Origin of the sequence: Streptomyces sp. B6B3, assembly GCF_039871525.1 — a bacterium.
Lineage (GTDB): Bacteria > Actinomycetota > Actinomycetes > Streptomycetales > Streptomycetaceae > Streptomyces.
On sequence record NZ_JBDPLU010000003.1, the window covers coordinates 1 to 112,161 of the forward strand.

At 73.1% G+C, this 112,161-nt stretch carries 101 protein-coding genes and 3 pseudogenes (1 of these 104 only partly in view); 49 read left to right on the top strand and 55 right to left on the bottom strand.

Translation table 11 applies throughout. From position 1 onward, the window contains the following. Window positions 1-123: 123 nt before the first annotated feature. The 5 genes from ABGB06_RS07640 to ABGB06_RS07660 all read right to left on the bottom strand — a co-directional run bounded on the left by ABGB06_RS07640 (window position 124) and on the right by ABGB06_RS07660 (window position 4,373). Complete coding sequence (locus tag ABGB06_RS07640; protein WP_347586631.1) at window positions 124-723, bottom strand: DUF2637 domain-containing protein; 600 nt, start codon at window positions 721-723, stop codon at window positions 124-126. 89 nt (window positions 724-812) lie between these two features. After that, complete coding sequence (locus ABGB06_RS07645) at window positions 813-2,168, bottom strand: FtsK/SpoIIIE domain-containing protein (RefSeq protein WP_347586633.1); 1,356 nt, start codon at window positions 2,166-2,168, stop codon at window positions 813-815. Window positions 2,169-2,173: 5 nt separating this feature from the next. Next, the gene (locus tag ABGB06_RS07650) at window positions 2,174-2,524 is read right to left on the bottom strand and encodes a hypothetical protein (protein ID WP_347586635.1); all 351 of its coding nucleotides are present in this window, start codon (window positions 2,522-2,524) and stop codon (window positions 2,174-2,176) included. 318 nt (window positions 2,525-2,842) lie between these two features. Next, window positions 2,843-4,078 (bottom strand): helix-turn-helix transcriptional regulator, encoded by a 1,236-nt coding sequence (locus ABGB06_RS07655; protein WP_347586637.1) that lies wholly within the window; start codon window positions 4,076-4,078, stop codon window positions 2,843-2,845. Beyond that, on the bottom strand, window positions 4,059-4,373 hold the full coding sequence (locus ABGB06_RS07660; protein WP_347586639.1) for an antibiotic biosynthesis monooxygenase: 315 nt from the start codon (window positions 4,371-4,373) through the stop codon (window positions 4,059-4,061). The genes ABGB06_RS07655 and ABGB06_RS07660 overlap by 20 nt, the downstream gene beginning before the upstream one ends. A 215-nt stretch (window positions 4,374-4,588) precedes the next feature. Between ABGB06_RS07660 and ABGB06_RS07665 the strand changes: the two genes are divergently transcribed. From ABGB06_RS07665 to ABGB06_RS07675, 3 genes are all read left to right on the top strand, one after another. Continuing rightward, window positions 4,589-4,987 (top strand): ATP-binding protein, encoded by a 399-nt coding sequence (locus ABGB06_RS07665; RefSeq protein ID WP_347586641.1) that lies wholly within the window; start codon window positions 4,589-4,591, stop codon window positions 4,985-4,987. Next, window positions 4,981-5,298, top strand: coding sequence for a hypothetical protein (locus ABGB06_RS07670; protein WP_347586643.1), 318 nt, complete (start codon window positions 4,981-4,983; stop codon window positions 5,296-5,298). Before ABGB06_RS07665 ends, ABGB06_RS07670 begins: the two co-directional genes overlap by 7 nt. 497 nt (window positions 5,299-5,795) lie before the next feature. Further along, entirely contained in the window at window positions 5,796-6,998 is a 1,203-nt protein-coding gene (locus ABGB06_RS07675) for a Shedu immune nuclease family protein (RefSeq protein WP_347586645.1), read from the top strand. Between the two features lie 191 nt (window positions 6,999-7,189). On the opposite strand, the gene ABGB06_RS07680 is transcribed toward ABGB06_RS07675, so the two are convergent. The 3 genes from ABGB06_RS07680 to ABGB06_RS07690 form a co-directional block, all read right to left on the bottom strand. Then, a complete protein-coding gene (locus ABGB06_RS07680) occupies window positions 7,190-7,795 on the bottom strand; it encodes a hypothetical protein (RefSeq protein ID WP_347586647.1) in 606 nt (201 codons plus the stop codon). A 608-nt stretch (window positions 7,796-8,403) separates the two neighbouring features. Beyond that, the gene (locus tag ABGB06_RS07685; protein ID WP_347586649.1) at window positions 8,404-9,828 is read right to left on the bottom strand and encodes a glycoside hydrolase family 47 protein; all 1,425 of its coding nucleotides are present in this window, start codon (window positions 9,826-9,828) and stop codon (window positions 8,404-8,406) included. 408 nt (window positions 9,829-10,236) lie between these two features. Continuing rightward, on the bottom strand, window positions 10,237-11,427 hold the full coding sequence (locus tag ABGB06_RS07690) for a UDP-N-acetylglucosamine--N-acetylmuramyl-(pentapeptide) pyrophosphoryl-undecaprenol N-acetylglucosamine transferase (RefSeq protein WP_347586651.1): 1,191 nt from the start codon (window positions 11,425-11,427) through the stop codon (window positions 10,237-10,239). A gap of 726 nt (window positions 11,428-12,153) precedes the next feature. Between ABGB06_RS07690 and ABGB06_RS07695 the strand changes: the two genes are divergently transcribed. From ABGB06_RS07695 to ABGB06_RS07705, 3 genes are all read left to right on the top strand, one after another. Then, a complete protein-coding gene (locus tag ABGB06_RS07695) occupies window positions 12,154-12,708 on the top strand; it encodes a SigE family RNA polymerase sigma factor (RefSeq protein ID WP_347586653.1) in 555 nt (184 codons plus the stop codon). Further along, window positions 12,701-13,285, top strand: coding sequence for a hypothetical protein (locus ABGB06_RS07700; RefSeq protein WP_347586655.1), 585 nt, complete (start codon window positions 12,701-12,703; stop codon window positions 13,283-13,285). Before ABGB06_RS07695 ends, ABGB06_RS07700 begins: the two co-directional genes overlap by 8 nt. A 124-nt stretch (window positions 13,286-13,409) precedes the next feature. Next, a complete protein-coding gene (locus tag ABGB06_RS07705; RefSeq protein WP_347586657.1) occupies window positions 13,410-13,985 on the top strand; it encodes a hypothetical protein in 576 nt (191 codons plus the stop codon). Window positions 13,986-14,124: 139 nt separating this feature from the next. Here the strand turns inward: ABGB06_RS07705 and ABGB06_RS07710 are convergent, their stop codons facing one another. Next, window positions 14,125-15,450 carry a mucin-2 gene (locus tag ABGB06_RS07710; RefSeq protein WP_347586659.1) on the bottom strand — a complete coding sequence of 442 codons (1,326 nt, stop codon included), beginning with the start codon at window positions 15,448-15,450 and terminating at the stop codon, window positions 14,125-14,127. A gap of 682 nt (window positions 15,451-16,132) precedes the next feature. Between ABGB06_RS07710 and ABGB06_RS07715 the strand changes: the two are divergent. Further along, window positions 16,133-16,873, top strand: a pseudogene (locus tag ABGB06_RS07715) (class I SAM-dependent methyltransferase); the annotation flags it as partial. Between the two features lie 49 nt (window positions 16,874-16,922). Here the strand turns inward: ABGB06_RS07715 and ABGB06_RS07720 are convergent. Genes ABGB06_RS07720 through ABGB06_RS07730 form a run of 3 tightly spaced genes read right to left on the bottom strand, consistent with a single transcriptional unit; the run spans window position 16,923 to window position 20,475 of the window. Continuing rightward, window positions 16,923-18,248 (bottom strand): PQQ-binding-like beta-propeller repeat protein, encoded by a 1,326-nt coding sequence (locus tag ABGB06_RS07720; RefSeq protein WP_347586661.1) that lies wholly within the window; start codon window positions 18,246-18,248, stop codon window positions 16,923-16,925. 55 nt (window positions 18,249-18,303) lie between these two features. Then, a complete protein-coding gene (locus tag ABGB06_RS07725; RefSeq protein ID WP_347586663.1) occupies window positions 18,304-19,239 on the bottom strand; it encodes an RNA polymerase sigma-70 factor in 936 nt (311 codons plus the stop codon). 48 nt (window positions 19,240-19,287) lie between these two features. After that, the gene (locus tag ABGB06_RS07730) at window positions 19,288-20,475 is read right to left on the bottom strand and encodes an FAD-dependent oxidoreductase (protein ID WP_347586665.1); all 1,188 of its coding nucleotides are present in this window, start codon (window positions 20,473-20,475) and stop codon (window positions 19,288-19,290) included. Window positions 20,476-20,939: 464 nt separating this feature from the next. Between ABGB06_RS07730 and ABGB06_RS07735 the strand changes: the two genes are divergently transcribed. From ABGB06_RS07735 to ABGB06_RS07755, 5 genes are all read left to right on the top strand, one after another. Then, window positions 20,940-21,494, top strand: coding sequence for a hypothetical protein (locus ABGB06_RS07735; protein ID WP_347586667.1), 555 nt, complete (start codon window positions 20,940-20,942; stop codon window positions 21,492-21,494). Window positions 21,495-21,596: 102 nt separating this feature from the next. Next, complete coding sequence (locus tag ABGB06_RS07740; RefSeq protein WP_347586669.1) at window positions 21,597-22,379, top strand: DUF5995 family protein; 783 nt, start codon at window positions 21,597-21,599, stop codon at window positions 22,377-22,379. A 126-nt stretch (window positions 22,380-22,505) separates the two neighbouring features. Continuing rightward, window positions 22,506-22,964: a SigE family RNA polymerase sigma factor gene (locus ABGB06_RS07745; RefSeq protein ID WP_347586671.1), complete on the top strand. Its 459-nt coding sequence runs from the start codon at window positions 22,506-22,508 to the stop codon at window positions 22,962-22,964. Window positions 22,965-22,994: 30 nt separating this feature from the next. Next, window positions 22,995-23,777, top strand: a complete 783-nt coding sequence (locus ABGB06_RS07750) for a hypothetical protein (protein WP_347586673.1) — start codon at window positions 22,995-22,997, stop codon at window positions 23,775-23,777. Between the two features lie 218 nt (window positions 23,778-23,995). Beyond that, on the top strand, window positions 23,996-25,483 hold the full coding sequence (locus ABGB06_RS07755; protein WP_347586674.1) for a cryptochrome/photolyase family protein: 1,488 nt from the start codon (window positions 23,996-23,998) through the stop codon (window positions 25,481-25,483). Between the two features lie 31 nt (window positions 25,484-25,514). On the opposite strand, the gene ABGB06_RS07760 is transcribed toward ABGB06_RS07755, so the two are convergent. The 8 genes from ABGB06_RS07760 to ABGB06_RS07795 all read right to left on the bottom strand — a co-directional run bounded on the left by ABGB06_RS07760 (window position 25,515) and on the right by ABGB06_RS07795 (window position 34,090). Further along, the gene (locus ABGB06_RS07760) at window positions 25,515-26,741 is read right to left on the bottom strand and encodes a cytochrome P450 (protein WP_347586676.1); all 1,227 of its coding nucleotides are present in this window, start codon (window positions 26,739-26,741) and stop codon (window positions 25,515-25,517) included. After that, the gene (locus tag ABGB06_RS07765) at window positions 26,738-28,018 is read right to left on the bottom strand and encodes a cytochrome P450 (RefSeq protein WP_347586678.1); all 1,281 of its coding nucleotides are present in this window, start codon (window positions 28,016-28,018) and stop codon (window positions 26,738-26,740) included. The genes ABGB06_RS07760 and ABGB06_RS07765 overlap by 4 nt, the downstream gene beginning before the upstream one ends. Further along, window positions 28,018-28,626 carry an ATP/GTP-binding protein gene (locus ABGB06_RS07770; protein WP_347586680.1) on the bottom strand — a complete coding sequence of 203 codons (609 nt, stop codon included), beginning with the start codon at window positions 28,624-28,626 and terminating at the stop codon, window positions 28,018-28,020. The genes ABGB06_RS07765 and ABGB06_RS07770 overlap by 1 nt, the downstream gene beginning before the upstream one ends. Next, a complete protein-coding gene (locus ABGB06_RS07775; protein WP_347586682.1) occupies window positions 28,607-28,963 on the bottom strand; it encodes a DUF742 domain-containing protein in 357 nt (118 codons plus the stop codon). Before ABGB06_RS07775 ends, ABGB06_RS07770 begins: the two co-directional genes overlap by 20 nt. Next, a complete protein-coding gene (locus ABGB06_RS07780) occupies window positions 28,960-29,400 on the bottom strand; it encodes a roadblock/LC7 domain-containing protein (protein WP_347586684.1) in 441 nt (146 codons plus the stop codon). Before ABGB06_RS07780 ends, ABGB06_RS07775 begins: the two co-directional genes overlap by 4 nt. Continuing rightward, complete coding sequence (locus ABGB06_RS07785; protein WP_347586686.1) at window positions 29,393-30,700, bottom strand: histidine kinase; 1,308 nt, start codon at window positions 30,698-30,700, stop codon at window positions 29,393-29,395. The genes ABGB06_RS07780 and ABGB06_RS07785 overlap by 8 nt, the downstream gene beginning before the upstream one ends. Window positions 30,701-31,276: 576 nt before the next feature. Then, complete coding sequence (locus ABGB06_RS07790; RefSeq protein ID WP_347587499.1) at window positions 31,277-32,479, bottom strand: TerD family protein; 1,203 nt, start codon at window positions 32,477-32,479, stop codon at window positions 31,277-31,279. A 75-nt stretch (window positions 32,480-32,554) separates the two neighbouring features. Continuing rightward, entirely contained in the window at window positions 32,555-34,090 is a 1,536-nt protein-coding gene (locus ABGB06_RS07795) for an SAM-dependent methyltransferase (RefSeq protein WP_347586687.1), read from the bottom strand. Between the two features lie 28 nt (window positions 34,091-34,118). Between ABGB06_RS07795 and ABGB06_RS07800 the strand changes: the two genes are divergently transcribed. After that, window positions 34,119-34,265, top strand: a complete 147-nt coding sequence (locus ABGB06_RS07800) for a hypothetical protein (protein WP_347586689.1) — start codon at window positions 34,119-34,121, stop codon at window positions 34,263-34,265. Here the strand turns inward: ABGB06_RS07800 and ABGB06_RS07805 are convergent. Beyond that, window positions 34,256-35,194, bottom strand: a complete 939-nt coding sequence (locus ABGB06_RS07805; RefSeq protein ID WP_347586691.1) for a LysR family transcriptional regulator — start codon at window positions 35,192-35,194, stop codon at window positions 34,256-34,258. The genes ABGB06_RS07800 and ABGB06_RS07805 overlap by 10 nt on opposite strands. Before the next feature lie 134 nt (window positions 35,195-35,328). Between ABGB06_RS07805 and ABGB06_RS07810 the strand changes: the two genes are divergently transcribed. Further along, the gene (locus ABGB06_RS07810) at window positions 35,329-35,826 is read left to right on the top strand and encodes a cupin domain-containing protein (protein ID WP_347586693.1); all 498 of its coding nucleotides are present in this window, start codon (window positions 35,329-35,331) and stop codon (window positions 35,824-35,826) included. Here ABGB06_RS07810 and ABGB06_RS07815 read toward each other — a convergent pair. Beyond that, on the bottom strand, window positions 35,823-36,257 hold the full coding sequence (locus ABGB06_RS07815) for a VOC family protein (protein ID WP_347586694.1): 435 nt from the start codon (window positions 36,255-36,257) through the stop codon (window positions 35,823-35,825). The genes ABGB06_RS07810 and ABGB06_RS07815 overlap by 4 nt on opposite strands. 193 nt (window positions 36,258-36,450) lie before the next feature. Here ABGB06_RS07815 and ABGB06_RS07820 point away from each other — a divergent pair, with 193 nt between their 5' ends. After that, window positions 36,451-37,611 (top strand): endo-1,4-beta-xylanase, encoded by a 1,161-nt coding sequence (locus ABGB06_RS07820; RefSeq protein ID WP_347586696.1) that lies wholly within the window; start codon window positions 36,451-36,453, stop codon window positions 37,609-37,611. A gap of 500 nt (window positions 37,612-38,111) precedes the next feature. On the opposite strand, the gene ABGB06_RS07825 is transcribed toward ABGB06_RS07820, so the two are convergent. Next, complete coding sequence (locus ABGB06_RS07825) at window positions 38,112-39,080, bottom strand: aldo/keto reductase (RefSeq protein WP_347586698.1); 969 nt, start codon at window positions 39,078-39,080, stop codon at window positions 38,112-38,114. Between the two features lie 145 nt (window positions 39,081-39,225). Between ABGB06_RS07825 and ABGB06_RS07830 the strand changes: the two genes are divergently transcribed. Continuing rightward, window positions 39,226-40,089: a helix-turn-helix transcriptional regulator gene (locus ABGB06_RS07830; protein WP_347586700.1), complete on the top strand. Its 864-nt coding sequence runs from the start codon at window positions 39,226-39,228 to the stop codon at window positions 40,087-40,089. 39 nt (window positions 40,090-40,128) lie between these two features. On the opposite strand, the gene ABGB06_RS07835 is transcribed toward ABGB06_RS07830, so the two are convergent. Beyond that, window positions 40,129-41,148, bottom strand: coding sequence for an NADP-dependent oxidoreductase (locus ABGB06_RS07835; RefSeq protein ID WP_347586702.1), 1,020 nt, complete (start codon window positions 41,146-41,148; stop codon window positions 40,129-40,131). Window positions 41,149-41,235: 87 nt separating this feature from the next. Here ABGB06_RS07835 and ABGB06_RS07840 point away from each other — a divergent pair, with 87 nt between their 5' ends. Beyond that, on the top strand, window positions 41,236-41,889 hold the full coding sequence (locus ABGB06_RS07840) for a M15 family metallopeptidase (RefSeq protein ID WP_347586704.1): 654 nt from the start codon (window positions 41,236-41,238) through the stop codon (window positions 41,887-41,889). A gap of 18 nt (window positions 41,890-41,907) precedes the next feature. On the opposite strand, the gene ABGB06_RS07845 is transcribed toward ABGB06_RS07840, so the two are convergent. Beyond that, window positions 41,908-42,477: a hypothetical protein gene (locus ABGB06_RS07845; RefSeq protein WP_347586706.1), complete on the bottom strand. Its 570-nt coding sequence runs from the start codon at window positions 42,475-42,477 to the stop codon at window positions 41,908-41,910. 256 nt (window positions 42,478-42,733) lie between these two features. Here ABGB06_RS07845 and ABGB06_RS07850 point away from each other — a divergent pair, with 256 nt between their 5' ends. After that, window positions 42,734-43,879 (top strand): serine hydrolase domain-containing protein, encoded by a 1,146-nt coding sequence (locus ABGB06_RS07850; RefSeq protein WP_347586708.1) that lies wholly within the window; start codon window positions 42,734-42,736, stop codon window positions 43,877-43,879. Next, complete coding sequence (locus ABGB06_RS07855) at window positions 43,872-44,357, top strand: DinB family protein (RefSeq protein ID WP_347586710.1); 486 nt, start codon at window positions 43,872-43,874, stop codon at window positions 44,355-44,357. The genes ABGB06_RS07850 and ABGB06_RS07855 overlap by 8 nt, the downstream gene beginning before the upstream one ends. 63 nt (window positions 44,358-44,420) lie before the next feature. Here the strand turns inward: ABGB06_RS07855 and ABGB06_RS07860 are convergent, their stop codons facing one another. From ABGB06_RS07860 to ABGB06_RS07870, 3 genes are all read right to left on the bottom strand, one after another. Continuing rightward, on the bottom strand, window positions 44,421-45,455 hold the full coding sequence (locus tag ABGB06_RS07860) for an SRPBCC family protein (protein ID WP_347586712.1): 1,035 nt from the start codon (window positions 45,453-45,455) through the stop codon (window positions 44,421-44,423). After that, window positions 45,448-46,059, bottom strand: coding sequence for a hypothetical protein (locus ABGB06_RS07865; protein ID WP_347586713.1), 612 nt, complete (start codon window positions 46,057-46,059; stop codon window positions 45,448-45,450). The genes ABGB06_RS07860 and ABGB06_RS07865 overlap by 8 nt, the downstream gene beginning before the upstream one ends. A gap of 153 nt (window positions 46,060-46,212) precedes the next feature. Then, window positions 46,213-47,559: an FAD-binding oxidoreductase gene (locus ABGB06_RS07870; RefSeq protein ID WP_347586715.1), complete on the bottom strand. Its 1,347-nt coding sequence runs from the start codon at window positions 47,557-47,559 to the stop codon at window positions 46,213-46,215. A gap of 196 nt (window positions 47,560-47,755) precedes the next feature. On the opposite strand from ABGB06_RS07870, the gene ABGB06_RS07875 reads away from it, so the two are divergent. Then, on the top strand, window positions 47,756-48,340 hold the full coding sequence (locus ABGB06_RS07875; protein WP_347586717.1) for an NAD(P)H-dependent oxidoreductase: 585 nt from the start codon (window positions 47,756-47,758) through the stop codon (window positions 48,338-48,340). Between the two features lie 31 nt (window positions 48,341-48,371). Here ABGB06_RS07875 and ABGB06_RS07880 read toward each other — a convergent pair whose 3' ends face one another. Then, window positions 48,372-48,956, bottom strand: coding sequence for a helix-turn-helix domain-containing protein (locus ABGB06_RS07880; protein ID WP_347586719.1), 585 nt, complete (start codon window positions 48,954-48,956; stop codon window positions 48,372-48,374). 204 nt (window positions 48,957-49,160) lie between these two features. Here ABGB06_RS07880 and ABGB06_RS07885 point away from each other — a divergent pair, with 204 nt between their 5' ends. Then, window positions 49,161-49,844: a hypothetical protein gene (locus tag ABGB06_RS07885; protein ID WP_347586720.1), complete on the top strand. Its 684-nt coding sequence runs from the start codon at window positions 49,161-49,163 to the stop codon at window positions 49,842-49,844. A gap of 4 nt (window positions 49,845-49,848) precedes the next feature. On the opposite strand, the gene ABGB06_RS07890 is transcribed toward ABGB06_RS07885, so the two are convergent. The 3 genes from ABGB06_RS07890 to ABGB06_RS07900 form a co-directional block, all read right to left on the bottom strand. After that, on the bottom strand, window positions 49,849-50,682 hold the full coding sequence (locus tag ABGB06_RS07890) for a M23 family metallopeptidase (protein ID WP_347586722.1): 834 nt from the start codon (window positions 50,680-50,682) through the stop codon (window positions 49,849-49,851). Between the two features lie 104 nt (window positions 50,683-50,786). Beyond that, window positions 50,787-51,332 carry an ArsR family transcriptional regulator gene (locus tag ABGB06_RS07895; protein ID WP_347586724.1) on the bottom strand — a complete coding sequence of 182 codons (546 nt, stop codon included), beginning with the start codon at window positions 51,330-51,332 and terminating at the stop codon, window positions 50,787-50,789. 37 nt (window positions 51,333-51,369) lie between these two features. Next, window positions 51,370-52,071 (bottom strand): TetR/AcrR family transcriptional regulator, encoded by a 702-nt coding sequence (locus ABGB06_RS07900; RefSeq protein WP_347586726.1) that lies wholly within the window; start codon window positions 52,069-52,071, stop codon window positions 51,370-51,372. An 89-nt stretch (window positions 52,072-52,160) separates the two neighbouring features. Between ABGB06_RS07900 and ABGB06_RS07905 the strand changes: the two genes are divergently transcribed. Next, window positions 52,161-53,414: a hypothetical protein gene (locus ABGB06_RS07905; protein ID WP_347586728.1), complete on the top strand. Its 1,254-nt coding sequence runs from the start codon at window positions 52,161-52,163 to the stop codon at window positions 53,412-53,414. A gap of 11 nt (window positions 53,415-53,425) precedes the next feature. Here ABGB06_RS07905 and ABGB06_RS07910 read toward each other — a convergent pair whose 3' ends face one another. Together ABGB06_RS07910 and ABGB06_RS07915 are read right to left on the bottom strand one after the other, a co-directional pair. Beyond that, window positions 53,426-53,776, bottom strand: a complete 351-nt coding sequence (locus tag ABGB06_RS07910) for a thioredoxin domain-containing protein (RefSeq protein WP_347586729.1) — start codon at window positions 53,774-53,776, stop codon at window positions 53,426-53,428. 42 nt (window positions 53,777-53,818) lie between these two features. Further along, window positions 53,819-54,274: a MerR family transcriptional regulator gene (locus ABGB06_RS07915; RefSeq protein ID WP_347586731.1), complete on the bottom strand. Its 456-nt coding sequence runs from the start codon at window positions 54,272-54,274 to the stop codon at window positions 53,819-53,821. A gap of 150 nt (window positions 54,275-54,424) precedes the next feature. On the opposite strand from ABGB06_RS07915, the gene ABGB06_RS07920 reads away from it, so the two are divergent. From ABGB06_RS07920 to ABGB06_RS07955, 8 genes are all read left to right on the top strand, one after another. Next, entirely contained in the window at window positions 54,425-55,432 is a 1,008-nt protein-coding gene (locus ABGB06_RS07920; RefSeq protein WP_347586733.1) for an SDR family NAD(P)-dependent oxidoreductase, read from the top strand. A gap of 168 nt (window positions 55,433-55,600) precedes the next feature. Beyond that, window positions 55,601-56,437, top strand: coding sequence for an ABC transporter ATP-binding protein (locus tag ABGB06_RS07925; protein WP_347586735.1), 837 nt, complete (start codon window positions 55,601-55,603; stop codon window positions 56,435-56,437). Continuing rightward, on the top strand, window positions 56,434-58,995 hold the full coding sequence (locus tag ABGB06_RS07930; RefSeq protein WP_347586737.1) for an FtsX-like permease family protein: 2,562 nt from the start codon (window positions 56,434-56,436) through the stop codon (window positions 58,993-58,995). Before ABGB06_RS07925 ends, ABGB06_RS07930 begins: the two co-directional genes overlap by 4 nt. 270 nt (window positions 58,996-59,265) lie before the next feature. Beyond that, window positions 59,266-60,525, top strand: a complete 1,260-nt coding sequence (locus ABGB06_RS07935; protein ID WP_347587501.1) for a histidine kinase — start codon at window positions 59,266-59,268, stop codon at window positions 60,523-60,525. Further along, entirely contained in the window at window positions 60,522-61,190 is a 669-nt protein-coding gene (locus ABGB06_RS07940) for a response regulator transcription factor (protein ID WP_347586739.1), read from the top strand. The genes ABGB06_RS07935 and ABGB06_RS07940 overlap by 4 nt, the downstream gene beginning before the upstream one ends. A 207-nt stretch (window positions 61,191-61,397) precedes the next feature. Beyond that, on the top strand, window positions 61,398-62,630 hold the full coding sequence (locus ABGB06_RS07945; RefSeq protein WP_347587503.1) for a histidine kinase: 1,233 nt from the start codon (window positions 61,398-61,400) through the stop codon (window positions 62,628-62,630). A gap of 88 nt (window positions 62,631-62,718) precedes the next feature. Continuing rightward, window positions 62,719-63,876, top strand: coding sequence for an acyltransferase family protein (locus ABGB06_RS07950; protein WP_347586741.1), 1,158 nt, complete (start codon window positions 62,719-62,721; stop codon window positions 63,874-63,876). Window positions 63,877-63,879: 3 nt separating this feature from the next. Next, on the top strand, window positions 63,880-64,497 hold the full coding sequence (locus ABGB06_RS07955; RefSeq protein WP_347586743.1) for a hypothetical protein: 618 nt from the start codon (window positions 63,880-63,882) through the stop codon (window positions 64,495-64,497). A 6-nt stretch (window positions 64,498-64,503) separates the two neighbouring features. On the opposite strand, the gene ABGB06_RS07960 is transcribed toward ABGB06_RS07955, so the two are convergent. After that, the gene (locus ABGB06_RS07960) at window positions 64,504-64,779 is read right to left on the bottom strand and encodes an Rdx family protein (RefSeq protein ID WP_347586745.1); all 276 of its coding nucleotides are present in this window, start codon (window positions 64,777-64,779) and stop codon (window positions 64,504-64,506) included. Between the two features lie 54 nt (window positions 64,780-64,833). Between ABGB06_RS07960 and ABGB06_RS07965 the strand changes: the two genes are divergently transcribed. The 3 genes from ABGB06_RS07965 to ABGB06_RS07975 all read left to right on the top strand — a co-directional run bounded on the left by ABGB06_RS07965 (window position 64,834) and on the right by ABGB06_RS07975 (window position 67,377). Beyond that, the gene (locus ABGB06_RS07965) at window positions 64,834-66,045 is read left to right on the top strand and encodes a DUF2716 domain-containing protein (protein WP_347586747.1); all 1,212 of its coding nucleotides are present in this window, start codon (window positions 64,834-64,836) and stop codon (window positions 66,043-66,045) included. Window positions 66,046-66,138: 93 nt separating this feature from the next. Continuing rightward, window positions 66,139-66,672 carry a MarR family transcriptional regulator gene (locus tag ABGB06_RS07970; RefSeq protein ID WP_347586749.1) on the top strand — a complete coding sequence of 178 codons (534 nt, stop codon included), beginning with the start codon at window positions 66,139-66,141 and terminating at the stop codon, window positions 66,670-66,672. 171 nt (window positions 66,673-66,843) lie between these two features. Then, window positions 66,844-67,377, top strand: a complete 534-nt coding sequence (locus ABGB06_RS07975) for an SgcJ/EcaC family oxidoreductase (RefSeq protein ID WP_347586751.1) — start codon at window positions 66,844-66,846, stop codon at window positions 67,375-67,377. Window positions 67,378-67,628: 251 nt separating this feature from the next. Here the strand turns inward: ABGB06_RS07975 and ABGB06_RS07980 are convergent, their stop codons facing one another. Both ABGB06_RS07980 and ABGB06_RS07985 read right to left on the bottom strand, forming a co-directional pair. Continuing rightward, window positions 67,629-68,702, bottom strand: coding sequence for a CapA family protein (locus tag ABGB06_RS07980; protein ID WP_347586753.1), 1,074 nt, complete (start codon window positions 68,700-68,702; stop codon window positions 67,629-67,631). 100 nt (window positions 68,703-68,802) lie between these two features. After that, complete coding sequence (locus ABGB06_RS07985) at window positions 68,803-69,633, bottom strand: aminoglycoside phosphotransferase family protein (protein ID WP_347586755.1); 831 nt, start codon at window positions 69,631-69,633, stop codon at window positions 68,803-68,805. Between the two features lie 118 nt (window positions 69,634-69,751). Between ABGB06_RS07985 and ABGB06_RS07990 the strand changes: the two genes are divergently transcribed. Further along, window positions 69,752-70,309, top strand: a complete 558-nt coding sequence (locus ABGB06_RS07990; RefSeq protein WP_347586757.1) for a GNAT family N-acetyltransferase — start codon at window positions 69,752-69,754, stop codon at window positions 70,307-70,309. A 24-nt stretch (window positions 70,310-70,333) separates the two neighbouring features. Here ABGB06_RS07990 and ABGB06_RS07995 read toward each other — a convergent pair whose 3' ends face one another. Continuing rightward, window positions 70,334-70,816: an RDD family protein gene (locus tag ABGB06_RS07995; RefSeq protein ID WP_347586759.1), complete on the bottom strand. Its 483-nt coding sequence runs from the start codon at window positions 70,814-70,816 to the stop codon at window positions 70,334-70,336. Window positions 70,817-70,823: 7 nt separating this feature from the next. Then, window positions 70,824-71,354 (bottom strand): TIGR00725 family protein, encoded by a 531-nt coding sequence (locus ABGB06_RS08000; RefSeq protein WP_347586761.1) that lies wholly within the window; start codon window positions 71,352-71,354, stop codon window positions 70,824-70,826. On the opposite strand from ABGB06_RS08000, the gene ABGB06_RS08005 reads away from it, so the two are divergent. Further along, window positions 71,343-74,486, top strand: coding sequence for a UvrD-helicase domain-containing protein (locus ABGB06_RS08005; RefSeq protein WP_347586763.1), 3,144 nt, complete (start codon window positions 71,343-71,345; stop codon window positions 74,484-74,486). The two genes, ABGB06_RS08000 and ABGB06_RS08005, sit on opposite strands and share 12 nt — an antisense overlap. Window positions 74,487-74,490: 4 nt before the next feature. On the opposite strand, the gene ABGB06_RS08010 is transcribed toward ABGB06_RS08005, so the two are convergent. From ABGB06_RS08010 to ABGB06_RS08035, 6 genes are all read right to left on the bottom strand, one after another. After that, window positions 74,491-75,255, bottom strand: a complete 765-nt coding sequence (locus ABGB06_RS08010; RefSeq protein WP_347586765.1) for a hypothetical protein — start codon at window positions 75,253-75,255, stop codon at window positions 74,491-74,493. Further along, complete coding sequence (locus ABGB06_RS08015; RefSeq protein WP_347586767.1) at window positions 75,242-75,796, bottom strand: sigma-70 family RNA polymerase sigma factor; 555 nt, start codon at window positions 75,794-75,796, stop codon at window positions 75,242-75,244. Before ABGB06_RS08015 ends, ABGB06_RS08010 begins: the two co-directional genes overlap by 14 nt. A 31-nt stretch (window positions 75,797-75,827) precedes the next feature. Further along, complete coding sequence (locus tag ABGB06_RS08020) at window positions 75,828-77,642, bottom strand: DUF2264 domain-containing protein (RefSeq protein WP_347586768.1); 1,815 nt, start codon at window positions 77,640-77,642, stop codon at window positions 75,828-75,830. After that, a complete protein-coding gene (locus ABGB06_RS08025) occupies window positions 77,639-78,517 on the bottom strand; it encodes a carbohydrate ABC transporter permease (RefSeq protein WP_347586770.1) in 879 nt (292 codons plus the stop codon). The genes ABGB06_RS08020 and ABGB06_RS08025 overlap by 4 nt, the downstream gene beginning before the upstream one ends. Continuing rightward, on the bottom strand, window positions 78,517-79,464 hold the full coding sequence (locus tag ABGB06_RS08030; protein ID WP_347586772.1) for a sugar ABC transporter permease: 948 nt from the start codon (window positions 79,462-79,464) through the stop codon (window positions 78,517-78,519). The genes ABGB06_RS08025 and ABGB06_RS08030 overlap by 1 nt, the downstream gene beginning before the upstream one ends. A gap of 77 nt (window positions 79,465-79,541) precedes the next feature. Then, on the bottom strand, window positions 79,542-80,831 hold the full coding sequence (locus ABGB06_RS08035) for a sugar ABC transporter substrate-binding protein (protein ID WP_347586774.1): 1,290 nt from the start codon (window positions 80,829-80,831) through the stop codon (window positions 79,542-79,544). Window positions 80,832-80,994: 163 nt separating this feature from the next. On the opposite strand from ABGB06_RS08035, the gene ABGB06_RS08040 reads away from it, so the two are divergent. Then, window positions 80,995-82,233, top strand: a complete 1,239-nt coding sequence (locus ABGB06_RS08040) for a substrate-binding domain-containing protein (protein WP_347586776.1) — start codon at window positions 80,995-80,997, stop codon at window positions 82,231-82,233. A gap of 565 nt (window positions 82,234-82,798) precedes the next feature. Here the strand turns inward: ABGB06_RS08040 and ABGB06_RS08045 are convergent. Next, window positions 82,799-83,917 carry an ADP-ribosylglycohydrolase family protein gene (locus ABGB06_RS08045; protein WP_347586777.1) on the bottom strand — a complete coding sequence of 373 codons (1,119 nt, stop codon included), beginning with the start codon at window positions 83,915-83,917 and terminating at the stop codon, window positions 82,799-82,801. After that, window positions 83,914-86,676, bottom strand: coding sequence for a bifunctional FO biosynthesis protein CofGH (locus ABGB06_RS08050; protein ID WP_347587505.1), 2,763 nt, complete (start codon window positions 86,674-86,676; stop codon window positions 83,914-83,916). The genes ABGB06_RS08045 and ABGB06_RS08050 overlap by 4 nt, the downstream gene beginning before the upstream one ends. A 236-nt stretch (window positions 86,677-86,912) precedes the next feature. Here ABGB06_RS08050 and ABGB06_RS08055 point away from each other — a divergent pair, with 236 nt between their 5' ends. The 7 genes from ABGB06_RS08055 (at window position 86,913) to sigJ (ending at window position 95,735) form a co-directional block, all read left to right on the top strand. Beyond that, on the top strand, window positions 86,913-88,448 hold the full coding sequence (locus ABGB06_RS08055) for a CehA/McbA family metallohydrolase (protein ID WP_347586779.1): 1,536 nt from the start codon (window positions 86,913-86,915) through the stop codon (window positions 88,446-88,448). Window positions 88,449-88,587: 139 nt separating this feature from the next. Beyond that, window positions 88,588-91,527 carry a BTAD domain-containing putative transcriptional regulator gene (locus ABGB06_RS08060; RefSeq protein ID WP_347586781.1) on the top strand — a complete coding sequence of 980 codons (2,940 nt, stop codon included), beginning with the start codon at window positions 88,588-88,590 and terminating at the stop codon, window positions 91,525-91,527. A 172-nt stretch (window positions 91,528-91,699) separates the two neighbouring features. Continuing rightward, window positions 91,700-92,029, top strand: coding sequence for a hypothetical protein (locus ABGB06_RS08065; protein WP_347586783.1), 330 nt, complete (start codon window positions 91,700-91,702; stop codon window positions 92,027-92,029). Window positions 92,030-92,183: 154 nt separating this feature from the next. Next, window positions 92,184-92,333: a hypothetical protein gene (locus ABGB06_RS08070; protein WP_347586785.1), complete on the top strand. Its 150-nt coding sequence runs from the start codon at window positions 92,184-92,186 to the stop codon at window positions 92,331-92,333. A gap of 437 nt (window positions 92,334-92,770) precedes the next feature. Beyond that, window positions 92,771-93,820 carry a beta-eliminating lyase-related protein gene (locus ABGB06_RS08075; RefSeq protein WP_347587507.1) on the top strand — a complete coding sequence of 350 codons (1,050 nt, stop codon included), beginning with the start codon at window positions 92,771-92,773 and terminating at the stop codon, window positions 93,818-93,820. Window positions 93,821-93,879: 59 nt separating this feature from the next. Further along, the gene (locus tag ABGB06_RS08080; protein WP_347586787.1) at window positions 93,880-94,776 is read left to right on the top strand and encodes an NAD(P)H-binding protein; all 897 of its coding nucleotides are present in this window, start codon (window positions 93,880-93,882) and stop codon (window positions 94,774-94,776) included. Beyond that, window positions 94,773-95,735: an RNA polymerase sigma factor SigJ gene (sigJ, locus tag ABGB06_RS08085; protein WP_347586789.1), complete on the top strand. Its 963-nt coding sequence runs from the start codon at window positions 94,773-94,775 to the stop codon at window positions 95,733-95,735. Before ABGB06_RS08080 ends, sigJ begins: the two co-directional genes overlap by 4 nt. Here sigJ and ABGB06_RS08090 read toward each other — a convergent pair. Beyond that, complete coding sequence (locus ABGB06_RS08090) at window positions 95,732-97,849, bottom strand: endonuclease/exonuclease/phosphatase family protein (protein WP_347586791.1); 2,118 nt, start codon at window positions 97,847-97,849, stop codon at window positions 95,732-95,734. The two genes, sigJ and ABGB06_RS08090, sit on opposite strands and share 4 nt — an antisense overlap. Before the next feature lie 145 nt (window positions 97,850-97,994). Here ABGB06_RS08090 and ABGB06_RS08095 point away from each other — a divergent pair, with 145 nt between their 5' ends. Continuing rightward, the gene (locus ABGB06_RS08095; protein ID WP_347586793.1) at window positions 97,995-98,540 is read left to right on the top strand and encodes a hypothetical protein; all 546 of its coding nucleotides are present in this window, start codon (window positions 97,995-97,997) and stop codon (window positions 98,538-98,540) included. A 37-nt stretch (window positions 98,541-98,577) separates the two neighbouring features. Here the strand turns inward: ABGB06_RS08095 and ABGB06_RS08100 are convergent, their stop codons facing one another. Next, entirely contained in the window at window positions 98,578-101,394 is a 2,817-nt protein-coding gene (locus tag ABGB06_RS08100) for a PQQ-binding-like beta-propeller repeat protein (RefSeq protein WP_347586795.1), read from the bottom strand. A 318-nt stretch (window positions 101,395-101,712) separates the two neighbouring features. On the opposite strand from ABGB06_RS08100, the gene ABGB06_RS08105 reads away from it, so the two are divergent. Both ABGB06_RS08105 and ABGB06_RS08110 read left to right on the top strand, forming a co-directional pair. Then, on the top strand, window positions 101,713-102,390 hold the full coding sequence (locus tag ABGB06_RS08105; RefSeq protein ID WP_347586797.1) for a TetR family transcriptional regulator: 678 nt from the start codon (window positions 101,713-101,715) through the stop codon (window positions 102,388-102,390). A 192-nt stretch (window positions 102,391-102,582) separates the two neighbouring features. Next, the gene (locus ABGB06_RS08110) at window positions 102,583-103,800 is read left to right on the top strand and encodes an NAD(P)/FAD-dependent oxidoreductase (protein ID WP_347586799.1); all 1,218 of its coding nucleotides are present in this window, start codon (window positions 102,583-102,585) and stop codon (window positions 103,798-103,800) included. Window positions 103,801-104,049: 249 nt separating this feature from the next. Here the strand turns inward: ABGB06_RS08110 and ABGB06_RS08115 are convergent, their stop codons facing one another. Continuing rightward, window positions 104,050-104,547 (bottom strand): ATP-binding protein, encoded by a 498-nt coding sequence (locus tag ABGB06_RS08115; RefSeq protein ID WP_347586801.1) that lies wholly within the window; start codon window positions 104,545-104,547, stop codon window positions 104,050-104,052. Between the two features lie 289 nt (window positions 104,548-104,836). Further along, on the bottom strand, window positions 104,837-105,226 hold the full coding sequence (locus ABGB06_RS08120) for an STAS domain-containing protein (RefSeq protein WP_347586803.1): 390 nt from the start codon (window positions 105,224-105,226) through the stop codon (window positions 104,837-104,839). Window positions 105,227-105,520: 294 nt separating this feature from the next. Here ABGB06_RS08120 and ABGB06_RS08125 point away from each other — a divergent pair. From ABGB06_RS08125 to ABGB06_RS08135, 3 genes and pseudogenes are all read left to right on the top strand, one after another. Next, window positions 105,521-105,754 (top strand): annotated as a pseudogene (locus ABGB06_RS08125) (sigma factor); the annotation flags it as partial. A 360-nt stretch (window positions 105,755-106,114) separates the two neighbouring features. Then, a pseudogene (locus ABGB06_RS08130) lies at window positions 106,115-106,333 on the top strand (RNA polymerase); the annotation flags it as partial. Beyond that, window positions 106,330-107,730 carry an MDMPI N domain containing protein gene (locus ABGB06_RS08135; RefSeq protein WP_347586805.1) on the top strand — a complete coding sequence of 467 codons (1,401 nt, stop codon included), beginning with the start codon at window positions 106,330-106,332 and terminating at the stop codon, window positions 107,728-107,730. The pseudogene ABGB06_RS08130 and the gene ABGB06_RS08135, both read left to right, overlap by 4 nt. 13 nt (window positions 107,731-107,743) lie before the next feature. Here ABGB06_RS08135 and purU read toward each other — a convergent pair whose 3' ends face one another. The 4 genes from purU to ABGB06_RS08155 form a co-directional block, all read right to left on the bottom strand. Then, window positions 107,744-108,646, bottom strand: coding sequence for a formyltetrahydrofolate deformylase (purU, locus tag ABGB06_RS08140; RefSeq protein ID WP_347586807.1), 903 nt, complete (start codon window positions 108,644-108,646; stop codon window positions 107,744-107,746). A 38-nt stretch (window positions 108,647-108,684) separates the two neighbouring features. Beyond that, the gene (locus ABGB06_RS08145; protein ID WP_347587509.1) at window positions 108,685-109,131 is read right to left on the bottom strand and encodes a hypothetical protein; all 447 of its coding nucleotides are present in this window, start codon (window positions 109,129-109,131) and stop codon (window positions 108,685-108,687) included. 85 nt (window positions 109,132-109,216) lie between these two features. Further along, window positions 109,217-111,046, bottom strand: a complete 1,830-nt coding sequence (locus tag ABGB06_RS08150) for a hypothetical protein (RefSeq protein ID WP_347586808.1) — start codon at window positions 111,044-111,046, stop codon at window positions 109,217-109,219. Window positions 111,047-111,159: 113 nt separating this feature from the next. Then, on the bottom strand, window positions 111,160-112,161 hold the 3' portion of the coding sequence (locus ABGB06_RS08155; RefSeq protein WP_347586810.1) for a transcriptional regulator. It continues 396 nt past the right edge of the window; 1,002 of the gene's 1,398 nt are visible here — the last part of the coding sequence; the start codon falls outside the window, past its right edge — the gene reads right to left on this strand; the stop codon is at window positions 111,160-111,162.

The following is a 112,161-nucleotide window of genomic DNA, read 5'->3' on the forward strand; positions in this document are numbered from 1 at the left end:
CTGCTCGGCCAGCTCTACCACTGCCTGCAAACCCGGCAGCACTTCGACGAGCATCGCGCATTCACCTCCTTCTCAGCAGTTCCAGCCGTCGCGGCTTGACTTCTTAGGCACGTGAGATGTCTCTCAGAGGCGAGCGGCGATGGCCTCGGCCAGCGGCGGCGGGACGCTGAGCCGGGCCCGGAGGGTCGGTGTGTCGATGGGTGAGCCGGTGCGAGCCAGGTGTTCGGCGGCGACCTTCCGCGCGTGGACGACCAGGCCGTCCGGCACGGGCACTGGGGGCGCGGCCGGAGCGGACACCACGGCGTGCTCCTGGCGCTCCTCGTCCTCGGCCTGTACGACCTCGGCGGGAACCGTCTTCGGAGCCGGCGCGTGGGCGAGCAGGGTTCCGCCGAGGAAGGCGACGGCCGGCCATCCGGCGACGAGGATGCGCAGCCACGTCGGGACGTCGTTCATGTCGAGCAGTCCGGCCGTCGCGACGTTGGCGCCGAGCGAGGCCGCCAAGGCGATGAGGAACCAGCACCAGCCGGCGCCCTTGCCCAGTCCGGTGCACAGCCGGCGCCAGGCGGCGACGAGCAGCAGGTCAACGGAGATCGGGTAGGCCCACGCCTTCCAGCCGTCCTGTCCGGCCGCCGCCGCGAGGTCGTGGATGTGCGCGAACGACAGCGCGGCGGCGATGACCGCCTGGACCAACACGGCGTCCACCTGGACCAGACGTGCACGCATGGTCGGGGGCACCTCCTTCCTGTTCGAGGCATGGCAGGGGTAGGGACCTGGCGCGATGCGGTCGCGCCGACCGTGGAGGGGGAAGAGGGTCAGGCGGTCGCCGAACCGGTCTCCGTCGCGGGGATGGTGAGAAGCGGCTCGAAGGGCTTGAGCGCGGGAACGTCCGGCACCAGGTGCGCGGAGGAGCGGCACCGTTCGGCGGCCTCGGACAGGGACAGGTACGGGGTGCGGATGCGGGACCAGCCGCCGGAAGTGTCGCCGGCCACGGCCAGGCCCGGACGTTCGGCCGGGATGGTGCAGGCCGCCGCCACCGCCTCGGGTGCGATGTCGCCCAGCGCCATCTTCGCGGACGCCTCGTCGTTCACCCGGTGACAGACGCGGCCGGTCAGTTGGGCCCGCAACATGGTCGCGCCCTTGCCGAGTTCGGCGCCGAAGCGTTGCCCGCAGATCTCCAGGTAGATCCCGGCCGCGCGGCCGAGTTGGGCGAGGCGGACCAGGTGGGTGACCATCTCGTCCCGGCGTTCCTCGTCCTTACGAGTCGCGGTGAGGAACAGCTCGGCCACCTCGTCGATGAACACCACCACCGGCACCGGGCGTTCCGTCTCGGGCAGGCCCCAGATGTCGGAGGTGATCTCCTCGGCCGCGACGTCCGGCGGGATGCTCTGGCGCGCGCGTATGAGGTCGTAGCGCTCGTCCATCAGCCGCACCAGGACCGGCAGCAGTTCGGCCGCTTGGTTCGGGGCCGTGGCCAGGGCCGACAGACGGGCGGCGAACGGGCTGAGCTCGACCCCGCGTTTGCAGTCGATGCCGACCAGCGCGACGTTCTGTCCCGCCAGCCCGGACAACAGATGCCGTTGGTACATGGACTTGCCCGACAGCGTGGCGCCCAGGGTGAGCGCGTGCGGAACGGCGCGGTAGTCGCGGACGAACGCCGTCGCGTCCTCCCGCAGCGCGACCGGCACCCTGAGGTGACCGCCGCCCGACTGGCGGGGCATGCGGACGTTCCTCAGCACGTCGAACCCGACGAGCCGCAGTTCGACCGTCCCGGGCTTGGCCTCGGACACGTAGACCGCGTGGACGCCCCAGGCGTGCCGCAGCCGTTCGGACGAGGCCACGACGTCGGCGACCTCCTGTCCGGGCGCCAGCCTCAGCCGGAGCCGCAACCCGGTCGAGGTGGGCCGCAACAACCCGCGCCGGGGCGGAACGGGACGCACCTCCCGGCGCGTTGTCGCCCGTACCGCCAGCGCGCGCAGCCGGGAGGGAGGCACGGTCAGCCCGCACGCGTCCATGACCGAGCCGTAGGAGCCCAGCAGGCGGGCGGTGGCGACCGGCATGCCGATCATCGACCAGTAGACAGACGGGTGTTTGGCCCGGGTGTAGGCGGCGGTGCCGCCGAGCACGGCGACCGGACCGCCCACCCCGAGGACCGTCATCAGCTCGGACATGGTGGTCAGGCCCCCGCCGCGACGGGGAAGGAGGCCGGGGCGACAGCAGCCGCGCGGAAGGCGATGCCGTGCCGCTGCTGGTTGTTGAAGACGGACTCCCATGGCCGCGCCACCAGACCCGGCAGCGCCACCGGGGCCCCGAGCGTAAGCCCCTCGGAGACGCCGCTCTCGGGAACGGTGACCTGGATCAGCGAGGATTCGCCGTCCTGGATGTAGACGACGCTGACGCGCATCAGCGTCTCGCCGGTCACGGCGTCCTTGGCGATCTCCCCCGTCTTGCGGTCGCGCACCTTCGGCGCGGGCTCCTCGGTCAGGAGGATGGTCGCGGACGACGTTTCGACATGGATCGTGCGCACGTTGAAGTACTCCCTTGTGCCGCGCCCGCTCAGTGGACGCAAATGGTTATGAATGGGTGCACAACGGGAGGTTGACCGCATACGGGTCGGACGCGCTACGCTGCTTCCAGCGTTGATGCCAACGACGCGTCCGGCCTGAGTGGGACTGCCTCCCGCTCAGGCCACATCTCTCTGTGGCCTTCGCTGCTCTTCGCGCCGGACAGGTCTGCCTTCCTGTCCGGCGCGTTCGCATGTCCGCAGCGCCCTCCCCGCTGGATGCGCAGAGGGGCTTGCCGACACTCACCACAGTAACCCGCACTGGAAGTACTGTCTAGTACTTCAGGTACCAGTTCGCATTTCTTGTACGCCCAACTCGCGGGCGAGGGCTCGGAGCTGATCGGACGGCAGCGGACTCATCGACAGGAGATCGGCGACGAGCTGCCGTACGGCGGGCTTGGCGCGGAACATCTCCGGGAGGATCTGGCGAACGTCCTCCAGGGCGGAGACGGCCTCGTTGACCTGGCGGCGCTGGGCGTGGGCCTTGGCCAGGTCGATGCCGAAACGCGCCTGTCGTTCGGCGGACAGGCCCGAGGGGTCAACGGCCGCCGCGGCCCGCAGCGCAACCCCGGCGTCGCCAAGGTCCACGGCCACGGAGACCTCATGCAGCGCGACGTTGGTCGGGCCGAACTCGGTGTTGTAGTCGTTGCGCCCGTCGCCGACCCGTTCGGCCATCTCCTTGGCGTGCCGCAGGTGGCCGTACGCCTCGTCAGCCTGGTTCATCCGCCCAGCCGCAAGGGCCCGTTGCAACGTCAGCGCACCATGCAGCGCGACCGCCTGAGGCTCACCCGTGTCGGCCAACGACGCCAGCGCCTCGGCAGCACTGCCCGAGACCGTGGCGGCCTGCCGATAGTGACGCGCACCGAGGAACACGATCGACAGCCGGAACTCCCCAGCCGCCATCAGCAACGGGTCGCCCGCCCGCTCGGCCGCGACGACCGCACGGTCCACCGCGATCCATGCGGCCTCGGGCTCGCCCATGTTCGCCAGCGCCGCACTGCACGTGTGGTACATCGAGGCCAACAGCCGGAACAGCTCCGGCCGCTCCTCCTCGGTACCGGCCCGGGTAGCGGCTTCGAGCCGAGGCACCAGCCCTTCCAGCAACTCGGCCAGATCGGCGTAGTCACCCCGATGAGTCAGCGACCAGGCCCGCGCAACCTCGTCCCGCAACGCGACAATGTCCGGCGGCTCGGGCTGCCCGAGGATCGCCTTCAACGAGTGCGCGGCGCTGAGCACCAGGCGCAATCGACTCGCGCCGGGTGCCTCGCCCTCGGCCACGGACGCGACGATGGGCGCTTCGGCCGCCAGCTCCCCGACGGGCACGTCCAGGACCTCGGCGACCTTCTCCAACACGGTCATCCGGTCCACGCGGCGCACGCCCCGCTCCACCTGGGAGACCCAGGCTTCGGAGCGGTCGAGCAGACCGGCGAACTCCTTCTGAGACAGCCCTCGGCGCTTGCGGTGAAACGCGATCTTCCGGCCGAGGGACTTCTCGTAGTCAGTGCTCAACGTCCGCACCCTTGCCGGACATGAAGTCCAGGCGATCAACCTCGGTCTTCGACAGGTAGCGCTCCCGCTCATCCAGGAAGACGCGCACATAGTCCTGCGACTCGTGCGCCTGAAACGCCTCTTCATCGCGGTAGAGCTCGTAGAAGATCCGCTCCAGCGGGCGGCCGTCAACACGGTGCACCGTGTAGATCACCGTCCCGGGCTCGTTCGCACGGATCTGCTCCCCGGTGCGCGCCACCAGGTCGTCAAACGCCTCGGCCGCTGCCTCGTCCTTGCAGGTAAACCGCACCATCAGCCCGAACATAACGCTTCCTCTCTCCTCGACATCCCGGCTCCGTCTCGCGCTACCGCGAACGCTATGCGGGACTCCGCCCGCACGAAAAGTGCGATCACGTACTTTCGACGCCAGGATTTTAGGTACTGTGCTAGTACTTATTCTACGTGTCGCTGCGGTGCCTGTCAGCCGAACGGCGTGACCTGGTTCAACGAAACCGCAGGTCATCACAGATGGAGGACGCCATGCCGACCCATCGCCGCACCTTCCCCGGGCATGCCGAAGACGTCACCCATGCCCGCCACTGGACCCGCACGATCCTTGGCAACCACCCCTGCGCCGACGACGCCTCACTGGTCGTCACCGAGCTGACCACCAACGCCATCACGCACACCGCCAGCGCCGAACACGGCTTCACCCTGTGCCTCACCGAGACGGACGGCACGGTCACGATCACCGTCACCGACGCCGGAGGCACCACCAGCGCACCCCACGTCGAGCACCCCACCCCCGACACCACCCACGGCCGCGGCCTCACCCTCGTCACCGCCTGCGCCACCCGCGTCGAAGTCCACGGCGACCACCAGGGCCACACCGTCACCGCCGAACTCCGCACCCCCGTCCGGGAGCCCCAACCATGCTGAACCCCGAAGACCCCACCCCGGACGAGTCCCCTCCCCCTCCCCTGGACGCAGAGACGGAACTCACCTACCAGTACGAGATCCGAGGCGCCATGGACTCGGTCATCCGCTACTGCCGCAACGCAGTCCGCGAACACAGCCACCGCGGCTTCTGGACCCCCACCGAGGACGCCGAGACCCCACTCACCCACGCCGACCTGATCCACCAGGCCCGCACCGGCGTCCTCCGCAGACTCCGCATGGTCCTGGACTGCGCCGAGACCATCGCCACCGAGATCGAACGCGACCGCCAACGCCGGCAGTCGAGCGAGTAACAACCTTCTCTACGCCTTCAAGGCGGCTCGCTCACGCTCGCCGCGCGCGGCAGCGGCGGCCCCGGGCCGCCGCTCCAGTCTCCGCCCCGCTCCGGCCCGACCCGCCGGCCGCGAACCAACAGGGTTGCGGCTCGCTTGCCGTTGAGGGGATTCGTCGTGGCTTGCGTGTCGGCTCCGCGGCTTTAGGCAGCCAGCTTGGGGCGAGCCTCTAAGATCGGGGCCCACATCGGGCACTAACGGGCAGGTCCAGAGCCTGCCCGATCCGCCGGCCAGCGTACGGGCCCCGATCCCTCGCCCCAAGCCAGCTCCCGCCCAAAGCCGCTCCACCGACTCGGCACTACCCGACGAGGCAGGACGATCAAGCGGTCTGAAGACAACCGCAGTTTCGGGATCTAGATAACAGTTGAGCAACTTAGAGCAACTAGCCCCCGTCGAAAGCGATCTAAGGACTCAAACTACGACATTAGATCTGCGAAGAATCCGGGAGGATCGGCAAGATGAGAATCGACTTTCGAGATTTCCGAACGGGTGACGAATTCGATGTTGAAGTCGGAGATTTCGGCTCTCTAGAAATCCGAGCGAGTGCAGCAGATGCGAACTTCTGCTATTTCTTCGACACTCGGACTAATCGACTAATCACTAACTTCGTCATTGAAGAGCGCCAGCGAGTGTCCACTCTAATCAACGTCACATTGATCAAACGCGATCACGCCTACACTCCCAGGCTCCGCTTCTGGAAGAAAGATAAGACCAAGCTTGGAAGAATAACCATGGAGCAAGAAATCACGGAAGCGGAATCCACTCGAACGATCAAAGCGGCGGTCGACACCGGCGACGCACACCGCAACTTCTGGAAAGTCATCAACTTTCTCCAGAGTCTGTCAGAGGTTTCTCTTCCTGTGGACCGCTTCCGGTTAGTGTCTGACGACGCGGCCGAGCTAGCGCATACTCTGGAAGGGGTCAGCAAGGAAACGGTGATCGAAGCCGTCAGACGGGCCGTCGGCAGCAAGTTGACGGAACACGACATCCAACTCCTATCCAACCGCAGACAGCAGCTTGAGCGATTCGACCGACTTCTGCATGAGGATGCCTTCTTCGAATCAGAGCGCATCAGATTGGGAAAGACCCCTGAGGCACTCTGGCAGGATTTCTTCGAAGCGAATCCTTGGATTTTTGGCTACGGTCTTAATCTGGTTGCATGTCAGCCGCTGGATGACCAGAAACTGGAGCGCATCACAACAGGGGCAAATATCTTCACAGGCGCAGGAAAGAGAATCGACGCAATCCTGCGGACCAAAGGCTATATTAGCAGTCTAGCCTTTTGCGAGATCAAAACCCATAAGAAGGAGCTCCTTGAGCGCAAACCATACCGAGAGCCCGATGTTTATCAGGTTTCTAAAGAGGTCAGCGGAGGCCTGTCTCAGATCCAAAAGACTGTGAGCAAAGCGCTCCTGCTCATTGCGCACCAACTGCATAGTGTGTACAAGAGTGACGGGACGCCCACAGAAATTCAAGTCTCGACAGTGAAACCACTGCAGGTACTCGTAGTAGGCAACCTCGCAGAGTTCTCCGAAAATGGGGCAATCAATCCAGAGAAGATGGCGTCTTTTGAACTTTACCGAAAGTCAATCGCAGATGTCGAAATCATCACATTCGATGAGCTCTACGAACGGGCAGCCTTCATAGTCCGGGACGCTTAAAGAATTCACCACAGAACGCAGCGAACTCGCTTGGCTGGCCCGAGTGATTCCCTCACTCCGAGAGACCGGTCCAGATTTGGGCCGCACGTTTCGAAGCTTTGCGTTTACCTGGGATGATGCATGGCGTCAAGGTGGCAGGGCCAGTGGCGGAGAGGAAGCGACTACACCCCTGCAAATGTGCCCAACCCGAGTCAGGAACCGCTCGGGGGCTGCGAAATTAGTGTGGCGTACTGTTCTGTCTTTAACGTGATTGCCTTCGCCAGATTGCTCAATTCGGACTGGAGAGGGCTGTGCCAGTTCGTGATGCTGTGGCTGATCGAGATGCCGAGCCCGGAAAGATCCTCAAGGCTGCCTTGCAACTCCTTGAGTAGCGCGCGATGTTCGTCGAACCTCTTGATCTCCTCCAGTAGGAATTGTGGAGGAACATTCCCTCGCTCCTGGAGCGCCTTAATTACTTCTGCTGAGGTGTGAGTCCCAACGGCTTTATTAGCCCTTTGCAGGGCCTTCTTTAGTTCGGTGTGAGCTCGTTTGATGCGCCTGCGCTCGTCCTCGCGAGCCCTCTCGATCTGCTTCCGCTCGTCCTCGCGGTGCTGCAACTCCGTGTGATGCTCGTGATCGAGCTGGGCATGCCGAAGCTGCTGTGTTTTTTCGCGATCCGCTTGCTTCACCTTGAACCGGTGGCGGAGATCCCCAGCCCATGCCTTCGCCGCCTCGACGCTGGCAACACGCCATGCAGTCACCATGCCACCCAGGAATCCGAACAGCGCACCGCCGAACAACGCCGCCCAGTCGATCAACTTAGGCCCCTCCCCGCGCTCGCATCCGTGGGTCACGTTAACGCATACGGCGCAGGATTCGCCGCTCTCTGGCTTGAACTGGTCCTCGAAGTGTCTGGCCATTACCAAGCTCGTACATTCGCCGGGTCGTCTTCAAGTACAGCAGCGGAGTACAGCAACCAGCGTGGCCGCGGCCGACGCTCGCCAGCCGCAGACGGCCGGCCGACCGCCGCGGGAGACCTCAGCGACCGGGGTGCCCGTAGTTCGCAACGAGGGGGTCAGGGGTTCAAATCCCCTCAGGTCCACACGCAGTCGAAAGCCCTCGCCGGTGATCACCGGCGAGGGCTTTCGCGTTCTGGCTGTCTGCATGTCGCTGTACGTCATCGTGACCCTTCCCCGCCCTCCCGGCTGGGGCTCATCGCGGAACAGGGCGCTCGTTCTGGCTCCAGGTGTGCGACCGGCAGGTTGGCATAGGCGCGTCAGGAGATCGTGCGCGCCTGGTCCAGTGTGGTGGGAGTAGTCGCGCACGATGTGGCATGCAGCCTTCTGGCCGCCCGTGGCGAGACCCACGCCAGCGCCTGTGACTCCTCCCATCCGTTGTCCGGGTCGCCGGTGGCGGGCTTTTTCCGCTACCGGCGGGCGCCCTTGAGCAGGTTGCCCTCCGTGGACAGGTAGTGGTCGGCGTAGTCGAGGCGGGGGGCGTCCACGAAGGTCAGGTAGTAGTACTTCAGCTGCTCGGACCACCAGTAGCCGGGGCAGAGGTCGCCCCGGGTGGCGGGTGTCGTGGTCACGTCGGAGATGATCGTGTAGCCGTGGGCCACCTTGGACGTCTCCACCATCAGCTCGAAGTGGCGGGCGGCGCGTTGCCGGTACACGTCGTCGCCGGTGGCCAGCCACAGGCTGAACGCGCCGTCGGCGAACTCCGGCCGCAGCTGGTTGCCCTTGCTCTCGGCCGACAGCGTGGTGTAGTCGATCCCCTCCGGCAGCACGCCGAACTTGTCCTGCACCGCGTTCCACGAGTCGTGGTAGCGGGCGCCGAGCGCCACGTCCCCGCCCTCGGCGAGCAGGCCGGAGAAGAACGAGGCCAGCTCGCTCTGCGATCGGCCGGTGATCTCCCCGGTGAAGGCATCGACCTGCGGGAACCACAGCCGGCCCTCGTACTCCTCCACCTGGTGCGCCGTGATGCCGGCGATCAGCGTGTCGTACCAGGTCCGCAGGTCGTCGTCGCCCAACAACTTCCAGCCGTCGTAGAGGTACTCGTAGAACGAGTCGGCCGGCGGCCCGACGGTGGCGACCCTGTTGCGCCACTCGCCGGTCTCGGCGTGGATGTCGTGGGGCATCAGGTCCAGATCGCTGCGGGCCTCGTAGGCGACCCGCATGGCGCGCTTGGCCGCGTCCACGTATCTGGGGTCGCCGGTCCACTGGGACAGGGCACCGAACTCGGTGATGTAGGTGCCGACCTCGGCGAGGTTGGTGTCCGGATTGGTGACCTCGCCGGTCCGCAGGTTGACATACCGGTAGGGCAGGCCGACCGGCGAACTGGTGAACGCCGTCAGCAGCCGGTCGCCGAGGTCGGTGGCCAGTTCGAGCAGGCGCGGCTCGCCGACGCAGTGATAGGCCGACAACAGACCGCCGAGCATCCGGATGTTGGTCTCGAACACCTGGAAGGGCGCGTCGATGTCGAACGACAGGTTCGACCGGACCCAGGAAAGGCCCTGCTCAAGCTCGTCGTCCAACTCCATCAGCCACAGGGTGTCCAGTGCCTCGACGGCACTGAGCCCGACCGGCTGGCCGGGCGCGAAGAACTCCTCGTACGTACCGGACACCGGCTTGATCTGGTCGTGGCCGAGCGCGAGCTCGACGTAGTTCCGCCACGCCCATCGTGTCTCCTCGCGCACATCGTCCGCGAGCCTGCGCCATCTCCGGGACGTCTGGGACGTCGACGCCATGGGAGCGGCGTGCGCCGGTGTCGCGCCGAGTGCTCCGGCGGCCCCGAGTCCGGCGGCCGCGCCGAGCGTGGTCAGGAACCTTCGGCGGGGCAGGGATATGCGCATCGGATCGCTCCTCACAACCAATGACGACCTTGCTGGCCCGGATGGCTTTCGCTTTCCGAGCTCACATTGCCAGGAAGCCGTCTCCCGTCAAGAAGATCGGTGCTGGGTGGGGCATCGGGCGCGACCATGCGGTCGGTCACGGCAGGGATCAGAGGCTATGAGGAGCCGTCAGGCGGAGGTGAGCCGTCGAGGATCAGCTTGTTCGACCGTCGTTCACGGGCGGTGTGCCGACGTCTTGCTCGCGAGGGACGGCAACAACCTCGCCGAACTCCGGGAACTGGCCAACGAACGCCCGATCACGAAACTCCGCCTGTACCTCCCTGACCGGGAGGGCGACTATGCCTTCGCCGTCGTCGTCCGAATGATCAAGGAAGGTGCGCCCCCTGCACGTCTTGTAGGGCGCGCCACTCAGCCGGAGGCGGCGGACAGGAGCACCTCGACGAGTTTGTCCGCCGCGTCCGGGCGTCCCTGTGCTCGGGCTCGCTCCGCCATCGCGCTCCGCCTGGTCGGGTCCGTCAGCAGCGGGTCGAGCGCCTCCCGCAGGGTGTCGACGGTGACCTCGCCGAGCAGAGCCGTCGCCGCGCCGGAACGTGCCAGGTGCTCGGCGTTGTGTGCCTGCTCGTTTCCGGCCGATGTGGCGAGGGGGATGAAGACGGCCGGCTTGCCGAGGGCGGTGAGTTCGGCGAGTGTTCCGGCTCCGCTTCGCGAGACCACGATGTCGGCGAGGGCCAGGACATCGGGGAGTTCGGGGCCGACGAAGCCGGTGAGGTGGTACCGCTCCGCCAACTGGCGGGGCAGGACCGTCGCCCGCTGGCGGAGGCCCTCGACGTGGTTCGGCCCGCACTGGTGCACCACGTTCGCGTGCTCCATCAGCCACGGCAGTGCGCCTGTCACGACCTCGTTGATCTGCGCGGCTCCCTGGGCGCCGCCGGTGACGTAGAGGGTCGGCAGGTGCCGGGCGAAGCCGTGCAGGCCCAGCGTCCCGACCGCTTTGTCGGCCTGGCCCGTCAACAGCTCGGGTCGTACGGGGTTCCCGGTGACCACCGCCGCAGAGCGAACGCCTGCCGGCAGCAGCGGCAGAGTCGAGTCCGAGGAGACCGCGATGCGCGTCGCCGACCCGGCCAGCCTCCGGTTGGCCAGGCCCAGTCGCACGGTCTGCTCGTGCAGAACGAGAGGACGGTGGCACATCCGCGCCGCCAGCCCGGCCGGCACAGCCACGTAGCCGCCCGTGGCGAGTACGACGTCCGGCCCGAAGCCGGCGATCGCCCTGCGGGCCTGCATCACGCCGAGCGGCACGCGTGCCATGTCCCGCACGTTGGCCGGTGACGCCATCCTGAGGGGGTTGGCTGAGCGGCGAATCTTGCCCGTCGCGACCGTGACGAACGGGATGTTCGCCTCCGGCGCGATCCGGGCTTCCAGCCCGTCGGATGTCCCGATCCACAGGACATCGAGGGTTCGGCCCTCCGCGCCAAGGCGATCCCGCAGCGTCCGCACCGTGGTGAGTGCCGGATAGGTGTGGCCGCCAGTCCCGCCGCCCGTGACGATGAGCCGGAATGCGCGGCCGGTGTCGGACGGGGTTCCGTGGGGGTCGATGTGCACTCGCTGGCTCCCCGTCTGGCCGAGCCGCCCGCTCGCCGTCTCCGCGGCCGAGACTCATCGTCAAGGCCGTTGGCCCTCTGACTGTTCGCGACGCAACGACTGCTGTGCGTCGCCGCGGTCGCTCAGAGCTTCCCACATCGCCCAGCTCGCCGCACGACCGGGCCCTCTGCCGGGTCGGGCTGACGGCCACGGCGAGGGGTACCGGGGCCGCCCGGTCTGGCGGCGTCGTCAGTGACGTCGAGATCAGCGTTCCGGCCGTCATGGGCGAGGGTCTGGACGAATCGCGGTGGTCAGGCCGCACCGTTGTCGTCGGCTGGCCGGGCGAGGAGACCTCAAACCGTGAACTATGCTCCCGGCCACGGGCAACGGCGCCACAGGCTCACCGACGCGGACCTGGCGGGGTGCCCGTCGTGGCGCGGTGTGGCCGGCTCCGCGGCGCGTGGATCCGCGCGCACAACGCCGGCGTCGAGTACCGCGCGTGCTGAGGCGCCGGCGGGAGTCCTGGACAGTCGGGCGCGCTGATCGGGCACCTCGGTCTCGACCTGGCCCAGGCTCCTGGCCAGCGCCGCCGCTCTTCTCCTGCTCCGACTCGCGGAAGCCGCCGTGCCCGGGCCTCCCCGGGGGACCGGAGCCGGTGTCCCCGCCCGCACTGTGGTGAGCGTCGGGGCGCTGACTTCTTGTGTTGCGGGGGAGCCAGGTGGCACCGTGCAGCGCGATAGGAGAGTCATGGAACCACCAGATGAACCGCGCGCCGGCCGGGGTGTGGGCGAGCAGGCGTTCGACGCCTTCTACGCCGCGAGCGTCGGCCGGCTCATCGGCCAGCTGTACGCGATGACGGGCGACCTCGCCGAGGCGCAGGACGTGGTCCAGGAGGCCTTCGTCCGGGCCTGGGAACGCCGGGCCGAGCTGGACCTGGACGGCGCGCCCGAGGCGTGGGTGCGCACGGTGGCCTGGCGGCTGGCGGTCAGCCGGTGGCGGCGGGTGCGCACCGCGCTCGCCTTCGTCCGGCGGCAGGGTGTGCCGGCCACGGTGCCGCCGCCGGAACCGCACCATGTGCTGCTGGTGCAGGCGCTGCGGCAGATCCCCGAGGCGCAACGACGGGCCGTGGTGCTCCACCATCTGTGTGACCTGACCGTCGAACAGGTGGCTGTCGAGGTCGACTGCCCCGTCGGCACGGTCAAGGCGCAGCTGAGCCGGGGGCGGGCGGCGTTGGCACGGCTGCTGGCCGATACTGAGCTGGATCCGCGGACGACTCGCGTGTCGGAGGTGCGTCATGGCTGACGGGACCGGGCTGAAGGGTCAGCTCACCGACCTCGCCGAGTCGGGTCTGCGGCAGGTGGAACCGCTTGCCGCGGACCGGATCCGGGCGCGCGGTGAGCAGCGCCGGCGCCGCAGGCGGGCCGCTCTGGCGTCCGGCGGCGCGCTGCTGGCCGCGGCCGTGGTCGTGGGCGGGCTGTCGCTGACCGGCGCCCCCTGGGGGCCCGAGCCTCCCGCCGTCGTTCCGACGCCGACCGCTGCACAGTTCGTGCCGCCGACGCCCGCTCCGGGCGAGGAGTACGCCAGCGAGCTGGGCTACGTGTACGGCGCGGTGGCGAGGGGGGACACGGTGCGGGTCACCGTCGAGCAGCTCCGTACCGAAGGGGGAGGGACGGCACCCGTCGGCGTGGTGCACACGCTGACCCTGTCGCGGGAGACGCTGGTCGAGGCGCAGGAGCTGGCTGGTGGGAGCCCCACGGACCTGCGGCTGGGCGAGCTGGTGGACGAGCTGGCCGCCGGGCCGCGGTGGGTGTTCGCGATCGACTATGACAGCGAGGGCCGGGTGCAGTCGATACGGGAGGCGTACTGGCTCGCCGAGTGAGTCCGCGGGGAGCCCTCGGGGCGGGCGATCCGTGGGGAAGGAGATCGGGATGCAACCTGGCGGGCGGGTGGCGCGTAGAGACCGTGTATCCAGCACACACCTGATCCCTGGGGGACCCTTGACCATGCGCGTCTCACACCGCCGGGCCGCCGTGCGCTGCCTCACCGCTCTCGCCTTCGGCCTGGTGGCCCTGACCGGGTGCAGCGACGAGGGCGACGGGCAGACGGCCGCCCGTACACCCGAGACGTCGTCGACGCCCTCCGCGCCGGCCGACGAGACGGACTCGCCCGCCACGCCGGACGACGGTGCGGAGCCGGACGACGCGTCGGCGTCGACCGGTGCGGCCCCCTGGGCCGGCACCAGGCAGTTCGTGCAGATCGACGACGCCTGGACCAGCGACGGACAGACCTACCTGTCGGTGCGGCCCGCCCAGAAGGAGGCCGAGGTCAACGAGCATTTCGAGGCATGGGTGATCATTCCGGGCGAGGGGCCCTACACCGAGGTGCCCATGGCCGAGGACGCCCAGGTGCTTCTGGCGGTCCCGCTCGGCGACGAGGAGCAGGCCGCGTCCTACTCCCAGGCCGAGTTCGTTGGCCGGCTGACGGCCCAGTCGTCCGCGGACCGCTCACTCGTCGGGTACGACCTGAGTTTCGACGGAGACGGGCGGGTGACCAGGCTGCAGTCGCTGTACAGATCCTGACCGGGCGACAGGCGACGCCACGGGCCCGCCGGCCGACCGGCACCGCCGGCCCGCCCCGGCCCGGCAGCCGCGGCGTGGCTTCCGTTTCGCCGCTGCCGGCTCGGCGGACAGCGCCGCCGAGCCGGCAGGGGGAGCACCCTCAGCCGCTGATCAGGTCGAACGACTCCGAGGAGCCGATCGACGTGCGGTTGGCGACGAGGGGGTCGGCTCCGCCGTTCGGGACGGAGACGTACTGGTTGTTGGCCTGCGCGCGCAGGCTGATGGAGCCGTCGGCGTTGTCCACTCGCTGGAAGGTCTCCCAGGAGCCGATGGCGGTGCGGTTGGCGATGAGCGGGGAGCCGCCCGCGTCCTCCGCGCAGACGTACTGGCCGTTGGCGTGGGCGCGCAGCGCGACGGCATCTCCGTCGAGGTCCACCAGGTCGAACTGCTCCCAGACGCCGATGGCGGTGCGGTTGGCGATGAGCGGGGAGCCGCCGGTGTTCTCGGCGCAGACGTACTGGTTGTTGGTCCGCGCGCGCAGGCTGATCACGGAGGACGGAAGGGAGGCGAACTCGGCCTCCCAGCGGGTTCCGCTACTGCTGGCGCCGGCGGGGAGGCGGTCGCGGGCGGCGGTGTCGCCGTACAGGCTCCACCGGAACCAGTCGAGGAAGGTGTTCTCGGTCTGGGCGTAGGTCCGGAAGCCCGGGACGAGGTACCCGCCGTGGTCCGCTCCTAGGTGGGTGAGGAACGCCTTGGGCGCGGCGAGTTCCGAGTACGCCTGGCGGGCCGAGGAGATCTGGCAGGTCGGGTCCTGGTCGCCGTGGATGAACAGCACGTTGGCGAACGCGCTGGTGGGGTTGCCCATGTCCACGCAGGCGATGGGTACGGCGGCGGCGATCCGGTCGTCCGGCCAGGCGCTGACCAGGCCGTGGGTGGTCATGCCGCCCATGGAGTGGCCCGAGACGCCGACACCGGCCGCCGTGTCGATGTGCCCGGCGAGCGGGTCGCCCGAGGCGTTGTTCAACGCCAGTGTGCGGGTGATGACCTCGGAGACGTCCCTGGACCACTCGCCGCCGTAGACGCTCCCGATGTTGGTGTTGTCCGAGAAGGACGGGGCGGGGCAGATGAATCCGGCGGAGGCCAGGCCGTGGGTCTGGGACGCGTAGCAGTCGGAGTTGCAGCCCATGCCGTGGCTGAACTCGGCGATGGGGAACACGCCGTCGGCGACGGGGGCGTTGGGGATCGGGTTACCGCCGGGGCTGCCGGTCGTCGGGTAGAACACCTTGGTGGAGAGCGATCGGCCGCCGCGGGACCAGGAGTACTGCCGGACTCCGATCGCGAAGCGCTGGGTGGGTGCCTGTCTGGCGCTGGTTCTGGTGCTGTGCGGAACGCGTGCCTGCACCGGCGCGCTGCCGAGCAGGCCGGCGCTCATGCCGGCCACGCCGGCCGCGCCGAGACCCAGGAGCGTGCGTCGTCTCATCGGCATGGGTGACTCCTTGTGCGAGGTGACGGATTGCGGAGGATGTGCGGGGCCGTCAGCAGGCCGGTACGACGTGCTGAGGAAGGCATGGGCGACTCCATGGCGGCTCAGCCGGAAGGCCCACCCACACGGCAACCCTGTTCTCGGGAGCCCGGCGACCTGGCGTGCGGAGGGGAAGCCTCACCGGAACACAACGGATGGCGCACGTAACTGCGATGCGATGGCCTGCGGGGCGGGCACAGGCCGTTGCTGCCAAGCCGGCGGACGGTGCACCGAACGCCAGCGGCTCATCAGACCTACCGATCGTAGGCACAGTGCAGACAGAAGCGACACACGTCGTACCTATTATTTTTCGGGTGAGTGAACGAAATTGAGCCGCCTCGGCCAGGGTTCCACCCCGCGCGGCTGGCGATCACGGCGCAGAACGGGAGGTAGGGCAGGTGGAGCCGCCGGCCAACACTCCGTTCCTAGATGACTTGTTCGGCATAATGGTCGAAAATCATGCGTAGAAGGAGTTGACATCGGGCACGAGTCCTCTACCGTTCACCCCTGACAACCGGCGGTCATCATTCGTCATACCGGTGGCGCGGTCAGCGCGGAATGAGGCCGCGCGCCGGACGCCTGGGCGTTCGGACCACGGGGGAAATGCTGTCGACGCCCACCCCGGTCCTCCCAGATGATGTGCGGCATGCGACAGGACGAGGTCTGGGATGCCGATGCGGCGCAGGGCTACGACACGCCCGGCACCGGGATGTTCGCATCCGACGTCCTCGGGCCGACCGTGGACACGCTCGCCGCACTCGCCGACGGCGGACGGGTGGTGGAGTTCGCCATCGGCACGGGCCGGGTGGCCGTCCCGCTCGCCGCCAGGGGCGTCGCGGTCACGGGCATCGAGCTGAGCCGGCCCATGGTCGAGCGGTTGCGCACGAAGGCCGACGAGGAGGTGATCCCCGTCGTCCTGGGCGACATGGCCACCGCAACGGCTCCCGGCGCGGGCTCCTTCCGGCTCGTCTACCTGGTCTTCAACGCCATCTCCGTGCTGCGGACCCAATCCGAGCAGGTCCAGTGCTTTCGCAACGCGGCCCGCCACCTCGCACCCGGCGGCCGGTTCGTGGTCGAACTGTGGGTGCCCGACGTGCACAAGCTCCCGCCCGACAGGAAGGCCGTGGTCTGCCACTCCGAGCCCGGCCATATCGTCCTGGACACCTACGACGTGCTCACCCAGCACGTCGTCTCGCACCACTTCGCCTTCGAGGACGGCAAGCGGACCGCGACGCTTTTCCAAAGCCCGCACCGCTACGTCTGGCCGTCCGAACTCGACCTCATGGCACAGCTCGCCGGCTTCGAACTCGAATCCAGGCACGCGGACTGGCAGGGCGAGCCGTTCACCGCCGACTCGGGATCCCACGTCTCGGTCTACCGCCTCCCGGACGGTGGGACCTCGCTCCGGCCAGCGGGGCGACGAGCTCAGACGCCTCTCACGGCACCTGATGGGCGGACAGCTCCAGCCTGTTTCCGGTGGTTTCTGAGAAGACCGCGAGCTGATAGATCACCGAGTCCCGCGTGGCGAGCGCCAGCGGCTCGGTCTCGGTCAGACGGGAGTCGGCGTCGTCACCGCTGGAGAGGGTGACGTCCCAGGTCGGTGAGCCCGTGCTCGGATCGAGCGAGGCGACCTGCTGGACCTCGGCGTAGCTGTTCTCGGCGATTCCCTCGTTGAGGATCAGGGGGTCGCCCTCGGCGTACACGCGGTCGAAGCTTGTCCGCTGCCCGCTGACGCCGTCGAACAGCCAAGTGCCGATGCCACTCTCCTCCCGCCAGAGCATCTCGCCGCTGTGCAGGTCGTAGCCGACGAAGCCGTCGGTGCCCGCCGCGGTGGGGCCCTCGGGCAGGACCAGCACCGAACCGGCGACCACTCCCTCGCTGGCTACGCCGGGTATCTCGGCGCGTACCTCCCCGGCGGAGTCGAACACCAGCAGGTGGTCCAAGCCGATCGTGGCCGCCAGTTCCTCGCCGGGGAGGAGGTACGTAAGCGAGTCGCGGCCGCGCCCCTCCAGCTCCGTGGTCCAGGCGAGTTGACCGCTGTCGGTCCCGAACGCCGCCACCCGCATGACGTCCTCCTCACCGCACGGAGTCCACGCGAGCACATGCTCCGCGGTCAGCTCCCAGGAGGTACGCGCGTCGCACGACGCGGCGTCGTCCTCGGGCGTTTCCAGGGGCGGCAACCGCTCCCCGTCGAGGGCGAAGCGAAGGAGCGGGGCGTCGTCGTCCGGACGGGCCGAGATCACCGATTCCCCCACGGTGACCAGCGTGCCCTCCGACACGACGGTGTCGGCGGGGCCGGCGAGCTCCTCATGCCACAGCACCTCGCCACCGCGGGTGTCCACGACGACCAGCACCGAGCAGTGGGGCTCGTCGCCAACGTCGTTCCGGTGGTACATCACCGCGCCGATGCCGTCACCGTTCACCTCGGAGGCGCCACACGGCGTACCGGCCGGCGTGGGCGGCTCAAGTTCCCACAGCGACGCGCCGGTCAGAGGGTCGTAGCCCACCACGCCGGTCCCGGAGATGGTGACGACCGGCCCTCCGTCGGGCGCCCACAGCCGCGTGTGACCCACGTCCCCGCCAACGATCGGAACCGGCTCGGCGCGCCACAGCGCCTCCTCACCAGCCGGGGCCGATTCCGTCGAGCCCTCCGGACTGGCGGTGTCAGCGTCGCCCCCGTCGCCGCTCGTGCAGGCGGAGAGCAGCAATCCACCCGCCACAAGTGCGATCCACTGGCGCCGCCCCGTACCCCGTAACAACATGCCGTTCCCCCAACGGTTCGATGTTCGCGCAGTCTAAGGCCGCGGCTGTCCGGGTTCAGCGCAGGGTGAGTGGGGTTTCGGATTCGGCGCGGGTGAGCTTGTCGGGGTTGCGGACGTAGTAGAGGCCGGTGATGCGGGCGTCCTCGACGCGGATCGCCAGGATGCCGTCGAGCTCGCCGTCCAGGCGGAGGACCAGCGCCGGGTTGCCGTTGACCACGGTGGGGACGCAGGCGAACGTGGCGTCGAGCTTGCCCAGACCACTGGCGAGCATGCGGACCACCCTGTCGGCGCCGACGACGGGTCGCGGCACCGCCCGTTTGACGCCGCCGCCGTCGCCCACGAAGACGACCTCGGGGGCGAGTACGTCGAGGAGGCTCTGCAGGTCCCCGGTTTCCAGCGCGCGCTGGAACGACTCCAGGGCCGCCCGGGCCTGGTTCGGGGAGACCACCCGGCGGGGGCGGCGGGCATCGACGTGCCGGCGGGCGCGGTGGGCGATCTGGTGGACGGCAGCGGGGCTCTTGTCGAGGGCGGCGGCGATCTCGTCGTAGCCGACGTCGAAGACCTCACGGAGCACGAAGACGGCGCGTTCGGTCGGCGACAGCGTTTCGAGGACGAGCATCATCGCCATCGACATGCTCTCGGCGAGCTCGACGTTCTCGGCCACGTCCGGCGCGGTGAGCAGCGGATCGGGCAGCCAGGAGCCGACATACGCCTCCCGGCGGCGCTTCACCGTGCGCAGCCGGTTGAGCGACTGCCGGGTCGTGATCCGCACCAGGTAGGCGCGCTGGTCGCGCACCTGCGCCAGGTCCACCTCGACCCACCGCAGCCAGGTCTCCTGGAGCACGTCCTCGGCGTCGACCGCCGACCCGAGCATCTCGTACGCGACGGTGAACAGCAGGTTGCGGTGCGCGACGAACGCCTCCGTCGCCTGGTCAGCGGCCTGGTCGCGCACAGCTCGCTCCGTCTCCTTCCCGGCTGGTCGTGCGTCCATGGCGAGGCCCTCTCTCGTCGGAGGCCGGCGTGGGCGCGGGGCATCCACTCAGCGGGTGGCCGGCGCCTCGCCGCGCAGGGACTGAATCCTCTCCCGGCGCTTGGCGTCCTTGACCGGCCAGGTGTGCGAACCGGGCTTGCGTGCCTCGTCCGCCAGCTGCTTGATGGGGCTCCGGCACGCGGCCTCCTTGAGCTTCGCACCAAGTCGGCCGCCCAGGCGAAGCCATAGCGCGGTGTCGTCCCTGTGGGCGAACTGGAAGACACCGACCCGACGGCCCAGACTGACGCACATGGCGGCGATCCCCTTGCTGAAGTCCGCGGGCTGGTCACCCGCGATCCGGCTGAGCACGGTGTCGGCGGCGTGCGAGCCCAGGGGAAGCGCGGCCTGGCAGCTCATCCGCAGCGGCAGACCGGAAGGCGCGGCCGCGTCCCCGGTCGCGACGATGCGCTCGTCGTCCACGCTGGTCAGCGTCTCGTCGGTGAGCATGCGGCCCGAGGCGTCGGTGCTCAGCCCGCTGCGGCCGGCCAGCTCCGGCACGCGGAAGCCGGCGGTCCAGATCGTCACCGTGCTCGGGATCTCGCGGCCGTCGCCGAGCCGCACGGCGTCGCGCGTCACCGTCGTCACCTTCGTGCCGGGGCCGTCGAGCACGGTCACGCCGAGCTTCGACAACTCCCTGGCCACCGAGCGTCGGCCCCGTGGGTGCAGGTACGGGCCGAGTTGCCCGCCGCAGACCAGGGTCACGGTGCGACCCAGCTCCGCGAGCTCGGCGGCCGTCTCGATGCCGAGCGGGCCGCCCCCGACGACCGTGATCGAGGCCGTCGCGGCCGCGCCGTCGACGGCGGAGCGCAGCCGCTGTGCCTCCTCCAGGCTGGCGGTCGGGTAGGCGAACTCGGCCGCCCCGGGCACACCCGGGTCGGCGGTGGCACTGCCCACCGCGTAGACCAGGTAGTCGTATCCGAGGGGGTCGCCGTCCGCCAGGGTCACGTTGCGCTCGGCCGCGTTGATCCGGGTCACGGTGTCGACGACCAGCCGGACGCCTTCCGCCAGGACCTTCCGGTAGTCGACCACCGCGTCGTCGGACCCTCCGACCAGTTGGTGCAGGCGGATCCGCTCGACGAAGGCGGGCCGCGGATTGATCAGCGTCACGCTCACGTCGTCGCGCCGCGTCAGGCGATTGGCCGCCATGACGCCGGCGTATCCGCCGCCGATGACCACCACGTCGGTGTTCTCGGTCATGGTGTCTCCTCCGCTTCCAGGGATTCGGCGTTCGGCCACCAGACACCGCGTGCTCGCCCGTTCTGACAACATGTGAGGCGGATCACACCGGATGCGTGCGACGCGGACTCGGTGGGCAGCCCCGGGCCCTACTCGGCTCCTGGCGAGAACGAGGTCTGCTTCGGCGGAACGACGGGACCGAGGACGCGCTGTGCTGGACAGGTGAGGCGTGACCGCCTCGGGCACCTTCGGGTTCCGGCCACCGGCAGGTGGTTTGGGGCAATCACTTCGCCTCAAGGCGAATGTGGCGTCGCCGGGCGGCGGCCGGAGACTCCAGGGGCCGCGAGACCACGCGATCGGTGGTCGCCCGCGCCGACGATCACGCGACGCGCTGAGCGGGATCGTCGGGCGGGACCCCTCCCGTGGGAGGGCGGTTACAACCGTTGGGGAGACGGTTTGGCCCTGCCTCGGAACGGAGTTTCTCCATGCAGTCGCGTCTACGCCTCAGCCGCACCAGGACGCTCGGCGCCGTGACCGCGGTGGTGACGGTGGTCGTCCTGGTCGGTTGTGGGTCGGATACCGACGAGGCGGCACAGGGCGGGGACGGCGACGCCGCGACGGCGTCGCCGTCCCCGTCGTCGTCGCCCACGGAGGAGGAGTCGGAGTCCCCCTCCCCCACGCCCGAACCCGATCCCACGACCGCCGAGCCGACGCCCGAGTTCACGCCCCTCGCGCCGGAGGACGCCGCGGACGGGACGGACGTGGACGCCTGTGCCGACGGTGCGTGTGAGGTCGCGGTGACGGTGGGCACCAGCATTCCGTTCGATCCGGAGGTCGGCGGGGTGACCGTCGCGGAGATCAGTGCGAACCAGGTGACGCTCGCGATGACGTACTCCAGCGGCGGCAGCGGCTCCATGCAGGTGGGAGTCGGCCCCGAGGGCGGCAGCTTCGGCAACGTCAACACCATGATCATCGACTTCGCGGTGCTGGGCATCGAGGACGGCACGGCGGTCATGAGCTTCGCCCCCGGGGAGCTGTGACGCATTGGCTCATAGCCCTCTCCCCCGGTGCGCGGCGGCGGGACGACGCTGTCATCGGCGCCGCGGACCGCGGCCGGGGGCGGAGAGAGGGGAGTTGGGGGCATGGCGGCCGAGAACATCGACGAGGTGGTGGACGGGCTGGCCGGGATCGTGCGGGAGGCCGGCCGGGCGGGTGACCGGGTCGGGTACTTCGCGGCGCTGTACCGGCAGGTGACCGTCGAGATCCGGACGGGCATCGGCAGCGGGCTGTTCGACGACGGCCCGCGGATGGACCGGTTCGACACGCTGTTCGGCAACCGCTACTTCGACGCGTACGACGCCTGGCGCCGCGACCGGGGCGGACCGCGGTGCTGGCGCGAGGCGTTCGGGCTGCTCGACGACACGGACCCGGACACCGTGATCGTCCAGCACCTGGTCCTCGGCGTGAACGCGCACATCAACCTCGACCTGGCGATCGCCGCCGCGCGGACCAGCCCGGGTCAGGCCATCCACGGGTTGCGGCGCGACTTCCTGCTGATCAACGACATCCTGGCGCGGGTGCTGCAGGCCGTGCAGAGCGCGGTGGGCGACGTGTCGCCGCTGCTGTCGCTGCTGGACCGGGTCGGGGGCCGCACCGACGAGCGGATCCTGGACTTCAACATCCGCCAGTCCCGCGAGGAGGCCTGGCACAACGCCGTCGTGCTCGCCGGCCAGAGCGAGGCCGAGCGCGCGGACACCATCGAGCGGCTCGACGTCCGGGCCGAGGTGCTCGCACGGCTGATCGCGCGGCCCGGCGGCCTCGTCCGGCCGGCGCTGCGGCTGATCCGGAGCACCGAGAGCGACGACGTGTCCGCCGTCATCGCCCATCTCGACCGGGCCATGGAACAACCTCCGCGGGGCGGATAGGTCGGTGGGGGTGGGGTCGTCTGTAGGGGTGTAGACGATCTGCCGGGGAGGCCGGGAGGGCCTGTGGTGAAGGATCCGGACGCGGAGGATGACTACCGCGCGTTCGCTGACAGTCGATGGCCGCGCATGCTGCGGACGGCGTATCTGCTGTGCGGTCACCACCAGGATGCCGAGGATCTGGTGCAGACGGCGCTGGAGAAGGCGTACGTCAAGTGGGACCGGGTCCAACGCAGCGACGATCCGGACGCCTATGCCTGGCGGATCATGATCAACGTCCACAGGGACCGGCAGAGGCTGCGGCGCGTGCGCGAGTGGCTGACCACCTGGGTTCCGGAGCGCCAGACCCGGGACAGCACGGAGCAGAGCGCCGATCGCGACGTGCTGCTGCGCGCGCTGCTGCGGTTACCGCCGGCACAGCGCCTCGCCGTGGTGCTGCGCTATCTGGAGGACCGCAGCGAGACCCAGGTGGCGCATCTGCTGGGCCTGCGGCTGGGCACCGTGCGCAGCCAGACGGCGCGCGGCCTGGCGAAGCTGCGCGAGGACCGGGCGGTGCGGCAGCTGCACCCGGTGGCCGGAGATCGGTAAACCCCCTCACTGCGAAGGAGAGTTGCCCTGATGCACAACGACGACACCGATATCGGCGAACGGCTGGGCCTGCTGGCGGACACCGCCGTGCGCGGGCCGGCGCCGGTGGACGAACTGGTTCGCGGGGGCCGCAGACGCCGGGCACGGCGCCGGGTGGCGGTGGGCACGGCGGCCGTGCTCGCGGTCGCCGTCGCGCCCCTGGCCGCCGCCTCCCTGCCGTCCTCCGGCTCCGAGCCGACCGCCGTTCCCCCCGCCGCCGAGTCCGCCGCGTCCGATGAGTCCACGCAGTCCCCGGACCCCACGGATTCCACGCAGTCCCCGTACTCCCAGGAGCCCACGCAGGGCTCGGACTCCGCCGCCGCGTCCGGGATCGATCCGACGGTGGTGGAGCCCTACGAGCAGATCGCCCTGGACGACGGGATGGTCCTCGCGCTGCTGCCGGGCGGGGAGCGCTACGCGGTGGCTCCGGCGGACGCCATCGACGAGGAGATCGCCCGGGCGGAGGGCGTTCCCGAAGTGCCGTTGCCCGAGGCCGGCTACTTCGAGGACACCAATCCGGAACGGCCCTACGCCGGGAACCCGCCCCTGGTCGAGGTGGTGAGCACCGAGGGGGTCGAGCGCATCGTCTTCGAGACGGCGGAGGGTGAGACCCGGGACGTCGAACTCCTCACTCTCCCCGGTGACCCGGGGTGGGCGGTGTTCTACGTGGAGTTCGAGATCGAGGACTTCGACTTCACCGTCAGCACCTGGGACAGCGACGGCAACGTCATCGGCCACGGCACCTACGTCCGGGCCGCCGACGAGACTCCCTGATCCTGGCGCGACGAGCGGCCGGAAGCCATCGGAGGGAGGGCTCCCGGCCGCTCGGCGGTGCCGTGCGTCGGGCCGGTGACGGCGGTCCGTCCCGGGCCGGAGCGGCGCGGGGACGCGCCCACGGATCACCCGCCCGGCCGCGCTCCCGGGCGCATCCGGCGGGGACGTTCGCGCCGTAGAGACGGTGTAGGGCACCACGACAGCGGAGGGCGGACGGTGTGAGCGGCGCGCACTGGTTGTTCGGGGATCAACTCGGGCCGCACTTCGTCACGGGTCGGAACGCTCCCGTGGTGATGATCGAGGCGCGCTCCGTGTTCCGCCGGCGGCGATTCCATCGGGCCAAGGCCCATCTGGTGCTCTCCGCGATGCGGCACCGGGCCGCCGAGCTGGGGAACCGGGTGGTCTACGTGCGGGCGGAGACCTACCGCGAAGGGCTGCGCGAGGCCGTCGGGGACGGGGCGGTGACCGTGCGCCATCCCACGTCGCACGCCGCCGTCCGGCTGGTGCGCTCGTTGCCCCGGGTGGAGGTGCTGCCGGCCCGGGGGTTCCTGCTGTCGCACGAGGCGTTCCGCGCCTGGGCGGACGAGCACGGCGGCGGGCGCCTGCGGCAGGAGGACTTCTACCGCTGGATGCGCCGCGACCTGGATCTGCTGATGGACGGTGACGAACCCGCCGGCGGGCGCTGGAACCACGACCATGCCAACCGCGAGCCGCCGCCGAAGGGCGCCGGGACCCTCGACGCGCCCGCGCCCTACCGCCCCCGCGAGGACGCCGTCGACGAGGAGGTGCGCGCCGACCTGGACCGCTGGGAGCGCGAGGACGGCATCCGCTTCGTGGGCCGGGACGGCCCGCGCCGCTTCCCCGCCACCCGGCGCGAGGCGCTGGCGGCGTTGCGCCGGTTCGTGAGGCACCGGCTCGCCGGGTTCGGCCCGTACGAGGACGCGATGCTCGCCGACGATCCGGTGATGAGCCACAGCCTGCTGTCGTCCTCCCTCAACCTCGGCCTGCTCGACCCCGCCGAATGCCTCGCCGCCGCCGAGCGGGCCTGGCGCGACGGGCGGGCACCCGTCAACAGCGTCGAGGGGTACGTGCGGCAGATCGCGGGCTGGCGCGAGTACGTGTGGCAGCTGTACTGGTACTTCGGCGACGACTACCGCACCGGGAACGCCCTGCGCCACCGCGCGCCGCTGCCCGAGTGGTTCGGCGAGCTCGACGCGGACGCCGTCACCGCCCGGTGTCTGGGCACCGTGCTCGCCCAGGTGCGCGACACCGGCTGGACCCACCACATCCCGCGGCTGATGGTGCTCGGCAACTTCGCCCTGCAACGCGGCTGGGACCCGCGCGAGGTGACCGGCTGGTTCCACCGGTCCTTCGTCGACGGCTACGACTGGGTGATGCTGCCGAACGTGACCGGCATGTCCCAGTACGCCGACGGCGGCCGGATGACCACCAAGCCGTACACCGCGGGCGGCGCCTACATCCACCGCATGAGCGACCTGTGCGGCGACTGCGCCTACCGCCCCTCCGACCGCACCGGGCAGCGGGCCTGCCCGTACACCACCGGCTACTGGTCCTTCGCCCACCGCCACCGCGCCCTGCTCGCCGGCAACCAGCGCACCGCGCGCGCCGTGCGCGGCCTGGACCGGCTCGGCGACGTGGACGAGGTGCTGCACACCGACCGCCGGTGGGACGCGGGGCCGCCCTGACGCCTGACGCCTGACGCCTGACGCCTGACGGCTAGTTCGGCGTCAGGCGGACCGGGAGGGCGCGGAGGTCGTTGGCGATGAAGGACTCCTGGCGCTCCGGATCGGCGTCGGGGTCGTCGAGGGCCAGGCGCATGTCGGGGAACGCGGCGAAGAGCTCGGGCAGCGCGATGCCCGCCTCCAGCCGGGCGAGCGGCGCGCCCAGGCAGTAGTGCGCACCGTGTCCGAAGGCCAGGTGCTGCTTGTCGGCCCGGTCGAGGCGGAAGGCCTCGGGATCCTGGTGGACGGCGGGGTCGCGGCCGTGGGCGCCGAACCCGGTGAGGATGCAGTCCCCCGCGCGGATGGTGACGCCCTCGCCGAGGTCGATGTCGGCGGTGGCGTAGCGCAGGGGCAGGTGCACGATCGGCGGGTGCAGGCGCAGCGTCTCCTCGATGGCGTCCGCCCAGGAGGCGGCGCCGCGGCGGACGTCGGCGAGGAGGTCGGGGTGGCTGAGCAGCTCGTGGACGGCCCAGCCCAGGAGGGCGATCGTGGTGGTGGTACCGGCGCCGATGAGCAGGATGAGGGTGGAGACGAGCTCGGGGTCGGTGAGCTGGTCGCCGTTCACGTCCCGGACGGTCACGAGATGGGTGATCATGTCGTCGCCGGGCTCGGCCCGTTTGAGGCTGATGAGCGTGCGCATCGCCTGGAGCAGGTCGCGCCGGTGGGCGGCGGCCTCGTCCGGTGACTTGGAGGTGTCGAGCGCGCCGTTGACCACGCGGAGGGTCTCGGGTCGCCGCTCCTCGGGGACGCCGAACAGATCCATGATCAGCCGCGTGGGCACCTCGTTGGCGAAGGCGGCGCGCAGGTCGACGACCGTGCCGGGCGGGCGGGCCCGCAGGCTGGTGACGAGGTCGGCGACGAGCGCCTCGATCGCCGGCCGGAACGCCTCGACCCGGCGGGCGGTGAACGTCTGGCTGATCAGGCGCCGGAGGCGGTCGTGGTCCTCGCCGTCGGCGGTGAACATGCTGCCGCCGTCGGTCCAGGCCGTCAGCCAGGGTATGGCGCCCGGTTCGTAGCCGGGCCAGGACTTGGCGGCGTCCTTGGAGACGGCCGGGTGGGTGAGCAGCGTCCGTACGACGTCGCCGCGGGTCACCGACCAGGCGACCACGCCGTCGGGGAGCGCGACCCGCACGGCCGGGCCGGCGGCGCGCAGCCGGCCGGCCTCGGCGTGCACGTCGCGTCCGGTGGGGTCGAGCTCGATGGGAGCGGGCGTCGTCGTCATGGGGCACCTCCGGTGTGTGAGGCGGAGTGTGCGGCGGTGAGAGCCGTCGCGGTCTTCGGCGGGAATCGCACGTGCATGGACACCGGGCACTGGTGGAACGGGCCGTGCCGGTTGACCGGCTGTTCGCCGGGCGCGGCCAGCTGCATGTCCCACAGCCGGTCCATCACGGTCTCGATCGTGGTGGTGGCGATGACGGTGGCCAGGCCGACGGCCGGGCAGCGGTGCGGGCCAGCGGAGAAGGCGAGATGGGCCCGGCTGCTGTAGCCGAGCTCCGCGGGCAGGCTCGGGTCGGTGTTGGCCGCGGCGTGGGAGATCATCACCGGGACGCCGGCGGGGATCTCCACGCCCTCGACGACCGTGGGGACGCGGGCGTAGTGCACGGAGAAGTTGGCCATCGGCGCGTACTCCCACAACGCCTTCTCCAGGGCCCGGCGGACCGTGATCGTGCCCTGGGCGAGGTCGCCGACGGAGGCGTCGTCGGTGAGCAGCAGCCACAGGGAGTAGGCGATCCAGGACGCCATGGGGATGGTGCCGGGCCCGACGAGGACGACCAGCTGGTGCACGATCTCCTCGACGTTCAGGCCCGCGGGGTGCGCGACCATCCACGAGGTGACGTCGCGTCCCGGCCGCTCCTGCTTGAGCTGGATGAGCTCCATGAGGCAGGCGGCGAACTCGGCCGCGGCCTGCTCGGCCCCGGGACCGGCGCTGATCATGCCGCGGCAGCCGGCGACCATGCGTTCGGCCAGTTCGGCGTGGCAGCCGAGGAGTTCGGTGACGACCATCAGCGGGACGACGTCGGCCAGGGCGGTCATGAGGTCGGCGTGACCGGCCGGCGCGACGTCGTTGATCGCGGTGAGGGTGGCCCGGCGGGTGACCTCCCGCAGGTCGTGCGGGTCCACGCGGGACAGGCAGTCGTCCATGGCCTGGCGCAGCCGGGTGTGGTCGGCGCCGTCGGCGTACTGCAGGGAGGGGCGGTACGCCATGAAGGCCAGGACCGGGCTGTCCTCGGGGACGCGGCCCTCGGCCAGGTCGCGCCACCGGCGCGGGTCCTTGGAGAAGTTCCGCTCGTCCTTCAGGACGCTCAGGGCCGCGCGGTAGCTCGTGACGACCAGGGCGCGGACGTTCGGGGCGATCTCCGCGGTGGCGACGGGGCCCGCGGCCCGCAGCCGGTCGTAGGCGGCCCGCGGGTCGGCGGCGAAGGCGTCCCCGTACAGCATCGGGTACGGGGACTCGCCGGCGGCGGCGGTCGCGGCGGTGGTGGGGGTCGCGTCGGTCATCAGGACACCGACTCCAGGCTCGGGCTGGCGAGCAGGTGGGTCACCAGCGCTATCAGCGCCTCCTTGGTCGAGGCACGTTCGCGGGCGTCGCACAGGACCAGCGGGGTGGACGGCTCCAGGTCCAGTGCCTGACGCAGCACGGGAACGTCGTAGTCGGGCGCGTCGTCGAAGACGTTGACCGCGATGGCGTAGGGCAGCCCGGCCTCCTCCAGCCGGCCTATCGCGTCGAAGCTCTCCTCGATGCGCTCGGCGCTGCGGGTGTCCACCAGGACGAGCCCGCCCAGTGCGCCCTCCAGCAGACCCTCGATCTGCGGCGCGAACCGCGCCTGCCCCGGCGCGCCGAACAGGTACAGCACGATGTCCCCGCCGAGGGTGATCCGGCCGAAGTCCATGGCGACGGTGGTCGTGGTCTTGTTCGCCATCCCGCCGAGGTCGTCGACCAGTTCCCCGGCCTGCGTCATCCTCTCCTCGGTGGCCAGCGGGACGATCTCCGAGATGGAGCCGACATAGGTCGTCTTGCCCACACCGAACGGGCCAAGGATGACGATCTTGACCGAGGTGGTCACGTCCGGCCGCAGGTAGGCGCCCTCAGAGAGCTTGGAGGCCATGCAGAATCCTCTCCAGCAGGGTCTTGTCGTGTTGTTCGGCAGCGGGAACGGGGTTGCGGCTGATCAGGTAGCCCTTGTCGACCAGCGCGGCGACGATGACCTTGGTGACGGTCCCCGGCAGCCGCAGGTGCGCGCTGACCTCCGCCACCGACAGCGATCCGGGCAGGCACAGCTCCATCACCCGATGGCTGTGCGGGTCCAGGCCCCGCAGGTCCCGGTCGGTGATGGGGATCAGGAGCGTGGCCAGGTCGAGGGTCTGGCGGGTGGACCGGGCCATGCCGCCGGTCGGGAGGTAGGCGCGGACCAGCCCGTCGCGTCGGCGTCCGCGTGCGCTCATGCCGGCCGCACGCTGTCGCGCTCGCGGGCCGAGAGCATCTCGCGCAGGCCGTTGACCGCCTTGACCGTCGCGATGGTGACCAGCCCCACCTCCGGGCTCGCCATGCCCTCGCGCACCGAGACCGCGATGTAGGCCCGGGGGCCCGCGGCGAAGACCAGCACCGTGTGGTCGCCCATGTCGATGACGGACTTCTGCCAGGGCATCTGCTGGTTGGGCTCCCCGCCGCAGAGTTCGCCCAGGGCCCGGCTGCAGTTCTGCAGGCCGGCGAGGGTGGCGGCGGTGCGCTCCGCCGCGTCGCGGGAGAGGCTGTCCGACTTGGCGAGCAGCATGCCGTCGGAGGACAGCAGTACGGCGTTCAGCGCGGTCTGGTTCTCGTCGATGATGCGGTTGAGCACCCAGGCGACGTCGGTCGTCTCGGCGGTGTGCTGTTCACTCATGGCTCTGGTCTCCTTCAGCGGTTCGGAGGGCGTCGACGATGTTCGCCAGCCCGGCGGTGGCGGCGTCCGGGTCCAGCGGCGCGTCCATGACCGGGGCCTGCGCGACGGGCTGCGCGGCGGGCTGGGCCGCCCGGGTGCGGCGGCGGCGCTGCGGCAACTGGTCGGCGCCGCTCGCCGCCGTCCCGCGGGAGATGTCGTCGGGCCGCGGCCGCTCCGGGGTGGTGGTGGAGGTCTCCGGCTCGGTGAGGATCTCGTTGGGGCCGTCGGCGAGCAGGCGATGTGGCAGCCGGAGCACCGCCCGTACCCCGCCGAAGGGCGAGACGGACGAGACGTCGGCGGTGAAGCCGTACTCGTTGCAGAGGCGTCCGATCACCGCGAAGCCCAACTGCACGGAGTCCGGCAGGGTGGTGACGTCGAGCACCTGACTCTGCGTCAGGACGGCGGCCGCCTCGTCACGCTGGAAGGCGTTCATGCCCACGCCGGCGTCGTCGATGACGATGCAGTAGCCGTCCTGCACCTGCTGGACGAAGACGTCGACCCGGCCGTCGGAGTAGCCGACGGCGTTGCTCATCAGCTCCGTCACGGCGACCGCCAACGGCTCGGCGATCCGCCCCTCCAACCACACCTTTCCGGTGGCCGGCTCGTAGCTGTAGGCCACGCGCCCGTAGGCGTCGATCCGGCCCCGCGCTCCCTCCACGACGTCGGACATCTGGCAGTTCGCCCGCTGCACGCCGGGCCAGGAACCGGCGAGGATCCGCATCCGCTGGACCCCGTGCAGGCATCGGGTGACCAGGTGGTCCAGGCCCATCAGACCCTCGACGTACGACGAGGCGTCAGACTGTCTGTCCATCTCGGTGAGCAGGCGCTTCTGCGTGGCGGCCAGCATCGTCTGGGGCTCGTCCAGCATGTCCCGCAACGAGGCGAGCACGGCGCGGGAGACGCTCTGCCGAACGCCCCCGACGGCCTCGCCGACCAGCCGCACCACGGCCTCGTGCGCGTCGCCCGCCGGTGTGCCGCGCAACTCCGCGTACTTCAGCCCCGGGACGTGGACGGACCGCTGCTCGCGGGCGATGTCGTCGACCAACGTCGGCAGGCGCACCCCGGCCAGATGCCGCAGTTCGCCGGTCAGCGCCGCGTTCAGCGCCTGGGCGTCGGAGACTTCCCGCCGCGCGGCCGCCAGCCGCTCGCCCAGCCGCCGCCGGGCCCGGACCGAGCGGATCAGGGCGGTGACAGCGAGCCCCGCGAGGCCGCCACACACCGCGGCGGCCACCGAGATCCACACGTTGAGATCGGGATCCATCGAAGTTCATCCCTCACGGACGACAGAGAACAACAAGGAGACAGGGGGTCAGGCAGGGTCCGCCCGCGTCCGGGCCCGCGCCGGCACCGTTCCCGGCGGGAACGGGCGCGCTCCAGCCGGCCGCGGACCGGCCGGTCGGGGAGAGAACGCGGGCCTCCGGTCAGTCGCGGCTCACTGGTGACGTCGCACGCGGCCGGCCGACAGGTGACGTCGACACGGGCGGGTGAGAGCTTCGCCACAGTCATGGATTCGACGTCCGACGTCCGGAAGAGCCGCCGCCCGCGCGGACTCGACCGACGGACGGAGCCACCGCTGAACGGCGACATGCTGACTTCCGGCGGCGCTTATGTGCACAGAGCTCATTGTCTCCACGGTTTACGGACAATCGCTCCGCACTACCGCCAGACACGGTCGAAGGGCAGTGCGGACTTGATCAGTCCGCAAGGCTAATGCCGTCATTACGCTGCCGCAACGCGCAAGTTTCAGCCATGAACGGGGAGATGGCGGTGAAATGGCGGCAACCGACGCGCCGTCGGCGCCGCCTTCGGGCTGTCGGAACGGGACACCGCGGCGCCGTTACAGGGCCGCCGCGGCCGGCTTGACCATGCCTCGGGCGGTCTTGGAGTCGACGTAGTCGCCGATGGCGGTCATGTGCCATTCGCCGGAGTACTGACGGATCAGCTTGCAGAGGATCAGGCCGGTGCGGGGTTCGGAGCTGGTGAGGTCGAAGCGGACCAGCTCGTTGTCCCCGGAGGGGCCGTCGAGGAGGCGGCAGTAGGCCTTGGCCACGGCGGTGAACTTCTGGCCCGTGAAGGAGTTCACGACGAAGACCAGGCCGGTGACCTCCGCGGGCAGGCGGCTGAGGTCCACCGTGATGACCTCGTCGTCGCCCGCCCCCTGTCCGGTGAGGTTGTCGCCGGAGTGGGCGATGGCGCCGCCCAGGATCGTGGTCTTCATGAACCAGCAGGTCGCCAGCTTCTTGCGCTGCGGGTCGAAGGCGATGACCGAGGCGTCGAGGTCGATGCTCTTGCCGCGGAACGCCGGCTCCCAGCCGAGCCCCATCCGGACGACGGCGAGCGGCGGCCGGCCGGTCTTGACCAGGGAGACCGATTGGTTCTTGGTCAGGGAGATCCGGCCCTTGTCGAGGTTGATCACGCCCCCCGGTGCCGGGGCAGGGGCCGGGGCCGCGGGAGGCGGCGGGGGTGCGGCGGCCATGGCGGGAGGCGGGGGCGGCGGCGCGGCCGCGGCCGGCTGGGTGGGCTGCGCGGCGGGCGCGGCGGGCTGCGGGGCGTCGTCGACGCTGACGCCGAAGTCGGTGGCGATGCCCGCGAGTCCGTTGGCGTACCCCTGGCCGACCGCGCGCACCTTCCATCCGGTCCCGCGCCGGTACACCTCGACGGTGATCAGCGCGGTCTCGGTGGACAGCGCGGGCGGCGTGAACGTGGCCAGGACGTTCCCGTTGTCGGCGTCCCGCACGGTCGTGGTGGGCTCCGTCCCCGCGAACGGCGCTCCGCCGTCCAGGCTGGCGGTGATGACGACCTTGTCGATGTCCGCCGGCACGCTCGCGGTGTCCACGGTGATGCTGTCGGGACCCGCCGGCGAGGCCGGGCGGTGGCTGACGCCCGGCCCGTTCGGCTGGTTGTAGAAGACGAAGTCGTCGTCGGAGCGGACCCTGCCGTTCGCGGCGATCAGCAGCCCGGAGACGTCAAGCGCGCTGGGCGCGGTCACCTCCACGCGGACCCGTGGTGCGGGGAGGGGGAGGTTGGAGCCAGAAGTCATCGTCGTCACGGCACCAACCGTACGTTGACCGCCGGCCGACCGGCGGAAGCGGTCGGCGGGGAGGCGCCGCGGACGTCACGGTTTGCGGGCCAGCCCGCCGGCGATCAGCAGGCCGCTGTCGTCCAACGGCCGCGTGACCGGACCGTCCGGGCGCCACAGCGGGGCGTGCACGACGCCCGGCTCCAGCAGCTCGAAGCCGTCGAAGAACGTCGCGATCTCCTCCGTGCTGCGGAACTGGCCCCGGCCCAGGGCGCCCACCAGCAGGTCCTCCAGGGCGCGCGCCTCGGGGGAGCTGTTGCAGAAGTGCGAGAGGAACAGGTAGCTGCCCGGGGCGAGGTGCTCCTTGTAGGCGTCGATGACGGCGGCCGGGTTCTCCTCGTCGAGCACGTGGTGGATCACGGCGATCATCACCAGGCCGACCGGGCGGTCGAAGTCGAGGAAGTCCGCCACGTCCGGATGGTCGAGCACGCCGGCCACGTCGAGCAGATCGGCCGAGACGACCCGGGTGCTGGCGTTCCGGGCGAGCAGCGCCTCGCCGTGGATGCGGACGACGGGGTCGTTGTCGACGTACACCACCCGGGCCTTCGGGTTCACGGACTGCGCCACCTCGTGGGTGTTCTGCACGGTCGGCAGGCCGGAGCCGAGGTCGAGGAACTGGTCGATGCCCTGCTCGGCGAGGTGGCGGATGCCGCGGATGAGCAGATCGCGGTTGACGCGGGCGCTCTCCACGGCGGACGGGAGGATCTTCCGCGCCTCCTCGTTGACGGCGCGGTCGACGGGGTAGTTGTCCTTGCCGCCGAGGCCCGCGTCGTAGACCCGGGCGATGCTGGGCTTGGTGGTGTCGATCTCGGGCGGCACGGGTGCCTGGTCGTCGGACGCGGCCCAGCTCCAGTCGTACGGCTGCTGGCCCTGCCGGGCCCCGCGGGGTCCATCAGGCATGTCGTCCAACTCCCTTGGCTCGTCTGGCGCTTCGGCGCTTCGGCGCTTCGGTGTCCAGGGGGCAGTCTCACACGGACCGCCGGCGCACACCGCCCCGCGCCGCGCCGTACGCCGGTCCCTCCGGCGCATTCCCGTCGAACCGCGTCCGATTCCCGTCATCGACGCCGGGGCGGCGGGGCCCGCGCCCCGGGATCCGGTGCAGGGCGTCTCGCAAAGTGGTGCCGGGTCGGTGCCCATGCTGGCGACCCGCCAGCAGACGAAGCCGTCGGGGCGGACCAGCAGGGCGCTGTCCGGGCCCGTGCCGGCGAGGTCGGAGAAGGTTCCGTCCGGATCCCCGAACGTCGCGCCGTCGTCGTCGCCGTGGGTGCCGGGTATGACGCGGTGGGCACGCATCTCGACGTCGAGGGACGCGGCGGCCGAGATCCAGCCGTCTCCGCGCGGCCCGGCGAGCAGAAGCCAAGCGGAGCCCGCGACGTCCACCGTGGACACCCGGTCGCCGCCGCGGACGAGCCAGTGGTGCGGCAGCCGGTAGCCCGGTCGCGCCTCGTCCCGGAGGACGTCGAGGTCCTCGTCCGGCTGGTCGCCCTCGAGAACGGCGTCGGAGCGGTAGCGGTAGAACATCATGGCCCGCAGATAGGCCCGGTCGGCATACTCGTGTCCCTCCCGCAGCACCTCGGGGGCGCCCTCCCCGGACGCGCCGATGCCGACGCCGTGCGACGCCGTGCGGGCCGCGCACGACGCGCTGCGACATCTGCTGGAGTGCCCGGATCCGCATCCGATCGGGCGGTGCCCCTATCTGCGCGAGCAGCTCGACGACGCGGTGGACACCGCGCTGGCTCAGCCCTGACCCGGGCCCGGACCGCCGCCCCGCCGCTCCTCCGGCCGTTCGGCGCCCGACGCCCGGCCGCCGCGCGCGGTCCGGACGAACGCGCGGAGGCGCTCCGTCTCGTTCGCACCGCGCCACACCAGTCCCCAGCTGACGGGCGGCGCGTCGTGGAAGGGGACGTAGGCGATGTTCGGGCGGGCGAAGTAGTCGGCGGCGTGCGCGGCCACCGGGCACACTCCCTCGCCGCCGGCGACCGCCGCGAGGAGCTCCTGGAGGGTGGCCACGGAACGCCCGCGCTCGATCGGCCTGCCGCGCGGGGTGTGGAAGGGCCGCCGCGGGTCGTCCCAGTCGGTCGAGGGCCACGCCGCCCTGAGGACGGTGTCCCTGGCGAGGTCCTCCAGCGAGACGCTCGCCTTGCGGGCGAACGGGTGCCGGGCGGGTACCGCGAGCACCAAGGACTCGGTCAGGACGGTGGGTCCCACGGTGAGGTCGGGCTCCCGCACCGGGAACAGGGTGGTCAGCAGGTCGACCTCGCCGCCGCGGAGCAACGCGAACGGGTCGGTGAACGCGGCCTCCCGGATCCGCAGCTCGCAGTCCGGGAGGCGCTTTTGGAACGCGGTGAGCAGCGGGGCGACGAGATCGGCGACCGGCGGGGCCTGGAAGGCGATGGTGAGGGCGCCGGCGAGGCCGCGCGCGGCGGAGACGGCCGCGTCGAGGCCCGACCGCAGCTGCCGGAGGGCCGGCTCGACGTCGTCGCGCAGGCGCTCGCCGATCGGGGTCAGTTCGACCCGGCGGCTGCTCCGTTCGAAAAGCGGCGCGCCGATCCGCCGTTCCAGCTTCTTGATCGTCTGGCTGACCCGGGCCTGCGAGACGTGCGTCTCCTCGGCGGTGCGGCCGAAGTGCAGCCGCGTCGCCAGGGTCAGGAAGACCTCCAGATCCCGTAGCTCCACTCCGTGACCTCCGTCGATAAGTGTGGCTTATCGATTGTCGCGGACTTCGTCGTTGTTCGCGGCGCCGGGCCGAACGATCGTGGATCCAGCGAAACGAGAGACGGAACGAGAGACGTACGAGAGAGGCACCACCGATGTCCACCACGACTTCTTCCCCGGCGACCGAGCACGTGCTGGTCCGAGCGTCCGACGCCGAGGTGCTGGCCGACGGGCCGGGCAGCCTCATCACGCTGCTGACCGACTCGGACGCCACCGGTGGCGCGCTGACCGTCAACCGGGCCACCCTCCGGCAGGGCGCGGCCGGCGCCCCGCCGCACTTCCACACCAGGGCGGCGGAGATGCTGTTCGTGCTGGACGGCGCGCTGCGGGTGCTGGCCGGCGACGAGGTGCTGGTCCTGCACCGGGGCGACACCTTCCTCGCCCCGCCGAGGCTGCCGCACGCCTTCGCGCCGGCGCCGGACTCGGACGCGGAGGTGCTGGTGGTGTTCAGCCCCGGCATGGACCGGTTCGACTACTACCGGCTGCTGGACCGGGTGAACCGTGGCGAGGCGAGTCCCGAGGAGATCGGCCGGTCGGCGCGGCGGTTCGACAACCACTACGTGGACAGCCCGGTCTGGCGCGAGGGTCGCTAGGCGGCGCCGAAGTCGGGGAGGGTGAGGGAGCCGTCCGCCGCGAGGGTGAAGCCGGGGTTGTGGGCGATCTCCCAGGCGTGGCCGTCCGGGTCGACGAAGGCGCCGGAGTAGAAGCCGATGGCGTTGGTGACGGCGGGCTTGGTGACGGTGGCTCCGGCGCGTTCCGCGGTCGCGAGCAGATCGTCGACCTCGGCGTCGGAGCGCACGTTGTGGGCCAGGGCGATCCCGCCGAAGCCCTCGGCCGGGCCGTCCGTCAGCCCGCAGTCGCGGGCGAGCTTGTCGCGGCCCCACAGGACCAGGGCCAGGCCGCCCGCCTGGAAGAAGACGGTCTCCTCGACCTCCTGCCCCCGCCAGCCCAGAGCCTCGTAGAAGGCCCGCGAGCGCGCGACGTCGGAGACGCCCAGCGTGACCAGACTGATGCGCTGTTCCATGCGAGGACGGTAACGCGACGCGTGGCCTGGTGGGAGGGCCGACGCACCGGTGCCCGACGCCGGGCGCGGAGGCATCAGCCCGCCACGCGCAAACCGTTGACGGCCCGGCCCCGAGCCCATAACGTCCATGCCCCCAGCTTTCGGGAATCTTCCGGAAGTTTTCGGGACTGGCGATCAGAGGAGAGGCCCGCCGATGCGATCCGTTCGTCCTGTCACCGTCGCGCTCGCCGCAGCCGCGCTGGCCCTGCCGCTGGCGGCGATACCGGCCGCGGCCATGGCCGAAGCGCCGTCCGACCACCGGGCCGCGTCCCGTGCCAGCGACTGGTCCGACTGGCTGAACTGGCTGGACCGCCTGCGTTGGGCCGCTCCCGAGGACTTCGTCGTGGGCACCGCCGTCGCCGGTGGCGGCCACCATCTGGAGCAGGACTACCCGGACCCGTTCTTCCACGACCGGGAGTACCGGCAGCTCCTGGGACAGCAGTTCAGCTCGGTCTCCCCCGAGAACCAGATGAAGTGGGAGTTCATCCATCCCGAGCAGGACGAGTACAACTTCGAGGCGGCCGACGCCATCGTCGACTTCGCCGACCGCCACGACCAGGTGGTGCGCGGGCACACGCTGCTGTGGCACAGCCAGAACCCCACCTGGCTGACCGAGGGCGACTTCACCGACGACGAGCTGCGCGACATCCTGCGCGAGCACATCACCACCGTCGTCGGCCGCTACGCGGGCGAGATCCAGCAGTGGGACGTGGCGAACGAGATCTTCGACGACCAGGGCAACCTGCGCACCGAGGACAACATCTGGATCCGCGAGCTCGGACCCGGCATCGTCGCCGACGCGTTCCGCTGGGCGCACGAGGCCGACCCCGAGGCGCTGCTGTTCTTCAACGACTACGGCGTGGAGAGCGACAACGCCAAGAGCGACGCCTACCACGACCTCATCCAGGACCTGCTCGACGACGGGGTGCCCGTGCACGGGTTCTCCGTACAGGCGCACCTGAGCACGCGGTACGGCTTCCCCGGTGACCTGGCGCAGAACCTGACGCGGTTCGCGGACCTGGGCATGGAAACGGCCGTCACCGAACTGGACGTGCGCATGGACCTGCCGGAGAGCGGCCAGCCGACGAGGGCGCAGCTGCGGCAGCAGGCCGACTACTACGAACAGGCGCTGTCGGCCTGCCTGGCGGTGGAGGGCTGCAACTCCTTCACCATCTGGGGCTTCACGGACAAGTACTCCTGGGTGCCGGTGTTCTTCGAGGGCGAGGGCTCGGCCACGATCATGACCGAGGACTTCGACCGCAAGCCGGCCTTCTCCGCACTGCGCAACACGCTCTGGGCCGCGCGCTTCAACTGACCGCCGCGCGGTCCTGACCGCCCTGACCCACGCACGACGATCCGGCCGGGAGCCCTCCGAGGGGGTCTCCCGGCCGCCCGTCTCCTTCGCTCGGCTGCTCAGCCGCGCTGCCGCCGGCCTCCCCGCGTCGCGTCGCTCTCGCCGAAGCGCGCAGAGCCGGAACAGCAGGTCACCCGAGGCGACGGCGGCGCTGCCGGCCACCGTCAGCTCGCCCGCCGGGTCGACGGTCCGGTGGACCTGCTGGTACTCGGAGACGCGACGCCGTGGCGCCCGGTCGCCTCGTCGTACCGGAGGTCGTGGATCGCGTCGAGCACCTGCTGCCGGGGCAGGGTCGCCAGGGGCGTGACGGCGAGGAGCTCGCCGCGGTGCCCGGCGGTCGTGGCGGAGGTCGTTCCCGTTCGGGTCGAGAGGCCCGCGGGCGACGCGGCCGCGACCGGTGCGGTGCCGATGGCGGTGACGGTGACGGCCAGGACGGCGGTGTACAGCCGTGGCCGCCAGGCTCAGGCGTCGAGTCTGGTCGCCGCGTCGCCGAAGGCGAAGGGGCTGCTCTCGCAGGCGGCGATGAAGTCGCCGGGGAAGCCGAGCTCGAAGTCGACGGCGGAGTCCAGCCGTTCGATCGCCTCGTCGGGGAGGGTGAGGTCGGCGGCGCCCAGGTTCTCGGTGAGCTGGGCGACGCTGCTCGCGCCGACGATGGGCAGCACCGCCGGCGAGGCGCGCCGCGTCCAGGCGATCGCCACCTGGGCGGGCGGGACGCCCAACTCACCGGCGACGTCGCGGACGGCGCGGACGGCGGCGCGCTCGCGCGGGGTGAGCGCGGCCGGGTCGACCCGGCGCGGGGACTCGGCGCCGGACAGCAGACCACCGGCGAGCGGCGACCAGGCGGTCACGCTGATGCCGAGCGCCTCCGCCATCGGCAGCAGTTCCCGTTCGATGTCCCGGTTCAGGAGGTTGTACGGCACCTGGAGGCCGGCGAACGGGGTCAGGCCGCGGCATTCGGCCAGCGCGTTGGCCCGGCTGACCACCCAGGCGGGCGCGTCGGACATCCCGACGTACAGCACCTTGCCCGCGGTGACGGCGTCGTCGAGCGCCCGCAGGGTCTCCTGGATCGGGGTGTGGCGGTCCCAGAGGTGCACCCAGTAGACGTCGACGTGGTCGGTGCGCAGCCGGCGCAGGCTCCGCTCCAGGGACAGCCGGAGGTTCTTGCGGTGGTTGCCCGCGGCGTTGGGGTCGGCGGCGTCCCGGGACAGCGTGTACTTGGTGCCGAGGACGAAGCGGTCGCGCCGCTCGACGACCCGGCCGAGCAGGCTCTCGCTCTCGCCGTAGGCCGAGGCGGTGTCGAGGACGTTGCCGCCGGCGTCGGCGTACGCCTCGACGATCCGCCGACACGTGTCCGGATCGTCGAAGGTCATGGTGCCGAGGACGAGCTCGGAGACCCGCAGGCCGGTCTGGCCGAACAGCCGGTAGCGCATGTCAGGCCCCGATCCTGGCGGTGTGCGTCGTGGTGTGCGTCGTGGTGTGTGCGGTGTGCATGGGTCCCAGCCTCGGGCGGTCGGGACGCGGGAGGGAGGCCCCGCCAGGGCCCCCCTGAGCGGCCACGCCCGTAGACTCGGGCGGATGGGCGACAACGCGCTGGGCCGGTTCCTGCGGGCGCGACGGGAGGCGACGGACCCCGCCAAGGCGGGCCCCTCGACCGGGCCCCGGCGCACCCCGGGGCTGCGCCGGGCCGAGTTGGCGGCGCTCGCGGACATCAGCGTCGAGTACCTCACCCGGCTGGAGCGCGGCCGGGACCGCCGGCCCTCCGGGCAGGTGCTCGGGGCGCTCGCCGACGCGTTGGACCTCTCCCCCGACGAACGGGTGCACCTGCACCGCCTGACCAAGACCGGCGACGGGGCGGTCTGCCCGCAGGCCGGGCTGCCGGAACGGCGCCTTCGTCCCACGGTGCGCGCGCTGCTCGACCGGCTGGAACCCACCCCGGCGTACGTCGTCGCTCCGGACGGCGACGTGCTCGCCGGCACGGCGGGGTTCCGGCTGCTCGCGGGCCCGCTCGGCCTGCTGGACGGGGACGCGCCGAACCTCGTGCGGTTCGCGTTCACCGACCCCCGGGCGCGCGGCGCCTACCCCGACTGGTCGGGGGTCGCGGACGCACGGGCCGCGGCGCTGCGGGCGGCGGCCGACCTCGGCGATCCGTGGGCCGCGGCGCTCGCCGAGGAGCTGCACGTCACGGCGGGCGCGGAGTTCGGCCGCCGCTTCGCCGGCGCGGCGCGGCTGCCCGGGCACGTCGGGGTGGAGCGCTGGGCGCATCCCACGGCGGGGCGGCTGGCCCTGGCGTACGAGAGCCTCGCCCTGCCGGGCGCCGAGGACCACCGGCTCGTCGTGCACCTCCCGGCCGACCAGGACACCGCCGCGGCGCTCGACGGGCTCGGGTCGTTCGGAACGCCCGGGCCCGAGGTCGTCGTTCCGGCGCGGGCGCGGGACTGAGGCCGAGGCCGGTCGGCCCCGTCGGCCCCGTCGGCCCTGTCAGGTGTCGAGGCGGACCAGCATCTTGCCGGTGTTGGCGCCGCGCAGCACGCCGAGGAACGCCGCCGGGGCCTGGTCCAGGCCGTCGAGGACGGTCTCCTCGGTGCGCAGGGTGCCGTCGGCGAGCCAGCGCGCCGCGGCCCTGGCGTACCCCGGGAGGCGGTCCATGTGGTCGGAGACCAGCACGCCGCGCAGCGACAGCCGCCTGGTGACGGCCAGGTAGATGTTGTTGGGGCCAGGCACGGGTTCGGTGGCGTTGTAGCCGCTGATCATGCCGACCAGGGCGGCTCTGCCGTGCACCTTCAGGGCGCCGATGGCGGCCTGGAGGTGGTCGCCGCCGACGTTGTCCACGTAGACGTCGATGCCCTCGGGCGCGAGCGCGGCGAGTTGTTCGGCGACCGACCCGGCCCGGTAGTCGATGGCGGCGTCGAAGCCGAAGTCCTCGACCAGCTTCCTGCCCTTCTCCGGACCGCCGGCCGAGCCGATCACCCGGGCCGCGCCGAACCGGCGGGCGAGCTGCCCGGCGACGCTGCCGACCGCGCCCGCCGCGCCGGAGACGAAGACCACGTCTCCGGCCTTCACGGGGGCGGTCTCGGTGACGGCGAGGTACGCGGTCAGGCCGGTCGAGCCGAGCGCGCCCAGATGGTCCTGCGGGCGGGCGATGCCGGTGTCGACGACGGTGGCCTCGGCGGCGTTCAGCAGGGCGTGGTCGCGCCAGCCGCGGAAGTGGGCCACGGCCGCGCCGACCGGGAGGCCCTCGACGTTCGAGTCGATCACCTCGCCGATCGCGGCGCCCTCCAGGGCCGCGCCGACCTGGAAGGGAGCGATGTACGACGGGGTGTCGTTCATCCGGCCGCGCATGTAGGGGTCCACGGACATCCAGGTGTTGCGGACCAGGACCTGCCGCGCGCCGGGACGCGGCACCTCCGTCTCGACCAGCTCGAAGTTCTCCGTGCCGGGTTCGCCGACCGGGCGGGAGGCGAGCCGGATCTCTCGACTGACGATCGTCTTGTCACTCATCTGCGTTCCTTGGAGGTCGAGCGTGCACGGGTGATGACTCGACTGTGCACTCGACAGTGCAAGGGCCCGCGGGGTCAGATGATTCCCATGCGCCACATCACCCTCATGTCGGACCCGAGGGTCGCCGCCGTCCCCGTCCGGGAGTGCGGCGAACCCCTGGTGGACGTTCGGGACGGCGGTGCGCTGCTGGTCGACGCGCGGAAGCGGGACCCCGACGGCGCCTACGCCCACCTGCGACGCGGCGTGCTCGAACGGCTTCTGGCGGCGCGGGAGCGGCTGCCGGACGGGCTGCGACTGCTGTTCGTGGAGGGGTACCGGCCGCTCACCCTGCAGCGCAGGTACTTCGAGGAGTACGGCGCCCGGCTGCGGGCCGACCATCCGGAGTGGTCCGCCGAGCAGCTTCGCGCGGCCGCCAGCCGTTACGTCTCCCCGCCCGAGATCGCCCCGCACAGCGCGGGAGCCGCCGTCGACCTCACCCTCGCGGACGCCGACGGCCGCGAACTGGACCTCGGCTGCCGGCTCAACGCCGACCCGGAGGAGAGCAGGGGAGCCTGCTACACCGACGCGGTCGACATCGGCGACGACGCCCGCCGGAACCGGGAGATCCTGGGCGCGGCGCTGACCGGCGTGGGGCTGGTCAACTACCCCACCGAATGGTGGCACTGGTCCTTCGGGGACCGCTACTGGGCGCTGGCCGCGGGCGCCGCGGCCGCCCACTACGGGCCGCGCCACCTGGGCTGACCGCGCCGCCGGCCCGGATCACACGGTCGCCAGCACGATGAGGGCGGCGAGCAGGACGTCCAGGACGAGGCACATCTCGGCGAAGGGGCGCGTGACCACCTGGTTGGTGCGGTGGTGGTGCGCGTCCCAGGCGGCGTGGCCGAGGAGGCCGGCCGCCACGAGATACGCCCCCAGGGTGTCGTCGGCGAGCAGCGCGAGGGCCGCGACGCCGCCGAAGGCGGCCATGGCGATCGTCTGCGGCGGCAGGCGGTCGGCCGCCGTGCCGCCGGCCCTGAGGCCGTACGCGAGGAACGGCACGGCCGCGGCGAGCAGCAGCCAGGTGGCGTCGATCCCGCCGAGGACCTCGGCCGCGGAGATGACCACGAACGTGCCGATGAACAGCGGGAACGCGGCCGACTGTCTGCGCAGCGCGGCGGCGCCGAGGTAGATGACGGCAGACGCCGCGAGCGCCGGCGCGAGGGCGGCGCCCTCGGACGGGCCGAGCCCCATGAACACCGCGAGGCCGGCACCGAGCCAGGCGGGCCAGCGGCGCAGCAGGGCGGCGAAACGGGTCGAGGCGGGCGACCGGGTGTGCGAGGTGAGTGTCATGGCGCTCACCCTACATACCCCCTGAGGGTATGTAAATCCCCGGTGCGCCTCGCCGTTGGGAACGGGGCGGGCCGGGGCGCGCTCAGCGCAGCGCGAGCTGGTCGACGCGCTCCGCGCCCAAGCCCGGCGCTGTCCGGACGCCGTCCCGGTGCCCGACGCCGACGCCCGGTGACCGGCGACCGGCGACCGGCGATGTCAGAGGCCACGGTTACCGTTGGTGACGTCCTGGGGTGCCCGGGGCGGGACGGACGAACCGGTGCGGGAGGGTCTCGAGATGGCGGACGCGCGGACACGGCTGACGGAGGTGCTGGCGGACCTCGTGGCCTCGGGGCGGGAGAGCGGGCTGCAGCTCGCCGTGTACCTGGACGGCGAGCTGGTGGTGGACGCCTGCGCGGGTGTGGCGGACGCGCGGACCGGCCGGGCCGTGGACTCCGACACACTGTTCTACCTGTTCTCCTGCGGGAAGGGCGTCACCGCCACCGCCGCGCATCTGCTCGCCGAGCGGGGCGTGCTCGACTACGACGCCCCGATCGCCGCGCACTGGCCGGAGTTCGCGGCCCACGGCAAGGACCGGATCACGCTGCGGCACGCGTTGACGCACTCCGCCGGCATCCCGCGCCTGCCGGCCGGCACCACGCTGGGCGATGTCTGCGACTGGGAGCGCGCCTGCGGGATCGTGGCCGCTCTGGTCCCGGAGTGGGCGCCCGGCAGCCGGACCGAGTACCACGCGGAGACCTACGGCTGGCTGGTCGGCGAGACCATCCGCAGGGCGGACGGGCGGCGGGTCGACCAGGTGGTGCGGGACGAGGTCACCGGTCCGCTGGGCATCGGGGACGACCTCGCCCTGGGGATACCCGACGCCCTGCACCCGCGGATGGCGCACCACACGGCCGACGACCACGGGCCCGACGTCGCCCCGGCCGACCTGGCCGCCCCGCTGGCCGCCGTGCCGGCGGCGGCCCAGGCCAACCATCCGGCGCGCCGCCGGGCCTGCGTCCCCTCGTCCTGCGTCGGCACGGCCCGCGGCCTGGCCCGGATGTACGCCGCGTTGGCCGCCGGCGGCTCGCTCGACGGCGTCCGGATCCTGTCGCCGGACCGGGTCACGCTGGCCACCCGGCCCGCCGTGACCGACGTCGACGCCGGCGGAGCCCCGGTCTCCCGCGCCCTCGGGTACCTGCTGGGCTCCCCCAGCCTGCCGCTGCGTGACCCGGGCGTCTTCGGCCACGACGGGCTGGGCGAGTCCGTCGGCTTCGCGGACCCGGCACGCCGGTTCGCCTTCGCGTTGGCCAGGACGCACCTGACCAACGACTGGTCCCGGACCAGCACCACCCACCTCATAGCCGACCAGACCAGGGCCGCGCTCGGCCTGGCCGCCGAGCCGCGGGCCCGGCGCCGTGGCTGACCGGGAGAAGGAGACGCTCACCCGATTCCTGAGGGCGCAGCGCACGAGCGTTCTCGCGATCGTCGACGGACTCGACCCGGCCGCGCTGGTGACGCCGGCGCTGCCGTCCGGGTGGACGCCGCTCGGGATGATCGAGCATCTCGGGTACTCCGAGCGGCACTGGTTCCAGGAGGTCGTGCTCGGGCGGGCCGAGCCGCTGGCGTGGCCCGACGACGACCACGCGCCATTGACGACGCCGCGACCGCCGGCCGTGGTGTTCGCCTTCTACCGGGAGCAGTGCGAGCGGTCCGATGCCGTCATCGAGGCCACGCCGCTCGCGGCGCCGCCGCGCGGGCGGCATCCAGGCCCCTTCGCGGCGGAGGCCCCCGACCTGCGGGCGATCATCCTGCACATGATCGAGGAGACCGCGCGCCACGCCGGGCATCTCGACGCCGCCCGGGAGTTGCTTGACGGACGGGCCGGGCTGGGGCCCCGTTAGGCCCGGTCCGGCGCGGCCGCGCGGTCGGGGACGGACGGCGGGCGGCGGGAGCACGGGCCGACGTCAGCGGCGGGCGCCGACGGCTTCGCGCTCCTCATCGGGCTCCTCCTCGAGCTCCTCGTCCGCGTACCGCTCCTCCTCGGACTCTTCGTCCTCGGGTTCGTCCTCGGGTTCGTCCTCGGATTCCTCGTACCGGTCCTCCGCGGCCTCCTCCGACTCCGGCTCCTCGTCGTCGTACGGTTCGTCGTCCGGCTCGGGTTCGGACGCCTCGGCGGCGCGTTCCTCCTCCTCGACGGCCTCCTCGTGGCTCAGCACCACCTCGCCGTCGCGGATCTCGCCGCGCCATCCCTCGGCCGGCTCGTCGCGCGTCATGACGAACCTCCGGTAGAGCTTGAGGTCGAGGCGGGCGCGGCGGCCCTGGGCCCGCCAGATGTTGCCGGTCTTCTCGAACAGGCCCTTGGGGAAGTACTCCAGGACGAGCAGGACCCGGGTCAGGTTGTCCGTGACGGCGTGGAAGGTCACCACGCCCTTGACGGTCGCCTTGGCGCCCTCCGTCGTCCAGACGATCCGCTCGTCGGGGATCTGCTCGGTGACCGTCGCCTTCCAGCTGCGGGTGGACTTGGCGACCTTGACCCGCCAGTTGCTTCCGGTGTCGTCGGTCTTCTCGACGCTGACGACGCCCTTGGCGAACGTGCTGAACTCCTGGAACTGCGACCACTGGTCGTACGCCTCGCGCCGCGACACACCGACGTCGATGTCCTCGATGATCGTGACGCTCTTGGCCTTGCCGCCGCCGCTCTTCAGCTTCTTGCCGAAGAAGCCCTTGATCTTGTCCTTGATCGTGTCCATGGCGTGTGTGGTCCCCACCTTCAGGGCTGCTTGCGGGGGCGACTTGCCCTCGGCCAACGCCTGGCCGCCCTGGGCCAGGCCCTTCACCATGCCGCCGGGTCCCTCCGACTGGGCGAGGCGGCGGCCCAGCGCGCCGGCCGCGTGGGTGGCACGGGCCTGGACGTAGGCCCCCAGCTCCTGCTTGAGCCGGTCGACCGCCGGGTCGTCGAGCACGTCCTTCCTGAGCCTGCTCAGCGCCGAGTCAGCCATCGTCGTCTCCCTTGCGGGCGGTCCGCCTGCGGGCGGTGGTGCTCTTGCCCGCGGCCTTGCCGGTCGCTCTGCCGGCCGCCTTCGCGGGTGCCTTCGTCGATGCCTTCCGGGTCGCCTTGCCGGTCGCCTTGCCGGCCGCCTTGCTCGCCGTGGTGCGGGCGCGCGAGGCGGTCGTGGTGGCCGGGCGCCGGGCGGTCCGCTCGCGGCTCGGCCGCGACTCCTCCTCCTGCTCCTCGCGCTCGTCGGGCTCCTCGATCTCGTCCGCCTCGTCGAGCTCGTCCTCGTCCGTGGCGTCGCGGTCCCGGGAGCCGGGACGCAGCGCGGCGGTCCGCTCGCCCAGCCGGTCGGCGAGGCTGCCCACCCGGCCGGTGACCGCGGACGTGGCCGCCGACCTGGCGTTGTCCAGCAGTTCCCGACGCACCTGGTCGCTCACGCCGGCCAGCACGGGCGCCTCGCGGAGGGCCCCCACCAGCCGGCCGGGATCCAGGTGGAGCTTCTTGCCGGCCAGGAACATGCCGAATCCCAGGGCCAGCTTCGCTTTCTTCGTTCGCCCCAGCAGGTATCCGCCTGCCACGGCGAGGCCGATCTTGGCGTTGGCGTTCATGCCTCGCGTTCCTTGTCCTCGGGGTCTGCGGCAACCCCGTGTGCCCCTGTCTCCCGACAAGAAACGCCGCGAACTCCCGTAAGTGACGAGACGGTGGCGGCCCCGTGCCCAACGTGAAGGCCGGCGCACGGGCCGGCCGTCCGGCGCTGGTCCTCACGGTTCGGGGGACGTCGGCGGGATGTTGAGGTTGACGCGGAAGAGGTTGGCCGGGTCGAGGCGGTGTTTGAGGTCGGCGAGGCGGGCGTAGTCGGCGGGGCGGTAGGCGCTGCGGACGTGGTCGGGGGTGGCCTGGTCGATGCCGGCGAAGTTGAGGAAGAGGGCGCCCGCACCCCAGGGGAGCATCGCGTCCACGAGCTTCCGCTGCGCGCGCCGGTCGGACTCGTCGGGGCCGGTGGCGCAGAAGAGCGTGAACGCGGCGTCCCGCGCCCCGACGGCGTTCGGCACCGCTGGCGGCACGGCGTACGCGCCGCCGTGGTGGCGCAGTTCGACGAGGAACGGCGCGTCGGCCTCGGGGCCGGCCAGCGCCAGCAGGGTGTCGACGCCCGCCTGGTCCATGCGGTCGAGCGTCACGCCGGCGTCGAACGCGGCGTACGGCTCGTCGACGGGCTCGTGGTGGATGCTGCCCACCCGCTCGTAGGGCAGTCCGGTGACGGTGTCGAGCAGGCGCGGGCCGACGGCGCGCAGCGGCTCGACGAGTTGGGCGCCGCGCTCCACCGGGCCGCTGTAGGCGATGCGCACGTGGGTGACGAACGCGCCGCGCAGCGGTTCCGGTGCGCTCGGATGGTCCGGGTAGCGCATCAGCAGCACGGAGGAGGACATCTCCTCGGGTGCCTCGACCGCCCACGGGACGTAGGCGCGCAGCGCGGCGGCGCCCGTCGCTCCGCCGAAGTAGAGGCCGCCGCCGAAGAGTCGGGGCACCGGGAACAGGTCGATCTCCATCTCGGTGACCACGCCGAAGTTGCCCTTGCCGCCGCGCAGCGCCCAGAACAGGTCGGGGTCGCTCTCGGCGGTGACCCGGCGCAGCCGGCCGTCGGCCGTCACCACGTCGAGGCGGCGCACATGGTCCGCGGCGTAGCCGAAGCGGCGCCCCAGCAGGCCGACGCCGCCGCCGAGGGTGTAGCCGACGGCGCCGACGTTGGGGCTGGAGCCGTTGAGCGGGGCGAGGTCGTGCGGCGTGGTGCGGGGCAGCACGTCGCCCCAACGCGCCCCGGCCCCGACGACGGCGGTGCGGGCGACGGGGTCGACCCGGACGCCGTCGAGCCGCCGGGTGGTGATCAGGACGTGGCCGTCGGCGGACACGGAGGGGCCGTGGCCCGTGGCCATCACCGCCACGGAACGGCCCGTGTCGCCGGCCAGGGCGACGGCCGCGGCCACGTCCTCCGGGCGGGCGGCGCCGACGACGAGATCCGGGCGCTGCTCCAGCGCGCGGTTCAGCGGCGCGCGCTCCGCGTCGTAGCCGTCCGCGCCGCGCGCGAACACCGGTCCTGAGAAGGAGTCCATGGGTCGCACGCTACGAGCGGGGTGACCGGCCGGTCTTGAAGGAAACGGCCGTCCGCCGCCGTTCGGGGGGCGGTGCGCCGGGACGGCTTGACCTCAAGGGCCCTTGAAGTCCGAGAGTGGTCGCACGGCGGCGCTCGCGCATCGCGCCGCCCTTGCGTGGTCAATCCAGTCAACCCAGTCAACCCAGGGACTCGACATGACAGGTAATCCGTTGCCGATCGCGCTCATCGTGGGCAGCACCAGGGAGGGCCGGTTCGGCCCGACGGTGGCCTCGTGGTTCGCTGAACAGGCCCGGCGGCGCGACGACGTGGACCTCGAGGTCATCGACCTCGCCGACACGCGGGTGCCCGCCGACCTCTCCAGCAGCCCGGGCCCCGAGGCGCGGCGGTCGCTGGCCGCCGTGACGCCGCGGCTGTCGGCGGCCGAGGCGTTCGTCGTGGTCACGCCCGAGTACAACCACAGCTTCCCGGCATCGCTGAAGAGCGCCATCGACTGGCACTACACCCAGTGGCAGGCGAAGCCGGTCGGCTTCGTCTCGTACGGCGGACTGGCCGGCGGGCTGCGCGCCGTCGAGCACCTCCGGCAGGTCTTCGCCGAGCTGCACGCGGTGACCGTCCGCGACACGGTCAGCTTCCACGGCACGGGCCAGCTGTTCGACGCCGAGGGCCGCCCGAAGGATCCAGGACCGTACGAGGCGGCGGCCACGACGCTGCTCGACACCCTCGTCTGGTGGGGTCAGGCCCTCACCACGGCCCGCGCCGCCCGCCCGTACGTCGCCTGATCCGGGCTGGTTGATCCGGGCTGGTGACGGGTCAGTCGGCCGGCAGGCCGAACCACCGCAGCAGGACCGGCCGGGCACCGGGCGGGGCGTCCTCCGGGCCGCGGGCGAAGCGGGCCAGCAGCTCCAGATACGCGTCGTGGAACGCGTCCAGCTCCTCCCGGGTGAGATGGCTGAGGCTCCGCGAACCCCGCATCCAGCCCTCGGACTCCGGCGCCTCGGCGACGAACCGCTTGGCCAGCTCGACGTCCTCCGCCATCCGCAGCCGGTCGAGCGCGCCGGCGACGGCGCGCTCGCTCGCGGTCATCTCGTCGTACGGCGGCTGGCGCACGTCGAGGCCGCGGACGCCGCGCCACCAGCGTTCGCGGCCGGTGGAACGCTCCGGGATGTCCTCGATGAACCCGCCGCGCTCCAGCTGGCGCAGGTGGTAGCTGAGGGTGCCGGTGCTCTCGCCGAGGCTGCCGGCGAGCGTCGTCGAGGTCGCCGGCCCCTCGGCGCCCAGATGGCGCAGGATCCGCAGCCGCAGCGGATGCGCCAGCGCCTTGAGGGCCGCCGGATCGCTGATCGTCCGCCGCCCGCCGCCGTCGGTCCCGGCGCCGCCCGGCGCCTCCTCAGCCATGACGTTCACTCTACCGTGGGATCTCTGCAGAGATTGCTCTGCAGAGGATTCTCTGCAATGCTGGATCTCGGCAGCCATCCGGCTGATTTCGCCTCGCCACTGCTTCACATGGGAGTCCGCATGTCCCGTCTTGATTCGAGCTCCGCCTCATCGACTGCCGCCCGGGGGCGCCGGGCGCGACGGGCCGGCCGCGGTGCGGCGGCGGTGTGCGCGTTCGCCGTGGCCGCGGGCGCCGTGGCGGGCCCCGCGTCCGCCGCCGCGTCGACCCCGGCTCCGCCCGGGTTCAGCTTCGACGCCTGCCCGACCCGGGCCGAGTTGCCCGCGGGCGCCGATCCGGCGGCGTGGCGCTGCGAGGCGATGCTCGCCACCGGGCGGCTGACCCTCGGGCGACTGGACGAGCCGATCGAGGCGCCGATGACGCTCACCTTCGCCGAGGGGACGATCGACGGCGAGTTCGGGCAGGTCTTCGGCGAGCTGACCGCCGAGCCGCTGCGCATCGGGCACACGCCGTGGTCGCTCACCACGCGATACGGGGGCTTCTCGGACTTCGAGTCCAACGACGAGCGGCGCGGCGAGCTGGCCCTGACCTTCGACGTCTCGGGGCTCGGGCTGCCGCCCGGCTGCTCCATAGGCACCGAGGCCGAGCCGATCCGGCTGGTGCTGCGGGAGACCGAACCGACCGCGGTCGTCTCGCCGGATCCGCTGGTCGTCTCGTTCGGCGTGGCGGACGAGCGGTTCGCGGCTCCGCGGACCTCGGGGTGCGGCCCTCTCGGGCGGTTGCTCGACGCGGTGCTCGGGCTGCCGGCCCCGGCGGGGACGAACGCCCTCGACCTGGACGCCGAGGTGGCCCTGCGGTCCTACGACGAGATACCCGACCCGGTCTCCTGACCCGTCAGGCCGGGCTGGCCGGGTGGGAGGTCTGCTGGATCTCGAACGAGGTACCGCCGGCCGGGACGCCGCAGCCGCGCCAGCTGAAGGGGACGCCCCGGGCGGTGACGGGGTCGGGGGTGTCCATCAGCTGGAAGTGGAGGTGGGACTCCGAGGAGTTGCCCGAGTTGCCGCAGTCGCCCAGCCGCTGGCCGGCGCGCACCCGGTCGCCGGGACGCACCGTCAGGGAGCCGCGCCGGACGTGCGCGTAGAGGGCGTAGGTGCCGTCGCCGAGGTCGAGCACGACGTGGTTGCCGATGACCATGGTCGCCCCCGCGATGTCCCGGAGGAGTCCCTCGACGAGCAGGTAGGCCAGCGCGGGGTAGGAGTTGCGACTCAGGTGGTCGCGACGCCAGTCCGACGCGCGCACCACGGTGCCGTCGGCGACGGCCAGCAGCGGCGCGCCGAACGCCGGGAAGTCGTGGTTGCGCCGCGCCACCGGCCACCAGCCGAAGGCGGGCCGGGCACCCTCGGTCGGCTCCGCCGCGACGTCGATGGCGTAGGTCTGGCCGTAGCCGTGGGTGCCGTGGCTCGGCACCCGGTCGGCCGGGCTGTTCAGCGCCGACCACCGCCCGGTGACGGGCGGCTCCACCTCCACCGGCGGACCCGGCTCCCCGGCCGGCCGGGCCAGCAGCTGAGAGGCGCCCTTCAAGCCGACGGCCAGGATCAGCGGGACGAAGCCCCACCAGATCGAGATGCCGTACAGGAAGCTGGGCACGAGTTGCACGAAGAACGCCGCCCAGCAGCAGTGGCCGAGCACGGCCAGGGCCTTCATCGTCGCCTGCCGCGTGCCGCGCATGGGTGCCTCCGTGCTCTCGCGATTCCCGCGTTTCCTGCGTGCTCCGGCCATGGCCGGGGGTGGGCCGGGTGTTCCGTCGTCGTGCGGCGCGTCGAGGGCGCGCGTCATGGCTTGGCCGCCGCCAGCACCACCAGCAGCGGGACCACCCGCTCCGGCCGGACCTCGTACCGGCCGCGGCTGGTGGTGTGCAGCCAGCCCGTGCCGGTCAGCTGCCGCAGGTGGTGGTAGATCTGACCCGTCGTGCCGAGGCCCTCCAGCGCCGCCAGCTCCGCGACGGCGCGCCGGCCGCCGAGGATCTCCCGGAGCAGGCGGGCCCGCACCGGGTGGCCGAGTGCCGCGAGCGACTCGGCGGCGTCCGACCAGTCGGCGTCGAGCAGGACGCCCACATCGTGACCGAGCTGCCATTCGAAGCGCTCGTCGGTCGGCAGCCGCACCGAGCCCACGTACAGCACCTGGCCGGCGCCGGCCTTCTCCCCGGCCTCCCCGGTCTCCCCGGCTTCTCCGGCCTCGTTGGCCAGCCGGGCGTTCAGCCCTTCCAGCGCCCACAGGGTGTCCCGCCCCAGGACCGGTTCGCCCCGCCGCGCAGACCCGTCGCCCGCCAGCGCCGCGACCCGGCGTTCCAGCTCCGCGACGCGCTCCTCCAGACTCATGGCCGCGATAATACGTAATTACGTAAGAACGTGCAAGCTACGGACCGAGGCTCGCCTCTATTCCGTCCAGGATCGTCTCCAGGCCGAGCAGGAACTGGCCCTCGAAATCGTCGATGTCGAGCTGCGCCTGCGCCGTGAGCGTCGGGTACAGCTCGGCCCGTTCGGCGACGTACTCCATGGCCTGGCGGCGCAGTTCGGACTCGTCCGCCGGGTCCCGCAGCCAGGCGCGCCAGGCGTTCTCGGCCGCCGCGTACCCCTGCGCGTAGTAGACCAGCGTGCCGACCGCGGCTATCAGCCGCGGCCCGCGCAGGCCGGCGCGGGTCAGCGTGCCGTAGAACAGCTCGGAGCGCGCGAGGGCGTTCGGGCCCAGCACCGGGCGGGTGGCGACCAGGCCGGGCAGCCACGGATGGTGCCTCATGACCTCCCGGCTCTGGGTCAGTTGCCAGGCCAGCACCTCACGCCACGGGCCCTCGGGGCCCCCGTCGATCCGGACCTCGCCCATGACGTGGTCCACGGTGAGGTCGAGCAGGTCCTCCCGGCTGCCCACGTACTCGTACAGCGACATCACGCCGGAGCCGAGCCGGGCGGCGAGCCGGCGCATCGAGAAGCCCGACTCCCCTTCCGCGTCGAGCAGTTCCACGGCGGCCGCGACGATGCGCTCCCGGGACAGCCGCGGCCGACGGGGGCGCTCGGACGGTTCGAACCAGACCGCGTGAGGTCGTTTCGGGGGCCGGGGCATCGCGGGCTCCTTCGTCCGTACGGCGTACGGAAAACCGTACAGCTAGCGTCGAGACGACGGGAAGACCGCGCACGGAGGAGGAGCGGATCGTGGACGCCGAGGCATGGATACGCGAGTACGCGCTGCTGGCGCTGCGGGTGAACCGGCAGGTGGTGGCGGACGCCGGCGGCACGGTGCTGATCTACCGCGGCCCGGACGCGTGGCGCGCCGGCGTCGAGGACGAGGAGCCGGTGCCGCCGGGCCGGCTGGCCGAGGACGCCGAGGCGCTGCTCGACCGGCCGCCGTTCCCGCCGGAACGCGCCCGCTATCTCGCGGCGCAGGTGCGGGCGTTGCGGGCGGTGGCCGGCCGGCTGGCCGGTGACGAACGGCCGTTGACCGAGTACGCCCACGACTGTCTGGGCGTGCCGGCGGACCCCGTGCCCGAGGAGGTGTTCGAGGAGGCGCACGCCCGGCTGGACCGCGCGCTGCCGCCCGGCGCCGGCACGTTGGCGGAGCGGTTGCACGCCTGGCAGGCCGCCCACACGCTGCGGGCGACCGGGGTACCTCCCGGGCCCCCGAGGGCCTGGGGGAAGGCGGGCGACGTTCCCGGCCTGCTGGACCTGGCCGTGGCCGAGTGCCGCCGCCGCACCTCGGAACTCGTCGCGCTGCCGGACGGCGACCAGGTGGACTGCCAGATCGTGTCGGTGGCGCATTTCCGAGCGGCCGGGCACTACGCGGGCGGCGTCCGCTCGACGCTCTTCGTGAACGGCGACCTGCCGTTCAACCTCGCGGACCTGCTGTACGTCGTCTCCCACGAGGTGTACCCGGGGCATATCGCCGAGTCGCTGCTGAAGGAGGTCGAGTTGGTCGAACGGCGGGGCAGGATCGACCAGCGGGTGCGCTTCATGCTGGCGCCGTCGTTCGTGATCAGCGAGGGCCTCGGCCTGCACGCCGAGGAGATCGCCTTCCCCGGCGACGCGGCGCAGGCATGGCTGGCCGACCACGTGCTGCGCCCCCGGGGCATCGGCCCGGACGGCAGCGACCTCGCGGCGATCCACCGGACGCAGAACGCCCTCTTCGGCGCCTGGGCGAACGCGTCGCTACTCGCCGCCGAGGGGCGCGACGACGCGGAGGTCGCCGCGTACCTGACCCGTTGGGCGCTGCTGTCCGAGGCCGAGACGGCGACCGCGCTCGGCTCGTTGCGGGCCTCCGGAATGGCCCTCTACGTGCTGGGCTACTTCCACGGCTGGCGGCTGCTCGACGCCTGGCTCGACGCCCCCGACCGGGCGGACCGGGTGCGCCGGCTCCTCACCGAGCAACTGCTGCCGGAGGACGTGACGCTGCCGGGCCAGCGGTCCGGCTAGGTCCTGTCCGGCTAGCCGTCCGCGGGCGGCAGCGCGTCGACGATGCGCTGCCGCAGGCGGGCCTTGGGCATCGCGCCGACCAGCGAGGCCACCGGCTCGCCCGCGCGGAACAGCATCAGGGTGGGCAGCGAGAGCACCGCGAGGGAGCTGGTCGTCTCCGGGTTGTGGTCCGCGTCCAGGCTGACGATCGACAGCTCGTCGCCCAGCTCCTCCTGGAGCGCCACCAGGACGGGCTCCATCATGCGGCACCAGCCGCACCATTCGGCGGTGAACTTGACCAGCACGGGCCGGTCGGCGGCCAGCACCTCGGCGGCGAAGGTGGCGTCGGTGACCTCGGGCAGGGTGGCGGTGGTGGACGGCATGGCAACTGTCTCCTGTCGTTCCTGAGACGGGACGAGGGTCGGTCAGGGGAGCCGGTGGCCCGGCTGGTGGCGGGACGGGAGCGGGGACGCCAGCTCGCAACGCGGTTCGGGCGCGGGCCCGGGCGTCGCGGCTGTCGAGGGCGTCACCGAGGACTCGGCGCGGAACAGCTGCGCGCTGATCTCGTCCCTGACCGCCTGGAGCCGCGCGATGCAGCTCTCCAGCTCCGCCAGCTTGCGGCGGTAGACCTCCAGCGACGCCGGGCAGGTGTCCCCCGTGGGGTGCCCGGCGCGCAGGCACTCCACGAACGGCCGGGTCTCCTCCAGACCGAAGCCGTAGTCCTGGAGGGCCCGGATCTGCTCCAGCAGCTGCAGGTCGTCCTCGCCGTAGGTGCGGTGGCCCCGGGGATCCCGCCGCGCGTCGAGCAGGCCCCGGGACTCGTAGTAGCGCAGCGTGCGCGTGGTGGTCCCGGCCCGCTCCGCCAGCTCGCCGATCCGCATCGCGTCCTCCTCGGTCTCGGGTGCTCTCGGGTAGGCACACCCCCTGGCAGCAAGGGCCACGTCGGCGACGGTATTCCTTGACGTCGGCGTCAGGTCCAGCGCGCGGCGTGGCTTGCGTTCGAGCGCGCTCCAGTTCGTAGCCTGCGGGCCATGAGCACTCCACAGCGCCCGATCGGATCGGGCTTCGGATTCGACAGCACCGCGGCCGACGTGCTGGACGGCATCGACCTCTCGGGCCGGCTCGCCCTCGTCACCGGCGGTTACTCGGGCATCGGCCTGGAGACGACGCGCGCGCTGGCCGCCGCCGGCGCCCATGTCGTCGTCCCCGCCCGGCGGCGCGCCACGGCGGAGGAGGCGCTCGCGGGGCTCGACGGGGTGGAGACCGACGAGCTGGACCTCGCCGACCTGGCGAGCGTCCGCGACTTCGCCGAGCGCTTCCTCGACACCGGCCGCCGCATCGACCTGATGATCAACAGCGCGGGCATCATGGCCTGCCCGGAGACCCGGGTGGGGCCGGGTTGGGAGGCGCAGTTCGCCACCAACCACCTCGGCCACTTCGCGCTGGTCAACCGGCTCTGGCCGGCCCTCGCGGAGGGCGGGGGGCGCGTGGTGTCGGTCTCCTCGCGCGGCCATCTGCGGTCCGGCATCCGGTGGGACGACGTGATGTTCGAGCACGGCTACGACAAGTGGGAGGCCTACGGGCAGGCCAAGACGGCCAACGTGCTGTTCGCCGTCCGGCTCGACGAGCTTGCGATGGGGGCACCTCCCAGGCCCTCCCAGGGCCTGCGGGAGGGGCGGGACGCCGGCGTCCGGACCTTCGCGCTGCACCCCGGCGGCATCATCACCCCGCTGCAGCGGCACGTACCCCGGGAGGAGCAGATCGCCAACGGCTGGATCGACGAGGACGGCAACCCCTCGACCGCCTTCCCGTTCAAGACGCCGGAACAGGGCGCCGCCACCCAGGTCTGGGCCGCCACCTCGCCCCGGCTGGCCGGTCTGGGCGGCGTCTACTGCGAGGACTGCGACATCGCCGAACCCGCCGGGGAGGACCCGGAGAAGGGGGCCTACGGGGTGGCCGACCACGCCCTCGACCCCGAACAGGCCGCGCGGCTGTGGACGCTGTCCGCCGAGCTCACCGGCGTCGACGCGTTCGCCTAGCCGGCGCTGTCCGAGGCGGGCGCGCCGGCGCGGAGTAGGCGGGGCGGCACCGGCTACTCCCGGCGGAGCAGCCGAGGTACCGCCGGCCGTGCGACGACCCGGGAGGGGGTCCGGCGGGAGGGTCGGTAGCGAGGGAGAGACCCACCGCTACCGAGGAGCTGAAACCCCGTGAACACTCTTCTGACAGGTCGAACCGGCGCCGGGAACGCACCGCGCCGCGCGGCGGGCGCCGGCACCGCGGTCGCGGCGCGCGTCGTCGACGCGGTCAAGGTCTACGGCGCGGGCGGCACCGAGGTGCGCGCCCTCGACGGCGTGACCGTCGACTTCACCGCCGGCCGCTTCACCGCGATCATGGGGCCGTCCGGCTCCGGCAAGTCGACGCTGATGCACTGCGCGGCCGGCCTCGACACGCTCACCTCCGGCGCCGCGTTCATCGGCGACGCCGAGCTGAGCGGCCTCGACGACCGGCGGCTCACCCTGCTCCGCCGGGACCGCGTCGGCTTCGTCTTCCAGGCGTTCAACCTGCTGCCGACGCTGACCGTCGCGGAGAACATCACCCTCCCGATGGACCTGGCGGGCGTGCCGGGCGACGCCGAGTGGATCGACGCGCTGGTCGACGTCGTCGGCCTGCGCGACCGGCTGCACCACCGCCCGAGCGAGCTGTCCGGCGGCCAGCAGCAGCGGGTGGCGGTGGCCAGGGCCTTCGCGGGCCACCCGGAGGTGGTCTTCGCCGACGAGCCGACCGGCAACCTCGACTCGCGCTCCGGCGCCGAGGTGCTGCGGCTGCTGGGCCGCACGGTGCGGGAGATGGACCGCACCGTGGTGATGGTCACGCACGATCCGGTGGCCGCCGCGCACGCCGACGAGGTGGTCTTCCTCGCCGACGGACGGCTGGTCGACCGGATGCCGTCGCCGACCACGGACCGGGTGCTGGAGCGCATGCAGCGGCTGGCCGAGGAGACCGAGGGTGCCGCCGGCGCGCGGGACGCGGAGGCCCGGTCATGAGCGGCACCCGCGCCAGCCTGCGCGTCAGCCTCGCCTCGCTCCGCGCCCACAAGCGGCGCTTCGTGGGCACCTTCGTCGCGGTCTTCCTGGGCGTCGCCTTCCTCGGCGGCACCCTGGTGATGGGCGACACCCTGCGCACCGCGTTCGACTCCATGTTCGGCAACGCGACCAGCGGCACCGACGCCGTGGTCCGCAGCGCCGACGAGATCACCGTCGGGGACGAGGGCGACACCCGCCGGCCGCTGGACACCGGTCTGCTGGCCGAGATCCGCGAACTGCCGGGCGTCGCCGCCGCGGTGCCGAACATCGAGGGCTCCGGCCGCCTGATCGGCGCCGACGGCGAGCCGATCGGCGGCGGCGGACCGCCCATGATGGCCGGCAACTGGGTCGACGATCCGGAGCTCAACGCCTACGAGCTGGTCGAGGGCCGGGCCCCCGAACACCCGGGCGAGGCCGTGGTCAACCGCGGCGCGCTGGAGGACGGCGGCCTGGCCGTCGGCGACACCACCACCCTGCTCACCCCCGACCCGCTGCGGATCACGATCGTCGGCGTCTCGGCGTTCGGCGGCGAGGACGGCATGGGCGAGACCACGTTCACCGGGCTGACCCAGGCCGACGCCGAGCGCTACCTGACGGCCGAGCCCGGCCAGGCGGAACGGATCCAGGTGCGGGCCGAGTCCGGCACCAGCCAGGGCGAGCTGGTCGCCGCGCTCGACGCGGCGCTGCCGAACGGGGTGGAGGCGCTCACCGGTGAGGAGTACACCGAGGAGAACATCGACATGGTCGCCGGTCGCTTCCTGACCGGCTTCACCATGGGCCTGACCGGCTTCGCGGGCGTCGCGCTGCTGGTGGCCACGTTCAGCATCTTCAACACGTTCGCCATCGTCGTCGCGCAGCGCACCCGGGAGAACGCGCTGCTGCGCGCGCTCGGCGCCACCCGCCGGCAGGTGCTCGGGCAGACGCTGGTGGAGGCGTTCGTCGTCGGCACCGTCGCCGCGCTCGCCGGGCTGGCCGGCGGCGTCGCCATCGCCGCCGGGCTGCAACGGCTGTTCACGGCGGCCGGCTTCCCGTTCCCGGACGGCGATCTGGTGGTCACGGCGACATCGCTGGCGCTGCCGTTCGGCATCGGCCTGCTCGTCTGCCTCGGCTCCGCGGTGCTGCCCGCCGTCCGGGCCGGCCGCACGGCGCCGCTGGCCGCGCTGCGCGAGACGGCGGTGGACCACGCCGGCACCTCCCGGGTCCGCGCCGCGATCGGTGGCGGACTGGCCGCGGCCGGCGTCGGCCTCACCGCGTACGGCGCCTCCTCCGGGCCCTCGATGCTGCTCACCGCCACCGGCGCGCTGGTGACCCTGAGCGCCTTCGTGGCGCTCGGCCCGGTCGCCTCCCGCTCCGCGGTGCGGGCGCTCGGCGCGGCGCCACGCCGGGTGCGCGGCGTCACCGCGGGCCTGGCCCAGCGCAACGCGCTGCGCAGCCCGAAGCGCACCGCCGCCACGGCGACCGCGCTGATGATCGGGGTTGCCGTGGTGTCCCTCTTCACGGTCTTCGGCGCCTCGCTGAAGACGTCGATGGACGAGACCGTGTCCCGCGCCTTCGCCGGCGACGTGGCGGTCCGCGCTCCCGGCTTCGGCCCGGACAACGGCGCGCTCAGCCCCGGCCTGGCCCCGGCCATCGCGGGACTGCCCGAGGTGGACACCGCGCTCGGCCTGGGCACCGGCGTCGCCGAGGTCGGCGGCGACGGCCAGCGGCTGACCGTCACCGACCCGGCGCTGCTGGGCCGGGTGCTGGACCTGGGCACGGTGGACGGCCGGCTCGGCGCGCTCGGCTCGGAGGGACTGGCCGTCTCCGCCGACGAGGCCGAGGAGCACGGCTGGGCGGTCGGCGACCGGGCCCGGCTCTCCTTCGCCGACGGCGACCGGCAGGACTTCACGGTGCTGGCGGTGTACGAGGAGGACGACATCGCCGGGGACTACGTGCTGACCCGCGAGGCGTGGGCGCCGCACGCGCTCCAGGACTCCGACGCCATGGTCGCCGTCACCTTCGCGGACGGGGTGAACGAGGCGGCGGGCCGGGCGGCGGTCGAGCGGGCGGCCGAGCCGTTCGGCGGCCCCGAGGTGCAGACCCGCGACGAGTTCGCGGAGTCCTCGGCGGCGGGCGTGGACATGATGCTGACGCTGGTCTACGCGCTGCTGGGCCTGGCCGTGCTGATCGCGCTGCTGGGCATCGCCAACACCCTGACGCTGGCGGTGCACGAGCGCACCCGGGAGCTGGGCCTGCTGCGCGCGGTCGGCCAGACCCGCGGGCAGCTGCGGGCCATGGTGCGCTGGGAGTCCCTGCTGGTCGCCGCGTTCGGCACGGCCGGCGGGCTGGGCCTCGGGGCGTTCCTCGGCTGGGCCATGGTGCGGGCCACGGACTCCTCGGGCACCGGGGCGTTCACCGTGCCGCCGACCCAGCTCGCGGTGGTGGCCCTGGTCGGCGTCACGGCCGGCGTGCTGGCCGGCTGGCGCCCGGCCCGGCGGGCGGCCCGGCTCGACGTGCTGCGCGCCATCGCCACCGAATGAGGAGGCGGCGACCGGCAGCGGCCGGCGGGGCGCGGACGTCCGACGTCCGCGCCCCGCCGCGCGTGGTACCTGAGATGTACTCCGGTAGATCGGCGCGGAAGGGGACGACGGCACCCAGGACTTCCGCCTACGGTGCTGCTCGTGAGCGACAGCGATACCTTGCAGCGTCCGAGCCTGCGGGGGGAACTGCGTGCCGCCCGGGCGGTCCTCCTGGGGTTCCGGAGGTTCCTCCTGGGGTTGTGGCACGACCTGGGCGCGGGCGCCGTCCAGGTGCGGCCGGTGCCCCGACTCGCGGCCACCGCACCAGTGGTGCAGCGGCTGCCGGACCGGCTGCGGCCGTACGCGCCGTGGCTGCCGCACCTCGCGGTGGCGGCGGTCGCGCTCGTGCTGGCGGTGGTCGCGGCCAGCGGCTACGGCACCTACAGCGGCCTGGGCTACTCGTACCACGACACCACGGTCCCGGCGTCGCACGCCCTGGTGGTCGGCGTCCCCCTGCTCGTGGTGCTCTACCTGCCGGTGGGCGGCTGGTGGCTGTCGCTGGCCGGCTGCGCCGGGATGGCCCAGACCGACGCCTTCGACACCTGGCCCTGGACCCAGGCGGGCTTCGCCTCCCACCTGCTGGTCATGACGCTGGCGGCGAACCGCGTCCGCCCCCGGGTCGCCGCCGAGATGTGGGTGCTCACGTCGGCCGTGGGGCTGTACTACGACTGGCAGGAGAACGGCACCACCGACGCGCCGCACATGATCATCTCCTCCTTCGTCGCGATGCTCACCGTGGTGCTGGTGCGGGCGAACCGGGAGTCGCGGCAGGAGGTGGTCAAGCAGACCGCGGTCACCGCGAAGGAACGCTCCCAGCGCACGCTGCTGGAGGAACGCACCACCATCGCCCGCGAACTCCACGACGTGGTCGCCCACCACATGTCCGTCGTGGCCATCCAGGCCGAGGCAGCCCCCTACCGCGTCACCGACCCCGACCCCGAACTGGTGCGCTCCTTCGCCACCATCCGCGAGAACGCCCTGCTCGCCCTCACCGAACTCCGCCGCGTCCTGGGCGTCGTCCGGGCCGCCGACTACGAGGCACCCGACGCACCACAGCCCACCCTCGCCGCCCTCGACGGACTCCTCGACAACGTCCGCGACGCCGGACTCAACGTCGAGAAGATCGTCACCGGCGCCGTCCGCGAACTCCCCCAGGGCATCGAACTCTCCGCCTACCGCATCGTCCAGGAAGCCCTCTCCAACGTGCTCCGCCACGCCCCGGGAGCCGACACCCGCGTCGAGATCTCCTACGTCCTCGGCGGCCTCGGCCTCCGCATCGTCAACGGCCCGGCCCGGCAGGAGATACTGCCCTCGCCCGGTTCGGGCAACGGTCTCACCGGCATGCGCGAACGCGTCACCATGCTCGACGGCCACATCACCACCCAACCCACCGACGACGGCGGCTACGAAACCACCGTCTTCCTCCCCACGCCCCACCCCACGCCCGAACGAGCCCCCGAAGAGGCCGCGGGCATCGAGGAGCCGGCATGACCATCAGGGTGCTCATCGTCGACGACCAGGTCATGGTCCGCGAGGGCTTCTCCGTGCTGCTGAACGCCCAGCCCGACATCGAGGTCGCCGGCGAGGCGGTCAACGGCCGCGAGGCGATCGCCCAGACCGCCGCGCTCCGCCCCGACGTGGTGCTGATGGACGTCCGGATGCCGGTGCTGAACGGCATCGAGGCCACCCGGGAGATCGTCGGCGCCGAGGGCAGCCCGGACACGAAGGTGCTGGTGCTGACCACCTTCGACCTGGACGAGTACGTGTACCAGGCGCTCCGCGCCGGCGCCTCCGGCTTCCTGCTGAAGGACGCCTCCGCCCGCCAGCTCGCGGAGGGCGTGCGGGTGGTGGCCGCCGGCGACGCGCTGCTCGCCCCGACCGTGACCCGGCGGCTCATCGTGGAGTTCGCGCGGCACGGCGGCACCGCCCCGCGCCCGCCCGCGCAGGCCCGGATCGGTGAGCTGACGGAACGCGAGACCGAGGTGCTGGCGCTCATCGCCCAGGGCCTGTCCAACGCGGAGATCGCCCAGCACCTGACGCTCGCCGAGTCCACGATCAAGACCCACGTCAGCCGGATCCTGGTGAAGCTGAACCTCCGGGACCGCACCCAGGCGGCGATCTTCGCCTACGAGGCGCGGCTGGTCACCCCGGCCTGAGCAGTACCTGAGTAGTACCTGAGGCGGACCTCGCGTGATCCGCTCCACAGGGGACGACGGGGCGGCCGGACAGCACCTACCGTGCTGTGCGTGACCACGACAGGCGAGACCCCACCACAGGTGACGAGCGAGACCCCACGCCGCGGCGATGACGTGCGGAACGAGCTCCGCATCGCCCGGGCCGGCCTCGGCACGCTGTGGCAGGACATGTTCGCCCGCGCCTTCGCGTTCCGGCCGCTCCCTCCGCTGACCAACCCGCCGGCGTGGCTGAAGGATCCCTTCCCCGCGCGGCTGCGGCCGTACCTTGCCTGGCTGCCGCACGCCGCCGTGGTGCTGGCCGCGCTCGTCCTGATGCAGCTCACCGGCTGGCGTTACCGCCCCTACTACGCCCAGGAGGGCGAGGCGGCGATCAGCGCGCTGTGGGTGGGGGTGCCGCTGATCCTGGTGCTCTTCCGGCCGATGGTCGCCTGGTGGCTGTCCCTCGCGGGCAGCGTCTACCTGGCCCTCTGGGGGCTCACCGAGGCCTTCCCCTGGACCCCGGGCGGGCTGATCTCGCACCTGCTGGTGATGGCGTTGGTCGCCCTCCGGGAGCGGCCCCGGGTGGCCGTCGAGATGTGGCTGTTCACGACGGCCGTCGGCGTCTTCTTCGACGCGTCCGAGGGACGGCCCAGCAACGCTCCGGTCATCATCATCGCCTCCGCGGTGGTGCTCCTGGGCGCGGTGCTGACGCGCGGCTGGTGGGAGTCGCGGCAGGAGGTGGTCAAGCAGACGGCGGTCACCGTGCGGGAACGCTCCCAGCGCACGCTGCTGGAGGAACGCACCACCATCGCCCGCGAACTCCACGACGTGGTCGCCCACCACATGTCCGTCGTGGCCATCCAGGCCGAGGCAGCCCCCTACCGCGTCACCGACCCCGACCCCGAACTGGTGCGCTCCTTCGCCACCATCCGCGAGAACGCCCTGCTCGCCCTCACCGAACTCCGCCGCGTCCTGGGCGTCGTCCGGGCCGCCGACTACGAGGCACCCGACGCACCACAGCCCACCCTCGCCGCCCTCGACGGACTCCTCGACAACGTCCGCGACGCCGGACTCAACGTCGAGAAGATCGTCACCGGCGCCGTCCGCGAACTCCCCCAGGGCATCGAACTCTCCGCCTACCGCATCGTCCAGGAAGCCCTCTCCAACGTGCTCCGCCACGCCCCGGGAGCCGACACCCGCGTCGAGATCTCCTACGTCCTCGGCGGCCTCGGCCTCCGCATCGTCAACGGCCCACCCCGCGACGACGTCCCGCCTTCGCCCGGATCGGGCAACGGCCTCACCGGCATGCGCGAACGCGTCACCATGCTCGACGGCCACATCAGCACCCAACCCACCGACGACGGCGGCTACGAAACCACCGTCTTCCTGCCCGTACCCGCGGCGGATCCGCAGGACGTCTGACCCTCCCGCCAGCACACAGAGGCCCGATCACAGCCACCTACATACCGCGTAGTTACCCAGTAATCATCACCTACCCGGGGGCCCCGCCATGACGCACACGCCGGTGCGGCGCCAGCCGCCGTCACCGACGAAACGACGCGACGACCGCGCCCCGACATGGGACAACCTGCGGTTCGTCGCCGGCACCCTGGTGCTGCTCATGCACGCCGTCGACCCGGTCATCGCGGAACGCGACGGGCTGCGCTGGCTGCACATCGCCACCTGGGCGCTGCGGGTGCCGCTGTTCGCCATCCTCGCCGGATACTTCAGCGGCGCCGCCCCGCTCACCCGGCGCCGCGGCGGGCTGCTCGTCGAGTCCCTGGTCGTGCCGTACGTGGCCCTGCAGGCGCTGAGCGCCGTCCAGATCTGGGCCATGTCGGGCCGCGGGTGGCCGGAGGAGGTGGAGGCGCGCACCTGGACCATGTGGTTCCTGGTGTCCCTCGTGGTCTGGCGGCTCGCCCTGCCGTACCTGGCCCGGCTGCGCCACCCGCTCCGCGTCTCGGTGGTGGCGGCCGTGCTCGCCGGCTACGTTCCGCTGACCGAGATCGGGCTCTTCGAGTTCTCCCGGAACCTCTGCTTCCTGCCGTTCTTCCTCCTCGGCTGGCGGCTGCGCCAGGGCGGGCTCGACGAGCTGCGGGCGCGGCTGAGCCGGCGCGCCGCCTGGGCGGTGCTGGCGGTGATGTTCGCCGCCGCCTGGCCGCTCACCCGCCTCCTGGACGTCGAATGGCTGAAGATGCGCGCCCCGTACGCCCAGGCCGCGGGCGAGCAGCTCGCCGCCTCCCACGCGTGGGCGGTCCGCGGCGCCGTCCTGCTCGGCGGGATGCTGGTGGCGCTCAGCGTCGTCCGGCTCGTGCCGGGCCGCCGCCTGCCGTTCGTCACCTACCTCGGCTCGGGCGGCCTCTACATCTACCTGCTGCACCCGCTGGTGCTCCGCCCGCTGACCGCCGCGGGCGTGCCCGCCCGGCTCGACTCCTGGCCGGAACAGGCCGGGCTGGTGGCCGCCGCCGTGCTGGTCTCCGCCGCGCTCGCCTCCCCGCCCGTGCGGCGTCTGACGCGCGGCGTCGTCCAGCCCCGGCTGCCGCGCGAACGCCTGCCGGCGGGGACGGGGCGCGGTGTCCGCCGGCGGGAGCCGATCGCGCGGGTGCGGCGTCAGACCCTCCTGAGAGGCTTCCGCCTCGACCGCACCAGCATCCCCAGGAAGGACTGAACCATGAGGAAGAGGACGTTACGGCGCAGGGCGCTGCTCGTGACCGGGCTCGCGGCGGCCACGCTCGCGCTGTCGACGACCGGCGCGACTGCGGCCACCGCGCCAGCGGCGGCCGACCGGCCGGCGGACTTCTACGAGCAGCGGGCGCTGGAGTTCCAGAAGTACGTTGCCGAGGTCTTCCCGGCGGTGGTGCCGGAGGCCAACGCCGTCGACGTCACCCTCCCGGCGGACGACCTCGGGGACTACTGGGACGACATGGGCTACCTCGCCCACTGGGTCTTCTTCGAGGACGCCGTCGGCCAGACCGGGATCGCCCTCCAGTACGACGAGCCGGGCCACTTCGGCATGACCCCGGAGGAGATCTGCGCGGACGAGCAGCTGTCGTGTGAGATCGAGGAGCAGCCCGACGGCACCATCCTCGTCACCAGCGTCGATGAGGTGGCCGAGAAGCACCACATCCTCACCATCCGCCACTTCCGGGCCGACGGGTCCGTCACGTGGGGGTCCGGATACACCTACGACCCGCACTTCGACGGCGACGAGGGCCCGATCCGGGACGACTTCTCCGTCACCGAGGAGCAGCTCACCGAGCTGGTCACCGACCCCGAGCTGACCCTCTGACCAAGGTCACCCGCCCGCGTCCGCGTGGCCCAGGCTCCGGCCCGGCGCCACGCGGTCGCGGACCAGCCGCTTGACGGCGGTCGGCTCGGGGAAGCCCTGCTCGCTCCGGTCCCACACCACCTCGTCGTCCACCGACACCCGGAACACGCCCCCGGTGCCCGGCACCAGCGCGACCTCGGCGAGCTCCGCCTCGAACGTGCCCAGCAGCTCCTGCGCCAGCCACCCGGCCCGCGGCAGCCACCGGCACCGCGTGCAGTACTCGATGCTGACCCGATGCGCCATGTCGTTCCTTCCGTCCTTCCGTCGGCCGTCAGGCTCCGGGTCTATCCTCGCCGGATGGCGACTGCGGTGCGGCGGGTGCGGGCGTTCGTCCCGGAGCGGGCGCCGGTGGGGGCCGTGCTCGTGTGGGACGGCGCGCTGGTGCTGACGCACTACGGGACGCACGGCACCGTTGCTCATCCGGTCGGGTGGCGTCCGGGCTCCGCGACGGAGGCGGCGCGGGCGCGCGACGCCTTCGCGGCCCGCGGGGAGCCGGCCGAATGGCGGGTGTACGGGGACGATCCGGCGGAGCTGCGCGAGGCGGTGCGGGAGGCCGGGTTCGTCGCCGGGCCCGAGCGGACGGTGCTCGTCGCGGACCCCGCCGAGCTGCCGGCCGCCGCCGGGGCGGTGCGCGCGGCGTACGGGCGGGACGACCTGGCCCGGGTCGCGGAGCTGGCCGGCGCCGCGGGCGAACAGCGGACGCCGTTCGCCGAGTTCCTCGCGGACGGGTCCGCCGCGCGGCCGGACGCCCGGGTCCTCGTGCTGGTGGAGGAGGGGCGGATCACGGCCGCCGGCTGGGCGGAGAAGCCGCCGGGCACGGAGGTCGCGGTGCTCTGCGGCCTGACCGCACCGCGCCCCGAACTGGTCGCGGCCTGGGCCGGCTGGGCGGCGGACCGGCGCCGCGGCGGCGCCGCGCGGCACGTTCTGGCGGAGGCGACCGGCCCGCTCCGCGCCTTCCTGGAACGCCACGGCCTCCGCCCGGCCGGCACCGTCACCCCCTACCGCTGGGACCCGCCCGGCGGCCCCGCCGCCGCCGAACGCCCGGTGCGGCAGCTGTTCGACGATCCGGAGCACGACGCGCTGTGGGACGCCTGGCGGGAACGCTTCGCCTTCCGCCCCAGCACCGTCGCCTTCCCCGGTATCGCCGAACCGCCCGACTCGGCCACCTGGCGCCTGTGTAGCGATCACCGGGACGCCGTCCAGGCCGCCGTCGAACGCGCCCTGCGCGCCGCGGCCCGCCCGGACGAGCCGCTGCACTGGCTGAACTGGCAGCACCCCGGCTACCGCTTCGATCCCTCCCGGGTCGGCGCGGCCGGCCAACCCCCGTGGCCGGGCACCGCCTGGCCGGACGGCGACTACCACCTCCACCTCACCACCGACCTCCGCCTCGGCACGTTCGCCCACCCCTGGGAACGCACCCTCTGCGCCTTCGGCCCGGCGCTCCTCCCCCACCTGGAGCCCGCACTCACCCGGCTCCTCGGCCCACCACTCCGCCGCGCCGGGCGGTGACGTCTCCCCGCCCGCGGGCTCGGTCGCTCGCTCGCTATGGTCGGGGACAACAGGGGCCAGGCCACCACGGGGCGAGGCGAGGGAGGGAGGGAGATGGAGAGGGGCGACCGCGGGGAGCGAAGCGGTGCGGACGCGTCCAGGGAGGAGCTGGTCACCGCACTCGGCGCCGAGATGCCGTCGTACATCTCCTCCCTGGTGCGCTTCCAGGTCGCGGTCGCCCACCAGTTGGGCATGCCGGTGACGGATCTGCACGCCTTGGCGGCGCTCCTGGAAGGCGGCCAGATGGGGGCCGGGCGGCTGGCCGAGCTGATGGGGATGACCACGGGGGCGGTGACGCGTCTGGTGGATCGGCTGGAGCGCGCCGGATACGTCCGTCGCGAGCCCGATCCCGACGACCGGCGACGGGTCGTGCTGGGCGTCGTGCACGAACGAATCGCCGAGATCGCGCGGTACTACGAGCCCATGGACGCTCGGTGGCGAGGGCAGGTCGATCGTTTCACCGACGAGCAGCTTCGCTTCCTCCTGGAGTTTCTGCGGGGCGAACGCGAGCACACGCAGGCGGAGACGGCCAGGCTCCGCCGCACGGGCCGGGCGCACGGCACCCGGCGCCGCCGCCCGCAGAGCTGACGTTTCCCTCCGGGAGATCCCTGACTCACCCCTGAATCGGCCCTGATATCTGCTTCAAGCACTAGCTGCTTGAAGCAGATAGTTGCTTGGATGGCAAGCCTCAAGCACCCGCGCACGACTCACAGTTGGCCAACGCCGTCCCGGCCGGCCGACGGAAAGGTCCGCCCCGCCATGAATCCCCGACAGCTCGCCCGCTGCCTCCTCCCCGCCACCGCGCTGACGCTCGTCCTCACGACGACTGCCTGCGGCGACTCCGACGGCGGATCGGACACCAGCGCCGGGGAGACGACGGCCTCGGCCGCGTCCCCGACGGCCTCTGACCGGGACGAGGCAGCGGTACGCGCCCTCCTTGACGACGTCGAGGAGACCTGGGCGGCAGGCGACGCCGAGGGCTACGCCGCGCTCCACACGCGCGACGCCGACCTCGTCGACTTCATGGGCACACACCTGCGCGGCCGCGAGGCGATCGAGGAGTTCTTCGCGGAGGCCTTCGCCGGCCCGTTGAAGAACACCACGGTGGAGGCACGGATCACCGACTTCCGCTTCCTGGACGACGACGTCGCTCTGTTCCACACGCGGGGCATGATCGTCCCCACCGGTGGGGAGTCGATGCAGACCTTCGTCGCGACGCGCGGCGACGACGGCGCTGGCTGGCAGCTCGCGGCGTTCCAGAACACGCGCATCCAGGAACAGCCCTCGTCCTGAGCCATCGCTCCACGAGGTGGTCGAGCCGTGACGGACGACAGGAACCCCCCTTGAACGCCTCGCCGTCCGTCTGGCCCACGACCTGCTCGCCCTGGACCCGTCGCCGGCCACGGCGCTCCCTGCTCCCGCCACGCCGCGCACCAAGGCGAGCGCAGCGGCCGTCACCGCTCTTGCCAGGGCATCATCGACGGCGCGCTGTAACCCCGCACCTCCACCCCGGCCGCCTGCCAGCAACCGGCCGGCAGGCGGCCTCAGTCGAGGGGCCCGGCCTCGGTGACGGTCGCGCCCAGCCACGCCGCCTCCTCCGGCGAGGCCCGCTCCAGCCGCAGCCGCCGCGCCCGCAGCGGGACCAGGCGTGGATCGTCGGCCAGCGTGCCGTCCCGCGCCAGCGGGACGAGGTAGAGCAGCCGCAGCTCGTCCCGGAACTCCTCGTAGCCCCCGACGCCCTCGTAGTCGTTGATGAAGTCGCCGCAGCCGTGGAGGATCAGCCGGCGCCGGTAGACCTCCAGCAGGCGGGGGTGATGGGAGGAGTGGCCGTGCACGACGTCGGCGGCGCCCGCGTCGATCAGCGCGTGCGCGAAACGGGTCTGGTCCTGGTCGACGGCGTAGCCCCAGTTGGTGCCCCAGTGCACGGAGACGACCACCATGTCGCCCGGCCGTCGCTCCCGCAGCACGCGCTCGGCGAGCCCGGCGGCGGCCCTCTCGTCCAGCCGGGGCAGGAACGCCACCCCTGACCGCCCCGGCCCTGCCGCCCAGTCGTGCAGCACACCGCTGCCCGGCGTGCCGACGGCGTACACCAGCACCCGCCCGTCGCCGCGCACGGGCACGGCCGCCGGCCGCCACGCCTGCTCCGCGTCGCGGCCCGCCCCGGCCGTCCGCAGGCCGGCGCCCGCCAGCGCGTCCAGTGTCTCGGCAAGCCCGGCGCGGCCGAAATCCAGCACGTGGTTGTTGGCCAGGGCGCACACATCGGGGCGGGCGGCGGCCAGGCACGGCAGGTTGGCGGGGGACATCCGGTAGTGGACGGACTTGCCGGGCGCGAAGTCGCCGGTGCGCGTCACGCTCGTCTCCAGGTTTATCACCCGCACGTCCGGCGCGGCCCGCTCCAGCACCCCCAGCGCCGCACCCCACGGCCAGTCGAACCCGGCGGGCCGGGGCACGGGCCCGCTGGCCTCCTCCGCGAACGCCACGTAGTCGCGGGCGTCGCGCACGTACGGCTCGCGCAGCGCCGGGTCGCCGGGATGCGGCAGCACCTGGTCGACCCCGCGGCCGAGCATCACGTCGCCGCAGAGGGCCAGCAGCAGGTCCGGCGGCCCCTGGCGCGTCACGCTCTCCAGGCTAGTTCACCGGGCCTCCGCGCGAGGCATCCGCTTCCCGACACCGTGAGTGCCAACGGAGACACGGAAGGCGAGCACGCGGCGGGCGGTGTCAGGCGAGGAGCGCGGCGAGCCAGCGGGCCTCGCGGTGCTCGGTGTAGTCGGCGTCGGTGCGCCAGGCGTCGCCGTGGCCCGTCCGCCAGTGGGTGAGCCACGGTTCGGTGCCGGCCGCGGCCTGGTCGCGGAGGAAGTCGTGCATGCCGCGGGTGCGGCGGGTCAGCAACGGGACGAGGCGGCGGCGTTGCGGTTCGTCGAGACCGTAGGCGTCGGCGAACAGCCGCAGCCGGGCGGCGGCCTCGGCGTCCGGGAGTTGGTAGGTGGCGTTCGCGGAGAGCGGGACGAAGCCGTGGGCCGCGTAGGCCAGGTCCCACAGCCGGGATCCTGGCCCGGCCACGTCCCAGTCGATGAACGCCCAGGCGCCGTCCGGGCCGTCAGCCACCAGGTTCCACGGGGCCAGGTCGTGGTGGGCGATGATCTCGCCGGCGCCCCCGCTGTCGTCGGGGACGAGCGTCTGCCAACGGGCGTCGGCCGGCGGTGCGAAACCGGCCAGGGCGTCGTGCAGGTCGCGGATCATCCTGCCCACCCGGACCAGCCGCGCCCCGGGGCCCAGCCACCCGAACCGGTCCGGCCAGACGGCCTCCCCGGGCAGGAAGCTCAGCACCTCGCGCCCGCGCTCGTCGATGCCCAGCGGGCGGGGCGCCGCGCGGAACCCGGCCGCGTGCAGGTGGTCGAGCAACGCGTGCACGGCCGGCGTCCACGGCCCGGCCGGCCGCCGCACGGTGTCCCCCACCCGCACCACGCCGGCGCTGACGTTGCCTCCGGTGAGCGGCTGCTCCTCCTGCTGCTCCTCTTGCTGGTGGTGCTGGTGGTGCTGCTGGTGCATGACGCGAGTCTGCCACCCGGCCCGCCGGCCGCGCGATCGAGAAACCGCGTGGACAGCGGTGCGGCTCTGCGCCTAACGTGCGCAGGTGGGAGACGGTTTCGGGGTGAGAGGGGGGCGCATGGTGGCGATCACGTTGCGTGCGGCCGAGCCGGACGACGCGGAGCACATAGCGCTGTTGCACGCCGACAACTGGCGCCGGCGCTATCGCGGCGTCTTCGCGGACGCGTACCTGGACGGCGACGTGGTCGCCGAACGCCGGTCCGTGTGGACCGCGCGGCTCGCCGCCCCGGGCGACAGCCTGACGCTCCTCGCCGAGGACGACGACGGTCTGGTCGGCTTCGGGCACGTCGTGTTCGACGAGGACGACCGATGGGGCAGCCTCCTCGACAACCTGCACGTCGTCCACAGCCGGCAGGGGAGCGGCCTCGGCCGGGTGCTCCTCACCCGCGTCGCCGAGGCCGCGGCGGAACGGGCCACGAGCCGGTCGCTGTACCTGTGGGTGCTGGAGGCCAACACCGCGGCCCGGGGCTTCTACCGGACCCTCGGCGGCGCCACCGGCGAGCGCGCCACGGTGCCGCCCCCGGGCGGCGAACCGGACCGGCTCACCGGCTCGCCCGCCATGTTCCGCATCACCTGGCCGGACGTCACCTCGCTGGGGGGCCTCACCACACGCTGACCCGGGCGCGGCTCGTTCCGGGGCTCATTCCCGGATCACCACGAGCGTCCGCGCGGCCTTGTCGTGCAGGCACTGCTGGAGCGGCTCGTCCCAGAGGATCCACAGATGTGAGAGACCGGCGGGCACGACGAGCGCCCAGTGCGCCAGGTGCCGGCCCAGCGCCCGCCGGTACGAGAGGTTCGTGCCGTCGTCCGCGTCCGCGACCCGCATGTCGCGCAGCAACTTGGCGGGCGTGCCGCCCCACCGCGCGGTGCACACCGGGGAGTAGCACAGCAGGAGCGCCGCACCCAGCACGACCGCCACGGCCGGTGGGCCGCCCACCATCTCGTTCAGCGACGCCAGGGCGAACGCCAGCACGCCGAAGATCACCGCGTCGATCATGAGGGGCACGAACCGGTCGTTGAGGTCCGCGGGCGTCTCCCGGCCGGGCCGGTACTCGGAAGGCAGCCAGGGAGGAAGCGCTTGCCGATCGCTGACGGACGCCTGCCGGGCGTCGAAGTGAGACAACACCCTCTCATTTCTGCCCGGACGCCGGCCGCGCATGCCAGGTCCCGGGGTCCAGCGCCAGGGTGACGGCCTCCTCGGGCGTCGGGACGTCCGTGATGCCCGGGGCCGGATCGCCGGTCGGGGTGAGAACCTTCCAACCGACGAGGGAGAGCACCGGGATGTCGCCGCGGCGGCAGGCGAACGCCAGCTCGCTGAGCGTGCCCCAGGAGCCGCCGACCGCGATGACCGCGTCGGCGGACGTGACCAGCACCGCGTTGCGCGCCTCCCCCAGGTCGGTCAGCACGACCGCGGACAGGTCCGGGTGCGCGCCGGCGCGCGTGGCGTTCGGCCGGATCCCGATCACCAGGCCGCCCGCTGCCCGCGCGCCCTCGGTGACCGCGGCCATCACGCCCGTGCCGCCGCCGCAGAGCACCACCGCCCCGCGCTCCGCCAGGAGTTGTCCCACCCGGCGCGCGACGGCGTACTCGGCGGGCGTGCAGTCGCGCGGCCCGCAGACCGCCACCTGGGCTGTGGCAGGATGCTGCTGATGCTCTTTCATGCCGACCTCCACATTCATTCGAAGTACTCCCGGGCCTGCAGCAAGGACTGCGACCTGGAGCATCTGACCTGGTGGGCGCGGCGGAAGGGCATCACGCTCGTCGGCACGGGCGACTTCACCCACCCGGCGTGGTTCGAGCACCTGCGCGAGACGCTGGTGCCCGCGGAGCCGGGGCTGTACCGGCTGCGGGACGACCTCGACCGGGACATCGCGCGGACGTTGCCGCCGAGCCTCGCCGCGCGGCCCGTGCGGTTCATGCTGTCGGTGGAGATCTCCACCATCTACAAGCGCGGGGAGCGCACCCGCAAGATCCACCACCTCATCTACCTGCCGGACCTGGACGCGGCGGCCGAGTTCAACCGCCGGATGGGCCGGATCGGCAACATCACCTCCGACGGCCGCCCGATCCTCGGGCTCGACTCGCACGACCTGCTGGAGACCACCCTGGAGTGCGGCGGCTACCTGGTCCCGGCGCACGTGTGGACGCCGTGGTTCGCGGTGCTCGGCTCCAAGGCCGGCTTCGACGCGATCGAGGACTGCTATCTGGAGCTGTCCGACCACATCTTCGCGCTGGAGACCGGCCTGTCCAGCGACCCGGAGATGAACTGGCGCATCTCGTCGCTCGACCGCTTCCGGATGGTGAGCAACTCCGACGCGCACTCCCCGCCGATGCTGGGGCGGGAGACGACGCTCTTCGACACGGAGCTGGACTACCACGCCGTCAGACGGGCCCTGGAGACGGGCGTCGGGCACGCCGGCACGGTGGAGTTCTTCCCCGAGGAGGGGAAGTACCACGTGGACGGGCACCGCAAATGCGGGGTGCGTCTCGAACCGCGGGAGACCCGGGAGCTCGGCGGCATCTGCCCGGAGTGCGGCAAGGGCCTCACGGTCGGCGTGCTCAGCCGCGTGGAGGAGCTGGCCGACCGCCCCGAGGGATTCCGGCCGGCGGGCGCGTCGGGCTTCCAGAGCCTGGTGCCGCTGCCGGAGATGATGAGCGAGATCGTGGGGGTCGGGCCGAAGAGCAAGAAGGTGCAGGGCGAGCTCGCCGCGCTGACGGCGGCGTTGGGCCCCGAGCTGTTCATCCTCCAGGAGCTCCCGGTGGACGAGATCGCCGCGCACTCCCCGCTGTTGGGCGAGGCGGTGGCCCGGCTGCGGCGCGGCCAGGTGATCCGGGACGCCGGATACGACGGCGAGTACGGCACGATCCGGCTCTTCGAGGACGGCGAGCTCCGGCGGCTGACGACCGCGACGGCGCCCACCCTGTTCGAGGACGAGGGCCTCTTCCTCGCGCCGTCGCGGCCGCCCGCCCCTGCCGGGCGGGCGGCCGCGCGGGAGGCGCGCGGTGATGCGGCCCCGGCGGAGGCCGCGGCCACGGCCGGCGGCGACACGCCGGCGGGCGGCGAACCGGCCGCGGCGGAGGGCGCATCAGGTGGGCCGGAGACCGCCGACGGGTTGTTGGCCGGGCTGGATCCCGAGCAGCGGGACGCGGCCACCGTGGCGGGTGGGCCGTTGCTGATCATCGCCGGGCCCGGCACCGGGAAGACGCGGACGCTGACGCACCGGATCGCGCATCTGGTAACGGACCGGGGCGTGGACCCGGCGCACTGCCTGGCGATCACGTTCACCCGCCGCGCCGCCGAGGAGATGGCGGAGCGGCTGGCCGCCCTGGTGCCCGAGCACGCGCCCGCGTTGACCATCGCCACGTTCCACTCCCTCGGCCTGGCCATCCTCCGCGAGCAGCACGAACGCGTCGGGCTCAGCGCCCGCTTCGCCATCGCCGACCAGACGCGGCAGGAGGCGGTGGCCGCCGAGGCGGACGACGAGGAGCGCGGCGAGCGGTACCGCAGGGCGCTGCGCGAGCGGGACCTCGTGGACTTCGACGACCTGATCGCGCTGCCGCTCGGCCTGCTGGAGTCGGATCCGGACCTGGTCGCCCACTACCGGGGGCGGTACCAGTGGGTCTCGGTGGACGAGTACCAGGACGTGGACGAGCGGCAGTACCGGCTACTCAGGATGCTCGTCCCTCCCCCAGGCAATGGGGGCGTAGCCGCCGGGGGAGGGAACCTCACCGCGATCGGCGACCCGGACCAGGCGATCTACCGGTTCCGGGGCGCGGACGTCGGCTTCTTCCTCCGCTTCCAGGAGGACTACCCGACCGCCCGCACGGTGCACCTCACCCGCAACTACCGTTCCGCGGCGCCCGTCCTGACCGCCTCGTTGAAGGTGATCGCGCCGACCAGCCTGGTGCCGGACCGGGCGCTGCGCCCGATGGGCACCGGGCACGGCACCGCGCTGCCGGCGCTGCACGCGGCCGGCGGCGAGCAGGCCGAGGCGTCGTTCGTGGCCCGCACCATCGAACGGCTGCTGGGCGGGGCGTCGTTCCACTCGATGGACAGCGGGCGGGTGGAGAACGGCGACGACCACGACACGCACGGACTGGGCTTCTCCGACTTCGCGGTGCTCTACCGGACGGACCGGCAGGCGCGGGTGCTGGTGGAGACGCTGACCAGGACCGGGCTGCCGTTCCAGAAGCGGTCGCACGACCGGCTGGCCGACCGGCCGGGAGTGGAGCGGGTGGTGGCGGCGCTGCCGCCGGGTCGGCCGCCGGACGCCGGCCCGGTGGTGGGGCTGCTCCGTCAGGCCCGGGCCACGCTGCCGCCCGAGGACGCGGAGGCGGCCGGCGCGGTGGAGCTGCTGCTGCCGCTGGCGGAGCGGTGCGGCGACGATCTGGCCCGGTTCCGGGACGAGTTGACGCTCGGCATCGAGGTGGACACCTGGGACCCGCGGGCCGACCGGATCTCGCTGCTGACGCTGCACGCCGCCAAGGGCCTGGAGTTCCCGGTGGTGTTCCTGGTCGGCTGCGAGGACGGGCTGCTGCCGCTGCGCTGGCCGGGCGCGGAGCCCGACCCGGAGGCGGAGGCGGAGGAGCGGCGGCTGCTGTTCGTCGGCATGACCCGGGCGCAGCGCCGGCTGTACCTGAGCCACGCCGCCGAACGCTTCCGGCACGGCGAGGTCAGGCCGGCCCGGCGCTCCCCGTTCCTGGACGCGCTCGGTGGGGCCGACACGGATCGCGTCGGCCCCACCATCCCCCGCCAGCGCGCCCCCCGCGACCGGCAGCTGCGGCTCCTCTAGGAGGTCAGTCCTCGGACTTGATGCCGATCACGACCGTGCGTCCCGGCTGGTCATACGCGCTGCAGAAGGACCATCCGTCGCCCCCGCCGAAACAGCCCCAGCCATTGATCGACGGGTAGTCCTCGGGCCCGTACGCCACCGACCAGTTCGTCAGATCGTGGTCGGCCAGCAGGTCCTCGACCATGGCCCCGATCTCCGAGAGACGTGGCTTCTCGGGGTACGGCCTCATCAGCTCGCGATCCAGGGCGTCCTGGAAGCGGGCGAGCCGGCGCTGTTCGTCGGTGGGACCGCGGTAGACGATCTCACCGTGCGCCTCGCACACCTCCCGGCCTCCCACGTACACCCGCACCAGCTCCCGGTCGTCCGCGGGCGCGCACGCGGTGACGTCGCCGGTGGGCTCGAAGTCGTAGAACGCCTTCCACGAACCCAGGCAGAACTCCACGGGGTCCTTGATCACCTCGGGTGAGTGGGTGCGCACGCCGTCGTCCACCAGGGGTTCGACGCATTCCACGCCGCTGGCGTCCGCCACGTGGCCGTCGTTGCGCAGCAGGGACACGCCGCCAGCCGTGGCGCCGCCCATGACCACCGCGGCCACCGCGGGGATCACCACCAGGCGCCGCATCCGGCCGCGCCGGGCTCGCTGGCGGGCTCGGGTCAGGATGCGCAGCCCGTCGGGGCCCTCGGGGTCGGGCAGGGCGGCGGTCTCGGCTCGCACCGGATCGGCCGCCTGGAGGCGGGTCGTCAGCCCGTCACGGTCATCGATGAGCATGCTTCAGGTCCTTGGTCTCGTGGGCGTCCGACTCGTCCGGTGCCAGCCGCGCGCGGAGGCGTTCCCGCGCCCGGTACAGGCGGGTCGAGACGGCGCCGGGTGATATGCCGAGGAGGTGGGCGATGTCGCCGTGGGACAGGTCGTCCCAGTACGCCAGGCGCAGCAGCTCGCGGTCCGTGTCCGACAGGCGGGCCATCGCCTCGGTGAGGTCGTGGTCCCCGTCGTCCCCGTGGTCCGCGTGGGCGGCCGGGAGTTGCTCGGGGGCGGGCTGTTCCGCCGCCCGCCGCAGCAACCGAGCCCAACGACGCTGCCCGCGTGCCTGGTTGGCCAGCACGTTGCGGGCGACGCCGAGCAGCCACAGCGCCGCCTCGTGCTCGTCTCCGGGCAGCCGCCGGCGCTTGCGCCAGGCGATCGCGTACACCTCGGACACCGCGTCGTGTGCGGATGTCTCGCTGGTCCGGCGCAGGCAGTAGGCCGTTACCCGGCGAAGGGTTGACCGGAAGAGCCGGTCGAAGTGTTCAGCCTGTGCATCCGATTCCATGCCCAGCAATGTCCGGGACCCGGGCGTCGCCTTACACGTCCAACGAAAGCGTGTCCGTCGTGCCGTCGGACCAGGCCACGGTGGCGGTGTCCGGCGTCAGGGTGACGGTCGGGGCGGGCGGGAGCGTGGCGTCGTCGGCCGTGTGACCGAGGTGGACCGCGACCGCGTGCCAGCCGTCGGTGGCGGACTCGTAGACGGGGGTGGCGCTGTGCCGGCCGAACGGGTTCGCGTCCTCGGCGCGGTGGACGCCGACCTCGGCGTCCTGGTTCGGGTGCAGCGGGAGCACCGCGCTGGTCAGGCCGTCGACCCGGCGGACGACGCCGTCGCGGTCGGTCGGGGGTTCGGCGGCGGCGATCGTGTGACCGGTGATCCGCACCGGGGCGGCGTCGGTCCGGGTCAACCTGATCTCCCACGGCCCGTTGACCGCGGAGAGGGTGAGCACGCCTCCCCCAGGCCCTTGGGGCCCTGGGAGGTGCCCCCATACCCGCGACGCGGCCGTGCGGTTCCCGATCGAGACCCGTTCGAGCTCGGCGGGGCCCGGGGAGTCCATGTCCGGCGCGGTGTGGGTGGAGTACGCGGGGCGGCTGTAGAAGGGCTCGTAGGCGTGCACGTGGCTGGTGCCGTGGTTGGCGACGCGTACCACGCCGTCGGCCACCGTGCCGGAGACGAGCCAGCCGGGCGCGGCCAGCGCCCTGGTGAAGTCGCCGCGTTCGACCGGAAGGCGGTCCTCGGTGGCGGTCCACACCGGGTGGTCGGGCGGCAGGAGCAGGCCGACGAAGCCCTTGCTGGCCCAGTACGGGGACGCGGGTCCCGAGTAGCGCTGTCTGACGCCCTCGAAGCGGTGGTGCCAGCCGAGCGACAGCACGCCGTCCTCCGCGGTCGCGCCCCGGTCGAGGAAGTGCCGCAGCATGCCGCTGGCGGCCCGGCGGGCGCGCCCCGGCGGCAGCGGGGTGGCGTCGAAGAGGGCGCCGGCGAAGAACGGCGCGGCGGCGGCGAAGCGGTAGGTGAGGGAGCGTCCCTGGAAGAGCGGGGAGCCGTCGGCGGACACCAGGTGCTGCGCGTCGGTCAGGAACTGGCAGAGCCGGTCGCGGTAGCGGGTCAACGGCTCCTGGTCGGCGGCGATCCCGGAGATCCGGGAGTACCACAGCGGGTACAGGTGCATGGCCCAGCCGTTGTAGTGGTCGAAGTTGGTGACGCCGCCGTCCGTGTACCAGCCGTCGCCGACGTACCAGCCGTCGGTGGCGGAGATGGCGTGCGCGATGTCCGCGGCGGAGTGCGGCGCGCCGACCGAGCGGAGGAAGGCGGCGACGACGGCGCGGAACCACACCCAGTTGTTGTCCGGCACCCGGATCTCGGACATCTCGCCGAGCCAGGCCGTGGTCCGGTCGCGCACCGCCTGGTCCAGGCGGTCCCACAGCAGGTGCCGGGTCTCGTGCAGCCCGATGGCGATGGACGCCGCCTCCACCCGGGCCTGCATCACCTCGGTGACGCGCGGCCAGCGCTCCGGCGAGTCGGGGTCGGTGCCGGCGGCCAGGCCCGAGGCGTAGGGGCGCAGCACCCGCTCCGCGTGCGCCGGGTCGGCCCGCGCCGAACGGAACGCGGCCAGCAGGAAGGTGCGCGCGTAGCCCTCCAGGCCGTCGCTCCACTCGCCGGAGCCGCTGACGGGTCCGGGCAGCGCGAGGAGCGAGCCGCTGTCGTTGGCGTACCGGCGGACGGCGGCGAGCATCGCGTCCGCGGCCCACTCCCAGTGCGACCGGGTCCAGCCGGTGAGCGGGGAGAGCTCGTGGTCGAGCGGCGGCGCGGGCGACACGAGGGGCGGCGTGGCTGGGTGCGGGTCGGTGGTCATCGCAGGCTTCCCTCCGCGAGGCCGGCGCGCCAGCGTCGCTGGAGCGGGATGAACAGCAGGATCAGCGGGATCGTGGCGACGGCCGAGCCGATGACGATCATCCGCGTGTAGTCCGGATTCTGACTCACCGCGGAGCTCCAGGTGAACAAGCCCTGGCCCAGTGGGAAGAGATCGTTGTCGGTGATCATCACCAGCGGCAGGAAGAAGTTGTTCCAGATGGCGATGAACTGGAAGAGGAAGATGGTCAGCGCGCCGGGCCCCATCAGCCGCAGGCCGACGGAGAAGAAGGTGCGCAGTTCCCCCGCGCCGTCGATGCGCGCCGCCTCCAGCAGCTCGTCGGGTATCGACCCGGCGGAGTAGGCGCGGGCGAGGTAGACCCCGAACGGGTTGACCATGACCGGGATGAGCACCGACCAGATCGTGTCGGTCATCCGGATCTCGGCCATCATCAGGTAGAGCGGCACCACGATCGCGGTGTGCGGGATGAGGACGCCGGCGATGACCACGGCGTACCACTTCTCCCGCCAGCGGAAGTCGAACTTGTCGAACGCGTAGCCGGCGGCGACCGACAGCAGCGTGGCGACGGCCGCGCCGCCGACCGCGTAGAGGGCGGTGTTCAGCAGCCAGCGGCCGAAGACGCCGTCGTCCTGGGCGAACAGGTCGCGGATGTTGTCGAGGACGTGCATCCCGGCCGACGGTTGGAAGCCGTTGCTGCCGTAGAGCTCGGGCAGTGTCTTGGTGAGCCCGAACAGCAACCAGACCAGCGGCGCCAGGGTGTAGACCGCGGCGATCCCGCAGAGCGCGGTGGCCGGGGCGCGCCGCAGCCACCAGGCGCGCTGGCCCTCGGCGGCGGGGGGTGTGCTGGTCGCGGTCATCAGGCGGCGCTCCTGCGGTTGGCGAGGGTGGTGACGGCGAAGGACAGGACGCCGGCCAGCACGGCCACGAGCACCGAGACGGTGGCGGCGTAGTGGTAGTCGTTGGAGTTGAACGCGGCCGAGTACGCCAGCATGTTGGGGGTCCAGGTGCTGGTGACCGAGCTGTCGCCGGAGGCCTGGAGCACCTGCGGCTCGGTGAACAGCTGGAGCGAGCCGATGATGGTGAACAGTGTGGCGACGAACAGCGCGGGGAACACCTGCGGCAGCTTGACGGCGACCGCGGTGCGGATCTCGCCGGCACCGTCGATCCGCGCCGCCTCCACGGTGCTGCGCGGCACCGCCCGCAGGGCGACGTAGATCAGCACCACGTTGAAGCCGAGCGACTGCCAGACGGCGATGTTGACCAGGGAGAACAGCACGGCGCCGCCGTTCAGGAGGTCGACCTCGACGTTCATCCCCTGGAGCGCGTCGATGATCGGGCTGAGCCCCGGCGTGTAGAGGTAGAGCCAGACGATCGCGGCGATCAGGCCCGGCACGATGTGCGGCAGGAACAGCACGGTCTGGAAGGCGCGGGCGGCGGCGGTGAGGGCGCTGTCCAGCAGCAGCGCGAAGAGCGCGGCGAGGGCGATCAGCAGCGGCACGTAGACGAGGCCGTAGAGCAGCACCCGGCCGACGCCCTGGAGGAACTGCTCGTCGGTCAGCGCGCGGGAGTAGTTGTGCAGGCCGGCGAAGACCCGCTGCGGCCCGTCCCAGCCGATCCCGTCGTAACGCTCCCGGAAGAGGCTCAGGCTCACGGCGTAGAGGATCGGCCCGAGGTAGGTGAAGGCGAAGAGCAGGAAGAACGGGCCGAGCAGCAGCAGCGGGCCGTGGCCGCGCTGCCGGGGCCTGCCGCCGGGTGGGCGGGACGGGCGGACCCGCCGGGTGAGGGTGCTGCTCCGCGATGCCATGGGGGTCCCCTGTTCGGTGGCTGCTCGTGCTCGGTGCCCTCGTGGGCGGGGGTGGGGAGAAGGAGTCGGAGGGCGCGTCACTCGCGCACGTCGAAGCCCCGCATCCGGAGCTGTTCCACGGTGCCGTCCTGCCAGCGGCGCAGCGCCGTCACCAGTCCGTCGGGGCGGCCCGCCAGGGCGGTCGTCTCGTCGTTGAGGCGGGCGAAGCCCTCGGTCATGTCGGGGCCCCACTCCCAGGACGGGTCGACGCTCCGGGCCGCCGCGGTGGTCACGTCGGCGATGTCCATGCCGCGCACGTAGGGGTTGGCCTCCTCGGTGGCGGCGCTCCAGGCGTCGGTGAGGGTGGTGTTGGCCGGGAACGCGGTGCTGGCGGGCGCGGCTGCGGCGATCGCGTCCGGCGAGGTGGAGATCCAGCGGGCGAACTCCATCGCCTCCTCCGGATGCGGCGACCCCTCGGGCAGGGCGAGCGTGGAGCCGCCGAAGTTGCCGGCCGTGGGCGCGTCGGCGTCCCAGACGGGCATCGGCGCGACGCCCCAGGAACCGGCCAGCTCGGGCAGGAAGCGGGAGAGGTTGCCCGCGCTCCAGGGGGCGCCGAGCAGGGTCAGGACCCGGCCCTCGCTCAGGTCGGTGATGTGCTTCTCGGCGTACGTCGGCTCGGAGTTGACCAGCCCCTCGGTGATCAGCCCGTCCCAGTAGCGGGCCATCTCGGTGGAGGCGGGGTCGGTGCTGTTCACCTCCCAGGTGCCGGAGGAGGTGTCGAACCATTCGGCGCCGGCCTGCCAGGCGAGGCTGGACAGCATGCCGGCGTCGGCGTTGCTGAAGGTGGTGAGCGCCACGTCGGGGTGCTCGGCGCGCAGCCACTCCGCGGTCTCGCGGAACTCGGCCCAGGTGGCCGGCGGCTCGATGTCGTACCGCTCGAAGAGGTCGGCACGGTAGAACAGCACCTGCGGCGCGACGTCCTTGGGCAGCCCGTAGACCTCGCCGCCGAGTTCGACCTGACGCCAGGTCCAGTCGGGGTACTGGTCGGCGAGTTCGTCGACGCCGTGGTCGGTCAGCGGCTGGATGACGTCCTGGGTGACGAATCCCGGCAGCTGCGGGTACTCGACGGTCACGAGGTCGGGCGCCTTGCCGGCCCGCACGGCGTTGAACATCTTCGAGTAGCCGCCCGACGTGCCCGCCGGGATGAGCTCGAAGTTGACCTGGATGTCGTCGTGACCGGCGTTGAAGCCGTCCACCATCTCCTGCGAGCCGGAGGCCCAGGACCAGTAGGTGATGACCGTCGGCCCCCGGTCCGTGGCGCCGCCGGCGAGGCCGCAGGAGGCGAGGAACAGGACGGACAGCGCCGCGGCGGCGAGGCGTTTCGACACGAGGGAGGCTCCTTGTGTGGCGTCTGCCACAGCACCCTGACCCAGGCCGCATCCGTCAGTCAATACAAGCGATCAAGATCATTCATCAACATCCACCAGCATCCATCCACAACCATCTACCTCCACTAAGCTCTACGCACGTGGTGGGAGAGGGGATGGGATCATGCCGGACATGCTCGTGGAACAACGGCAGGAGCTGCTGCTCCGGGAGTTGCACGCCAGCGGCGCGGTGCGGGTGGCCGAACTCGCGGCGCGTTTCGGGGTGTCCGCCGGCACGATCCGCCGGGACCTGTCCGAACTGGCCTCGCTGGGGCGGCTGACCAAGGTGCGCGGCGGCGCGATCCTGGCCGGCCAGCGGGCCGAGGCGATGGCCGCGGGCACGGCGGCGGGCACGACCGCCGGCCCGCTGACGGGCGGCGCCGAGCCGGCGGCCCCGGCGGAGGGCCACACGCTGGGCCTGCTGGTGCCGTCCGCCACCTACTACTACCCGCGGGTGCTGGCCGGCGTCCGGGCGGTGGCCGCACGCCGCGGCGCCCGCGTGGTGATCGGCCTGACCGACTACGCGCAGCCGCGCGACCTCCAGCAGATCGACGGGCTCTGCGGCTCCGGCGTGACCGGCCTGCTGATCGCCACCGCAGGACCGCACTACCTGCCGCGCGAGACCATGGCCGCGCTGCACGCCACCGGGCGGCCCTTCGTGCTCCTGGAGCGGCAGCCGCAGGACCCGTACGCCGCCTGCGAGTTCGTCGTCTCCGACCACCGCCAGGGGGCCTACCAGGCGGTGCGCCACCTGCACCGGCTCGGGCACCGGCGGGTGGCGCTGTACCTGACCGGCAGCCCGACCGGACCGCTGGTGCGGGAGGGGCACGCGGACGCGGTGCGGCGGCTGGGGCTCGACCCGCAGGCTCCGGTCACGGAGGGCGGGCGCCCGTCGCTCGGCTCCCCGCAGGCCGCCCGCGGCTACGACGCGTTCATCGACGCCTGCCTCGCCGGCGGCGTGCGGGCCGCGCTGGTGCATTCCGACCACGACGCGCTGGAACTGCTGCAACGGCTGCGCGGCCGCGGCCTGCGCACCCCCGAGGACATGGCGCTGATCGCCTACGACGACGAGATCGCCGCGCTGGCCGAGGTGCCGCTCACCGCCGTGGCACCGCCGAAGCACCAGCTCGGCGAGCAGGCCGCGGAGATGCTGCTGAGCCGGCTCGACCGGCTCGTACGACCCGAGGGGGTGGACCGGTCGGACGGAGCGGTGCGGGACGAGGACGGTGGGTACGGCGGGGAGGAACCGGCCGAGGAGGCCGACGCAGACGGCCGGGCCCTGGCCGTGCGCCAGGTGACGCTGCAACCCCGCCTGACCATCCGCCGCTCCTGCGGGGCCGCCGCCGCGCGGGAAGGCGGCTGAGCACCGCCAGAAGGCCCGCGCACGCCTCGGCTGGGCCCGAGGGCGGACCGGTCGGACGGGCCGGCGCGGGACGCGGACGGCGGGGAGGAACGGGCCGCCACGCCGACGACCGGCTGCCGGCCGTCCGCCAGGTGACGCTCCAGCCCCGCCTGACCATCCGCCACTCCTGCGGCACCGCAGCCACACGGAACGACGGCTGAGCACCCGCCAGAGGGCCCGCCGCGCCCGGCGGCAGGACCCGACGTGGGTGGGGCCCGGCGCACGGGCCGCTCCGCCGGGGGTCGGGACAGCCGTCCGGGTGGCGAGCGGGCGGCTCAACACCACGGCACGCGGACGGCGGACCGGGCATCCCCCCGGCGGCCGACCGACGTTGACGCCGCCTCGGCAGCGGCCGGCCGACCGCCCGCCGGCAGCGGCGGCTGAGCGCCCCGGCCGCCGGGGGTGCGTGTCACCGCGCACCGGCGGCCGGCGGCGGCGCAGCCGTTCGCGCGGGCGCGCACCCGCGCGGCCGGGCGCCACCGTCGCCGGTTCTCCGCCGCGACGCGGCGGCGACGCGGCGGTGTGCTCAGCCGCGCGGGTAGCGCTCCAGCCAGATCGGGGCCGAGTCGCCGGGGCCGTGCAGTGCCGGGCCCTGGGTCATCTCCATCGCGAAGTCGTCGGCCAGCTCCAGGATCGTGGCCCGCCCCTCCAACTCGGCCAGCCACGCCGGCGGCAGCGCCGTCTCGCCGTGCAGCGCGCCCAGCAGGTTGCCGCAGACGGAGCCCGTGGAGTCGGAGTCGCCGCTGTGGTTGACCGCGAGCAGCAGGCCGTGCCGCATGTCCTCGGCGACCAGCGCGCAGTACACGCCGATGGCCAGCGCCTCCTCGGCCGTCCAGCCCTCGCCCAGCGACTCCACCCGATCCACGCTCGGCATGCCCTGCCGGACCGCGCCCAGCGCCTGTTTCAGCGCCTGCGTCGTCTCCTCGTGTCCCGGACGGCTGGCCAGCTGCGCCAGCGCCTTCTGCACCGCGGCGTCCAACGAGTCGCCCCGCACCAGGGCGTGCACGATCGCCGCGAACGCGCCCGCCGCCAGCTGACCGGTCGGATGCCCGTGGGTCTGCGCCGCGCACTCCACGCCGAGCTGGAACACCAGCTGCGGTTCCCAGCCCACCAGCAGCCCGAACGGGGCGGAGCGCATCACCGTGCCGCAGCCCTTGGAGTCGGGGTTCTTCGGCTTCTCGACGGTGCCCATGGTGGCGTCGCCGAGGCCGCTGAGGCAGGCCCGGCCCGGCGCACGCTGCGCGTAGAGCCACTCCTGTCGGGCCAGCCAGCCGTCCCCGGCCCGCCGCTCGTCCGGGCCCCACTCGCGCTGCGTCGTGAACCACCGGCGGTACGCGGCGTGCACGTCCGTCGGCGGGTGCCAGGCCCCGGTGTCCCGCCGTACATGGGCGCGGATCAGGCCGTCGATGGTGAACATCGTCATCTGCGTGTCGTCGGTGACGGCGCCGCGCCGCCCGTACGCCGGCACGTAGTCGGTGACGCCGTCCGGGCCGTGCTGCTCGCGTATCGCCGCCAGCGAGTCGAACTCGATGCCCGCGCCCAGCGCGTCGCCGATGGCGCCGCCGAGCACGCAGCCGCGCACCCGGCTGCGGAAGTCCTGCTGCTCCGCGCGCCCCCACAGGGCGCCGCCCACCGGGGCCGTCATCCCTGCGCTCCGGCGACCGGTTCGGCGGGGCCGGCCGCCGGGGCGAGCAGCGGCAGCAACGCGGGCAGCCGGCCGTCCGCCGCCAGCGCGGTCTCCTCGCGCTCCGCCGGCACCCGCCCGTAGGTGGTGGTGCGCAGCCGGGAGGGCCGGCCCGCGGCCTCGGCGATGGCCCGCAGCTCGGCGACCGAACGGTGCGAGCCGTAGGCCGAGCCGGCCATCCGGGAGATGGTCTCCTCCATCAGCGTGCCGCCCAGATCGTTGGCGCCGGAACGCAGCATCTCGGCGGCCCCCTCGGTGCCGAGCTTCACCCAGCTGGTCTGGATGTTCGTGATGTGCGGGTGCAGCAGCAGCCTGGCCATCGCGGTGACCACCCGGTTGTCGCGGTGCGTGGGTCCGGGCCGGGCGATGCCGGCGAGGTAGACCGGCGCGTTGGTGTGCACGAACGGGAGCGTGACGAACTCGGTGAAGCCGGCCACGCCGCGCTCCTCGTTGGCCCGCTGCATCCTGGCGAGGGTGCGCAGGTGGCCCAGCCAGTGCCGCGGCTGGTCCACGTGCCCGTACATCATCGTCGAGGAGGAGCGGATGCCCAGCTCGTGCGCGGTGCTGACCACCTCGATCCAGGTGTCGGCCGGCAGTTTGCCCTTGGTGAGCACCCAGCGCACCTCGTCGTCGAGGATCTCCGCCGCCGTGCCGGGGATGGTGTCAACGCCCGCCTCCCGCGCGGCGCACAGCCAGTCCCGGATCGACAGTCCGGCGCGGGTGGCGCCGTTCACCACCTCCATCGGGGAGAACGCGTGCAGGTGCAGGCCGGGGACGCGCTCCCTGACCGCCCGGGCGATGTCGAAGTACGCGGTGCCCGGCAGGTCGGGGTGGATGCCGCCCTGCAGGCACACCTCCACGGCGCCCACGTCCCAGGCCTGTTCGGCGCGGTCGGCGATCTGCTCCAGGGAGAGGTTGTAGGCGTCGGCGTCGGTGCGGCGCTGCGCGAAGGCGCAGAACCGGCAGCCGGTGTAGCAGACGTTGGTGAAGTTGATGTTGCGGGTGACGACGTACGTCACCTCGTCGCCCACCACGGAACGGCGCAGGTCGTCCGCCACCCGGCACACCGCGTCCAGCGCGGGCCCGTCCGCGTGGAACAGCGTCAGCGCCTGCTCGTCCGTCAACCGCGTCGGATCATCGGCGGCCACGGCGAGCGCGGCGCGCTCGGCGTCGGTCAGCCGCGCGGCCGCCGCGCGGCCCCGCGCCGGAGCCCCGCCGTCGCCGGAACGGCCCTCCGTCGCGGCACCGGACGGCTCGGCGGACTCGGCGGAGCCGGACGCGGAGCCGATCGCCGCGGCGGCCGTGCGCAGCTCGTCCCAGTCGCCGTAGACGTCGTCGAAGTCGCCGCGCCGGTCCGCGGTGCGGCCCGTGGTGTCGATGTCGCGGTGCAGCTCGGTGCGGCCCACACCGGCGCCCCGGCCGGCGGGCCCCGCGGGATCGTCCGGCTCCTGCCAGGGCAGGCCCCTCGGTATCGCCTGCTCGACGGCCAGGCCGGTGCCGGGCTCCGCCAGCGCGGTGACGTGCGGCAGCAGCCTCGGGTCCAGCCAGGGCTCGCCGCGCTGGACGAACTCCGGGTAGATCGGCAGCCGTTCGCGCAGCCGGAAGCCCTCGGCCGCGGTGTGCCCGGCGAGCGTCTCGATCTGCGGCCAGGGCCGCTCCGGGTTGACGTGGTCGGGGGTGAGCGGGGAGACGCCGCCCCAGTCGTCGATGCCGGCGCTGATCAGCAGCGCGAACTCGCCGGCCACCAGGTTGGGCGGGGCCTGGATCCGGGCGGTCGGGCCCAGCAGCAGCCGGGCGACCGCCACCGTGGCCGCCAGCTCGGCCAGTTCGGCGTCCGGCATGCCGCGCATCGCGGTGTCCGGCTTGGCCCGGAAGTTCTGCATGATGACTTCCTGGAGGCCGCGGTAGGTGCGGCCGACCCGGCGCAGCGCGAACAGGGAGTCGGCGCGCTCCCCGTACGTCTCGCCGATGCCGATCAGCAGCCCCGAGGTGAACGGCACGCTGGACCGGCCCGCGTCCTCCAGCACCCGCAGTCGGACGGCCGGCTCCTTGTCGGGCGAGCCGTGGTGCGGGCCGCCCGGCTCGGACCACAGCCGGGTCGCGGTGGTCTCCAGCATCATCCCCATCGAGGCGGCGACCGGCTTCAGCCGCTGGAAGTCGGTCCAGGACAGCACGCCCGGGTTCAGGTGCGGCAGCAGTCCGGTCTCCTCCAGCACCCGGATCGACATGGCCCGCAGATAGTCGAGCGTCGAGTCGTATCCGGCGGCGTCCAGCCAGGCGCGGGCCTCGGGCCAGCGGTCCTCCGGCTTGTCGCCGAGCGTGAAGAGTGCCTCCTTGCAGCCCAGCGCTGCGCCGCGCCTGGCGATGTCGAGCACCTCGTCCGGCGACAGGAACATCCCGTGTCCCGCGCCGCGCAGCTTCCCGGGCACGGTCACGAACGTGCAGTAGTGGCAGCGGTCCCGACAGAGCCGGGTGAGCGGAACGAACACCGACTTCGAGTACGTGATCACGCCCGGTCGGCCGGCGGCCTCCAGCCCCGCGTCGCGCACCCGGGACGCGGCGGCGCACAGCCGCTCCAGGTCGGCGCCGCGCGCCTGGAGGAGCACGGCGGCCTCGGCCGCGTCCAGGGCCACCCCCTCGTCGGCCCGGCGCAGCGCGCGCCGCATCCCGTTGGCCGTCACAGGCACCTCGGGGGGCGGCCCTGGGGGCGGCCCGGCCATCGGTACCTCCGCACGTGAAGTCATGCCCCGAGGATAAGAGCGAACCCTGAGGCCCGGACACGGCGCCGATCAACCGGGCGTGGCGGCTGACGCACGAGAGGGCGCAGGCGGGCGCACCGTCACCCGCTGTCCACACCGGTCCTGACGGGACGTCTCCCGCGGTCCACCTCGCCGTGTGACGGTGGTCACCTCCCAGACCGCTCGACGCGGACGGTCCGACACGGAACGGAGTTCCCATGGCCACAGACGACGGAGTCAACCGGCGCGACCTGCTGCGACTCGGCGCGGCCGGCGGCGGCGCGGCGGTCCTGACCCTGGCCCCGGTGACGTTCGCGCACGCCGAGGACGGCGGCAGCAGCACCCGCACCCTCACCGGTCATCTGGCAACCGGCGCCGCCGACTTCGTGTACGTCCCCGTCGAGGTGCCGCGCGGCGTGCGCCGGATAGCCGTCTCCTACGGCTACGACCGGCCGACGGTGCCGGCCGGCACCCCGGGCAACGCCCTCGACATCGGCATCTTCGACGAGCGCGGCACCGACCTGCCGGGCGACGGCTTCCGCGGCTGGTCGGGCGGCTTCCGCGCGGAGTTCGCGATCAGCGCCGAGGAGGCCACCCCCGGCTATCTGGCCGGGCCGGTCAACGCCGGCACCTGGCACGTCGTCCTCGGCCCGTACACCGTGGCGCCGCAGGGCCTGAACTACGAGCTGGCCCTCACCCTCGACCACGGCGCGCCGGGCCGCACCCCCACCCCGGTCTACCCGCCCGAGCGCGCGGCCGGCCGGGGCCGGGCGTGGTACCGCGGCGACTGCCACCTGCACACCGTCCACTCGGACGGGCAGCGCACCCCGGCCGAGGTCGCGGCCGCCGCCCGCGCCGCCGGCCTGGACTTCATCACCACCACCGAGCACAACACCTCATCGGGGCACGGCGCGTGGCAGGGCCTGTGGGGCGACGACCTGCTGATCCTGTGCGGCGAGGAGATCACCACCCGCAACGGCCACTACCTGGCGCTCGGCATCGACCCGGGCGCGTTCGTCGACTGGCGCTACCGGGCCCGCGACGGCGCCTACGCCAGGTACGCGCGCCGCATCCGGCGGGCCGGGGGCCTCGTGGTGCCGGCGCACCCGCACGCCACCTGCGTCGGCTGCGCCTGGAAGTTCGGCGTGCTGGAGGCCGACGCGGTGGAGGTGTGGAACGGGCCGTGGACGGCCGACGACGAGCTGGCCGTGGCCACCTGGGACGGGATGCTCGTCGGCGACGGCGGCCGCGACTGGCTGCCCGCCATGGGCAACAGCGACGCGCACCGCGAGCCGCAGGTCGTCGGCCTGCCCCAGACCGTGGTGCTGGCCGACGACCTGAGCCGGCGGGCGATCCTCGCCGGCCTGCGGGCCGGCCGCAGCTACCTCGCGGAGTCCTCGTCCGTGGAGCTGAGCCTGAGCGTGAGCGACGAGCGCGGCCGGCACGCCTCGATCGGCGAACGGCTCGTCGCCGACGCCGGGACCGAGGTCACCGTGCACGCCGAGGTCTCCGGCGTGCCGGGCGGCACGCTACGCCTCGTCACCGACCAGGGCCTGATGCGCAGCGAGCCGATTCCGGCCGACGGCGACTCCGCGGGGACGCTCGGCATCGACTGGCGGACCACCGTCTCGCTCGTCGCCCACGTCCGCGCGGAGGCACGACACGCCCCGGTGGACGGGGGCGTTTCCGGCCTTCCGGGCGCGATGGCGGCAATGAGCAATCCGGTCTTCCTCACTGACAGTTCCAGCCGATAGGCTGTAACGCTCTCGTCCGGGGCTCCCGCCCGCGCCCCACGCCTGTCCTCGGCGCGGCCGGATTGGCGGACTGGCGAGGCCGCGTGCGGCGGGCCGGCACGCGCGGCGTAGTAGGTCACGGCAAGAAGCAGGGGACACCATGGCGGCCGTTGATGAGGAGTCCGCGGGGCGACACGAACACGCCCTGGACTTCGGTCTGCTGGGGCACGTCCGGGTAGTTCGGGGCAGCGAGGCGCTGCCCTCCGGCACGCCTCAGCAACGCGCCATGCTCGCAGATCTGCTGTTGCGACGCGGCAAGACCGCGACGGTGGGCGAGCTGATCCAGGCGCTGTGGGGCGAGGAGCCCCCGACCAACCCGGTTCCGACGCTGCGCACCTACGCCAACCGACTGAGAAACGCGCTCGGGCCGCGCAAGGACGTGCTGGTCAGTCAGGGCGGCGGCTACGCGCTGCGGCTGGGCGCGGAGGACCGGTTGGACGCCGACCGGGTCGCCCGGCTGACCGCGGCCGCCGAGAAGAGCACGGCGGCCGGCGACCTGACCCAGGCCCACGAGCTGTACACCGAGGCGCTCGGCATGTGGGACGGCGGCGAGGCGCTGGCCGGCATCCCGGGTCCGGGGGCGGAGATGCACCGCGCCCGGCTGGGCGAGCAGCGGCTGGCGTTGTTGGAGGCGCGGCTGGAGGTGGGCCTGCAGATCGGGCTGCACGCCGAGTCGGTGTCCGAGCTGACCGCGCTGACCACCGCGTACCCGTTGCGGGAGCGGCTGCGGGAGCTGCTGATGCTGGCGCTGTACCGCTGCGGCCGGCAGGCCGAGGCGCTGGCGGTGTACGCCGACGCCCGCCGGATCCTGGTGGACGAGCTGGGCGTCGAACCGCGCGCGGAGCTGGCCGAACTGCACGGCAAGATCCTCAACGCCGACGCCTCGCTGAGCTTCACCGGCCCCGCCGACCCCACCGCCGCGCCCCCGCCGGTGCGGCCGGCCCAGCTGCCCGCCGCGGTGGGGGACTTCACCGGCCGGGTGGCGTTCGTCGCCGAGCTCGGCCAGCAGCTCGCCACCGCGGGCGGCCGGGTGATGGTCGTCTCGGCGGTCGCCGGCATCGGCGGCGTCGGCAAGACGACGCTCGCCGTCCAGGTCGCCCACCACGCGCGCGAGCACTTCCCCGACGGCCAGCTGTACGTCGACCTCCAGGGCGCCGGGCCCTCCCCGGCCGAACCCCAGGCGGTGCTGGGCGCGTTCCTGCGCGCGTTGGGGATACCGGACGACGCGGTGCCCAGCACCGAGTCCGAGCGCGCGGCGCTGTACCGCTCGCTGCTGGACGGGCGCCGCATCCTCACCCTCCTGGACAACGCCCGCGACGCCGCCCAGATCCGCCCCCTGCTGCCGGGCACGCCGAGCTGCGCCACGCTGATCACCAGCCGGCACCGGATGGTCGACCTGGCCGGCGCGCACCTGGTGGACCTCGACGTGATGAGCCCGGAGGAGGCGCTCACCCTCTTCTCCAAGATCGTCGGCGAGGAGCGGGTCAGCTCCGAGCACCAGGCGGCCATGGACGTGGTCGGCGCCTGCGGCTTCCTGCCCCTGGCCATCCGCATCGCCGCGTCCCGGCTGGCCGCTCGCCGCACCTGGACCGTCGCCACGCTGGCCCGGAAGCTGTCCGACGAGCGCCGCCGGCTGGACGAGCTCCAGGCCGGCGACCAGGCGGTGGCCGCCACCTTCGAACTCGGCTACGGCCAGCTCAACCGCGAACAGGCCCGCACCTTCCGCCTCCTGGGACTCGCCGACGGCCCCGACATCTCCGTGCACGCCGCCGCCGCGCTGCTCGACCGGGACGCCGACACCACCGAGACCCTGCTGGAGTCCCTGGTCGACGCCTCCCTCCTGGAGTCCGCCGCCCCCGGCCGCTACCGCCTCCACGACCTCGTCCGCCTCTTCGCCCGCGCCTGCGCCGAACGCGACGAACAACCCCCGGCCGAACGCGACGCGGCCGTCTCCCGCCTCCTGGACTTCTACCTGGCGACGACCGCCACCGTCTACACGCTTCAGCGTCCGGGCGACAAGCTGGCCAACCATCTGGAGCCGACGACCCAGCCCGGCCTGACGTTCGACTCCCCCGCGACCGCCGTGGACTGGCTCTTCACCGAGGCAGACTGCCTGCTTTCGTGCGCGCAGCAGTCCACGGACGAAGCGGGCCTGCGCAAGGCCGTGGATCTCCTGCTGGCCGCCAGGGACCTCGCGGAGTCCGGCGTCTTCTCTCTGCAGTACGAACGCGCCTGCTACGCACTTCTCGGCGCCGCCCAGTCCGCTGCCGACCCGCGGGCCGAGGGCAGGGTCTACACCGCGCTCGCCCAGGCAGACCACATGGCAGACCGGCTGGACGCGTCGGAGAAGCACGGTAGGAAGGCGCTGTCCCTCGGCGAGCTGGCCGACGACATGGTGCCCCGCGCGCACGCGGCGAACGCCTGCGGCATCATCGCCCTCTACCAGGACCGGCCCGACGACGCCAGCACCTATCTGACGGGGGCGCTGGACGCGTACCAGGCAGATGCCGATCTGCCCGGCGAGGCCAGCGTGCTGAGCTGTCTGTCCAGGGTCAACCTGAACATCGGCCGCACCGACCACGCGGTCCGCCTGGCACAGCAGAGCCTCACGATCCTGCGCCGCATGGGCTCGCCGCTGCGTCTGGCGAACGGTCAGTACACCCTGGGTATAGCCCTTACCGAGGATGGACAACACGTCGCCGCCGCAGAGCAGTTCGTCCAGGCGCTGAACAGCTTTCGCTCCAACCGCCAGCGCGTCTGGGAAGGTTTGTCCCTTTTCCGACTCGCCGAGGTGCGGCTTGCCATGAACATGCCTGCCGAGGCCGCGACCATGGCCGAGCGGGCGCTCGCGCAGCTGAGCAACTCCAGCGGGCCGACGTGGCGCGCCAACGTGCTCACGGTGTTGGGGCGCGCCCTGGACGCCATCGACCAACGCGGCCGTGCCCGGGCCTGTTGGGAACAGGCGCTGAGCATCTTTGAGGAGCACGGCAGCATCGAAGCGTCGGCGGTGCGGAACCTCCTGGCGTCACCCGCCGTCTAGGACTGCGAACCGCTCTTCTCGTGGCCGTATATCGAATGTTTATCGCGGCCTGCGACCCTCACGGGCGTCAGCCGCTCCCCGAGAGAGGCGGTCACACGAGGGGCCTGTGCTCGGATTACGGGAGAGTCCAAGGGCAGCCCCACTGCTAGTCACACCGACATGGGGGTTGACCTTGTCCGAAAACAGGAAGCCGGACCACAGCAGGGGCAGCAGGGGGAACCACGAGCCCTCGAAGGACATCGTCGTCCAGCCCACGGACTCGTACCCGAAGGACGAACCCATCGTGCGGCCCACGGGCGACTCCTACCCGAAGGACGAACCCATAGTGAAGCCGGCGGACTCGTACCCGAAGGACGAGCCGGTCGTGCGGCCCAGGGGCGACTCGTACCCGAAGGACGAACCCATCGTGCGGCCCACCGACTCGTACCCGAAGGACGAGCCGATCGTGCGGCCCACGGGCGACTCGTACCCGAAGGACGAACCCAAGACGGGCGACGAATAGGCGCTGTCAGGTGAACGCCGAACCGGCCGCGACGACAGCCGTTTCCGCCGCGGCCGGTTCTGGCTGACGACCCTTGGGCATCAATACGAACAATTGTGGCCTCGGCAGTCGTGGCCGCCGCAGGAAGCACACGAGTCACATGAGGAGTCAACGCATGACTGGTGTACGAAAGATCCTGGCCACCGCAGCCGCAGCCGCGGCGCTGGTGATGGGTGCCGCGGTGCCCATGCTGGCCGACGCCGAGACCGTTACGCCGCAGGACACCGCGCCTGCTGACAGTTGGCCCAAGTCGCCAAGCGCCTAGTCCCATCGCCTTGCGGGGCCTCATCAAGGGGCGAGCTCGATAAACGAGCTCGCCCCTGACGCGTTTATTACTCGTTTAGTCAGCAGTGCCATTCTTCTCGCAACCGGTCGGATGCAGGGGTGCCCGGCCGGCCTCCTAGGGAAAAAGGGTCTGTTCGGCGGCTACGGGGGAGTCGCCGGACAGACCGAGGGGGTGCTCCGGGGGGGAGCCGGGGGGTGAGTGGCCGGTTCGGGCGACGTGGAGGGGACGCCGTCCGAGCCGGTCACTTGTTTTCGGGAAGGCGCGGGCGGACGCGCGGGCGCCCCGGTAGGGTGCGGGCCGTGATCGACGAAGAAGCCGAAGGCGGCGAAGTCGCCGAGCAGGCCTGGCACGCCCGTCGGCTCGCCGCGTGGAACCGGGCGGAACGGGCCCTGGCGCCGGGCGCGATCGCGGAGACCATGCGGCAGCGGTTGGACCGGCTGGTGGCCGAGGGGGCCGACGTCTGCGATCTCGACGGGTGGACCGACCACTACGGCACCGGCATCGTCGAGGATCTGGAGCGACGCACCGCCGAGATCCTGGGGAAGCCGAGCGCCGCGTTCTTCCCGACCGGGACCATGGCGCAGCAGATCGCGCTGCGCGTCTGGGCGGAACGCACCGGGAACCGCACCGTCGCGATGCACCCGATGGCGCACCCGCTGCAGCACGAGCGGGACGCCCTGACCCGGGTGGCCGGCCTCCGGCCGCTGCGCACCGCGGACGAGCCGTCGCCCCCGTCCGCCGACGAGATCCGGCACCTGGACGAGCCGTTCGGCATCCTGCACTACGAACTGCCGCTGCGCGAGGCGGGCTTCCTGCTGCCCGAATGGGAGGAGCTGGTGGCGGTGGTGGACGCCGCCAGGGAGCGGGACGCGGTGGTGCACTTCGACGGGGCGCGGATCTGGGAGTCGACGGCGTTCTACGGGCGGCCGCTGCCGGAGATCGCGGGGCTGGCGGACAGCGTCTACGTCTCGTTCTACAAGTCGCTCGGCGGGCTGTCCGGCGCCGCGCTGGCCGGTCCCGTCGACGTGATGGACGAGGCGCGGGCGTGGCGCCACCGGTACGGCGGGCTGCCGTTCCAGCAGTGGCCGGCGGCGCTCGCGGCGCTGGTGGGCCTCGACCGGGAGCTGCCCCGGCTGCCGGAGTACGTGGCGCACGCCCGGCTGGTCGCGGCGGCGCTGGCGCGTGGGCTGGCGAAGGGCCCCGGCTGGTACCGGGTGCACCCGGAGGTGCCGCACACCCACGAGTTCCAGGTCTGGCTGGCGGGCGAGCCCGAGGCGCTGGAGCGGGCGGCGGTGCTGCAGGCCGAGGAGACCGGCACGGCCCTGTTCCGCAGTTGGCGCCCTGGTCCGGTTCCGGGCCTGGCCAGGACGGAGCTCGCGATCCGGGCGCCGGGGCTGGCGTGGAGCGAGGACGACGTGCAGCAGGCGGTGGCCGACTTCCTCACCCGCGTCGAGCCACGGGAGTAGCGAAGTCCCTTTCGGGTGCCCCGGTGTCACATATTTCCGGGCTGCGTCGTCCTGCGGGTATGGACACGAAACGCATTGCGGTCACCGGGGGAACCGGGACGTTGGGGCGGCTGCTCGTCGCGGAGCTGGGCCGGCGGGGGCACGAGGTGCGGGTGCTGAGCCGGAGCTCCGGGGAGCATCCGATCGACCTGGACACCGGAGCCGGCCTGGCCGAGGCGCTCGACGGCTGCGAGGTCGTGGTCGACGCGAGCAACAACCGGTCGGCGAAGCGCGCCCCGCGGACCATGGTGGAGGGCGCCCGCCGGCTGCTGGAGGCGGAACGGGCCGCCGGCGTCGGGCACCACGTGTGCGTCTCGATCGTCGGCTGCGACCGGCTGCCGTCCGGGTACTTCCGGGTGAAGGCGGACCAGGAGCGGGTGGTGACGGAGGGCTCCGTGCCGTGGAGCGTCGTCCGGGCCACGCAGTTCCACGAGATGATGGACGAGATGTTCGCGCTGGGCGCCAGGATGCGGCTGCTGCCCGTGCCGCGGGCCCGGATGCGGACCGTCGCGGCCGTGGAGGCGGCCGGCGTGATCGCGGGCGTCGCCGAGGGCGAACCGCTGCTCGACCGGATCGAGGTCGGCGGGCCCGAGGAGACCGAGCTCCGCGACCTGGCCAGGACCTGGCGCTCGGTCACCGGCCGGCGCACGCTCCTGCTCCGGGTGCCGGTGCCGGGCGGGTTCGGGCGGGCGCTGCGCGAGGGCGTGGCGGTCCCGGACGCGCCCGACGCGGTGGGCCGCACCCCGTTCGGCGGCTGGCTGATCGAGCGGCAGGCGCACCGGAAGGAGCAGGCGCAACGGGCGCGGGAGGCCCGACGGGTCAAGGAGGCGCGGGTCAGGAAGGCGAGCGTCAGGAAGGCGGGGGTCAAGGAGGCGCGGGTGGAGGAGGCGCGGGTGGAGGAGGCGCAACGTCGGTGACCGGGGATCAGGAGCCCGACGTGCTGCTGCGCGCGTTCGAGGAGCACCGGGCGCACCTGCTGCGGGTGGCGTACGCGACGCTGGGCTCGCTGGCCGAGGCCGAGGACTGCGTGCAGGAGGCGTGGCTGCGGCTGCGCCGGGTGTCCGACCCGGCCGGCATCCGCGACCTGCGGGGCTGGCTGACCACGACGGTCGGCCGACTGGCGCTGGACGCGTTGGGCAGCGCCCGGGCGCGCCGGGAGCGGTACGTCGGGACGTGGCTGCCCGAGCCCCTGGTGGAGCCGGGCGCGGCACGGTCCGAGGCGGACGACCCGGCGGAGCGGGTCACGTTGGACGAGTCCGTGAGCATGGCGCTGCTGGTGATCCTGGAGAAGCTGTCACCGCCGCAGCGCACGGCGTTCCTGCTGCACGACGTTTTCGGGCTGTCCTTCGAGGAGGTCGCCGAGGTCGTCGGGCGCTCGCCGGCGGCGGTGCGGCAGCTCGCGGCGCGCGCCCGGCAGCACGTGGAGCACGGCCGGCCGCGGTTCCCGCCGACGCACGACGAGCAGCGGCGGGTCGTGGCCGCGTTCGCCGCCGCCTGCCAGGAGGGCGACCTGGAGCAGCTGATCACGATGCTCGACCCGGACGTGGTGTGGCGCGGAGACGGCGGCGGCAAGGTGGTCTCGACCCGTGCGGAGCAGCGCGGCAGCGAGAAGGTGGCGCGCGGGCTGGTGGCGTTCGCCACCAGGATCCGGACCGACGTGCGGTTCGTCTCGGTCAACGGCGCGCCGGGGCTGGTGCTGCGGGAGGAGGACGGCACGGTGTCCGTGTGCTCGTTGACCATGGACGCGGGCCGGATAGTCGCCATCGACGTGGTGCGGAACCCCGACAAGCTGACCGGACTGCCCGACCTCGGCCCGGGCCGGGAACCCGACCCGGGCCCCGGCGGGGCGCCGGACGGGGCCGGGGGCGTGGCCTAGTCGAGCCAGACCGTGACGGTCAGCGGCAGGTGGTCGGAGGCCCGCGCGGCGTCGTTGTCCAGGATGCGGAAGTTCTCGAACGTCACCCCGGCCGCCCCGAAGATCCAGTCCACCCGGCGACGCGGATCGAGGTGGGTGATGCGGTCGGGGTCGCCGGCCTCGTCCTGGGCGCTGGCGAAGCCGGCGCGGCGGATCGTGTCGATCTCGACCGAGTCGGGCTGCGCGTTGAAGTCGCCGGCGAGCACCGTGTGCTCGGCCGGGCCGTGCCGGGCGGCGGCCAGCAGCGGCTCGATCTGCGCGTTCCTGGTGGACACGGCGTCGCCGCCCTCCAGGTGGCTGGTCAGCACGCGGGCGGTGGTGCCGTCGGCGAGCCGCACGGTGACGGACGCGTAGGAGCGGTCCATGCTGCCGCCGGCGCGCGGCAGGCCGACCGCCGCGGAGTCGACGACCGGCAGGCTGGTGAGCACGAGGTTGCCGAACTGCCGGTCGGCCGCCGGGGCCCACACGGCCCGGGTGTCCAGCCGTTCGGCCAGCCAGGAGGCGAGGTCGAGGCCGCCCGCGCCGCCCCAGCCGCGCGGCACCTCCTGGAGCACCACGACGTGCGCGCCGGAGTCGCGGATCACCCGCAGGATGTCGTCGGGGGCGAGGTCGCCGTCGCCGTCCACGGCGTAGTGCACGTTCCACGTCATCAGCTGGTAGGCGGGTCCCGCGGTGTCCGTGGGCAACGGGTCGGGGGCCGGGCGCGCGGCGCTCGCGAGGGGCGGGAAGGCGAGCAGCAGCGCGGCCAGCAGCACCGGCACGAACGCGGTGGGCAGCGGGGCCAGCGAGGCGGCGGGTGCGGACGGTTCGTCCGGGCCGCCGGGGCCCGCGGGCGGCGCCTGCGGCTCCCGCGGCTCCTCGGCCGGCGCGCCGGCGGGGACCGGGGCGGGCTCCGGGGCCGTGGCGGCGCGGCGGGCGTTTAGCCAGGCGACGGCGCCCAGCGCGAGCGCGCCGGCCACCGGGAACGCCTCGGGCGCGAACCGCCGCAGCTGGTCGGGCAGCACCAGCAGCTGGTAGCCGAGGCCGCAGCCCGCGCCGGCCAGCGCCAGATCCACCAGCGCGCCGTGCCCGGTCCTGGTGGCGCCGGCGAGCACCGCGCGCAGCACCACGGGGAGCGCGGCGATCCCGGCCGCCGCGGCCACCGGGGCGGTGGCCGGCAGCAGCAGGAACGCCAGCACCGCGGCCACCAGCACGGCCGGCGCCGGCCAGGCTCCCCCCGGCCCGTCAAGGGCCGGACGAGGCACGGACAGCGCGCGGCCCAGGGCCCGCGGCAGGCGGGGCGTGAGCCGGTCCGGCCAGCGCGGGCGGAGCCGGGCCGGCCAGCGCGGCGGGAAGGGCGGTATCCGGCGGGACGCGAGCCTCCGCCAGTCCCGCGGCGACAGGGACAGCGACCAGACGCCGAGCAGCGAGCCGGCGGAGATCCACAGGCCGGCGGTGGTGAACGAGACCCCGCCCTGTGCGGCGACGAAGCCGGGCGAGGCGAGGAACGCCCCGTACAGCGCAAGCGCCGGGCCGAGCAGCGCCAGCTCCACTCCCGTGTTCCCGCCGGGCCTCGCGGCCGCCGGGGACACCTCCAGGTAGGCGTGCCAGGCCAGGCCCGCCAGCAGCGCGGCCAGCACCAGCGCCACCAACCAGCCCAACGCTCCCCCGCGCCACACCGGGTCCCAGGAGTGGAGGGTCAGCCGCAGCGCCACGTCGGCCGCCACGGCCAGCGCGACCGCCCGCGCCGCCCGCCCCGGTCCGGCCCTGGTGGCGGCGCAGCGGCGGGCCGCGAGCACCAGGGCGGCGAACGCGACGGCCACGGCCAGGGCCACCAGCGGGACGGCGCGCCCGCCGGGGAACTGCACCAGCAGCCGGGCCACCGCCAGCGCGCCCACGGCCGCCGTCAGCGCCCGGCGCACCCCGAGCCACCAGACCAGCGGCCCGGCCAGCGCGGCGGCGGCGAGGCCGAGCGTCACCAGCAGCACCGTGCCCGTCGCGGTGCCGGTCTGGGCCCCGGCGAGCCGCAGGAGCTCGAGCGCGGTGAGGGCGGTCACCGCGGTCAGGAGGGTCGGCGTTCGGGCGGCGAGGGTCATGGGCGCCGAGATTAGCCCCCATGTGCGGTCGTCCGCCCGTCAGGGTGAACGGGCCGTCAGGGTGCGGGCCCGGCGTACCGCACGTAGCGTCGAGATATGAACCGAAAGATGAGTAAGTTCATGGGTTTGGTCGGAGGTGACGGTCATGGTGCGTAACGCGCTCGGGATCGTCCTCGCCGTTCTGGCGGCCGCCTGCGCCGTGGTCAGCCCGTTCCTGGACTGGTATGGCAACCGGGACGGGCGTGCCTTCCGGATGACGGACCTGTTCACCTCGGACGGCATCTCCGGCGACAACGCCAACCTGGTCACCGGGCTTTTCGTGCCCATGCTGGTCGCGGCCGTGCTGCTGTTGGCCGGATGCGTGCTGCGCTGGGGCTGGCTGATGGCGGTGGCGGGGCTGATCGTGCTGGGCTTCACCATCCTGTGGGCGGTGCGGCAGTACCAGGTCTCGGACAGCCTGGCGGTCAGCCGCGACGGGCTGGGCGAGGGCGTGGGTCTGGCGCTGGTGTCCGGGGTGCTGGCGCTGGTGGCCGGCGCCGCGACGTACGGCCGGGGCAGCGGCCGGCACCGGCGTGGTCGGCCGGCGGACGAGGCCCGGCCGCACGAGGAGCGCGGCGGCGAGGTGGTCGAGGGCCCGTGGGGGTACGGCCAGGAGCCGGACCGGCCACACGGCGGACGCGACGTTGCCTAGGTAGGCGCGGTCGCGCGGGTCCGAGCCGGGCGCCGGCTCAGGCCTGGCGCGTGCCGCGGGCCGCGTCCAGCGCGTAGACGCAGCGGTCCTTGCTGCACGCGAAGACCATCCCTCCGCCGGGCCCCGCGGCCCCGGCGGAGGGCCCCGCGACGACGGGGGTGCCGGTGATGGCGCCGCCGGTCTCCAGCTTCCAGCTCAGCCGGCCGCTGACCGCGTCCACCGTGTACAGGCAGTGGTCCTCCGAGCCGAAGTGGACCCGGCCGCCGCTGGCCACCGGGGACCCCACGATCGACTCGCCCGCGGCGAACCGCCAGCGCGGCGCCCCGCTGACCGCGTCCAGCGTGTACATGGCGGCGCCGCTGCCCAGGTGCACCAGGCCGTCGGCGACCACCACGGGCTCCGTGGACTGCCGGGCCTCGGTGCCGATCCGCCAGCGGTCGTCGCCGGTGGTGACGTCCAGGGCGTAGACCGTGCCGAGGTAGTCCGCGAAGTAGACCCCGCCGAAGCCGGTGCGGTCGGCCTGGTACGCGGGCGGGCAGAGGATCGCCGCGGGCGCGTCGAAGCGCCAGCGCTCCGCGCCGCTCGCCGCGTCCAGCGCGAGCACCCGGGAGCCGGCGCAGACGTACACCACGCCGTCCTCGGTGGGCAGCGTCCGCACCGGCACGCCGCCGGTCACGGACGTGTCGCCGACCGGGTACCGCCACAGCTCGGCGCCGGTGCGCGCCTCCAGCGCGTACAGCAGGCCGTCGCCCCAGGCGTAGACGACGCCGCCGTGCACCACGGGGCCGGTGTCCTGCGTCTCGAAGTCGGCCTGCGCGCCGGTCAGCTCCCACAGCTGCTCGCCGGTGCCCGCCTCCCACGCCTGCACCCGACCGCCGCGGGTGGCGGTGACGACCGTGCCGCGCTCGGCGCGCAGGGCGTAGATCCAGGAGTCGGTCGGCACGCGCCAGTGGTCCGAGCCGTCCGTGGCGTCCAGCGCGTAGACGCTGGGGCCGTCGGAGGCGAGCACCCGCCCGCTGCTGACCGCCATCGACCAGGCGACCTCACGGGTCTTGAACTCCCGCCGGCCGCTGGCCACGTCCAGGGCGTGCACCTCGAACGACGTCACGTAGAGCAGGTCGTCGCGCACGACGGGCGAGCCCCACAGGTCGTTGTTCATCCGGAACCGCCAGGGGCGCCACCGGGCGGGCGCCGCGGCGTCGCCGGACGGGGCCGGCGGGACGGCCGGCGCGGGGGCGACTGCCGCGCCTCCCGGGCTTCCGGGGCCCGGGCCGGGGGTGGCCGCCGGGCCGCCGGGGCTCAGGGGCTGCGGGGGGTCCGCGAGCCGGGCGTCGGCACCGCCGCCGTTGGCCGTGGCGGGGCTGGCCATCGCGGTGGCGCCGGAGGCGGACGCCGGCGGCCGGGCCCAGTCGGGCGAGCCCGCGACCAGGGCGTCCTGGCCGTCCCTGGCGCCGGGCACGCCCCGGTGCGGGCCGGGGCCGATGGGCATCTGCGACCCGGGCAGCCGCACCGGCTCCCCGTGGCCCTGCTGCGGGACCCGGTCCCCGGCACCGCCGGACGGGGGCCCGGCCGGCGCCGCCACGGGGGGCACGGCCGGCGGCCGGGAGGGGATCGGAGGCGAGTGCGAGGGCGGCGCCTCCCAGCCCGGCCGGGAGGGCGGCACGGGGGAGGCGGGGGCGGCTCCCGGTCCCCGGGAGGGGACCGCGGGCGAATGCGACGCCGGGGAGGGCGGCGGGGCCACCGGGGACGGCGGCGGGGGCACGGGAGACGGGGGCGGCGGCGGTGCGGACGAGGCGGGCGACGACGACCGCGCCGCGGACAGCGGAGGGGGCGGTGACGGAGGCGGCGAGGAAGGCGGCGGCGGGGACGGAGGCGCGGCCGCGGAGGCGGCTCCCGGGCCGGGGCCCGAGGGACGCTCGGGGGCACGCCTCCTGGCCCCGCCCGAGCCGGCGTGCGCCCCCACTCCCCCGCTGCGCCGCCGCTCGATGAGCGCCACCGCGCCCGGCGGCAGCCAGGCCGAGGCGGTGCCGGAGTCGTCGCTGTCGGCGAAGAGGTGCGGTCCCAGCTGGGTCTGGATGTCGGCGGGCGTGGGCCGGTCCTCCGGCTTGTGCGCCATCAGCGACTCGATCAGCGGGTGCAGCTCGTCGGGCAGCCCCTCCAGGTCCGGCCCCTCGCGGAGCAGCATGAAGACGGTCTCCACCGGGTTCGCCCCGTGGTACGGGGGATGCCCGGTGGCGGCGAAGACGAGGGTGGAGGCGAGCGAGAAGAGGTCGCTGGCGCCGGTCACGCTGCGCGAGTCGCGGGCCTGCTCGGGCGACATGTACGCCGGGGTGCCGACGGCGACGTTCGTCATGGTCAGCCGGGTGTTCGACACGCCGGAGGCGATGCCGAAGTCGATGACCCGGGGGCCGTCCTCGACCACCAGCACGTTGGACGGCTTGAGGTCGCGGTGCACCAGGCCGGCGCCGTGGATCGACTGGAGCGCCTCGGCGACCCCGGCCGCCAGCCAGCGCACCGCCTGCGCCGGCAGTGGGCCGCATTCGGTGACGATCTCCTCCAGCGACGGCGCCGGCACGTACGCCGTGGCCAGCCACGGCACGGCCGCCCGCGGGTCCGCGTCCACCACGGCCGCCGTGTAGAAGCCGCTGACGGCGCGGGCCGCCTCCACCTCACGGGTGAAGCGCACGCGGAAGAGCTGGTCCTCGGCGAGCTCGCTGCGGACCGTCTTGATCGCCACCCGCCGGCCGGAGGCCGATCGGGCCAGGTAGACCAGGCCCATGCCCCCGGCGCCCAGCCGGCCGAGCACCTCGAACGGCCCGATCCGGCGCGGATCGTGCTGCGTCAGCTGCTCCATATGCCAGACACCTCCCCGTTTGGGCGCTCCCGAGTGCGTACCGCCCCATGCAGCATCTCATTGCCCCGTGGCGGCACGGCCTACCTCGCCGATTCTTCCCCCCGGCACCGACAGTGGTGAAGTCGGGGCCGGTGATGCGACGACGTGTCGGAGCCCGCCGGTCATACGCGTCATGCCCGTCGACCTCGGTCGATGGCCGGAAATGTCCGGGCGTGGCGCGGCGCCCCGATCGGCCCCTTGCACGAGGTCGGCGGGGCCGCGAGCCCCGTTCGGATGCAGTCAGATAGCGATTTGATCACGTGTCGATAAGCTGACGTCATGACAGGACAGGTAACGACCGTCGACGGCCGGGTGGCCGGCCGACGGGGCCAGGCGACACGGCAGAAGCTGCTCGACTGTCTCGGCAAGATGCTGGGCACCTCCGCCTACCGCGACGTCAAGGTCATCGACGTCGCCAGGAAGGCCGGCACCTCGCCGGCGACCTTCTACCAGTACTTCCCCGACGTCGAGGCCGCCGTGCTGGAGATCGCCGAGGGCGCGGTGAGCGAGAGCTCCGGGCTCTCCCAGCTGGTCGCCGGCCGCTCCTGGGCGGGCCGCGCCGGGCGGCAGACCGCCGAGGAGCTGGTCGACGGCTATCTGGCGTTCTGGCGGAGGAACGACGCGATCCTCCGGGTGATCGACCTCGGCGCGGCCGAGGGCGACCGCCGGTTCGTGCGGATCCGCACCCGGGTGCAGGGCGCGGTGGTCAAGCCGCTGGCGGAGAGCATCGAGGAGCTGCGCGGGCGCGGCGGCCGGTCGGGCTCGTCGGCCGGGAAGAAGGACGTGTCGGCCGTGGCGCTGGCCGGCTCCCTCGTCACCATGCTCTCCGCGGTCGCGTCCCAGCCCAAGAGCCTGCAGTCGCTGGGCGCCAAGCAGACCGACCTCAGGCCGGCGCTGACGCAGCTGCTGCACCTCGGCGTGACGGGGCGCAAGCCCACCTCCCCGTCCGGCAAGTAACCCCGGAGGTGTGGGGGTGCCTCGCAGCGGACCCCCGCGGCCTGTGGGAGCGCCGTGCCCGGTTCCTGTCACCGGTGCGCCTCCCCGGGCCGGCCCCGCGTGCCCCCCGTGCCACCGCGCACCCGTCGCGCGCCGCCGCAGGAGGCCCGCGCCCCCTGATGGGGCGCGGGCCTCCTGCGTATCCTCATGCGCATGTCGAGCAACCCGACGCACGGCTCGTCGCCCGACCACCCGGTCTACGTGGTGGGCGCGGGCCCGGGCGGCCTGGCCACGGCCGCGGTGCTCGGCAGCCGCGGCGTGCGGGCCGTCGTCGTGGAACGGTCGGACGACGTCGCCGCGTCCTGGCGGGGCCACTACGACCGGCTGCGGCTGCACACCACCCGCCGCTGGTCCTCGCTGCCCGGGCTGCCGATCCCGCGTTCGGCCGGCCGCTGGGTGCGCCGCGACGACTTCGTGCGCTACCTGGAGGACTACGCGGAGTACCACCAGCTGGATCTCGCCACGGGCGTCGAGGTGTCCCGGATCGACCGCGCGGCCGGGGCGGACGCCGCCGGCCCGGCGCCCGCCGGGTCCGGGGACTGGCTGCTGCAGGCCAACGGCGGCCGGGTGCTGCGCGCCTCGGCCGTGGTGGTCGCCACCGGCTACAACCACACCCCGCTGATGCCCGACTGGCCAGGACGGGACGAGTACACCGGCGAACTGCTGCACTCCAGCCACTACCGCGCGGCCGAGCCGTTCGCCGGCCGCGACGTGCTGGTCGTGGGCGCCGGCAACTCGGGCGCCGAGATAGCCGCCGACCTGGCGGCCGGCGGCGCGGCCCGGGTCCGGCTGTCCGTCCGCACCGTGCCGCACATCCTGCGCCGCTCCACCCTGGGCTGGCCGTCCCAGGCCAGCGCCGTGCTCTGCCGGCGGCTGCCGGTCGGCCTGGTGGACCGGCTGGCCAGGCCGCTGGAACGGAGCCTCCCCGACCTGACGTCGTTCGGGCTGCCGCGCCCGGACACCGGCCTGTACTCGCGGGTCAGGCAGGGCTCCATCCCGCTGCTCGACACCGGCCGGACGGGGCTCGTCAGGGCGGTGCGCCGGCGGCGGGTCGAGCCCGTCGCCGCGGTCGCCTCGTTCGACGGCGCCAAGGTGCTGCTGTCCGACGGCGAGGCCATCGGTCCCGACGCGGTGATAGCCGCGACCGGCTACCGGCGCGGCCTCGAACCGCTGGTCGGGCACCTCGGGGTGCTCGACGGCCGCGGCGGGCCGCTGGTGCACGGCCGGGAGACCCATCCGGCGGCCGAGGGCCTCTACTTCACCGGCTACGCCAACCCCATCAGCGGGGCGCTGCGGGAGCTCGCCCTGGACGCGCCCCGGATCGCCCGCGCGATCACCAGGCGCCGGTCGACCGCCGCGGGCCGGCGCTAGCCGACGGGCGCCAGCTGTCCGAGGTTGGGTCCCGTCCCGTCCGCGTCGGGGCGCGGGCCGAGCCGCACAGGGAGAGGCCCCTCCCCTGCGGGGAGGGACCGTGGGTGGGGTGACCGCGTTCGCCGAGGCCGTGGGCTCGCTGGCCCCGGGCCTCGACGTCCCCTCGCAGCTCGTCACCCGCTCCGGACCGCCCCGCCTCCAGGGATCGAACCGGACCCTTCCTAAGGGTGATCAGGCCACCACGACACGTCAATAGGTGGCTGGAACCTTGCCCTCGTCGCGCGCCCCTTCGCGCGCGCCCTCGTGCGCCGGATCGTCCGCCGACCGGCAGTCGAGCTCGCACCAGACCCGTTTGCCGCGGCCCTCGCGCTGCCAGCCCCACCGGTCGGCGAGCAGCTCCACCAGCTCCAGACCGCGTCCGCCGGTGTCCTCGCCGCCGGCCCGCCGGGGCAACGGCGCCCGGCTGCTGGCGTCCAGCACCTCCAGGCGCAGCGGGACGGAAGGCGACGGCGCGACGCCCTGCCGGGGCCCGCGCACGCTCAGCCGCAGCAGCGCCGGGCGTCCGGTGTGCACCACGGCGTTGGTCACCAACTCGGAGACGAGCAGCACCAGAACGTCGGTCTGCGCCTCGTCCGGGCAGGCGAGGCCCGGTGCGGCCCGACTCAACTCCGCCCGCACCCATCTCCGGGCTCGCCCGACCTCCGTGGGCTCCGGTCCGACCTCCAGCTGTTTCTCCAGCACCTGCACCGCTCACACCATCCGAACCGGCGGACTTCGCCTCTGACCGCGGACAACCGCGGCCGTCCTCAGCATGATTGACGGGCGAGTCGGACAACAAGCGCTTCAGGAATATTCCGGCGCAAAGGAGTAAGTGAGCGCCAAACTGTGCGAGATCTCACCCTTTCCCTCGAACGACTGCGCGGGATCGTTTCAGGGGCTGGGTGAGCGGGCGGACAGGCCGCGGCCAGACGGGCGGCCAAAGCTATCCAAGGGCGCCGCGGCGCGGCGGCCGGGCGCGGCCGAATCCGGACAGGACCTAGCCCGTTCCGGAGAGCGGAACCCCGGTGGTTTCGGCGGTTTCGGTGGCCGCGGCCAGGTCCGGATAGCAGTCGAAGAGCCGGCGTACCCCCAGCGCCGCGAGCACCCGGTTCACGTGCGAGCCGTCCTCGGCTCCCCGGTCGGGAAGGATCAGCCGGAGGTGTCCGGCGCAGGACCGCATCAGGCGGCGGGCGGCGACGAGCACGCCGACGCCGCTGGAGTCGCAGAACAGCACCTCGGACAGGTCGATCACCAGGTCCCTGCGGCCCTGCGCCACCGCGTCGTGGACATGCTGGCGCACGGACGGGGACGTGGCGATGTCGAGCTCGCCGATGACCCGCAGCACGGCCCACTCCCCCCGTTGCTCCGCCTCCACCTTCAGCGCCACGTCCGCAGCCTCTCGTTCGCCGGCTCGCCTCCTCGCGCGCCGCTCTCCTGTGCGAAGTGCCCACTTTGCGGCGGCCCACGCCTGGTGTTCCGCCACGCGGTCACCGGCCCGGCGCCGCGAGATGACCGGAACAAGCCCGTACCTGCACGTGCGGGGCGCGGATCGCCGTTCGGGGGCGCGCCCCCGCAGTCCCTCGCACTACATTTGACGTACGTGGGGGACCGGAGGTTGCAACGGGCAAAGGAGGGTGGGGGCCGGATGGGGCACGAGACGCCGCCACACTGGGACCGCAGCATGCGGGACCGCCTCCGGCGCGGCGAGGCCGCGGCCCTGGCCGAACTCTACGACCGGTTCGTGTCCCTGGCGTACGCGATCGCGCACCGGGCGCTCGACGACGAGGAGGACGTCGGCCGGGTGACCCGCGAGGTCTTCACCCACCTCTGGGAGTCGCCCGACGACTTCGACCCGGACCAGGGACCGATGCGCTCCTGGATCGCCGCCGAGGCCCACCGCCGCGCGCTGGACGAGCTCCGCAGGGCCCTTCCCGGGCCTGACCTGGCGGACACGACTCGTCTCGCCGGGGCGGACGGCGCCCCGGGTGCCCCGCCGCCGGGCCCGAGCGGCCGATCGACCACGGCCGCCGACCGGCGGCGCTCGGTGGCCGCCCACCACCCGGAGGCGACCCCGCCGGCGGCCACCATCCCGACGCCCGACCCGCGACGACACGGCGGTCCACAGGCTGGGGAGACCGACCGCCCCGCGACCGCCGCGGTGCCCGGGCCAGGACCGGCGGACGGGGTGCCGGCGTCACCGGCCACCTCCACCGCCGTGGGCGCGGCCGCGGGCCACGCGGGGGACGACGCCGGCAAGGCGTCCGCGCTGCACGCGGCGTCCACCGCGGCGCGGGCCGACTACATCGTGACCGCGATGCCGGAGCCGCTGCGCGACGCCTTGGAGATCACCCGCTTCGAGTACCAGGACTACCGGCGGACGGCCAGGGAGCTCGGCATCACCGAGTCGGAGGCGTGCCGGCGCCTGCGCCTGGGGTTGCAGTTGCTGGCCACGGCCGCCGAGTACCCGATGGGCACGACCCGGGAGAGCTCATGACGGGACCGCACGGGTGGGAGCCGGGCGAACGCGACCCCGGCGGGACCGCGGCCGGGCCACCCCGGGTGCCCCAGCAGCGGACGGAGCTGCCTCCCAGGGCCGCCGAACGCCTGGAGGAAGACGGCGTTGCCCCGGACGAGGGAGACGTTCCCGGCCATCCGGGCCCCGCCGGCGAGCCCGTCGAGGAGGACCAGCACCAGGAGCTGATGTCGCTGCTCGGCGCCTGGGCGCTCGCGGCCTGTTCGGCCGAGGAGTCGGAGCGCCTGGAGTCGCACCTCAACGACTGCGCGCGGTGCGCCGAGGAGGCCGTGCGGCTGCGCGACGCCGCCACCCTGCTGGAGCCGCAGCGCAGCCTTGACGTGGACCCGGGGCTCCGCCCCCGGGTGCTGGACGCCTGCCTCGCGCGCCGTCCCGCCCGGCTGCCCGTGCCCTCGTGGGCCGCGCCCTACGACGCCGAGACCGCGCGCCTGGACGCGCTGCTCAACGACATCACCGCCGACGAGTGGCGCACGCCGCTCGCCCTGCGCTGGTACGCGGGCGGCGCGTGGGAGCGGCGCGCCACGACGGTGGCCGGGGTGCTCGACCATCTGCTCGCGGTGGACGGCCTGTTGGCCCGGAGCGTCGGGCTGCCCGACCCGCTCGGCGAGTCGGCCGTGCCGGGCGGCCCGCTGGCGCGCACCCTGGCCTGCTGGACGAACGGGCCGCCCGCGCCGGACGGGGCGGTGGCCGCGGCGGCGGGCAGCGGCCGGCGGCCGGGCGCGAAGGAGTGCCCGGCCCGGGCCTGGCGGCCGTGGCGGGAGCAGTCCCGCGCGCTCGTGCGGGCCGCGGCCACCACCGGCGGCCGCACCGGGGAGTACACCGTGTCGCGCGCCGACTACGGCGACCCGGGTCTCTTCGTCTGCGAGGAGCCGGACGTCGAGCTGGCGCTCTCCGACGCGTACCTGGACCGGGCGTTCGCCTGCTGGGTGCACGCCGGGGACATCGCGGACGCGGTGAGCTACCCGTACGAACCACCGTTCGGGCCGCACCTGCGGCTGCTGGTCGACCTGACCGCGCGGCGGCTGCCCGGCAGCATCGCGGGACGCCGGCGGGCCGGGTTGGCGAGCCTGGCCCGGCGACTCACCCCGGCCGGCAAGCCGGGCCGGACGCTGCACCTGGAGGTCGAGGGCGCGGGCGGCGGCGACTGGTACATACCGCTCGACTCGCCCGACGCCGCCATCTCACGCGCCGCCGCCAGGGACGCGGTGGCGCACGTCGCGCTCGACGACGTGGTCTTCTGCCAGCTCGCGGCGGGCCGGGTGACGCCGGAGGAGGCCGCCGCCGGATCCGGCGTGGCCGGCGACCGGGACGCGGTGCACGACGTGCTCTTCGCCGCGGCCGACCTCTCCCGCCTCTGAGGACCCGCGCGCCCTACGCGAAGACCACCGTGCGGTGACCGTTGATCAGCACCCGCCGCTCGCTGTGCCACTTCACCGCGCGGGCCAGCGCCTGGCACTCCACGTCCCGGCCGACCGCGACCAGCTGCTGCGGGGACAGCTCGTGGCCGACCCGCTCCACCTCCTGCTCGATGATCGGGCCCTCGTCCAGTTCGGCCGTCACGTAGTGCGCCGTCGCGCCGATCAGCTTCACCCCGCGGGCGTGCGCCTGGTGGTACGGCCGGGCGCCCTTGAAGCTGGGGAGGAAGGAGTGGTGGATGTTGATGATGCGACCCGGCAGCTGCTTGCACAGCTCGTCGGAGATCACCTGCATGTAGCGGGCGAGCACCACGAGCTCCACCCGCTCGTCCTCGACGATGCGCAGCAGGCGCGCCTCCGCCTCCGGCTTGGTGTCGGCGGTGACCGGAATGTGGTGGAACGGGATGCCGTAGGAGCCGGCGAGCTCGGCGAAGTCGGTGTGGTTGGACACCACGGCGGCGACGTCCACGGGCAGCGCCCCGATCCGGGTGCGGAACAGCAGGTCGTTCAGGCAGTGGCCGAACCTGCTGACCATCAGCAGCACCCGGGTCCGGTCCTCGGCGGAGTGCAGCTGCCAGTCCATCTGGAAGGAGTCGCCGACGGCGGCGAAGCTGGCCCGCAGCTTCTCCGGGGTGAGCGCGGGCTCGACCGCCGAGAAGTGCACCCGCATGAAGAAGAGCCCGGTGTCGCGGTCGCCGAACTGCTGGCTGTCCTCGATGTTGCAGCCGGTCATGAAGAGGTAGCTCGACACGGCGTGCACGATGCCCGGCTTGTCCGGACAGGAGAGCGTCAGGATGTACTGCGTCGGCGCCGGGACCGCGGCCGGGCTGGGGGTGGCGTCGGGGGACGAGGGGCTCATGGTGTCCAAGCCTGGCACATCCCCGCCGGGCGCGGCGCTCAGACCGAGTGCAGCGCGGCCGCCAGCTCGTCGAGCGATCCCGGGGGCGTGTCCGGGTCCTCGCCGTCGTTCGTCGCGAGCCTGACGTGGGCCTCGCGCGCCGCCCGCACCGCCTCCGGCCAGCCGTGGTGCTGGAGATAGGCGATGACCGGGGCGTCGGGGCCGACCTGGTGCATGATCCGCAGCACCCGCAGCACCGCGACGTCCACCAGGGACGCCTCCTGGGCGTCCCGGAAGATCGTGCCCAGGTACTTGTCCGCCGACCAGTTGTCGAGCCAGGTGTCCTCGACCAGGCGGTAGACGGCGTCGGTGACGTCGCCGTAGCCGGGCAGCTCGGGCACCCAGCACTCCTGGTGGAACACCGGGTCGGAGAGCATGTGCAGCGCCGAGCGCACGTTCGCGCGCCAGCGCCACCACGGCATGTCGTTAAGCGGCATGCCGACCATGGTGCGGGAACGGCGGGCGTTAGGGAATGGCTTGTTCATCGGGCCTCGTCCACCATCGGGTCCACCGTCCGGTCCGTCCTCCGGTTCACAGCTGGGTCGCGACGCGCTCCGGGAGGTCGTACTCCCGGGCGATCGGGTTCCACAGCTCGGCCGCCTGCTCCTTGGCCTGGGTCGCGGTGCCGCTGGCCAGGTCGCCCTGCGAGGCGTTGCCGGTGTGGATCGCCTGACCGCCCCGGCAGACGTTGTTGTCGGCGCGGGCCTCGTCCGCCCAGGCGGCGTAGTACTCGTCGGCCTCGGCGGACGCCTCCCACGCCTCGGTCAGCGAGCTGGACAGCTCGGTGCCGTCCGGCAGCCGGTCCAGTTCGAGACCGTCCAGCCGGTCGACGAGGTTGGTGCGTTGGTCGGCGGCGTCGCGCAGGTCACGGGCCGCCCGGGGCAGGCGCTTGCACGACTTGATGTCGTCCACCGCCCTGATCACCGCGTCGCGGCTGTTGTTGCTGTCCGCGAGCAGCGCGGAGAGGTCCTCGGCCTGCTGGCGGGCCTCCGCCTCGTCCCCGGCGCCGCCGGCGCCGGCGTCCCCGCCCTCGCCGCCGGAGCCGCCGCTGCCGCCGTCGGCGTTCTCCTCCTGCCGCTCGGTGTCCGCGGTCTCGCCGCCGGCCGAGGGATCCTCGTCGCCGCCGCTCAGCGCGGCCCCGGCGGCCAGGCCGACCACGGCACAGGCGACGACCACGATGGTGACCAACGCGGCGGGAGAACGACGCCGGCCCTCCTCCCGGCGAACGGCACGGCCGGGCCCCGGCCCCTGCGGGCCGGCGTGCGGCGCGGGGTGCGGGATGTTCTGGGGGGTGGACTGGGCGGCGGACCTGAAGAGGCTGTCGAAGTCGCTGGACACGCCGCCGCCGGGGACGCTGGGCAGCGCCTGGGTGGACTCGACGCCGGTCTCCGGGCGGACCGGCGGGCGGGGCTGCGGTCCCGCCTGCGGCTGCGGTCGGCGCTGCCCCTGCCGGCGGGCCGCGGCGCGGCCGGGTGGCACGGCCCGGATCTGGGTGGTCGACTCGGGATCGCCGGCCGCGCCGGAGGGCGTCCCCCGGCCGGCGGCATGGGGGTACTCCCCCGGGCCTTGGCGGCCCGGGAGGTGCCCCCACCCGGGCCCCTCGGGCCTGGGGGAGTCATCCACGACCGGCGGGATCAGCTCGGTGGCGCCCTCGGGGTTGACGGGCGCGGAGTTCGGGCGCGCCGGCGTCGCCTGCTGGGGCAACGCGCGTATCTGCGCCGTGGCCTCCACGTCGCCGGGGGGCGCGTCCACCACCGGGGGGATGAGCTCGGTCTCGGCGGCGTCGGGTGACCCGGGCGCGGGCGCCGACGGTGGCGGCGCTGCCTGGGGCGGCCCCTGCGGCGGCTGGTGATGTGGCTGGTGGTCCGCCTGCTGGTGCGGCAGCATCTGCGGCAGCCCGCCGGGGGGCGACGCCGCGGGTAGCGGCTGCGTGGCGTCCGGAGGGCCGGCGGCGTGGGCGCCGTGCGCGCCGGGAGCACCGCCCGGGCCGCCGGGTGCCTGCGGGGCGTCCGGGCCCGGGACGCCGGGGGACGCGGCGTACGGCTCGGGCGGGGCGGCGGGCATGGGTGGGGTGGGCATGGGTGGGGTGGGCATGGGTGGGGTGGGCACGGCGGCACCACCCAGGCCCTCGGGGCCCGGGGGAGGGAGTTCCGCCGGCTGGGGAGTCGACGCCGGAGGCAGGGAGGGCGCGGCCTCCCGCTGCTCCGGGCCCCAGGGCTGCCCCCACGGCTGGCCCGCCGAGGGGGCCCCGGCGGCGGCCTGATCCGTCTTGGGCTGCGCACGCGGGTCCCACGGCTCGCCGTTCGAGGGCAGCACAATGCCCTCGCGAGGCTCGTCGTCCCGTCCGCTCTGGCTCGTCACCCGAGCCACGTTAGCGGCTCCGCTGAAGAGTCGTCGAACAGCTCAGCTGCTGCCGCGCACACCGCAGTTGATCATCCGGAGGGCGGACCGGGGCGCCGGCCGGGGCCCCGCGACTACAGCCGGGCGGTGAAGTCCCGGACGGCGGCCTCCTCTTGGTGGGGTTGTAGCCGGGTCCTGAAGTCGCTGAGGTAGTCGGTTCCGCGCCCCGAACGGAGGCCGGCGAGCACGGTGTGCGCCTCCTCCGCGGAGTGCAGCGCGTGTTCCAGGTCACCCTCCTGCAACTGCCCGGTGGCGAGCAGCAGCAGCCCGATCGCCCGTCGTCTGGCCCGGGTCGGCGGGTGTCCGGCCAGCGCCTCGGCGGCCCGCTGCTGCACCGCCTCGCCCTGGCCCAGGTCGCGGTGGCAGTGCGCCAGCTCGTCGGCCAGATAGGCCGCGTCGAAATGGGCGATCCAGGCCGGATCGTCGCCGCTCTCCTCGCCCGTCCGGTCCATCGCGGCCAGCGCCGCGGACGAGCAGCGGCGGCAGCTCTCCCGGTCGCCGAGCTGGGCGTGGCCGCGGGCCTCGGCCGCGAGGAAGAGCGCCTCGGCACGCGGCGTGATCCGGCCCTTGGCGCCCTCCTGGGCCGCCCTGGCCAGCTGGATCACCTCACGGGGGTTGCCCAGTTCGGCGGCGAGGTGGCTCATGCCGGCGGCCAGTACGTAGCCGCCGAAGCCGCGGTCGCCGGCCGCCTGGGCCAGGCGCAGCGCCTGGATGTAGTAGCGCTGGGCGAGGCCCGGCAGGCCGCCGTCCACCGCCATGTAACCGGCCAGCTCGGTGAGCCGGGCGGCGGCGCCGAAGAGCTCCCGGCCGACGGTCTCCCGGTAGCTGCCGCCCAGCAGGCCGCCGACCACGCTGTTCAGGTAGTGCACCACGATCGGGCGGACGTGGCCCGAGCCCCAGCGCCGGTCCAGGTCGACCAGCGCGGCCGTGGTGGCCAGCACCGCCTCCACGTCGGGGCTGCCGACGCGGGGGCCCGAGCTCCGGGCGACCTCGATGTCGGCCGGGGTGATCAGCCAGTCCCGGCTCGGCTCCACGAGGGCGGCGGGCGCGACGTGCGCGGCGCTCGACCCGTACAG

Coding starts and splice junctions, on each gene's coding strand:
- ABGB06_RS07640 (WP_347586631.1), bottom strand. CDS start 723: ATGCGTGCACGTCTGGTCCAGGTGGACGCCGTGTTGGTCCAGGCGGTC.
- ABGB06_RS07645 (WP_347586633.1), bottom strand. CDS start 2,168: ATGTCCGAGCTGATGACGGTCCTCGGGGTGGGCGGTCCGGTCGCCGTG.
- ABGB06_RS07660 (WP_347586639.1), bottom strand. CDS start 4,373: ATGTTCGGGCTGATGGTGCGGTTTACCTGCAAGGACGAGGCAGCGGCC.
- ABGB06_RS07665 (WP_347586641.1), top strand. CDS start 4,589: ATGCCGACCCATCGCCGCACCTTCCCCGGGCATGCCGAAGACGTCACC.
- ABGB06_RS07670 (WP_347586643.1), top strand. CDS start 4,981: ATGCTGAACCCCGAAGACCCCACCCCGGACGAGTCCCCTCCCCCTCCC.
- ABGB06_RS07675 (WP_347586645.1), top strand. CDS start 5,796: ATGAGAATCGACTTTCGAGATTTCCGAACGGGTGACGAATTCGATGTT.
- ABGB06_RS07685 (WP_347586649.1), bottom strand. CDS start 9,828: ATGCGCATATCCCTGCCCCGCCGAAGGTTCCTGACCACGCTCGGCGCG.
- ABGB06_RS07695 (WP_347586653.1), top strand. CDS start 12,154: ATGGAACCACCAGATGAACCGCGCGCCGGCCGGGGTGTGGGCGAGCAG.
- ABGB06_RS07700 (WP_347586655.1), top strand. CDS start 12,701: ATGGCTGACGGGACCGGGCTGAAGGGTCAGCTCACCGACCTCGCCGAG.
- ABGB06_RS07705 (WP_347586657.1), top strand. CDS start 13,410: ATGCGCGTCTCACACCGCCGGGCCGCCGTGCGCTGCCTCACCGCTCTC.
- ABGB06_RS07710 (WP_347586659.1), bottom strand. CDS start 15,450: ATGCCGATGAGACGACGCACGCTCCTGGGTCTCGGCGCGGCCGGCGTG.
- ABGB06_RS07720 (WP_347586661.1), bottom strand. CDS start 18,248: ATGTTGTTACGGGGTACGGGGCGGCGCCAGTGGATCGCACTTGTGGCG.
- ABGB06_RS07725 (WP_347586663.1), bottom strand. CDS start 19,239: ATGGACGCACGACCAGCCGGGAAGGAGACGGAGCGAGCTGTGCGCGAC.
- ABGB06_RS07730 (WP_347586665.1), bottom strand. CDS start 20,475: ATGACCGAGAACACCGACGTGGTGGTCATCGGCGGCGGATACGCCGGC.
- ABGB06_RS07735 (WP_347586667.1), top strand. CDS start 20,940: ATGCAGTCGCGTCTACGCCTCAGCCGCACCAGGACGCTCGGCGCCGTG.
- ABGB06_RS07740 (WP_347586669.1), top strand. CDS start 21,597: ATGGCGGCCGAGAACATCGACGAGGTGGTGGACGGGCTGGCCGGGATC.
- ABGB06_RS07745 (WP_347586671.1), top strand. CDS start 22,506: ATGCTGCGGACGGCGTATCTGCTGTGCGGTCACCACCAGGATGCCGAG.
- ABGB06_RS07750 (WP_347586673.1), top strand. CDS start 22,995: ATGCACAACGACGACACCGATATCGGCGAACGGCTGGGCCTGCTGGCG.
- ABGB06_RS07760 (WP_347586676.1), bottom strand. CDS start 26,741: ATGACGACGACGCCCGCTCCCATCGAGCTCGACCCCACCGGACGCGAC.
- ABGB06_RS07765 (WP_347586678.1), bottom strand. CDS start 28,018: ATGACCGACGCGACCCCCACCACCGCCGCGACCGCCGCCGCCGGCGAG.
- ABGB06_RS07770 (WP_347586680.1), bottom strand. CDS start 28,626: ATGGCCTCCAAGCTCTCTGAGGGCGCCTACCTGCGGCCGGACGTGACC.
- ABGB06_RS07775 (WP_347586682.1), bottom strand. CDS start 28,963: ATGAGCGCACGCGGACGCCGACGCGACGGGCTGGTCCGCGCCTACCTC.
- ABGB06_RS07780 (WP_347586684.1), bottom strand. CDS start 29,400: ATGAGTGAACAGCACACCGCCGAGACGACCGACGTCGCCTGGGTGCTC.
- ABGB06_RS07785 (WP_347586686.1), bottom strand. CDS start 30,700: ATGGATCCCGATCTCAACGTGTGGATCTCGGTGGCCGCCGCGGTGTGT.
- ABGB06_RS07790 (WP_347587499.1), bottom strand. CDS start 32,479: ATGACTTCTGGCTCCAACCTCCCCCTCCCCGCACCACGGGTCCGCGTG.
- ABGB06_RS07800 (WP_347586689.1), top strand. CDS start 34,119: ATGCCGACGCCGTGCGACGCCGTGCGGGCCGCGCACGACGCGCTGCGA.
- ABGB06_RS07810 (WP_347586693.1), top strand. CDS start 35,329: ATGTCCACCACGACTTCTTCCCCGGCGACCGAGCACGTGCTGGTCCGA.
- ABGB06_RS07815 (WP_347586694.1), bottom strand. CDS start 36,257: ATGGAACAGCGCATCAGTCTGGTCACGCTGGGCGTCTCCGACGTCGCG.
- ABGB06_RS07820 (WP_347586696.1), top strand. CDS start 36,451: ATGCGATCCGTTCGTCCTGTCACCGTCGCGCTCGCCGCAGCCGCGCTG.
- ABGB06_RS07825 (WP_347586698.1), bottom strand. CDS start 39,080: ATGCGCTACCGGCTGTTCGGCCAGACCGGCCTGCGGGTCTCCGAGCTC.
- ABGB06_RS07830 (WP_347586700.1), top strand. CDS start 39,226: ATGGGCGACAACGCGCTGGGCCGGTTCCTGCGGGCGCGACGGGAGGCG.
- ABGB06_RS07835 (WP_347586702.1), bottom strand. CDS start 41,148: ATGAGTGACAAGACGATCGTCAGTCGAGAGATCCGGCTCGCCTCCCGC.
- ABGB06_RS07840 (WP_347586704.1), top strand. CDS start 41,236: ATGCGCCACATCACCCTCATGTCGGACCCGAGGGTCGCCGCCGTCCCC.
- ABGB06_RS07845 (WP_347586706.1), bottom strand. CDS start 42,477: ATGACACTCACCTCGCACACCCGGTCGCCCGCCTCGACCCGTTTCGCC.
- ABGB06_RS07860 (WP_347586712.1), bottom strand. CDS start 45,455: ATGGCTGACTCGGCGCTGAGCAGGCTCAGGAAGGACGTGCTCGACGAC.
- ABGB06_RS07865 (WP_347586713.1), bottom strand. CDS start 46,059: ATGAACGCCAACGCCAAGATCGGCCTCGCCGTGGCAGGCGGATACCTG.
- ABGB06_RS07870 (WP_347586715.1), bottom strand. CDS start 47,559: ATGGACTCCTTCTCAGGACCGGTGTTCGCGCGCGGCGCGGACGGCTAC.
- ABGB06_RS07875 (WP_347586717.1), top strand. CDS start 47,756: ATGACAGGTAATCCGTTGCCGATCGCGCTCATCGTGGGCAGCACCAGG.
- ABGB06_RS07880 (WP_347586719.1), bottom strand. CDS start 48,956: ATGGCTGAGGAGGCGCCGGGCGGCGCCGGGACCGACGGCGGCGGGCGG.
- ABGB06_RS07890 (WP_347586722.1), bottom strand. CDS start 50,682: ATGCGCGGCACGCGGCAGGCGACGATGAAGGCCCTGGCCGTGCTCGGC.
- ABGB06_RS07895 (WP_347586724.1), bottom strand. CDS start 51,332: ATGAGTCTGGAGGAGCGCGTCGCGGAGCTGGAACGCCGGGTCGCGGCG.
- ABGB06_RS07900 (WP_347586726.1), bottom strand. CDS start 52,071: ATGCCCCGGCCCCCGAAACGACCTCACGCGGTCTGGTTCGAACCGTCC.
- ABGB06_RS07910 (WP_347586729.1), bottom strand. CDS start 53,776: ATGCCGTCCACCACCGCCACCCTGCCCGAGGTCACCGACGCCACCTTC.
- ABGB06_RS07915 (WP_347586731.1), bottom strand. CDS start 54,274: ATGCGGATCGGCGAGCTGGCGGAGCGGGCCGGGACCACCACGCGCACG.
- ABGB06_RS07920 (WP_347586733.1), top strand. CDS start 54,425: ATGAGCACTCCACAGCGCCCGATCGGATCGGGCTTCGGATTCGACAGC.
- ABGB06_RS07930 (WP_347586737.1), top strand. CDS start 56,434: ATGAGCGGCACCCGCGCCAGCCTGCGCGTCAGCCTCGCCTCGCTCCGC.
- ABGB06_RS07940 (WP_347586739.1), top strand. CDS start 60,522: ATGACCATCAGGGTGCTCATCGTCGACGACCAGGTCATGGTCCGCGAG.
- ABGB06_RS07945 (WP_347587503.1), top strand. CDS start 61,398: ATGTTCGCCCGCGCCTTCGCGTTCCGGCCGCTCCCTCCGCTGACCAAC.
- ABGB06_RS07950 (WP_347586741.1), top strand. CDS start 62,719: ATGACGCACACGCCGGTGCGGCGCCAGCCGCCGTCACCGACGAAACGA.
- ABGB06_RS07955 (WP_347586743.1), top strand. CDS start 63,880: ATGAGGAAGAGGACGTTACGGCGCAGGGCGCTGCTCGTGACCGGGCTC.
- ABGB06_RS07960 (WP_347586745.1), bottom strand. CDS start 64,779: ATGGCGCATCGGGTCAGCATCGAGTACTGCACGCGGTGCCGGTGGCTG.
- ABGB06_RS07965 (WP_347586747.1), top strand. CDS start 64,834: ATGGCGACTGCGGTGCGGCGGGTGCGGGCGTTCGTCCCGGAGCGGGCG.
- ABGB06_RS07970 (WP_347586749.1), top strand. CDS start 66,139: ATGGAGAGGGGCGACCGCGGGGAGCGAAGCGGTGCGGACGCGTCCAGG.
- ABGB06_RS07975 (WP_347586751.1), top strand. CDS start 66,844: ATGAATCCCCGACAGCTCGCCCGCTGCCTCCTCCCCGCCACCGCGCTG.
- ABGB06_RS07985 (WP_347586755.1), bottom strand. CDS start 69,633: ATGCACCAGCAGCACCACCAGCACCACCAGCAAGAGGAGCAGCAGGAG.
- ABGB06_RS07990 (WP_347586757.1), top strand. CDS start 69,752: ATGGTGGCGATCACGTTGCGTGCGGCCGAGCCGGACGACGCGGAGCAC.
- ABGB06_RS08005 (WP_347586763.1), top strand. CDS start 71,343: ATGCTCTTTCATGCCGACCTCCACATTCATTCGAAGTACTCCCGGGCC.
- ABGB06_RS08000 (WP_347586761.1), bottom strand. CDS start 71,354: ATGAAAGAGCATCAGCAGCATCCTGCCACAGCCCAGGTGGCGGTCTGC.
- ABGB06_RS08010 (WP_347586765.1), bottom strand. CDS start 75,255: ATGCTCATCGATGACCGTGACGGGCTGACGACCCGCCTCCAGGCGGCC.
- ABGB06_RS08015 (WP_347586767.1), bottom strand. CDS start 75,796: ATGGAATCGGATGCACAGGCTGAACACTTCGACCGGCTCTTCCGGTCA.
- ABGB06_RS08020 (WP_347586768.1), bottom strand. CDS start 77,642: ATGACCACCGACCCGCACCCAGCCACGCCGCCCCTCGTGTCGCCCGCG.
- ABGB06_RS08025 (WP_347586770.1), bottom strand. CDS start 78,517: ATGACCGCGACCAGCACACCCCCCGCCGCCGAGGGCCAGCGCGCCTGG.
- ABGB06_RS08030 (WP_347586772.1), bottom strand. CDS start 79,464: ATGGCATCGCGGAGCAGCACCCTCACCCGGCGGGTCCGCCCGTCCCGC.
- ABGB06_RS08040 (WP_347586776.1), top strand. CDS start 80,995: ATGCCGGACATGCTCGTGGAACAACGGCAGGAGCTGCTGCTCCGGGAG.
- ABGB06_RS08045 (WP_347586777.1), bottom strand. CDS start 83,917: ATGACGGCCCCGGTGGGCGGCGCCCTGTGGGGGCGCGCGGAGCAGCAG.
- ABGB06_RS08050 (WP_347587505.1), bottom strand. CDS start 86,676: ATGGCCGGGCCGCCCCCAGGGCCGCCCCCCGAGGTGCCTGTGACGGCC.
- ABGB06_RS08055 (WP_347586779.1), top strand. CDS start 86,913: ATGGCCACAGACGACGGAGTCAACCGGCGCGACCTGCTGCGACTCGGC.
- ABGB06_RS08060 (WP_347586781.1), top strand. CDS start 88,588: ATGGCGGCCGTTGATGAGGAGTCCGCGGGGCGACACGAACACGCCCTG.
- ABGB06_RS08070 (WP_347586785.1), top strand. CDS start 92,184: ATGACTGGTGTACGAAAGATCCTGGCCACCGCAGCCGCAGCCGCGGCG.
- ABGB06_RS08075 (WP_347587507.1), top strand. CDS start 92,771: ATGCGGCAGCGGTTGGACCGGCTGGTGGCCGAGGGGGCCGACGTCTGC.
- ABGB06_RS08080 (WP_347586787.1), top strand. CDS start 93,880: ATGGACACGAAACGCATTGCGGTCACCGGGGGAACCGGGACGTTGGGG.
- ABGB06_RS08090 (WP_347586791.1), bottom strand. CDS start 97,849: ATGACCCTCGCCGCCCGAACGCCGACCCTCCTGACCGCGGTGACCGCC.
- ABGB06_RS08095 (WP_347586793.1), top strand. CDS start 97,995: ATGGTGCGTAACGCGCTCGGGATCGTCCTCGCCGTTCTGGCGGCCGCC.
- ABGB06_RS08100 (WP_347586795.1), bottom strand. CDS start 101,394: ATGGAGCAGCTGACGCAGCACGATCCGCGCCGGATCGGGCCGTTCGAG.
- ABGB06_RS08105 (WP_347586797.1), top strand. CDS start 101,713: ATGACAGGACAGGTAACGACCGTCGACGGCCGGGTGGCCGGCCGACGG.
- ABGB06_RS08110 (WP_347586799.1), top strand. CDS start 102,583: ATGTCGAGCAACCCGACGCACGGCTCGTCGCCCGACCACCCGGTCTAC.
- ABGB06_RS08135 (WP_347586805.1), top strand. CDS start 106,330: ATGACGGGACCGCACGGGTGGGAGCCGGGCGAACGCGACCCCGGCGGG.
- purU (WP_347586807.1), bottom strand. CDS start 108,646: ATGAGCCCCTCGTCCCCCGACGCCACCCCCAGCCCGGCCGCGGTCCCG.
- ABGB06_RS08145 (WP_347587509.1), bottom strand. CDS start 109,131: ATGGTCGGCATGCCGCTTAACGACATGCCGTGGTGGCGCTGGCGCGCG.